Here is a 115343-nt window from a genome sequence, read left to right as displayed (position 1 = left end):
TGAGCATCTTCTCAAAGAGGTAAAGGTGGATATTCTCAAAGGGAACCTTGGTGAAATCAAGTTTATTCTAGGGTATGATACCAAAAACAAGGGAATCGACTCTTTTGAAGATGAAAATGGAGCCGAGAAATACTGTATCGAGCTTGCAGAAAAGCTGGGTACAGTGGTGGTGATGACAGGGAAAACAGACATTATCACCGATGGAAAGAGAATGGCCAAAGTATCCAATGGAGATGCTAAACTGAAGAAAATCTGTGGAGCTGGATCTTCTGTGGCTGCCATCATGGCGACCTATTCAGGTCTCACAGAGGACTACTTCTTAAGCGCCACTGTTGGGTGCGCTGTCATGGGCGTAGCTTCAGAGATGGCGGAAGAAAGAATGAAAGAAAGAGAAGGCATCCGCACCTTCAAGACCTATGTTCATGATGCGGTTTCTATGATGGAAACGAAGGAGCTCATGGACAGGCTGAACCTTATGGAGATTGCTTTAGATTAGAAGAAGAGCATGCTGTGATCAGAATCTCTGGTTTGCAGCATGCTTTTTTCTTCAGACCATTGCAAAATTTTTCTGAATCCCTTAAGATATATAGGTATCGATGATACAGGTTTGCTACTATGGCTCAGTCGGTAGAGCAGCTGATTCGTAATCAGCAGGTCGGCGGTTCGATTCCGCCTAGTAGCTCCAAACTAGTAATTGCAATGATTTTGATGATTCAAGTCATTGCTTTTTTTTATTAGGGAAAAAAGTAAATCAGCTGATTTAAGATATTAAGGAGTGATGTTTTAATGAAGAAGATTTGCAGGAGAAACGCCAGAGGAGTTATTAGCATTGAGGAGCTATATAATGAGTTTATAAGTTCCAGAATAGTCAGCCCAGTTCATACCGTTAACGAATCCTCTTAGTAAGTTACTTAGGAATTATATTTGTGATTTTGGATTGAAGGAAGAGGATTTTCTCTTTCCAACAGTAATGGTAAGGCTTAGTTGTCATGCCCATAAAACAACGCTACTGGACTCGCGTTCATATTTTTGAGTTTTTGTAAACCTATGAATATCCTATGAATATCAATAATAATGAAAAAAAGCCGTAACAAAACTAGATTATCTATTTTTGTTACGGCTCCTTTTTAGCACCTTAAAATTAGAGTATAGGTTTTTCGGTTCGTATTTCAGTGTGTAGTTATTCACTTCTCAAAGCTTCTACTGGATCTTTATTGGCAGCAGATGAAGAAGGAATTAAACCTGAAACAAAGGCTAAGAACATACTAATGCCAATTAAAACTCCTACTGCTGTAGGTTGTAAATTTGCGATGTTTGGAATATTAAATTGATTATAGACGATAATATTTGCAATAATGCTGATTCCATAAGTGACTAATATCCCAAAAGTCCCAGCAGCAAAACCAATGATTAACGTCTCGGCATTAAATACCCGTCGAATATCTTTTTTACTTGCGCCAATTGCTCGCAAAATTCCAATTTCTTTGATTCGCTCCAGTACGGATACATAAGTAATTACACCAATCATAATTGATGAAACCACCAATGAAATTGAAACAAAGGCCACGAGAGCATATGAAATCGTATCAATAATCGTTGTCACAGAGGATAAGATTGCAGCGATTAAGTCAGTATAATTAACAACTTTATCCACTTCGCCTGCATTTATCTTTTCTGTATTATAGTCTTCGATGAATTTCACAACACTTTCTTTGGTGGTAAAATCTTTTGGATACAAATTAATTGTAGTAGGATCATCCAAATCACGATAACCTAAGAGATTTAAGTTCGAACTTTGGCTAATTTGTTCACGTTGGCCAAAACTACTAATCAGATTAAAGAATTCATCTTCCTCAATGTTAAATTGGAAAGCATCTGTCAATGCGTTGGTATCAAAATTTACAGCATTTTGAATATTACCAGCTATGTTCCCAATTTCTGCTTGGAACTGTCTAGTAACATCAGCTTGCACCTTACCGAGTAATTGATTGAAGCTGGTACTGATGTAGGTTGTAAAGTAATTCTGTACAATATCAATTAAGGTTTGCGTAATATTTGCATTGCTGTTAACCTTTTCGAAGTCTTGAATCAGCTGAGCTTGTACTTCTTCACTTTCAATGTATACTTCAAAGTTAGCAACCCAGTCCTCGAGTTCTGTAACTTGCTGCTCATTTTGAGTCGCTACAAAGTCTTGGAGTACTGACACTAAAATGACTTGGATCTCTTCTACAGGTACATCAACTTGTGTTGCAATACTTTCAGCAAGCACATCTAATTGTAAAGCAGGTAAGTCCGACGCATCCACATTGATATTGAAATTGGAGAAGTTAATATTAAGTGCCGACTGATCAAAGCTAAAGGCGTTTTGAATCATTTCTTGATCCACAGTAATGAAATCTTCTAAGTTGAAGACTTCACTTGGAGCGAATTCTTGTTCATCATCGAAACGTTTCCCAGTAAAGACATTTAATTCTTTGTCTTCTATCTGTTGCTGCACGATATCATAGCGGGCAGCTTCTGTAATTAAATACTGAGTTAGTTCACTAGAATAGTGGAGTCCTGAAGAGAGGACAGGGTTATTCGTATCCGGCTTAGCTCTTACGATTCCAACAACCTCTAACTCCAGGGCAGATTCAATCACAGCATCCATATATTTCTTATCCTCTGACCGATCAACCCAAAGGTTAAAATTGTCATCATAAGTGTACTTTTCAGCTGGATTCACTAATTTAAAGGTCACATCCATTATTTCCTGAAAATTAATTTTATCTTTCTTATCTACTTCCACTTCGATATTTTCGTCATTGACGAAATTCTCAAACATATTTTTTAAATCTTCTCGATCTTTGAGGCCTAATGCGTACATGGTTGTATCAGTGAGTGAACCGCTATCTGTTAAGACAACCACGATTTCATTGATTTCTGTGGCCCATTTCCCTACAAGGACATCGTATTGGTCTTCAAATAGTGAAATATCACCAGGGAGTTCGTTAAAGTTTTGCCTTCCAAAATCACCGGCCCCTGAGATTAAATCCAGTCCAGCCGGACTACCAAAATTAAATTGAGAAAGAACAGTATCAGGATTTACTTGTCGAACAGCATCAGCTTCATTCTCTAAATAAATTTGGGGTGTAATCCCATATTTGTATTGAATGTTTTTAACGTAGGGATCAATTTCGCTTTGATTCGTTTCTAAATGTTCTTTAAAGCTTCTTAAATCATTTTTATTTTGAAAGGAAAAAAGTGACGTCACCGTATTTAAAATGGGAACTTCATCTACTGGTCTTTCAACTTCTTGGGTTTGCTCATCTATAGCAGGCTCTGGAATGGTTTCAGAAGTTCCTTCTGTTGTGTTTTCGTCAGCATTTCCTTCGCCACCTAAAAAACTTGTGATATCAATCCCTGAAGAGTCGATACTTAGAGGGAAAGCGCTCATTGTTTCTTCCTCAACGCTATCAATATAATTATTGATGCCACTGGCTAAAGCGAGTATGGAAGCTATTCCAAGAATTCCGATGGAGCCTGCGATGGCTGTGATAATTGTTCGACCTTTTTTTGTCAGCAAGTTACTAACAGAAAGTGAAACCGCTGTTAAAAAAGACATTTTCGTCTTAGTGGCTTTAGCCACTAAGGATGCATCCTTAGTCTTAATTGTATAAGGATTTGTATCGCCGATAATTATTCCATCTTTTAACTGGATAATACGATTAGTATACTTATCTGCCAGCTCTGGGTTATGGGTAACCATGATGATGAGTCTATCTTTTGCAATGTCAACTAAGAGGTCCATCACCTGGTCAGCAGTTGTACTATCAAGTGCACCTGTGGGTTCATCCGCTAGTATGATTTCCGGGTCATTGATCAAGGCTCGTGCGATAGCCACTCTTTGCATTTGTCCACCAGATAACTGTGTCGGTCTCTTGTGGATATGGTCGCCTAGACCCACTTCTTCCAATGCTTCAATGGCCCGTTTTCTCCGCTCATTTGCCGATACCCCACTTAATGTCAGGGCTAGCTCAACGTTTGCTAAAGCGGTTTGATGGGGTATGAGGTTGTAACTTTGAAAAATAAAACCGACACGACTGTTTCGATATGCATCCCAATCAGCAGACTTATATTTCTTAGTAGAAATGCCTTCAATGATTAAGTCACCTTCATCATAACGGTCAAGTCCTCCAATAATATTTAACATGGTGGTTTTACCAGACCCCGATGCTCCTAATATTGAAACAAACTCATTTTCTCTAAATGATACGGAAACTTTATTTAAGGCATTCTGGACAAAATCTTTTGTACGATAGGATTTTCTTATATTTTTAAGCTCTAACATCTCTACACCTTTCTTTTTTTTTCTAAATTGGAGCGGATTACGGGTCTATGGAACGACAAACCGTTAGGAGACAAATCTACTTACATAGATTCTAGTCCGTAGCTGGACTACTTTTCCTTATTAAGCAATAGTTGTTAGCATTCTATATAAAGCTTGTGTCATTGTAAAAAATGCATGACTTCATTTGATGTTAAGCCAATAAATACAGATGTCGATTCAAGTGGTAACTACTCTAAGGTTCTAAATTCATTTTATATTTTATTTCATAAAATAATTGTAACTTCAAAGACTTACTAAAAGCTTAATTTAAAGAATTTTCTTATAATTTTCCTTTGCTCCTTAAGATTTAGGTCCAGATGCATCACATTCTTGACACACGATCACCCTCATAGGTTCCGTTGCTCTTATCATAGATTTCTTTGATCTCATCAGCATACATCTTTTCCTTCTTCCTTCCGTTTCTTCCAGTCACAGTATCCACTGCGAGAAAGTTTCATGAATCCATATGGATTTATCGTTACATATCCTAATGGGTTACGGGAAGTGATACTAAGATATAACAAGTAAAGTTTCGGATTCGTATTCAGCAGGTCGCCGGTTCGATTCTGGCTAGTAGCTCCAAAGAAAAAACGTCAGTGAATGATCACTGGCGTTTTTCTTTTGCAGATCAGAAGATTCATCAGTTCATGAGAAGAGACCTTGCCATCCACTGAAGCCTCAAAGAGTAGCGCTTCTCAGTACCCGTGGTGAAAGAGAATGGCCTAAGATCGAGAGTTTTTAAGAGGTACTCCTCCTGATCCAGTTCCTTTTTCAGATAGTAAGTCAGATCAGAGCCTTTAGCAGAGATCCCGTATATGAAACCATCCTGTGGGCTCTTGGTGAAGATCTTTATGGTTTTATTTGTGAGGGGATCCATGGAGTAAATGGAGGCGTGGTCATGAAAATAGATGATGTTCTGGGCTTTTAGGAGTGTGCTGTAATTTTTGGCATAGTGGCCCATCACATCCTCTATGGGAGACCACAATCTGGTCAGGCGATTTCCATAACGGAAAACACCTCTTTCAAAATTATAGAAGAGTAGAGCGCCATCTCCATCGATACCGAGCCATTCCTGTTCTGTGGGAATCAGACCCGTTTGGATGGTTTTATAAGAGGATTCATCATACATAGCGTCTGTGGCTGGATAAGGAGAGATCCAGTTTTTATGAACGGGCTCTACGTTTCTCATGGCGTCATCGCTAAGAAGAAAGAACCTGTGATTCACTCTGCCTGGCTCATCGGGCTGGGGGTCGCCCCAGGTGGCGTCCACATGATAGTACTGTCCATTCAAACGGATCAGGTTCCAGGCGTGATTCATCTCTTTTGAATAGATGTAGTGGGTCTCGATTCCGAGATAATCCCTCATGATGAGCGTATATGCGGATGCATACCCCTGACAGACTGCTTGGTTTTCTAAAAACACACCATAGACAGAATAGAGGGAGTCCTTTTCACCAGGGGTATAACTGGTTTCCAGAATCAGCTTGTCATAGACATAAAGTGCTTTTTCAAAGTCGGTCCAGCCTTCCTCAAGCTCTGAGAGAAACAGGGTAATCTTTTCCTTCAGCTCCTTTTCCATGACCGGAATCATGGACTTTGGATAATAGTAATCCAGGTTCAACTGAAGGACCTCATTATCCTCGCTGATCAGTGCTGAGGTACTGTAGCTGAGATAGAAAAAATGAGGTGTCTCATTATAAAGCCTATAGTAGATTTCAAAGGCTTGGCTGCTGGAAAGATGAAACTCCTCCAAGGAAACCGTGTCTTCATAGGCTGCTACAGCTTGAAGAAACCGGGTTTTGATTTTCTCATAATCAGACTCCCTATACATCGCGGAAGTGCCCCTGGAGGCCTCAGCAGACAAGAAGGACCCGGAAGAGACAGCTGCATTGGGAGAAGCTTCCGTGTGTTCCTGTACTGTTTCCTTTACCTTCTTCGTATCTCTGGGAGTATTGGATGTCAGGGGAGTAATCAGTAGACCCAGTAGAATCAGTAGAATTACTTTTCGAAGTACTACCTTCATGGCAGATCTCCTTTATAGTGTTTGATAATTTATTATACAGTTGAAGAGAATAGAATAGCTACAAGAAAAAAACGCCATGAATCGTATGGAATCACAAATATTCACAACTGAATAATTTATGAATACAACTATTTTTATTTTAATTTAAAATTAATATCTTCTATTGTTTATTGGTCGTTAAATATTTGACATCAAACGACATAAAACGTAAAATTTTCTTACAAGATATAATATGTTTCCATTCCAAGAATAAACAGTAGGCGGGATTGTATGAAAGCAGAAAAGAAAAGAATTGTTGGGGTCATTGGAACTGTGCTCATGATAGCTGCTGCGCTTCTTGTTTCTGATGCAGGTACTCTTTCTACGGCACCTGTCCGAGGTATCGCCATCCTTGCCGCTGCTCTTCTGATGCTCATTACAGAGCCTATACCGCCTGGAATTGTTGCACCGCTTCTTTTGGTTTTGCTTCCGCTTCTTGGTGTGGTCACTTTTGATCAGTCCCTGAAAAATGCCATGACCACGCTCTTTCTTTTTCTCATGGCCTGTTATGGCATCTCCATGGTTTTACTAAAATCCTCAATCCCAGAAAGGCTTGCTGTTTTTCTCCTGGCAAAGTCCCAGGGGCGCCCTCTTTATGTGGTGGGTGCCTTTATGCTGGGCACTGCGCTCATTTCCTCTGTGGTTTCCAACGTGCCCTGCGCAGTCATTATGACAGGCCTTGCTGCCAGAGTGCTTCATGCCATGGGAGAGGATATGGAGAAGAGTCCTTTGGGAAAAGCGATGATGATGTCTGTGCCTTTTGGGGCTGTTTTTGGAGGGATGATGACTCCTGCCGGAAGCTCACTGAATGTACTGGCCATTACTTTGGTGGAGGAAGCTACGGGACAGAAGGTCCTATTTACAGAATGGATGCTTCTGGGAATTCCATTGGCTTTGGTCCTTATTTTCCTCTCTGTGCCCATACTGACTCTGTTTTTTAAGGTGAAGCCTTTGGAAGGCGGAGTCATGGAAAAAGTCCTGAAGGAGATGCACAATCACGAGAAGCTCTCGAGCTATGACAAAAATGCACTGATGATTCTTCTCGTAACGTTTGTTCTCTGGGTGATGACCTCCTGGGTCCCCTGGCTTAATGTGACGATGGTTTCTGTACTGACACTCACGGTCTTTTTTCTTCCGGGCTTGGATATGCTCACGTGGAAGGAATATTCCAGGGAATGTGGATGGGATACCATTCTCATCTGCAGCGCCATATTGTCCGTAGGTGCAGCTCTAGTGGAAACAGGGGTGACTGCTTTTCTTGTGACGGCCATATCGCCGTATTTCACCAATACAGTGCTCCCGGTTTTTCTCCTGATCATTGCCCTGCTGGTAAACTGGACACATCTTCTTATACCCACTGCATCGGCCATTGTGGTTCTTTATGCTTCAAGCTTTGCGGTTCTTTCAGTTTCCTATGGATATGATCCCAGAATGATCAGTTTTATTGTGGCAGCCATGGCCAGCTGCGTTCTCCTCATTCCTTTTGATCCTGTGGTCATGGTTTCCTATGCCAAAGGATCCTATAAAATGAAAGAGCTCTTTACAGCAGGAACCATTGTATCCACCATCTGGGCCCTACTCCTTGCTCTTTGGATTCCGTTTGCTTTTCTGTTTATCTAGGGGGATACACGTTTATGGAAGATCTGTTTTCACTTTCCATGGCACAATACACACTGATTCTAGGGATGATTTCCCAGACTGATTTTAAGAATCTGTCGAAACTGAATACGCTGACCTGTGCTTTTGAATGGAAAGGGGGCACAGTGGAGAGGCTTCAGAGGATCGGGAATGATCTTATTTCGAGAAATGACTGTTTCCGCCTGGTGCCTGTATACCGTTTCCCGTGGCACTGGCGTCAATACATCCGATCTTTTCAGCCGGAGAAGTTTGAAGTAGTCCCCTTTTACACCGAAGAAGAATATGAGAGCTGGCTTCAAAATGAAAAGGACCGGGGGATCCGGCTTCTGAAAGATCAGCTCTACTCCATCAAAGTGCTGAGAAGAGCGTCGGGGGATCTGACTTTATGGATTCAGATGCATCACTTTCTCACCGATGGTTACAGCATGAAGCTTCTGGCGAAAGAAATCCGTATGCTGAACCGGTGCTATGAGGAGAAGCTGCCTGTGCCTCCTGCAAGCAGCAGCTCCTACAGAGAGTTTGTAGAGAAAGAGAAAGAGTACCGACAAAGCAAAGCATTTAAAGAAGATCAGACCTACTGGAGGGAAAAGCTCAGAATGAGACGGGATTTCTCGTTCCCGGGAGGGAAAAGATCCATGAAGATTGACTGCGATTCAAAATCTATTCTTCTACGGGGAGACCTTTATGAAGGGCTCACCAGTCTTAAGAAAGAGCTGCAGGTTTCTATGCCAAGTCTCTTGGAGTCCATGGCAGCGCTTCTTATATACAGGATTCAAGGGAATACCACCTTCACCTTCGGTACATTGAACTATGGAAGAATGGATGGCAGAAGCAGGCAGACCATGGGATGCATGATGAACTCCCCACCGCTTCTCATTGAAGTGAACCCGGAAGAAACATTTGCGTCCTTTGCGAAAAGAAACTACGAGGAGAATCTGGAGATGCTCCGCCATATCCGGTTCAGCACACTGGATGTGACCCCTCTATCATACGGATTATGTCTTTCCCATGGTCTCAACTTCAACTTCAATTGGATACTTTTCTCCTATATGGATTATGAAGCTGTGTTCCAGGAAAGCTATCCCAAGGGAAGAATGTTCTGGTCCAATACCAATGTCTCTCAGCTTTATGCGGCAATTTTTGATATGCCGAAAAACCATGAGATTTGTTTTGAACTCCGGTATCAGAAAAAAAGATTCCAGGAGGAGAACATCAAAAATCTTCTGGTATCTTATCGTTACCTCATCCGGGATGTTCTGGATCATTCAGGCTTTCTGCTGAAGGAGTTTCTCGAGGAGAAGGAGGGAACATCGTATGATCTTGGAGATGCTGAGAAAAAGAGCACAGTCCAGTGATGTATGTGCCGTTGATATCCATGGCAATAGGATGACTTTTCGGATGCTTCAGGAGCGTTCGGATGCCCTGGCTTCATACTTCTTAAATACACTGGAGCCAAAAGCAAAGGTCATGATCATCGGCGATAAGGAGAACGAGTATCTCTCGGTGATGTTTGCCTGCCTGAAATCAGGGAGAGCGTATGTGCCCATTACGTCATCCTTACCAAAGGAAAGAGCTCTCTTTATCTTGAAAGATTCAGAGGCTTCCTTGGTGATTTCATTTTCGGAGGAAGATTTAAGCCAAGACGAAGTCCCTGTGATCAAAGAATTAGAGCTTCTGGAGATTATATATGAGTACAGGAAGGAGAAGGTTTCAGAAGAGTCCTGGCTTTCCTATGGAGAAATGATGGCGCTGCTTTATACTTCCGGAAGTACCGGAAATCCGAAAGGCGTGATGAATGCCCTGGGGGATCTGGAAAATCTTTTTCTTGCACCGGAGGAGTTTTATATTGGGGGACATCAAGAAAAGGTCATGAACAACTTCTCCTATATGTTTTCAGCCCATATGCAGCATGTCTATCGAACTATGGTTCTCATGGGATCAACGCTTTATGCGGTCCCATCCGACTATCAGAAAGACCCTGGGAAGCTTCTGGATCTCTATCTTAAGATTCAACCGGAGTATCTGGGATTCATTGCCACATCCTGCAGTATGCTTCTGATGGATGAGAGGTTTTCTGCACTCTATCTTCCGAAGGTGAAGTCCATCGCCTTAGCAGGAGAGGTCTGCGGAAAAGAGCTTGTGAAGGAAGTGTTTAGAAGGTTTCCGAAGATCACAGTGAAGATTCAGTATGCCTCGACAGAGCTGACCACGGTAGCCATTGGCTGCACACTGACAAAGGAAGCAGTAGAAGAACTTACGGAAGAGAGGATTCCTCTTGGAAAAGCAGTTCCTTCTATAGAGGCAGTGCTTGTTGATGAAGAAGGAAATCCGGTGTCTGAGGGAGAAAAAGGCGAACTGGTTATCCTCTCCAGTAGACTCTGTGATGGTTATTACAAACTGGCGGAGGAAACGAACCGAGCCTTTTTTGTGACAGATTCTGGGAGGAGAGGATTTCGGACCAAAGATCTTATGATGAAAAAAGAAGGGCTTTATTATTATCTTGGAAGATTGGACAACAGAGTCAAAATTGGTGGATATCGCGTGGAGCTGGAGGAAGTGGAGAGCGCACTCAATGAGGAAGAATGGATACATCAGAGCGTGGTTAGGCCTGTTGTGGATCAGGAAGGTACGGTGAAGTTTCTTGTGGCCTATGTGACCCTTACTTCAAAGTATGAGAACCGGTCGAAGCTGTTTTTGGACATCAGGAAAGGACTGAAAGAGAGGCTTCCTTCGTATATGATTCCACAGAAAATCATAGAAATGGATGTCTTTCCCAAAAACAGCAGTGGGAAAATTGACCGGTATGCCATGAGGCTTCATCATGAGAAGTTATATTCGTAAGGTAAGTAAACAACGAGGGGTGAAGAAAGTGGAAGGAAATGAAATCGTAACGGATGCACTGCTTGAGATTTTTGGATTGGATATAATGGAGCTGGAAGAGGATATGGATCTTCTGGATAACGGGCTTCTGGATTCCCTGTCCATGGTGAATCTGATTATGTATCTTGAGGTTCGGCTGGGAAGAAGAATTGACAGAAAAGATTTCTGTATGGAGGATCTGAGAAGCGTATCCAGAATGAGAGCTTTTTTATCAAGTCTTCAGTGAGACTTGATAGGATGACCCTGCCTCATGTAGGGCTTTTCATAGTAGAAAACACCTGATTTCGAACAAGTTGAAATCAGGTGTTTTAGTATGGATTAATTTTATAATTATTTCTCTCCAAGCTTCATGGAGATGTAAAAACCTATGGTCAATGCTATGGCTGCAGTAAGTATCATCATGGGTGTTATAGATGCCAAAGAGATTTCATGGAAGATTGCCACAGGTGATGCGGCTACAAGACCGATGATTCCTGCATAAGTGATGGACGGAAACTTCTCAAAGAGCCACTCAATGAGTTTTGCCACAAGTCCTATACCAAGCAGCACTCCAATACCAAAGGGCAGGAGCGGCAGAAAGTTGTCTAATGCAGACTGGAGATTTAAAGAAAGCACACCTCTTATGAATGAAGAGAGGGTTTCTAAAATTCTGTTGTAATAACCCAGGAGTATGAGCACAAGAGAACCGCTGACCCCAGGGATCACCATGGTGGCGGCAGCGATGATTCCTACCACGAAGAGCAGGAACAGGGAAACGGGATCCAGCGAAAATGGACCGGATGCCGCATCGGAGGTTTTAGTGAAGGTCATGAAGACAATGGTCCCAGCCATGATGATAAAGGACAGGACTTCAGGCCATGAAACTTTATAGGATTTTGCTTTATTCCATAATGTTGGTACTCCTCCTAGTATGAGTCCCAGGAAAAGACATGCGGTGGCAAGAGGATATGTCGCCATGGCCCCTTCAATGACAAAGGAGAGAAGCCCAATACCAATCCCTGCTCCAATGACATAAGGTGCTAAGGTTTTTGCACTTTTTCTCCAGTCTTTTCTCACATGGTTCACAGCGCCGATGAGTTCATCATAAGCACCCACAGACACAGCCATGGTTCCTCCGCTGACACCTGGGATGATATTGGCGATGCCGATGAATAGTCCTTTTATGATCGTAAGTAAACTGCTGTTTATTTTCATATTATTTTCCTCGTTTTATATCGTCTATTCTTTCAATTATGTATCTAAGCGTTAAAAAAACACGTATATAGTATAACATCTTCCATTTATCTTTTGGTTGAAGAATTTATGAAATTTGGCCATAGAAATAGTTTTCAGATATGGAGACAGGATCTTTTATCCATGGGGGTGCCTATAGAAAATGGTGCAGGACCCTATAAGATCCAACGCTGAAAGATTATGAGAGAAAAGAAGTTTGCATTGTAACGGAGAATTGCATATAATGAAGGGATGCTTTTTTGATACAAGAATGAAAGGTAATATTGAGCTGCATGAGGCAGCTATAGGAGATAATAACAAATGGAATTTAAAGACATAAAAATGGATGAGGAGATTTTAAGGGCGGTCAATACGCTCGGATTTCTGAAGCTTACGGAGATTCAGGAAAAAGTGGCGCCGCTGGCTCTGGCGGGAGAGAACATTCTGGGCGCTTCTTCCACAGGAAGTGGAAAGACCATAGCCTTTCTTATGCCTGTTCTCGAGAGAACAGACTGGGAAGAGCAGAAGGCCAATACGCTAATTCTGGCGCCATCCAGAGAGCTGGCCATTCAGATCAAGAATGAATATGATGCACTGGGCAGATACAAGAAGCTCCGCTGTGTGGCTCTTTACGGCAAGCAGCCTATGAAAGAGCAGCTTCTGGATATGAAGAGCAGATATCAGGCCATCAGCGGGACTCCCGGAAGAGTACTGGATCACTTAAAAAGAGGAACCATAGATCGTGAACGGATCGATACCCTCATCATTGATGAGGTGGATGAGCTTCTGGATAAGGGATTTCATGATGAAATGATGGAAATCATTGGACATCTGCCAAGTATCAAACAGACCATGATGTTTTCAGCAACCATCACAGAAGAGGTCAAATCCTTGGCAGAATCGGTGGCGCCCAGGTATAAGACCATTGTGGCCACCACCGATGAAGAGCTGAAAATCACGGAAACTCATTATAAAGTGGAAGAAAAGGATAAGTTCAAAGCCCTCCTGTCTCTTCTTTATGGAAGAAGACCCCAAGGGATGATCATCTTCGTCAACACCAAAGAACAGTGCGGAAAACTCCATAAAAAGCTGGAAGAGGCCAATGTGGATGCCCTGAAGATTCATGGCGGCATGCTTCAGAAAGACCGGGAACTGGCCATGAAAAGATTCAAACAAAAGGAAGTGCCTTATATGGTTGCTACAGACGTGGCAGCAAGAGGCATTGATGTGTCCTTTCTTGAAATTTCCCTCAGTTATGACTTTCCGGTGGAAAAAGAAAGCTATGTGCATCGAAAAGGAAGAGTGGGTAGGCATTTCAAAGAAGGGCAGGCCATCTACTTTGTCACTGAATATGATGAGAGAAAAGTCCGGGAGGTGGAGGACTTTGTAGGCTATACATTTGAAGAGCCTTTAGAAATGGATTATAAGCCTTTCCGGGAAGAAAAGGATGCGTTCCGGGAGTTCCAGAAGAATCTCAGAAGATCCAGACCCAAGAAAAAAAGTACTCATGCGGATATTACAAAGCTCTATATCAATGGAGGAAAAAAGAAAAAAATCAGAGCCATTGATATTGTGGGAACGCTATGCTCCATAGAAGGGATTTCTAAAGAGGATATCGGAATCATCACCGTGGAAGACCAAGGGTCCTATATTGATATTCTCAATGCGAAAGGAACCCTAGCCTTAAAGGGACTTCAGGAGAGAAAGATCAAAGGCAAGGCTCTAAAAGTCGAACTTGCGAAAAAACTATAGAATTTTTGTATGCAGTAAGGGCAGGATTTTATGATCTGGCCCTTCTTTTTTAATAATCTGCGATTTTTTCGACATTCATATATATCATCAGCGGTGAAACAATACTTTCACATAATGTTATCGTGTTTTTATTATTATCTTTCATGAAGTATGATATACTTAGGTATGAGAATTTTTAGAATATTATAAATGGCCTGAGGTGAAAGAAATGGAAGTACACGAGAACGAAAGAAGAGAACTGTTGAAAGAAAAAAGAATGATGGAGATCAAAGCGTTAAAGCGGCTTCTCAGCCAGCATGACGAGTTTTTCAATTTCATCAATCTCCATGATGTTTGGTACAGATGGATTGCCGGACGGTACTCGGTCACCAGCATCGATAGTATGGGAGAGACCCTCATTGAATATCTTTGCAAGTTCTGCAGAGAACATGGAATTTTGGATCACAAAGATATGAGCTCCCAAAGAATCCTGGTTCTGGACTATAAGGGTGTAGAACTGATGCTTCGCAAAACAGACGGAAAAGATGAATTTTCAGCAATATCTCTTGTGGATGTTCCACACAACTTCAAAGTCATTTCATGGGACCGTTTCTACAGCTTTTTGGAAAAGGAGCTGTTTCTCTGGATGGAAGATCCGGAGTCCTTGGAAAAAGATATTTCAATAGAAGATCTTACATATTTAAGAGAATAGAATACCATTGAAAGAAAAGACCTGGCGTGCCAGGTCTTTTCTCATATCAACTCTAGTTATTGCTGCACCTCTTCATCAAAGGTGATGAAAGTCTGCTGATTTGTGTCAAAAAGTCCTTTGTCGGTGATTTTCAACGTGGGGATCACCGGGAGTGTGAGGAAGGATAGGGTCAGGAAGGGATTGAAGTCCAGCTCATCAAAGAGCATCTTCTCCATCTCTCGGACTTTATGAAGCTTTTCTGTGATTTCCTCTAAGGGCGCACTGGACATGAGACCACCGATTTCTAGGGGGAGCTCCGCCAGTATTTTTTTGTTCTCCACAAGAACCAGTCCGCCACCGATCTCTTCGATCCTTCGGACGGCAACGAGAAGATCCTCATCATTGACACCCAATGCCACCAGATTATGGGAATCATGGGCGATGGTGGTGGCCACTGCGCCGCTTTTCATTTTGAATCCTTTGACGATGCCTTTTCCCATATTGCCATGGTTTCCATGACGTTCCATGACAAAGAGCTTTGCCAGATCTGCCATGGGTCCAATGTTCACTTCCTGATTTATTGGTGTTTCAAGCACCAGATGATTTGTGAGAAGGCTATTGGACAGTATTTCAATCACATGGAGAATCCCTGTGCCTGATACCATGGAAAGATCCTCCAGAGTCAGTTTTTTTAGTGTGACTGTGCGGGGAAGAGCGGGCAATGGATGATTTTTATAAGGGAAGATCACCTCTTCTTCCTGAAACACACAGTGGCCCTTCTGATACACGGAGTGAATATGGAAGCTTTCCAGGTTCTTTAGGACCACAAAATCCGCCTGGTATCCTGGAGCTACAGCGCCAAGGTCTTGCAGGTGATAGCAGGTGGCTGGATTTAAGGTGGCCATTTTTATTGCATCTATGGGATCCAGTCCAGATGCGATGGCTTTTCGGATCATGGTGTCAATGCTGCCGTTTTCATAAAGATCATCAATATAGATGTCATCGGTGCAGAAAGTAAAGCGGTGATGGTTGTTTTTGTTTACCACTGGCAAAAGCGTATCAAAATTCTTCGCCACGGAGCCTTCTCTGATATGGACATAGAATCCTTTAGAAAGCCTGTCTTTGGCTTCTTCTACGGTAGTGCATTCATGATCTGTTGAAATGCCCGCCACGCGGTAAAGATTATTGTCCATATCACTGAGACCTGCCCCGTGTCCATCGAGAGTCTTGCGGTGCTTTTTTGCATCCATAAGTTTTTGAAGCACATCATCTCTAGTGGTCTTCACACCGGTAAGATCCATCATTTCTGCAAGCCCTGACACACGATGATCCTCATAGTAAGGAGCCAGGTCCTCGGCACGAAGGATCGCACCTGATGTTTCGTGGATGGTTGCGGGAACACAGGAGGGCAGCATCATCTGAAAGGTTACAGGAAGATTTTTGGAGGACTCCAGCATAAAATCCAAACCCTTGGTGCCAAGAACGTTTCCGATCTCATGAGGGTCCATGATGACGGTTGTGATGCCATGCCTGATGGCGGCTTTTGAAAACTCCTTTGGGGTAGCCAAAGTGGATTCAATATGGATATGAGAATCGATGAGACCGGGTACAACTATTTTTCCTTTCAGGTCCACCACGTGATTGGATTCATAGCTTTCGCCAAAACCCACAATCATCCCATCGGTCACTGCAAATGTAACATCTTCCAGAACTCCACTGAACACGCTGAGCACTTTTCCACCTGTAAACACGGTATCACAAGGGATGCTGGCATCAGCACTTCTGAGAAGGTTACGAAATTTGTTTTTATTCAAGAACTCCACCACCTGTCTTTAATTATCTGATTTTTATTACTATAGGGGAAATGAGATCGGTTTGTCAATGATGAAAAAAATGAACTGGCCGGGAAGCCAGTTCAACTATATAGGAGTGTTAGAGATATGCGTCGTTAGCTTTCTTTAGGCTGGAACTTTTTGAACCACTCATCAATCTCCGTAAGCCTTCGGACTCTATGCTTAGGTTTTCCAGAGCGGCTGAGTTCATGGTTCTCACCCCGGAACATACAAAGTCTTGATTCCACGCCGTGATATTTGAGCGCGGTGAACATCTGGAGACCTTCCGTGAGCCAGCATCTGTAGTCTTCTTCTGAATGAATGAACAGGGTCGGTGTTTTTACCTGATCTGCATATTTCAGTGGAGACTGGTCCCACATCTTCTCGTGGTTTTCCCATGGAGAAGAAGCAGTCTGATCATCTGCAAAGTAGTATCCAATGTCTGTGGTGTTGAACATGGAGATCCAGTTGGAGATGCTTCTTTGGGAAGCTGCAGCCTTGAATCTGTGGGTGTGTCCGATGATCCAGTTGGTCATGAAGCCCCCGTAAGAACCACCAGTGACAAACAGATTCGATGGATCCATGTCTTCATAGGTTTCCAGAGCGAGGTCTGTGAAGTTCATGAGATCTTCGTAATCAATGGCGCCGTAGAGCCCTCGGATGTCGGAGAAGTCGTTTCCTTTTCCATCACTTCCTCTTGGATTACAGAAAATAACAAAGTATCCTTCACTGGCAAAATACTGAAGCTCATGATAGAAGACCGATCCATAGACCGTTTTGGGTCCGCCATGGATTTCAAGAAGTACGGGATACTTCTTTCCTTTTTCATAATCAGCAGGTTTTAGAACAAAACCATCAATGGTTCTGCCATCCTCTAAAGGATAGGATAGTGTTTCAGGGAGGGAAAGTTTCAGTTCTTCATGGATCCAATCATTAAAGGTTGTGATCTTCCTGGAGGAGCCGTCTTCAATAGCATAAAGTGCCTGAAGTGTTGTATTTTTCATGCCGATATAGAGAAGATGTCCTTCTTCTATGCTGAAGGAGTCCACAGAACCTTCCTCTGCAAGCACTTCTGTAAGTTCTCCTTCCCCGTTCACCTTCATCAGATGAGAATCTGTTCCCTTTGTTGTTGTGAAGTAGAGCTCTCCGTTATAAACACCGCGCTGCTTTCCTCCACCGTATCGTGCGTCACTGCCTACAGAGCTGTACAGAGACATATCCAGGTCTTTCGTCAGCAGTGTCAGTTCTCCTTTTTCCAGATCGTATTTGTAGAACTTGCCGTTTTCATTGATGCCCAGATATTTCATATCCGTTGCGGTGAGAATCAGTGTTGTGTCACTTAGAAAATCAGCATAGGACAGGGATAGTCCTTTGGTTTCTAGAGGCAGCACATTGACACCGTCAAAAATGGACAGTTCATTATAGAGGGGCATCTTATCTGTGAATGTGGAGGAAAGGATCACAGCATGGCTTTTGTCCTTGCTGAGCTTAATCAGTTCCACATCTGTATATTCTGACGAAAGATACTTCTGGAAATTTCCTTCACTGTCAAATAAAGCGAGCCTGTTTCTCTTTCTGGATGTGAAACCTCCTCCGTTGGACCAGTAAGGAATCTCTTCGAGGACTTCATAATCTTTTTCCTCTTTGAGTCTCTTCAGCTCTTCAGAGAGCTCTTTTTCGTCCAGGTTCAGCTGATCCTTGGCATTGTTGTCAAAATAGACAGATGCGAGAATCATGCCATTTTTGAGAAACTCATAGCTGGAGACTCTCTTGTTGAAACGGATGAATTTATCCGCTTCACCACCATGAATATGTATTTTATATACCTGAGTGAATTCTTTGAGGGACTCACTGTCCTCCTTATCCTTATCATCCCGAATGGTTGAAAATACAATCTCTTCTTCGTTCAGCCATTTGAAAGAAGACTCTTTGTTGAAAGAAGTCAGTTTTCGTACTGCATTTTTTTCCACATCGTAGAGATGCAGGTTGGAAAGATATTTGTTGCCATCCAGGTCCACTTTGTGCACTGCAAATGCTGCAAATTTACCGCCTTGGGCATGGTCTATCCCAGACAGAAAGGTATAATTTTTGAACTCATCTAGTGTAATCTTTCTCATATACTCCTCCAGAAATCATTAGTTATCCTTATCTTACCGTAAAATTGACAGAAGGTTTTGAAAGGATGGGAACTTCTGTATTTTCGTTTCATATTCTGTATTTCATTTTTAGAAAAATAGGCAGAAAAAAATCCTGCCGGGGGAACAGCAGGATTTTTCATCATAGGCCAGTTAAAATATATATCAATTTGAGGGGTTACTTATTTTGCTTCGCTGTAAAGTTTTGCAACTTCGTCCCAATTCACTACGTTGAACCAGTTTTCGATGTATTCAGGTCTTCTGTTCTGATACTTCAGATAGTATGCATGCTCCCAAACGTCTAGTCCCAGGATTGGTGTAAGTCCGTCTGTGATCGGATTGTCCTGGTTTGGTGTGGATACTACATCAAGCTTTCCATCCTTTACTACCAGCCATGCCCAACCTGATCCAAATCTTGTTGCGCCAGCCTTTGCGAATACACTCTTGAATTCATCAAAGCTTCCGAACTTCTCATTGATTGCTGTCAGGAGTTCTCCTTCTGGAGCCTGTCCTTCTGCTTTCTTCATCATCTTCCAGAACATGGAGTGATTGAGGTGTCCGCCACCATTATTTCTTACAGCGCCTCTGATATCTTCTGGAACTGCATTAAGGTCTGCAACGAGATCCTTGATGTCTTTTTCCTGCAGCTCTGGATACTTCTCAAGAGCAGCATTCAGATTGTTCACATAAGCCTGATGATGCTTGCTGTAATGGATCTCCATGGTCTCTGCATCTACATAAGGCTCCAGTGCACTGTACTCATAAGGCAGTTTTGGTAATTCATGTTTCATTCTTTCATTCCTCCAATTTTGTTTTCAACGATTACTTTTATTATCTAGAAAACTCCCTGTAGTGGGAGCGGTTATTAACTGTATGCCTTTACTATAAACTAACCGAACACAAAATTCAATAGCATACAATTAAATTTACGGTCAATCTGTATATTGTTCATTTATTCGTAACAAAGTTCATGAATCCTTTGACTTCTGTGGGGTTGAAGAAGGAACATCAAAAGAAAAAGAGAAGCCTTTGGAGCTTCTCACAGATGATTGTTGAAGTTGCGGATCTTGTCATCCAGTTTTTTCTTGTTTTCCAGAAAACTGCTTTTGAGTTTGCTGAAGATCTCGTTGTTCTTTAAGGCGGTGAGGTTTGGAAAGGCATTGAAGATTCGCCTGTTCTGATAGCGGCCTTTCTGAAAGAGAGCTTTCACCCGATCGGTATACAGCACCGTACCTTCCAGTTTGCTTTGGAGGATCTGCCGCAGTTCATCCAGTTTCAGTTCACCTTCCTTCACCAGTCTGTCAAACTCATCCCGAACAGCGCTGATGCGAAGACGAAGGAGAAGAAGATGCCTGACGGTGATGAAAAGATCGATGAGAAGGATGAGGAAAAGCGTAATGGAGAGGGTGGTTTTTGAACTGGCGGATAAGGTGCCAATCATGGACTCCACAAAAGGATGGAGAAACCTTATGATGAACACGGATAAAGCAGCAAAAACCAAAGCTCCAGTGAGATAAACCCGGCCATGGATATTGAAAGGACGTCCGGAATAATCCCACCACCTGGCGTGGAAGAGTTTTTCCAGAAGAACAGCAGTGAAGTACTCCACGACACTGGTCAGAACCATACTGGACAGAAAAAGCGGAAGAAGGCTGGTCTCTTTTCCGTAGAAAACCAGTACAATCAGCAGCGCACCAAATCCATAGACAGGGCAGACGGGGCCGTTGAGAAACCCTCTGTTCACAAGCTTTTTTCCAGTGATGGAACATAAAATAGATTCATAAAGCCAACCTAGAAAACTATAAATGATGAAATAGAGAAAATAAGTAATCAAAGACACATACATCACGTCCTTATAGAGTGTTCTCTATTTCAAGTATAGCTGATTTTCTGAAAGATATGTAAAAAAACTAACGCAGCTGAATCTTTTTGTCCGCAACCTTTTCGATGAAGTCCTCGTCGTGGGAGACGATGAGAATCGCATGATCTTTTTTGATTTTCTGAAGTATATCCAAAAGAAGCATTTTATTCTCCTGGTCCAGACTGCTGGTGGGTTCATCAAAACACAGGAGAAGAGGTTTTAATAGAAGAGCTCTGATGATGGCGATTCTTTGCTTCTGGCCCCCTGAGAGTTCGGAGGGGTATGCAAACTTCTTTTCGAGCAGGCCAAAATCCTGCAGATACCTGTCCGCCATGGAAAGCAGTTCCTTATCTTCATACAGTTTATGATAGCGTGGCGCCATCAGAAGGTTCTCCAGCACATTTTTGTGCTGAAAGAGAGAGGAAGACTGAAAGACCAAGCCCACTTGAGTCCTGTTTTTTTCTGTGAGTGTTTCTCCATTTAGCACAAAAGAGCCACTGTCAATGCTCTCCAGCTGAACAATACACTTTAAGAGGGTTGATTTTCCGATTCCTGAAGGGCCTAGAATCGCCGCAATCTCATTCTTGTCCACCTCAAAGGACAGGTTTTCCAGTACGGTGAGATCTCCATAGGTTTTTTTGATGTTTTTTGCCTCGAATATCATAACGTAACCCTCCTCATTCGTTTTTCAAGTTTCTTGAGTCCTTTTTCCAAGAAGAAGCTTAAGGTGAAATAAATCAGCCCTACAATGAGGAAAGGTGTACCAGAAACATAGATATTGGCCAGAGTTCTTGAGACCTTGATCAGCTCACTGAGTCCGAGAGCGTAGATCAGCGCAGTGTCCTTCAGGAGCACCAGCACTTCATTGGCTAAAGATGGAAAACTGTTTCGGATCCCCAAAGGCAGAAGAATCCGGAAGAAGGTATATCTTCTGCTGAATCCAAGAACAAAAGCCACGTCCTTCTGGTCTTTCGGAATGCTCTCCATCCCGCCCCTTAGGATTTCAGCAATATAGCCGGTGTAATTGAAGGTGAACCCTAGAAGTGCTGCGTTCATTCTGCTGAGTGTGATGCCAAAGTAAGGCAGACCGAAATAGATGAAGATCAGCTGAAGGAGAAGCGGAGTTCCTCGCACCACGGAGATATAGAAGGACAACACTGGCTTCAGAGGCTTCAGGGTATAAAGATATGCCACGAGAAGTCCAAGAAGTCCGGATGTGACCATGGTGGTGATGAAGTAGAAGAGGGTCTGGGAAAGACCCTCCAAAAGCAAAGGATAACTGGTTGTGATCATGTCAATCATTGATATACACCTTTTTGATTTCATCGAAGGTTCCGTCTTCTATGAGTTCCGCCAAAGTTTCATTGGTCTTTTCAAGAAGCGTCACATCAGATTTTCTAAAGCCGATACCATATTCTTCTTCTCCAAAATTATCCTCAAGAATTCTATAGTCTTCTATATTCTTGCTGAGAAGAACGTATCTTGCAAAGACCTCATCCAGAACAATGGCGTCGCTTCTTCCGGCTTCCAGATCAAGAAACAGGTCCAGATTGGAGTCGAAAGTAATGAGTTCTCCATTTTTCAGGTTCTCATAGATGTCAGTGTCTTTTGAAACCGCATCATAAGCACTGGACTCTTTCTGTACAGAAACAGCCTTACCTTTCAGGTCTTCTTTAGACTTGATATCGGAGCTGGCCAAGGTGATGATGATTTGAGTGTTCTCCATATAGGGGGTGGAGAAGTTGACCTTTTCCTTACGGGCATCGGTGATGGTGTATCCATTGAAAATCACATCAATGTTTCCGCTGTTCAGTTCACTTTCTTTCAAAGACCAGTCAATGGGCTGGAATTTAGGAGTAAGTCCAATTCTTGTGAAGATTTCTCTAGCAAGATCCACATCGAACCCAACGAGTTCACCCTGAGGATTTCTGAACCCCATGGGTACAAAAGTATCATCAAGACCAACAACGATTTCACCTTTCTCCATCATGGCATCAAAGGTATCCTCATTTTTTGTGCCTCCTGCACAACCTGCGAGAAGTAAAAGTCCGAGTAGAATTGGAATTAGTTTTTTCATGATAGTGTCCTCCTTTTTTTTGATTTAACTTCTTTGAAAGAAAAAAAAGCCCTTAGTCAAAATTGACTAAGGACGATATCTCTTCGTGGTTCCACCTTATTTCATCAAACACCTCACGGCGCCTGACCTCATCGAGTACAATCATACTCTAGTCTTGATAACGGATGACAAGGATTCCCGGCACCCACTACTCTTTCCATAGAAATTTTGCAGGTACAGCTCAAAGATGTGTTCCCAAATGCGCCACTGTTTTTTCACACCAACCAAAAACTCTCTGATAGCTTTGCATAAGATACTATTTCTTTTCAACGCAGTTAAATTATTGTTGTCATCTTACAACGCCTAAAAAAATATTGCAAGTTTTTTATTTTTAATTATCATTTTAAAAAATCAAAAGGTTTTCAAGGAGCATCATAGCGGTAATATCTGCATGAAAAATCACAAACTCTTATGTTTTATTGAACCGTGCGGCAGTTGGTACTGTAAGATATAAAATTTCTGTGTCCAAAACCTGGGAGCAGACCATCAGAAAAGCTCTGAGATTCTGGAAGGCTTGCATTCCAATGAGAGACAGGTGTTTTCCATCAGTGGCGCACCTCAAACTGACAGAAAACCGCAAATTGACGGAAATTTCTCATTATGATACTGTAAAGCCAAAGTGAATTTTATTTTTTAGGAGGTAGTAAAATGTCTGCACGTATACTGATGGTTGGAAGTGTCATGATGGATCTGATTTTACGCTGTGAAAGAGCGCCTAAACCAAGTGAAAGTGTTCTGGGCCACGATTACAGCAATGCACCTGGTGGTAAAGGCAGTAATGCTGCTGTCGCAGCAAGAAGAGCAGGAGCAGAGGTTGCCTGCTACTCAACGGTTGGAAAAGATGCAAATGGACAGTATCTGCTGGACAAATGGAAGGAAGCGGGAATTAAAACAGACCATGTCATTGAAAGAGAAGGAGCAAACACTGGGTTTGTTGCCATTACTCTAGAAGACAGTGGCCAGAACAGACTGATCATTTTCCCGGGTGCCAATATGAAAACACCTCCAGATCAGCTGGAAGAGGCATTTCAAGATCCATTTGACGCAGTACTTCTGCAGTTTGAGATTCCTTTCGAAACAAACAAGAGAGCAATAGAAATTGCCAATGAGAAGGGCATTATTACGGTACTTGATGCAGGTCCTGCACAGAAGTACGACCTGGAAGGTCTCCCACCAGTAACGATTCTTTCCCCTAATGAGACGGAAACAGAAGCATTGGTTGGAATTTACCCCAAGGACCATGAAAGTGCACGAGAGGCGGCAAAGCTTCTAAAAGAAAGAAACGGGGCTAAGTATATTGTGCTGAAGATGGGCGCTAATGGATCGTACCTCTATGGAGAAGAATATGATGAAATCGTCCCTCCTTTCAAGATCAATGCCGTAGATCCAACTGCTGCAGGAGATGCTTTCACAGGTGTGCTGGCGAAAGCCTTCGTGGAAACAAAGGATCTTAGAGAGGCAGCTAGGGTTGCCAATGCTGCTGGAGCTCTTACCTGTACAAAGCTTGGCGCACAGCCATCACTTCCTACGAAGGAAGAAATTGAAGCTTTCTTGAGTGCTCAGAGCTAAACTGAAAATCTGAAAGCCACCTGAAGGAGTGATTTACTGCTCCATACAGGTGGCTTTTTCATAGGTATATTAACGAGTTTGCACAGCAGGTAAGTTCTAAAGCTGGATCGTAACCACACGAAGTATTTGTCATTTTTCCAGTTTAAACAAGATTCTGAATCCATGTATCAGTTCATCTTTGAGACGTCCATATTCTTTCCAGCCATTCTTTTTATAAAAAGAAATGCCCCTATGATTTCTATCAAAACATTCTAAATGGAGCTCTTTATATAAATTAAGTTTCTCTGGAATGATCTGATTGCAAAAATACTGAGCGGCACCTGTACCATGATAGTCTGGATCAATCATAAAACCTTGCAGCTGATTCTCATGCCAAGTCATAATACCAATGATTTTTTCATCAAGAAGAAGCACAGTAGAGTTCTTCAGTCCTTTTCTCATATCTGCATCACAATTGCCGCTATTTATATACCAGTCGACAACCTGATTGCCAAGGTATGAACGAGTGTAGCATTCTGCTACGATTCTTGACAAGGTTATCATAGCTGATTCATCTTTTTCAGTTGCTGGTCTAATACTGTAAGTATCACTCATTTATTTTCTCCAGTTCATAACTTTGATAGTAAAAGATAAGTTCACATGAACTATAAAATAAATAATTAAAGTCATGTATTAGTTTCAAACTAATACATGACTTTAATATGGCGGAGAACGAGGGATTTGAACCCTCGCGCCGGTTACCCGACCTACGCCCTTAGCAGGGGCGCCTCTTCGGCCTCTTGAGTAGTTCTCCACAACCGAAGTAATCTAATATTCAATTACCACAAAACACATTATAGCAAGGCGAAGGACCAGCTGTCAATAGAAATTGGGCATTCTGTATTTCAGAGATTCATCTGAGATGCGTCTCTCAGATGAATCAGCTAGAGGGTGAAAAGTGGGAAGGGACACGTCCTGATTAAAATGTATTCCAAACAGGTGTATTTGTGTACGTATTTTGGGATACCTCTTATAGTATAATGGACTAAAGGATAAAAATGTGAGAAAGGGGTGGTTTTGTGAGTTTTAAACTGATCTACGGACGTGGAGGAAGTGGCAAAACCAAAGAAATATACGAAGAAATCAAAAGAAGAAGGAAAGAGGTCCCTGAAAGAAGCATGATTCTTCTAGTGCCGGATCAGTATACGTTCCGTGCGGAGCAGAAGCTATTGAAAGAACTGGGTAAGGAAAATGTGTTTCACGTCACAGTCCACAGTTTTTCTACCATGATCCGCAGAATCCTTCAGAACGCAGGTGGGGCTACCCATAATCTGATTTCAGATTTAGGAAAGAGTATGCTCATGACCAAGACTTTGACGGATGTGGAAGAAGACCTTGTTCTTTTCCGTAACGTGGCAAGAAAACCTGGGTTTGTGGAACTGGCTAAAAATCTTGCGGATGAGATGAAACGTAACAATCTGGATCCAGAAAAACTGAGAGAAGCTGTGGTGTCATCAGGAGATGCAGAGCTCACTCAGAAGTTTGGTGATATCCTTCTTTTTTTTGAAGCTTATGAGAAAGAAGTCCATAAAGGTCATGTGGATTCCATGGATGAAATCACCTTTGCTGGGGAGCGCATGGAGAAGGCTGATTTTCTGAAGAATGCAGAGGTGTTCATTGATGAGTTCAATGATTTTTCTCTTGTGCAGCTGAGTTTCATTGAGCATCTTATGAGGAATGTAAAGCGGGTTGTGATGACGCTGACCATGGATAAGGATGAAGAAACGGGAGATGTATTTCAGATCACAAAAGATACGGAAGATAAACTGTTTCAGGCTGCCGAAAGAGCTCAGGTCTCCATCGAAAAACCCTTGATTCTATCAGAGGAAGTACCGTTGAGATTTAGGGAGAATAAGGAGCTGGCTCATCTGGAGCGGGAGTATTTCAGATATCCCAATAAAACCTACAATGAGGTGCCTCAGTCTGTATCCATCTACAAAGCCCAGAACAGCTATGATGAGGTGGAAAAGATCGCACTGGACATCCGTAGAAGAGTCCGGGAGGATGATACACTGAGATACCGCGATTTAGCGATTCTTTGCAGAAATATTGATGCGTATGAGAGTATACTGATCTCCGTTTTCCGTGAACATGAGATACCAGTATTTTTGGATAAGAGAAGGGAAATGGATGGAAGTCCTATTTCTCAGTACATTTTGGCTTTGGTGGATATTGCCAAAGAAGGGTTCACCTATGATGCGCTGTTCAAGCTGCTTAAAACTGGCCTCTCTCATTTGGAGAAAGAAGAAGTGGACCTTTTGGAAAACTACATTCTAGCAAATGGCATAAAGGGGGGAACCTATGAAAAACCTTTTGTTTATCCGTACCCGAATATTGTGCCCGAGGAGATGAAGGCGGAGTATCTAGAAAAGACCAACGAAATCAGAGAAAAAATAGTTTCTGTGTATCAGCCTTTGCGAGTCCAGCTGGAGAATGCGTCCACCACAGAGGAAATTTCCGCCGCTCTTTATGAGCATCTGGAGGAGCATGGTGTGTTGAACCGCTCCCTGAGTTTTGTTTCATCCCTTAAGGATTTGGAAGTTCTGAAAGAGCATGAAGAGACACTCAAGGGACTGATCACCATCTTTGACGATCTGGTGGAGGTGCTCGGAAAAGAAAAAGTATCATTGGAAGTATATGGAGACATTCTTCAGCAAGCCATGGTCAGCCATAAAATTGCGCTCATTCCGCTGACTTTGGACCAGGTGATTCTTGGAGATGTGGCCAGGGTAAAAAGTGATAACATCAGAGGTCTATATATTCTTGGAGTGAATGACGGAGTTTTCCCCAAAACGGTTTCTGATGAAGGAATCATTACGGACCATGATCTGGAGAAACTGAAGGCGGAAGGCTTGAGCTTCCTTGTGGATTCAAAACTGCGTTCTGTATATGAGCAGTTTTTAGTGTACACTGCATTTTCTATTCCGAGAGATTTTTTAGCTATTTCCTATCCGGGGTCAGATCTGGACGGAAAGTCCCAAAGACCCTCCCTGGTCATTGGGCGTATGAAAAAGCTCTTTCCCAAACTCATGGAGAACGCTTATGTGAATCCAATGGACAGAAAAAGCGGAACGCTGGAGGAAGTGGAAAGTAAGGTGGCTACTTTTAATGAGCTCATTAAAGAGATGAGAAGAAACTACCAAGGGGATGAAGTAAATCCTCTTTGGGGTGAAGTGTACCAGTGGTTTCAAGGTCATGAGAAGTTCAGCAGGCGACTGAAGATTTCTAGAGAAGGACTTTCTTATACCAATGTAACGGAGAAGCTTTCCAGAACCTCTGTGAAAGAACTCTATGGTGAGCAGCTGTATTTAAGTGTTTCAAGGCTTGAACGGTATACCTCCTGTCCTTTTGCGTATTATATCCAATATGGACTGAAGGCAAAAGATAGAGTCATGCATGAGGTGACAGCACCAGACGTGGGTACACTGATGCATGAAGTCATCGATCAGTTTACGGAAGATCTGAGGGGTATGGAGAGGGATCTGTCTACCGTGGACAAGAACTATATCAGAAGCGCTGTGGATCGCCTGGTTGATGAGGCGATAGAAAAAACAAATGCAATCTACAAAAGCTCTCCCAGATACAAACATATGGGCGAAAAAGTGAAGAAAATCATCAACCGCTCAGTAGAAACCATCACGGCTCAGATCGCTAAGGGAAAGTTTGTACCCATGTTCAATGAACTTGGATTCGGAAAAGATGGAGAAAAGCTGCCGGCATTATCCATCGAAATTCCTGATACTGGAGAGGATGCACTGCTCAGGGGAAGAATTGACAGAATTGATGTCATGGAAATGGACGGGAAAGCTTATATCAGAATCATTGATTACAAGTCTTCTGCGAAAGATGTTTCCCTCCAGGATGTATTCTATGGTCTTCAGCTGCAGCTGCTGGTTTACCTGGATGTAGTTCTCAGAAACTGGGAAAGTCTACAGTCCCAAAAGGCGGTGCCAGGTGCGGTTCTTTACTTTAAAATGGACAACCCGGTGATTTCCGGAAATGTCAGAATGACAGATGAGGAAATTGAAAGAAAGGTATTGGAGAACTTAAGACTTAAGGGTCTTCTTCTTAAAGATGCCAAAGTGATCCGATCCATGGATGAGGACATTGATACATTCTCATTGGTGGTACCGGCGAAGATCAACAAAGAGGGGGAAGTGGTTTCTTCCTCCAACAGGAAAGAGAAGAATGAGGAGATCATTCTGACAGAGCAGGAATTTGGTGTGCTTCGTGAGTATGTGCTGGATACCATTGGAAGAATTCTGAAAGAGCTCTTTGATGGGAACATTTCTATCCAGCCCTATAAGGATAAGGATAAGATTCCATGCACCTACTGCACCTATAAGAGTATTTGTCAGTTTGATGGAAAAATAAAAGCGAATCAGTACAGAAATCTGAAGGCGCTGACCATTGAAGAACTATGGGAGAAAATGAAGAAAGGGGAGAATGCCGTTGAGTAACCAGTGGACGAAAGAACAGCTCAGTGCCATTGAAACAAGAAATACAAATCTTCTTGTTTCTGCAGCGGCCGGCTCAGGGAAGACTGCGGTTCTAGTAGAAAGAATCATTCAGAGAATCACCAAGGATCAGGTGGATATTGATGCGCTTCTTGTGATGACTTTTACCAATGCAGCTGCTGCGGAAATGAGAGAAAGAATCGGAGAAGCGGTGATAAAAGCTCTGGAAGAAGAACCTGGGAACAGAAATCTTGAAAAGCAGCTGACCTTATTAAACAGAAGCAGCATCATGACCATTCATTCCTTTTGTCTGGAAGTGATTCGAAGCCATTTTCATGAAATTGGTCTTGACCCTGGATTCAGAATTGCGGATGAAACAGAAGGGGCCATCATGAGAGAAGAAGCTCTGGAAGAGGCTTTGGAAGAATCCTATGAGATCGGCAGCAAAGAGTTCATTTCTCTTGTGGATGCCTATGGCGGCAAACGGGATGACAAAGAGCTTGGAGACCTGGTTCTTACTCTCTATCACTTCATCATGAGTCATCCGTGGCCATACCAGTGGCTGGAAGAGAAGGTTTCTTTGTTTGATGTGTCAGGCAAATCCTTTACAGAAATCCCCTTGGTGGCAGAGTTCATGGAAGAACTCCAGGAAACCCTTAAGCCTTATCTGAACCATATTGACAAGGGTATTTCTTTAACAGAAGACGACGCGCTGCTTTTTCCCTATGCTGAAACCCTGCGGGAGGACAGGATCCTTCTGGAGGAACTGCTCTCCATACTAAAAGAAAAACCTTCTTTCAATGAAATCAAGGATCATCTCGAGGGATTGAAATGGTCCACACTGAAACGAGGAAAGAAAGGATATGATAAAACCCTGGCTGATATGGTCAAAGGCCTTCGTGATGAAGTGAAAGATACAGTCAAAGGTCTGAAAGCGAATTATTTTTCGGAAACGGAAGAAGAGCATCTAGCGATGCTGAAGGTCATCTACCCTCATCTTCAGGCGTTGAAGGCTCTTACTGAGCTTTTTATGGAGAAGTACAGCCGAAAAAAGCGTGAAAAGAGTCTTCTGGATTTTTCGGATCTTGAGCATCTGGCACTGAAGATACTGACCGTGGAAGAGGATGGCAAGGTAGGACCTTCTGATGTGGCTAAGTTTTACAAAGAGAAGTATGAAGATGTGCTGGTGGATGAGTATCAGGACTCCAATGAAGTTCAGGAAGTGCTGATCACCATGGTCTCCCGAAAAGAGGAAGAGAGGCCCAATGTGTTTATGGTGGGTGATGTGAAACAGAGTATCTACCGCTTCCGTCAGGCTAAACCTGAACTTTTCATGGAAAAGTATAAAAACTACAGCGAGGATGGAAATGAGAGAGGCAAGAAGATTCTGCTGTATAAGAACTTCAGAAGCCAGAACAATATCCTTTCTCTGGTGAATTTTATTTTTGAAGGACTCATGAGTGAGAAAGTCGGAGAGCTGGAGTACACGAAAGAAGAAGCGCTCATCTATGGAGCTACCTACTATGAGGAAGCAGAAGGGGTTGAGCCCGGGGTCAAAGAAGCGGAACCCGTAGAACTGCTGCTTCTGGAGGAGAAGAGCGCTCTGGAGGATTCAGAAGATGACACAGAGGAGGAAGGTGACCTGGATTTATCTGTATATAAATCCATTGAAGTGGAAGCGCGGCTTGTAGCGGGAAGAATCAATGAGCTTATCAAAAGCGGATTTCTCGTTTTCGATAAAGAGATCAAAGGTAAAAGACCAGTGACCTACCGGGATATTGTGATACTCATGAGAGCGACATCCAGAACCGCAAATATCTTTTTGGAGGCACTGCATGAGAATAACATTCCTTCTTACAGTGACAGCTCAACTGGATATTTTGACACCATTGAGATCAGGACCATCCTTTCGCTCCTGAAGGTGATTGACAATCCGTTGCAGGACATTCCGCTTCTTTCCGTGTTAAGAAGTCCACTGTTTTCCTTCAGCGAGGAAGAGCTTGTGGAAATCAGAAAAGTTCATAAAGATGAATTTTTGTTCCATAATCTAAAAAATGGATCTTTTGAAAAAGCGCTTTCAGAAAAAGTGAATGATTTTATGGAAAAGTTGGAGCTATACCGGCTGAAGTCCCGATTCATGAAGCTGGATGAATTTATTTGGTACCTCTATACGGATACATCCTATCTGGATTATGTGTCTGCCATGCCAGATGGACTGGAGAGGCAAGCAAATCTGAAGCTTCTGTTTCAACGCGCCAGGCAGTTTGAGGAAACAACCATGAAAGGGCTCTTTAACTTCATCCGATTCATCGATAAGCTTAAGAAGAGCTCGGGGGACTATGGCGCTGCGAAGATGCTTGGAGAAAATGAGAACCTGGTGAGAATCATGTCCATTCATAAATCTAAAGGGTTGGAGTTTCCTGTGGTCTTTCTGGTGCATACTTCAAAAAGATTCAATAAGATGGACCTGAATAAGTCTATGATTCTTCACGAGTCCCTAGGATTTGGTCCAAGTTATGTGGATATGGAAAGAAACATCAAAAATACAACCTTTATCAGAGAGAGAATCAAAAGAAAAAGGCTCCTGGAAAGTCTCTCAGAAGAGATGAGAATACTCTACGTAGCACTCACAAGAGCAAAGGAGAAGCTCATTATTACTGGCCAAGTCAGGAATCTTGAAAAGAGTATGGAAAAATGGACCGCGCTTTCCCAAGGAGAATCATTCAGACTGTCTTCCGAAAAAGTGGAAAAAGGGTCTTCCTATCTGGATTGGATGATGAGTATCTTCTTGAAACATCATGAGCTTTCTGAAAATAGAGCGGATGGAGAGAGATATCCCTTCGGGAAAGATGTGGCGTTACAGCTCATTGTTCACACAAAGGAAGGTGTAATGCTCGATCAGATTGAGGAAGAAGGAACAGAAGAAGGGGTTTTCACGCTGCATGAGACCAGAGATCCTGCTTCGGCATTTCTTGTACAGCAAAGACTTGCCTTCCAATACAAGTATGAGAAAGAGACAAACAGAGGATCGAAAATTTCGGTGACTGAGCTGAAGAAGTTGAGGGCTCTTGGTGAAGAGACGGAGAACACAGAGCCCATCATCAAGGATGAGTTTTTGGAAAGACCTCGATTTCTGATGAAAGAAAGAGGCTTGAAGGCCACCGAAAGAGGAACCGCGTTTCATAAAGCCATGCAGTATATTTCACTGCAGAGTGTCTCACTGGAAGAAATCAATAATGATCTTCAAAGTCTTGTTCTTCGAGAACTCATGACGGAAGAAGAAGTCTACGCCGTGAATCCTTGGAAGATTCTTCAGTTCCTTGAAAGTGATCTTGGAAAAAGAATGCAAAAGGCAGAACTTGACGGGAATCTGTATAGAGAACAGAAATTCATATTATATTTCGACGAGAGTGAAGTTATGGTTGTGGGTGTCATTGACAGCTATTTCCGTGAAAATGATGAGCTTGTCATTGTGGATTACAAGACAGACCGTGTTATGGAAAAAGAGGCTTCGAAGGTACTGACCGACCGGTATAAAGAACAGCTGGACTATTACAGTGAGGCGTTATCATCCATAACTGGTCTAAAAGTAAAAGAGAGTTATCTCTACTCCGTCGAAAATTCTAAAGAAATATGTATAAACTAAAAACATTATCTTTAATATTTTTTTTAATTTGAAGTATAATAAGATTATAATTTATCACGCAATAAAGATAGGGGTGTTTTTATATGGCTGTTGGTAAAGATAAAACTCGGATACTGCTGACTCTGCCTCAGGATCTCAAAGAAGAACTAACTTCTGAGGCTAAAGGCGATAATCGCTCACTCAATAATTACATATTGAATTTGCTGATTAGTTCCGAGAAACGAACCGAAAGCGAAAGAGACTAAGGAAAATCCAGAGCGGGAGCGACTTCCCGGCTCTGGATTTTTCTTTGTTTTTCCTTGCTTTCCAAGGTTAGTTCAATGTTTAACAAAACCCATGAAAACACCTTAAACGATTAAGGTGTTTCAACGTGATATTTAAGTGATTTTCTCTAATCCCATTAGAACAAAGTGTATGACTGTACGCACACGCATGCACAACTGGTGCGAAATTTGTGAAATTTACTGATTATTTTTTTAAGATTATAATTTAATAATAAAAACAGAGAAAATACACAAAGAGAAAAATGAGTGAATAAGTTCAACAGATTTGCATAAAAAGTCTTTGATAAGAAAACAGTTATGTGGATTCTGTCTCTGGAAGATTCACCCAATATCGGACAGGCATGGACCGTTTTTGCTGATTGGGATTTTCCCTGGCGGAAATAGTGATATTTTTAAAATAGGTTTGCCATGCTTCCGTGGTAGCATCCCTCTGAAAGAGTTTTTCGTTCAGGGCTAAATTTTTCTGGATGATCCATCTGCCACCTTGACACAACAGGGCTTCCTGCTTTCTCTCATCATAAATGATAAAGTTCATATCACCGAATCTTTCTGCAAAATGGTCTGCGATAAAGGGGAGGATGTAGTGATCTGGACTGATTTTCGCCATAAAAACCGATCCGAACTGATTGAATCGGACAAACCCCATGAAACGGTGACTTTCTAAAGAAACCTGACGAGAAAGTCTTGTGACTTCCATGATAAAAGAGTCCTGATACCGAAAGGCATTTTTTGGATTCTCAAAGCACTTGATGATGAATTTCAGAATCATCGTAGGAGCATGAGGAGAGCTGTGGTTCAATCCGTAGGTGATGATATCCAAAGCTTCTTCAGAAAACTTCTCACGCATGGAGCTTCGGACTCTATTAAATTCTTCTTCCTTAAACTGGATTTTCACAGGATGATCAATGAGATTGGGCGTAAACTGTTCTTCCCGAAAGAGAACAGGAGGAAGTTTATCAACATATACCCTATAGACGGCCACCAGAAGCTCTTCCATTGAACCGTCAAACAACATGACATTCATCATAATCCACCTGCCAAAGAGTTTTTGATGATGGTCTTTTCCAGAAGAAGCTTTTTGATTTTCTCCTTCTCTGTGAGTACTCGGTTTTCTTCAGGACTATGGAGTCCAAGGGATTCATCGATTTCTCCAAACAAGTTCATCTGGATCTGATCTTTCTTTTCACTGATGGCTTCATATATGAGATCTGGTCTCAGAGAGAAATTTCCGTAATATTTTCCAGAAATCAGAATGAAATGCTTCGCCCTTGAGATTACAGCACCCATTTTTTTCAGACCATCATAGGTGATGGGAGAAAGCTTTCTAGCCCGAAGAATCCGCTTGGCAGAGGTGAGTCCGATACCTGGTATGCGTAGAAGCATTTCATAACTGACCCGATTGATCTCCATGGGGAAGAGAGCCATATTGGAGAGAGCCCATTGGGTTTTTGGATCCACATTCATATCAAAATTTTCTCCGTCTGACAAGAGCTCCTCTGCAGAGAACCGGTAGAACCGGAGCAGCCAGTCTGCCTGATAAATTCTATGTTCCCGGAGAAGAGGAGGATGGGAAAGCTTCGGCATAAGCGCATGGGTACTGACAGGCACATAGGCGGAGTAATAGACTCTTTTCAGCTGAAAGCTCTTGTAGAGATTCTGGCTGAGTGAAAGGATTTTACCGTCGCTGGCTGGTGTAGCACCAATGATGAGCTGAGTGCTTTGTCCTGCTGGTACAAAGTCTTCAGTTCTATGCAGGATTCTCCTTTCCTCGCTATTTGCAAGGATATTCGTGGCGATTTGCTTCATTGGTTTCAGAATCTCAATTCGGTTTTTCTGAGGCGTGATGCTTTTGTAGCTTTCTTCCTCAGGCAGCTCAATATTCACACTGACTCTGTCCGCATAAAGCCCAGCCTCATGGATGAGGTGTGGACTGGCCCCAGGTATAAGCTTGATATGAATATATCCGTTGAATCGCTCCCGCTGCCGAAGGGTTTTTATAATGCGTATCATTCTTTCCATGGTATGATCGGGACTCATAATCACCCCTGAACTTAGAAAGAGACCTTCGATGTAGTTCCGCCTGTAGAATCCCATGGTCAGCTGGACCAGTTCATCCGGTTCAAAGGCGGCACGTTCCACATCATTGGAGATCCGGTTCTGGCAATAGGCACAGTCATAGATACAGTAGTTGGTCATAAGAATTTTTAATAGGGAAATGCACCTTCCATCTGAAGTGAAACTATGACATATACCCGCAGCAGCAGCGTTGCCAACACCACCAGGAACCCCAGAACGGCTGCTTCCACTGGAGGAACAGGAAACATCATATTTCGCTGAATCTGCAAGAATTCTAATTTTTTCCAGAAGCTCCATACATATCGCCTCCTTATATTTGAGTCAATTATAGCACATACGTTCTTTTCGGGCAATAAAAAAGCAACATATGTTCTTTTTTGGTGCAAAAAAAAGGATGAGCAAGTCATCCTAAATGAAAGTGAATAATTTCAGGAAAAAAGGAATAATAAAAATGAAGACTGCAGAAGAGAGTGCGGTCATAAAGGAAGAGTATGAAGGATCTCCTCCATAACGACCTACAGCGATGGAGATATTCTGCATCACTGGAAGACCAGCACAGACAATAAACACCTTGATGAGCTCCACAGGCATTTGAAAAGCCTTCAGAAGGAGCAGACAGATGATGGGAGACAGAATAAATCTCATGCTGAGGATAAGAACTGAGGCTACTGGACTTCCAGCATTTTTAAGGCTCAAATCTCCAATGACACTTCCCATGAAAAGGAGAGATAGAGGCGTCAGAAGTATTTTCAGATACTCGATGCTGCTAAGGAGATAAGTGGGGACAGTTACGTTATAGTAAAGGAGCACCATACCTGCGATGAACCCAAGGATAGGAGGATTGAGGATTTTCAGGATATTTTTGCTGCTGAAGGCACTTCCATTGCTTCTCACGATCTGATAGATGCCAAGGGTCCAAAAAGTCAGGGTGTTGGCGATATAGTACAGCATCAGATAAGGAACAGCAGAGTCTCCAAATATTCCTGTAATAAGCGGAAGTCCTACAAAAATGGTATTGGAGAAGGTGGCCATGGACACAAATGCTCCCTGCTCCACTCCTTTTAAGGATAAAGCCCTTGAAACGCCCCAGGCAATGATGTTCATTAGAATCATGGTCAACATGGCAAGAAGGATGCCAAGGTAGGATTCTCTGAAAAATGATAAGGAAAAGTTGGTCAGTGTGATGTGAATCATAAGCGCTGGGGTACAGAAGTTTACAAGAAGAACAGAAATAAATTTATCTGTTCTTTTATCAGTGACTTTGGTTTTTTTCAGGATAAAACCCAGTACACCCAAAATCAGCATGGTTAAAACTGTATTTGTCACATTTGTTGTCATCGATTAATCTCCTTAGAAGCATATTCAAGTAATAGTTCTTTATGATTGTCATCAGGGTTTTTCAGGACTTTTTCAAGAAGCACATCCAAGATCCGCCCTACTTCCTGTCCCTCTCGGATACCAAGAGCAAGTATATCCTTTCCGTTTACAGCAAGATCCCTTACGGTGAGAGGATCCCCACGGTTTATGATGTGTTCTATTCTATTTCTGAAGCTATTGATTTCATATAGTTTTTCATCGTTTCCTTCCGGCTTCCCTATGAAATCAGCAATCTTAAGATCAATGAGAGCGTTGAGATTCTCCACTCCCAGTTTGTTTATGAATTTCTTCAGCTTCACTTCATTTTTCATTTCGGTACTGGTCATATGAAAGTAAACCAGGGTTTCCACTTTACGGATGGTTTTATGATCATATTTGAGCCTCATCAGCACATCATGGGCGATGTCTCTTGAACGCTTCTCATGGCCGTAGAAATGTCCGATGCCCTTCTCATCCATGGTGAAAGTTGAAGGTTTGCCGCTGTCATGGAAAAGAGCGGCAAGACGCACTGGAAGATCTGCAGGCACATGGCTCAAAACCTCCAGGGTATGTCCCAGGACATCCTTATCGTGATGAGGATTATGCTGAAGAAATCCAGACATGGACATGAGTTCCGGCAGGACATACTTCATGATCCCCAGATCAAAAAGCATGCGGATTCCACGGGCAGGATTCTTTGAAAGAAGAATGTTATTCAGCTCCTCCCTAATTCTTTCCTCACTGATGAACCGGAGGCCATCCATGGTTTCCACCATGGCTTTCAGGGTGTTCTCTTCTATGTTGAAATGAAGGGTGGTGGAGAGCCTCACTGCCCTTAAGATGCGAAGCGCATCCTCCTTAAAACGAAGAATAGGATTTCCTACTGCCCGGACAATCCTCCGATGGATGTCCTCAGTCCCGTTGAAAGGGTCAATAATACCTTTCTCGGGATTATAGGCAATGGCGTTGATGGTGATGTCTCTTCTTCTCAGATCTTCTACCAAATCATCCACAAAGATGACATTTTTTGGATACCTGTGGGCTTCATACTCACCGTCCATTCGGTAGGTGGTCACATCAAAAGCACCGTCATGGGTATGGACTTCCACAGTACCGTGTTTCAGACCGGTGGGGACGGTTTTCTTAAATAAGGCCATGACTTCCTCAGGTGTGGCAGAGGTGGTCACATCATAGTCTTTAGGCGTGATCCCTATGAGGACATCACGAATACAGCCCCCCACTACATAACCCTCATGGCCATTTGTGCTGAGCTCTTTCAGTATGTACCGGACGCCTTTTGGCAGGTTGATTTCCATGTTACCGCCTACCTTTCATGGATAAAGATTTGGTAAGATTCTTTCGTTTTCGGCCAGTCTTTCGTGTATACTTAAATTATACCCTATTTTTTATTGAAGGAGAAAGAAATGGAATTTAGCAGCAAGAAAATCCGCGATTTAGCTGTGGGCGATCGTGTGGATTGTTATTTTATTATTAAAAGAGTAGATTTGAAGACAACAAACTCAAACGACAAAAAGTATCTGGACTTTATATTTGGAGATAAAACAGGAGAGATCTCAGGGAAGCTTTGGGAAGTTCCTCAAGATATTGAAACATATTTTACTGAAGGAGATCTGGTAAAGGTTCGCGGAACTGTGACAAGCTATATGAACAACAACCAGTTCAAAGTGGACAGAATTAGAAAAGCTTCAGAAGAAGATGGTGTAATACCGGAGGATTTCGTGGAATCCGCTCCGCTTAAGAACACCGATATGCTCCGGGACATCGAAGGATATCTTCAAAGAATTGGAGATCAGGATATTCAGCAGGTGGTTCAGATGGCCCTCGAAGAAAAGAAGGATAAACTGATGTTTTATCCAGCAGCAAAAAGAAATCACCATGCCATAAGATCCGGTCTTCTTTACCATGTTCTCACCATGCTGAAGCTTGGGGATCAGATTTCAAAAGTGTATCCTGCCGTGAACACAGACCTTCTCTTTGCGGGGATCATTCTTCATGATCTTGAAAAAATCAATGAGATGGATTCTTCAGAGCTGGGCATTGTCAAGGAATACACTTTGGAAGGGAATCTTCTGGGGCATATCAGCCTTGGGGTCAAAAATGTGGACAGAATATGTGATCGCCTGAACACCCCGGAAGAAAAAAGAATGCTTCTGCAGCACATGATTCTTTCCCATCACTACGAGCCTGAGTATGGAAGTCCTGTGAAACCGATGTTTCTGGAAGCAGAGCTTCTTCACCATATTGATATGATCGATGCCCGGGTGTTTGATTTCACCTTGGCGGTTCGGGATCTGGAGCCTGGCAGCATATCTGAGAATATTTTCTCCCTGGACAGAAGACGGATCTATAAGCCGACGTTCTAGACCAGAAAACAGGAATCTGTCATACTATAAGAAGAATATAAAAGAAAGAGGGAGTAAAATGAGCGTTGTAGACAAACTGATTAAGTACGTAAAGTATGAAACCACATCAGACGAAAACAGTGTAACTGTACCTTCCACTGAGGGACAGAGAGTCCTCGTGGAAGAGCTGAAGAGAGAACTGGAGGCCTTGGGGCTGGAGACTGCTTTAGATGAGAATGGGTATCTTTTCGGATTTTTAAGAAACAATACCGGTAAAAATCTAAAGAAGCTAGGCCTGCTGGCTCATGTGGACACCTCACCGGATATGAGCGGAAAGAATGTGAATCCTCGAATTCTTCCTTATGAAGGTGGAGATATAGTGCTCAACGAGGAGCTTCAGATTGTCATGAAAGAATCTGATTTTCCTCAGCTGAAAGAATATGTGGGAGAAAACCTGCTGGTGACAGACGGAACTACTCTTCTTGGGGCAGACGATAAAGCAGGAGTTGCAGAGATCATGGAAGTTCTGGAATATCTGTTCCATAACCCTGAAGTTCCACATGGAGATCTTCATGTGGCATTTACGCCAGATGAGGAGATTGGCCGTGGTCCCCATCATTTTGATGTAGAGGCCTTTGGTGCCGAGATTGCCTATACCATGGATGGTGGACCTGTGGGAGAGCTGGAATATGAGAACTTCAATGCAGCCTCAGCCAAGGTGACAGTGAAGGGCAGAAATGTTCATCCTGGAACAGCGAAAGACAAGATGAAGAACTCTATTTTTGTGGCCATGGAATACGCAGATGCTTTCGACAGAAAGGACACACCAGAGCATACCGAAGGGTATGAAGGATTCTTCCACCTGAATGATATAGAGGGGGATGTGGAGGAGACGTCTATGTACTACATCATCCGTGATTTCTTTGAGGATACCTTCGAAGGAAGAAAGGTGAAGATGATGGAAGCGGCATCTGTCCTCAATGAGAAGTATGGAGAGGGAACTGTTACTGTAGAGATCAAAGATCAGTATAAGAACATGAGAACCATGGTGGAGCCTCACATGTATCTCATTGAACATGCAAAAAAAGCCATGGAGATGGCTGGTGTAAAACCTATTATTAAGCCCATCCGTGGAGGCACCGATGGCGCTCAGCTTTCTTATATGGGACTCCCCTGTCCGAACCTTTTTACAGGTGGAGAAAACTATCACGGAAGATTTGAGTTTATTTCTGTAGAATCCATGGAAAAAGCTGTGGCGGTTCTGAAGAACCTCATCAGCATATATGCAGAAGAAGTATAAGTAGAGAGGATAAAACCCCTGGAGCTCCGATACATTCCGTTGGAGCCCCAGGGGTTATTCTATGATTTTTTTACGGTTTCTTCACGGTCTTTTCCGAAAAAGACCATATTGATGACATTGGCGCCGGTATGGGCACCGATGACCATACCCAGTGGAACCACGGTGACTTCATCGGAAAGTTTCTTTTCCAGAATGAGATTTTTAAGAAGAGCTGCATCTTCTTCGCAGTTTCCATGAGCAATGAGCACTGTTTTTGTCAGATCCTCTGTTTTTCCTTTTTCCAGATACTCAGCCAGTGCATGGATAGATTTTTTTCTTCCTTTTACTTTATCAATATTCAGAAGCTTTCCTTCCTTGCTCATATAGAGAATGGGTTTTATGGAAAGCATGGTGCCCATGGTGGCAGAGAAGCCAGAGATTCTTCCCCCACGCTTCAGGTGGTTGAGATCGTCCACAGTAAAAATATGATTGATGTTATATTTCAAGGTTTCCAGTTTCTGTGCAATCTCCGCTGGGGCATACCCTTCTCTTTTGAGTTCTGCTGCTTTTAGCACCAGAAGACCAAAGCCTGCGGAAGCACACATGGAATCAACGAGAAGAATCTCTCTATCCGGAAACTCTTCCTGAAGCATACCCTTTGCTACATTTGCAGCACTGAAGGTGCCACTGAGAGAGGAGGAAAATCCTACATAGAGGATGTCCATTCCTTTTTCCAGATAAGGCTTGAAATAGTCATAAAAACGGTTTGGCGTAATCTGGCTTGTGGTGGGGGTAGCCCCTTCTTTTAAAGAGGTATAGTAGCTGCTTATGTCGACACTTTTCCAGTTGTCTTCCACATACTCCTTCCCGTTATAATTTACAATAAGACCGATGACATCCACGTCATTTTGCTCCAGTAGTTCAAAGGGTAGGTCACATGCGGAATCCGTTAAAATCTTAAATTTATTCATCGCTGTTATCTCTGGATTTCTTGTTTCCAGAAGTCCTCCTTTATGATGTTAATATAATTGCTTTGCCATACCATAAAAACCGATATCGCTTCTTTCAATATACCACAAAACGCTCCCGTTCATCGTTAAAATATTTCGAAGAAGGATTCCTTGGGGAAATCGTGCTAGAATAGAATCAAAAAGAAACGAGGGAATTAAAAGTGCATTTCGAAGAACATGAGATCATTGATCTTCTTAAATATCTGAGGACAGCAAAAGACCAGACAGAAGAACTTCTGACAGCCATGATAGACATAGAGGTCTATGGTGAGGTGGACCATGATGGGATGCCTGTTGTGAACTCCGTGGAGCTGCAAGAGGATCTGAAGAAGATGAATGAGTACATCCTAAGGATTGAAAAAGAACTGAAAGAGATAAAGAAACCACAAAGGAAAAGATCTACAGCAGAAGATTAGACTCTTCTGTTGTAGATCTTTTTTACGTGTTCCCGTTTCCTGTACATGATGAAATAGATGGCCAGCATATTGATGCTCATGAGGCCTATGATGACATGACGTTCTGGGTAGATTTCTCCGAGAAAACCAGCTAGAAGCTGTCCTAAGATGTTACCAGCAGATACAATCATCTGGAATGTGCCGTTGAAGCGGCCTCTTTTATCATCCGGCACATAAGACTGGGTGGCAGAAATCCTGATATTAAAGGAGGTGACACCCATAATCCCGATGAGGAAGAAGCTTACTGCCATGAGCACCACTGGGAAGTAGAGCTGGAACGCTTCCAGAAAGGCAATGCTCGTATACACGCATAGGGCAATCAGAAATTTCTTGGGTACCGGATAGTGGTATTTATAATGGATCATTCCACCAATGAGCCGCCCTAGAACACCAAAACTGCTGATGATGGTGTAGAGAGTTACGGAGTTCACCAGAGGGATGTTTGAAAAAAGCTCCGGATTGTTCTTGAAGAACGGAAGGTGAAGCACATGAAGGCCGCCTCCAGCAAACATGGTGATGCAGAAGTAGATGGTGATGACCAGGAGTCCCTTTTCTGCACGCATGTAATCCAGACCTTCTTTGAAGTCAGCCTTGTAGGAGACAAAAGAAAAGCCTTTTTTGGTATCATCTGTGTTTTCTTTGATGTGGTTTTCCTTATATCCGATTTGCGTTTCAAAGATCGCTGCCAGGAAAAAGGTTGCCGCATTGAAAGCAAAAAGAGGAGCCGCTGATCCTGAGTTCTCATACACTATGGAAGCGATGGGGAGCATCAGGCTTGCCAGGGGATAAATCATACTGGAAATGGAGTATGCCTTGGAGAAATTCCCTTCCGAAACAAGATTGGGATAAAAGCTTTCATAGGCTACTGCATAGACCCCGTCAATGGTTCCGATGAGGAGCACAATGAATAGGAACACAGGGTAATTGAACCACTTCACATAAAGCAGAAAGAACATGATCACATAAATGAAGGCGGACATAAAATCCAGTGTGTAAATCATTTTCTTTCTGGAGAACCGGTCCAGATAGGGACCTGCAAAAAGGGGGGCCACGATTTTTGGCAGGTTATAGACCACCATAAAAAGTGAGAATAAGAGGGTGGAGTCTGTCAGATCCAGCACCAGAAGTCCAATGGCAAAACCAGCCACAGAATTTCCCAGCATGGAGATGATGGACCCGATGGTGATGATTTTAAAGTCTTTTGTCCATAATTTATTCAATAGTCTTCTTCCTTTTTCATATCATTCTACTAGAGAGTATTCTACCACAGGGGGACCTTCATCTTTCTCATTTAAAGTACAGGAAATGATGTTTAGAAAACAGATTTACGGAAAACAAAAAATCCATGAAGATAAAACTTCATGGATTCTATGGTGCAGTGAGAGGGATTCGAACCCCCGGCCGAACTGATTGTCACCAAAGCTTTACTTAGTATTGACGAAATTACTTGGTTTTATCTTGGTGCTTGTTTCTTCACTATCTAAAAGAGTATCTCATCGAAGCTTCAAAAGTTACGATGAAAATCTCAACACACGCAACAGTGGTTATCAGCACATCGTCATAGGAAGCAAAGCTGTAGGAAAGATTGTAAAAGCCACAGTGGGCTTGAACGTCATGATGTTTCCAACAGGTGCGAAAGTGGATGAGCTGAAAGATGGGCTAAAGTGAAGATTTACAGCAATCAGGAGGCTGGTATCGTATTGGAGGCATATATTTAATATCGAAGAAACATGAACAGTGATAGAATAAAGAAAAAAGAAATAATATGTGCGTAATTTATATTTTATTCTATAATAAAATGTTATATCTGTCTCAGTCTTTTTAGAAAGTTTTGAACCTTCACACATTGCAAATGAAAACGTTTTTGTGTATTATCATGTTAATAAGAAGGAGGGATTATTAGGATGTCATACATAAAAAATATTAAGTTTAACTATTTTCAAGTATTAAATAACTATACAAATGGAGAGGGAAATCCGACTGCATTTTCGATGACCGACTGGGCTGACACAATAGATAAAAAGACATTACTGAAAAAACATATAGAGCTATCAAAATGTTTGGCAAAGATTGAATATATAAGTCATTTTGAAATTTCTGATATATGGAAAGTAAGACTCCATAGGCTAGCTGAGTATAATATTCCACAAACATCAAAAAATGGTGAGGATGCAGAAGATGTAGAGCTCCAAGAGGATGAGTATTTAGGCTATGACTGTAATCTAATTTACGATGAAACCAATGGAATTGCGATGATTCAACGAAGTAAATATTCGTTATCTATCGAAAGAATAGAAGAGTTACTGAATAAAACAAGTTTTTTGAAAGATAGATTTATTACTATAAAACCCATAATGAATAGTAACAACATAAATAAATTGATTCAAAATGGAAAGAAAATAGAAATTTCGTTTGCCAATATAACCAATGCAATCCCCGAAACAAAAAGCCCTTTAGCTAGTATAATTAATTCTTTTTTCAAACTAAAAGGAGTTGCTGGAAACGTAACGATTGGTGTCGGAAGAGGTAAGGACGTTCAAGTTGTTAAAGAGAATAATAAAGAAAAGATAATCAAAACTGAAAGATTTCTTGGGAAAAAAGAAACGATTCAGTTAATTGATGACATTAGGAGTAATCCTGATATAGTAACTAGAGGGATAGTAACACTTCGCGATGAAGAAGATACTAATGTTGAAGTAGTGGACTTATTTGATGATGTTTTTATCGACATTATTCAATTTCAGTTAGAGCAACGAAAAACACTTGGAATCGAGTATGTTATGAATGAGATGATACAAACATACGAAGAGAAGAAAGGGAAAATTTTGATTTCATTAAAATCTGATAAATAGGAGGAAAAGAAATGGAGAAGATTAAATACATATTCGAACGATTCTATCCGTATATTACCTCAATTGCTTTAGTTTACTTGTTATATTGTTTCGAAATAGATTTTCTTGCTAATGAAAAACTTTACGATGCTCTAGGTGGAGTGATAAGCTTCGATGCAATAGTGATAGGTTTTTTAGGTGCAATTATGCCTGTAATCTTGAGCATGAAAAATGAATCAAAACTAGTAAAATACGTATTTGAAAATGATGGCGAGGAGTTATTTAAAAAATATCTATTTGTCACAATTAAAATCGGTATTACGAATGTAGTACTAACATTAGCTATGTATTTACACACCAGTTTTACAGTTGAGACATTTGTGAAAATACTCTTGTATCTTTGGCTTTTGTCGTTGTTTACATTTATGTTTTGCACAATGAGAAGTATGGGATATATGATATCATTGCTTTTTTCCAAGGATATGGCGGTAGAGTACCATATAGGAAGTGCAGAAGAAGGTAGCGTACTTTCAGAAAAAGAGAGAGCAGAAGTCAAAAGTAAATTCTCAGATAAATCATAAGTATTTTTAAATGCCTATCGGCAGCTAATAAGAAGATTTGTATGCAAAAGGAATGTATAATGCCTCTCTTTCATATTGAAATCGATTCGCTGAGGTAAAGTTTAAGAGAAGCTGTTGAATCACATTATCAGTTTCAAAAAACTATATTTTAAATTATTAAGGATAGCAATTAAGCTATCCTTTTACCTTGCTGTTAATTTGATGCTATAAATAAAAAACCAACAGAATCAGAAGTTCTGAAACTGTTGGAATTGGTGCAGTGAGAGGGATTCGAACCCCCGGCCGACCGGTTCGTAGCCGGTTACTCTATCCAGCTGAGCTACCACTGCATGACTCAATTATAATACCATAACTGAGCCTTCTTTTCAAACAGTTCTATTGAAAATATTCACGAATGATCTGAAGAACCTGGTTTATCCTGTCTCTTGTGACATAGTAGTGGGTCACAAAGCGGAAAACTCCCTCATCACTACCGTTCATGAGAATCCCATGCTCTTTCATATGTTCTACAAGATCTGATTCCTGGAACCCTTCTTTATCGATGGTGAAGAAAATCATATTGATCTTGATCTCATCAAGTCTTACCGTGATTTCGGGGATTTTATGAAGCTCTTCGCCGAAATATCTGGCGTTCTCATGATCCTCGTTCAGTCTATGCCTCATTTCCAGAGCTTCCAGACCTGCAGCGGCGAGAATACCCACCTGCCTCATGCCTCCACCTAGAATCTTTCGGTTTTTGCGAGCCTTAGCAATGAATTCTTTTGAACCTGAAACCACAGAGCCCACAGGTGCACATAGACCCTTTGAAAGACAGAGAGAAATGCTGTCTGCATACTGGGCGATTTCCTTTGCATCCACCTTAAGATGCGCTGCCGCATTAAAGAGCCTTGCGCCATCCAGATGAACGGGAATCTCATAGGCCTTTGCAATCTCAGAGATGCTCTTAAGATTTTCCAGTGATGCGACGTTTCCAGTGGAGTGCGCCGTTTCCACACAAATGAGTCCGGTTTTTGGAAAATGAATGTCTTCTCCTTTTCGGACTGCTTTCTGCACTTCTTTCGGATCCAGTTCTCCCAGATCGTCCTTCAGCGTTCTGGTCTGAACGTTTGAAATCAGTGCTACAGAGCCTGCCTCATGGGCAATGATATGGGAGTTCTCACCAAGAATGATTTCGTTGGTTCTTTCAGTGTGGGTCAGGATGGAGAGCTGGTTGCCAAAGACACCAGATGGAACGAAAAGAGCAGCTTCCTTTCCAAGGATCCGTGCTGTTTCTTCTTCCAGTTTTATAACAGTCTCATCGTCTCCGTACACATCATCCCCCACAGGCGCTGATGCCATGAGCTGACGCATTTTTTCTGTAGGATGGGTGACAGTATCGCTTCTTAAATCAATGAATTTCACTAGGAACCTCCTAAGATTCTATTTTGGATCATTTTGATAAACAGATTGGCAATGGCAAGTTTCGGACTCGTTACAGCTAAAGCTGTGAGTGCGGCAGGATCGAGTTCCTTAAAAACAGCTCTTTCCTTCCATGGGATTTTGTCTCCTCCCTGGACCATTTCTTGGATTTTACTGAATATTGCATCCAGAAGCTCGCCCTGATGTCTGTATACTTTAAGCGGGCTGATCTCCAGTGCTTCTGCTGTGATCTCCAGTGCTGCCTGAGCCAGAGAGTAGTCAGTAAAGAGCAGCTTCTCATATTTTTCTAAGGTTTTGTTCAGGAAAAATGGATGAATGGTTTCTTTGAGGGCTTTGACTTCTTCCGCATTGAGAGAGGAAAGAAGGGCAAAATCATCCAGATGTTCAAAGTAATAGGTCGCACCGTAAAGCTTTTTGAAAGCTCGGAGTGTGTCGAGATAGCCGTAGGTCATATTATTCCGGATGGTTTCCGGATCAGGAAAGAGAATGGATCCCAAAGGATTGTCAGACTCGATCTCGATGAGGTGATAAGGTCCGCTGAGGTTTCTGCGGTCTCCAAAAGTATGGAGATTCACTGCGATGATTTCGGTATATCCTCTATCGTAAAGTGGCCGTACGGGAATATTGTCAAAAACTGCTCCATCAATATAAGCATCCCCATCAATAAGAAGTCTCTGGAAACTGGGGTGATTTGCGCTGGCTGCCACATAATCGATGAGTTTTCCCTGGGGGATTTCTTCTTTAAAAAGCACCACAGGCTTCCGGGCAGTCAGATTGTACGTCACAATGCCCAGATCCGTGGGGTGCTTTCGAATGGTCTCTTCATCAAGAATCTCATGAAGAAGAGAGAGAAGAATCTCAAAGTCGAAGCCTCTTTGCCGGATCACCTCAGGGACCAGCTGTGATTCAAATTTTATGAGGGAATCTCTATTAAGAGACATCCAGATTTCTTCCATCAGCGCAAAATCATTCATCAGATAAGCCGCAGCATTGATGGCACCTATGGATGTGCCTGTAATGGCACCAATCTCTATATTCAGTTCTTGTAAGGCTTTCAGAACTCCGATTTCATAAGAACCTCTGGAGCCACCTCCGCCAAGAGCCAGTCCATACATACATAATCCCACCTTTTTAGTTCAATTCTAGCCTTAACTTCTATCGGAAAGAAAAAAAGTAAGTGAACAGTTCTTTAATTTTTTCTTTCTCCAATGGCCTCTCCAAAGAGCACACGAGTTTCTATGCCCTGGCGCGAATAGTCGAGAATATCCTGGTCCACCATCACCCTATCTTTTGCAATAAATAAAATGACAGTGGAACCTCCAAACTTAAAGTACCCTTTTTCAGCACCTTTCTCCACAGAGACGTGGGGACTATAGGTCTCTACGATGCTGCCCACATTGGTAGCACCCACTTCCACATAAAGAACAGGGCCAAAGTGCATACTTTCAAAAAGTGTCAAAGCACGCTTGTTTTCAATATACAGCCTCGGTATGGATTTCAGCGCCACAGGATTCACCGAGTAGTATAGCCCATCGATATACTTCGTCTCTTTTGGCGTACCGCTGTCCATAAAATGAAACCTGTGATAATCTAGAGGGTTGAGTCTGAATACTAGGACTGTCCCACCGTCGAAAAGATCCGCAAGGTCTTTGTCTTTTATGAGGTCCTCCAGTTCATAAGTAAGCCCCTTCACCTGCAGTACAGCATCTTTTCTGAGATTTTCAAAGACAAGAAGCCTGGCATCAGCAGGGCTGATGAGGATGTCACCTGCTGCATCAAAAGGGCGTGCAGATTTTTTCAGTTTTCGGGCGAAGAACTCATTAAAGGACTGGAACGAAGAAAGGGGATCCAGAAGGTCTGAAGAATTCAGTCCGTTGTTTTCCATGAAGGAGGGGATCAGTTTTTTAGACCATCTGGTGTTCATGAGTTTACCGTAAAATGCAGAAAAGAATTTTCTTTTCACAAAGAAAAGAAGAGCTTTTCCGTAGGGTTTTTCATAGAGAAGAGACAAATAACGCCCACCCAGTACATTCTCTTCTTCCAGTTTTTTTGTTGTTCTGTTATATAGCTGAATCATTTCGAAGCTCCTTGAAGAAATTTTTGATGAGCTTTAGTGATGCATCATCGTGAAGGAACACGGAGTCCACATGATGATAATAAGGTGGCAGATCATTGACAGAAAGCACACTGCCAAAAGCTCCTTCCCGGGGTTCAATGGCGCCGATGACCACCTTTCTGATTTTGGATTTCTTAATGGCTGCCGCACACATGAGGCAGGGTTCTAAGGTCACATAAAGGGTGCAGCCCGTAAGACGCCAGTTCTTCAGGGATTTGCCTGCGTCCTTTATGGCTTGGAGTTCAGCATGGCAGGAAGGGTCATGGTCTTTTTCCATGGTATTATGTCCACGACCAATGACCTGACCATCTTTTACAATGACACAGCCCACAGGCACTTCCCTGAGGCTGTAGGACTTTTGGGCTTCTTTTAATGCTTCTTCATAAAAGGGATCCATCCTGCTGCTCCTTTCCTTTTGTATAGTTCTTATTGTAGTGTATCTTCTGCGTCTGGTCTAGAAAAAACCGGCATTCATAAAATGCCGGTTCGGATCTTCTTATTCTCTATCTTCTGTTATGGTGTGTTTCTTCTGGCCACATCAATGAACTTGAATTTATCCGGACAGTGTCTGGATTGGGTAAACTGAAACAGTTTTCCGTTCACAAGGTAGACCAGTGTATTGACCACAGCGACCATGTCATAGTCATGAAGGTCCAATAAAAGGCGGTCTTCTGCAGTGGCTTTTTCCATGACAATCTCCTTTTGCGCAAAACCGATCTTAAGACCCAGATTCTGCTCCAGATACTCATAAATAGAGTTGGAAGAGATTTCTTCTGTCAGCTCTGGAACCACATCCTGATAAAAATAATCTTTATCCAGTATGACTCTCCTGCCGTTTATGGTCCTTACTCGGATAACCTCCCAAATGGAGTGGATCTCCTGAGCATCCAAGGCTTTTGTGGGAAAGGTGGCAGCCTTTTGCAGCTGAAGCCGGATGACTTCTGTCGAATAGCTGGTCATTCCAGTTTTCGCCGCCATTTCCTTGAAGCTGATGAGACCTGCCACAGGAAAATCAAACTTGTTCATCTCCAGGACAAAAGAGCCTTTCCCCTTGATCTTTCTGATGTAATTGTTCGTGACAAGAAGACTGAGAGATTTTCTCACCGTGTCCCTTGAGAGGTCATACTCATCCATCAGTTCTTTTTCGGAGGGAAGCTGTTCTCCTGGTTTTAAGCGTCCATCTTCGATATCCTTCTGTATTTTATTGTACAATACGGAATACTTTGCCATACATATCACCCAATCCATCATACCACTTCAGGTATTAAGGCTCAACGCCAATTACCACAGATTCATAGGGTCTCAGACAGATTTTTTCATCTTTTATGCAGAGCTCATTGTAGTTTGTCAGTAAAAGACGTACTTTCTTTTCATCTACTGGAGGAAAACCGTGGCTATTGAGAGAGAATTCTTCTTCCTTGTCATAGAAATTGTTCAGCACCAGTACCTTTTTCTCCCCCAGGGCTCTTACATAGCAGAAGAGGGATGGATGGTCTTTTTCTAGGATCTCATAGGTGCCTTCCTGAATAACTGGGTTGGTTTTTCTAAGCTCTATGAGCTTCTGATAATAACCGAAGATGGAGTCCTCTTCTTTCATATCTTTCTCTGCACTGACAGAAGGACCCTTCGCAAAAGGAATCCAGGGAGTGCCTTCTGTAAAACCACGTCCTTCCTCGTCGTTCCACAGTACTGGGGTTCTACCATTATCCCTTGACTTAGCCTGGAGAATCTCTAGGATCCGCTCTTCAGGAAGCCCTTCTTTTCGGAGGATTTCATAGTAGTTGGTGCTTTCCACATCCCGGTACTCGTGAATGGAAGTGAAATAGGCATTGGTCATGCCGAACTCTTCTCCCTGATAAATATAGGGAATACCCCGGAGCATATGGATGGAGGTGGCCAGCATTTTTGCGGATTCTTTATGGTATTTCTTGTCATGACCAAATCTTGAAACCACTCTGGGCTGGTCATGATTGTTGTAAAAGAGGGCCATATTTCCCTGATGCTTCTGCATGCCGGTCTGCCAGTGGTCGAAGATTTCTTTCAGCTCCTGAAAATCAAAGGGCTTCAGTGACCACTTGTCTCCTTTTTCATAATCCACTTTGAGATGATGGAAATTGAACACCATGCTGAGCTCCTTCTCGGAAGGGTTCGAATATCTCACACAATTTTCCAGAGACGTGGAAGACATCTCACCAACGGTCAAAGAGTCTTCTTTCTGGCCAAAACTTTTCCGGTTCAGCTCCTTCAGAAACTGATGGATTTTAGGTCCATCGGTATAGAAACGTCTGCCATCACCCAGGTCATCATTTTCATAAGTTTCCGGTTTCGAAATGAGATTCACCACATCAAACCGGAATCCGCTGACACCTTTGTCCAGCCAGAAGTTTACAATATCATAAAGCTCTTTCCGGACCTCCTCATTTTCCCAGTTGAGATCTGCCTGGGTCTTGTCGAAGAGATGAAGATAGTACTCATCAAACTGAGGCACATATTCCCAGGCGTTTCCGCCGAATTTAGATTCCCAGTTTGTGGGGGGAGCACCGTCTAGCCCTTTTTTGAAGATATAGTAGTCTTTGTATTTTGGGTCTCCCTGGAGAGCCTTCTGAAACCATTCATGGGCGGTGGAGGTGTGGTTGAATACCATGTCCAGCATTATACCCATGCCTCGTTTTTTTGCTTCCTTTATCAGGTTCTCCAGATCCTCCATGGTACCGAAGGAGGGATCGATTTTTCTGTAGTCTGCCACATCGTAGCCGTTGTCATTCATAGGGGAGACAAAAACAGGAGTGAGCCAGAGGTAATCTACCCCCAGCTTCTCCAGATAGCTCAGTCTGCTGGTGATCCCAGCGATATCGCCAAGACCATCGCCATTGGAATCCATAAAGGATTTCACATAAATCTGATAGATGACCTTGTCGTTAAAATTCATCAAGAGAGTTCACTCCTTTTATTTTTTAGAAATACTTCAGTTTCAGGTCCATTCCTTTGCCTTTGAGTATGCCCTTCTTGTGGAAGAGGATGGTCAGTATGATTGGAACTACAAACGCGATCAACATAGCAATGCCGAACATAAACATATATTTAGGCTGAATGGATAGGATTCCAGGAAGACCACCCACACCGATGGAGTTCGCCATTACGCCGGAGCTGACAGAAACGATGGCAGCCAGAGCGGACCCGGTCATGGCAGCAACAAAGGGATAGATGTATTTGATGTTGATACCAAACATGGCAGGTTCTGTAACTCCCATGTAGCAGGATATGGCTGCAGGGATAGAAATCTGCTGCTCTTCTTTGTCACCACTATGCAGGAAGATGATGGCAAGTACTGCAGAGCCTTGGGCGATGTTTGAAAGAGCAATCATTGGCCAGAGGTTGGTTCCGCCAAACTCGTTCATGAGCTGCAGGTCGATGGCATTGGTCATATGATGGAGTCCTGTAATGACCAGAGGTGCATAGAGGAATCCGAATACACTTGCAAAAAGCCATCCAAATGCGGAGGTCAGTCCACCGTATACTACTGCTGAGATGGCATCTCCGATGACCCAGCCGATGGGACCAAGCACTACGTGTGCAAGAAGAACCGTTGGAATCAGCGCAAAGAAAGGAACAAGAATCATGGAAAGATATTCAGGCACAATTTTCTTGAAGAACTTCTCCAGGTATACCAGAGTGAACCCAGCCAGCATGGCTGGGATAACCTGGGCCTGGTACCCGATCATATCGATCTGGAAGAATCCAAAGTCCCACTGAGGAATCTCGGCTCCGCCAGCAACGCCATAAGCGTTGAGAAGCTGAGGAGATACCAGAGTAATACCTAATACAATACCGAGAATCTGAGTGGTACCGAATTTTCTGGACACAGACCAGGTAATACCTACAGGCAGGAAGTGGAAAATGGCTTCACCGATGATCCACAGGAAGTGATTGACTCCTGCCCAGAACTGATACTGGGACACGATGGTATCTTGACCATTATTAAGAATGGGCACTGCTTCCAGGAAATTTCTAAAACCTAAAATAAGACCGCCGACCACAAGAGCAGGAATGAGTGGGGCAAATATTTCAGCCAGATTCGCTAGAAGCCGCTGTGCAAAGTTCATGTTTCCCTTGGCTGCCTGTTTTGCTTCATCTTTTGATACGCCTTCCACGCCGGATACCGCTGCAAAATCGTTATAGAAGTTTGCGACATCATTGCCAACGATCACTTGGAACTGTCCAGCCTGGGTAAAGCTTCCCTTTACACTTTTCAGGGCTTCAATCCCTTTGATGTCTGCTTTGGATGGATCCACCAGAACAAATCTCATTCTGGTCACGCAGTGTGAGACTGCCGAAATGTTTTCTTTGCCACCGATGAGTTCGAGCATTTTTTTAGCATCTTCAGTGTACTTTCCCATTGTAATCCTCCTTATTTTTAACTTATACGTACAAGTTGAGTCACTTCGAATATAACCTGTACGTATAAGTTTGTCAATACGTTTACATCAAAAAGTTAGAAAGTTCAAAAAAGCTTTACAGCTCAAATGAAAAGGAAGCCGGTGAGGCTTCCTCTTATACTAGAATTCAGTTTGTTTGGGCTTTAGGATCATACGGATTTTTTTGATTCTGTTTTTGTCCACTTCATCCACCACAAAGCGGATTCCATCTGTTTCAATGACTTCTCCACTGGCGGGGAAAGTACCGAGGATTCCGATGAGATAACCTCCGATGGAGTCAAACTCTTCTGATTCAATATCGGTACCGATGAGATCGTTGAGTTCATCCAGCCGGTAAGATCCGGATACCATATATTCATTCTTCCGGATGGTTTCGATGTCTGTTTCTTTATCGTCATCGTACTCATCATCAATCTCACCGACAATCTCCTCCAGAAGATCTTCGATGGTGACGATGCCTACCGTACCGCCATACTCATCCAGAATGATGGAGATATGTGTGCGGGTCTTTTTCAGTTCTTTGAACAGATCTGTGATTCTTTTGAACTCATAGGCAAAGTAAGGTTCTCTGATGTAGTCCTCCAGTTTGAAGCCTCGTTTCTCTACCTCGGTGAGGAACAGAAGATCCTTCACGTTAAGAATACCGATGATGTCATCGATGTCCTCCCGGTAAACCGGAAATCTTGAAAATTGCTCATCCTTCACAATCTCCAGAACTTCTTCGTAGGTAGCATCCACATCCAGAGCAGTGATGTCCACTCGCTGAACCATGATGTCCCGGACCTGCAGATCTCCAAAATCAAAGATATTATGAAGCATTTCCTTTTCTTCCTGTTCAAAAACCCCTTCTTCGCTGCCCACATCCACCATGGTTTTCAGCTCTTCTTCTGTGACCAGAGGATGACTCTGGCTGATATCTCCACCAAAGAGTCTGATGATCCAGGAGGAGATGCTGTAAAAAATAATAACAAAAGGGGTAAGAAGGGTCATGAGGATGCCCACTGGTTTAGAGAACATCATAGATACTTTTTCTGCATGTTGTGTAGCAAATGATTTTGGTGTGATCTCACCGAATATGATGATGACAATGGTCAAAATTGAGGTGGCAATACCGGTAGCGCTAATGCCGTACAAATCAATGGCAACAAGGGTTGCCAGAGAGGAGGCAAAAATATTCACGATATTGTTACCGATGAGCAGTGCGCTGATGAGCTTGGATGGATTTTCAATCAGTCTCAGCGCTCTTTTTGCACTTTTACTTCCTTCTTCTGCCATATGTCTTAACTTCAGACGGTTTGCTGCGGTAAAAGCAGTTTCAGCAGAGGAGAAGAATCCAGATAAAATCACAAGAATCACCAATAAAATAATCTGCCACGAACTCGGGTCCAAAAAAATCAACTCCTAATTTTTTAAAATTTGATATACTAGTTCTTAATAACACATTATAGCAAAAACCGATGAAAAATAAAAATGGTCTTTGTACTGCAGTCATCAGGAACTGTACGTGTTCACAATCATTCAAGATTTATAAAGGGGGAAGAGCTCTTGATTTATATTGTCATGGGGCCTTCAGGTTCAGGAAAAACACTGGTGGGGGAGTATCTGAGGGAAAAAGGCATGAAAGAACTGGTTTCGCATACTACAAGACTTCCCCGTCCTGGTGAAGTCCAGGGCGTTTCTTACCATTTTGTGGATGAAGTAACTTTTCAGCAGACCAAGAAGGTAGAAGCAAGTGCCTATGCGGGGAACTGGTATGGGGTATCTGAGAAGGAAGTGGAAGATAAAACAAAGCTGGGAGACGTGTTTGCAGTGATTGAGATCCATGGAGCACTTGCTTTCAAGAAGATGTACGGCGAAAAGGTGAAAATCTTCTACATCGCCAGCGGTCCAAGGGATCTTCGAAGAAGAATGGCCCATAGGGGAGATACCAAGGAGAGCATCCGGAAGCGGATGGTGATTTACAGAAAGAATGGTGAAGCCTGTCAGGATCGACACGCTGATGCAGTGCTGGTGAACAAAAGCTCAAAAAGGCAGCTTTTCTGTCAGGTGGAGTACCATCTTGCAGCCACAAAGAACCGAAAAAAACCAAGGACGGACCGGACCCTCTATCCGTGCAGACAAAAGCTGTTCTCATAATGTTTATGGGGCGTTTTGTGAATGTTTAACCTTCGTTAACAAAAAAGCAGAAAAATTTTGCTAAGATGGGAACAAGAAACGGAGGTGAGCCCCTTGGGATGGGTTGCATATATATCAGGAATACTGCTTAGCTCGGTAGAAGCTTCCTCTCAGGTGGTCATGGCTTCTGAGGAACTGAAGCAAGCTTCTTTCAGCGCTCAGGAAGTGTATGTTCAGGCTTTACTTGCCGCACTTAGCACATTCCTTGTCCTGGTGGTCCTCTGGATGATTATCTTCAGACCAAAATTCAAAAGTTCACAAGAGTAGTTTAAAGACAAGTTAATAAATCCGCTGTAGAATAGAACCTGAGCAATCAGGTTTTTTTAATTTGCTCTAATAGGATCCAGTGGTAAAGTAAGGTACAGGTGAAGATAGTGGAAGACCGTCTGAAGTTTCATGGCAATGAGCGGGTGAAAAGAATACAGGAAGTACGAAAGAGGAATCGCCGCAAACGAAGATTGTGGGTGGGGCTTCTCGTAATGGCATTTTTGGTTGCGGCAATTTTTGTTATGGACCAGAAGGGCCTATTTGAGCTCTTCTTTGATCATCGGGTTCAGTACGAGGGGAGCAGCGAGTATGTGGAAGTTCTCAGTGAAGACGGAGCAGTCTCAAGAAAAGGCCTCGTCGCTCTTTCTCAAACAATGATCAATCATCCCTATTCCTTGGGACAGGAGTCGCTGAACCTCGGGAAACCAGAAGGACCCTTAGGCTCCGCTGCATTTGTGGACTGGGTATATTATAACCTCAGCGGAAAAGCACTCAGTGCGGGCAGCAGCAGTGCAGGTCCTCTGGCAACAAAAATCTGGGAGAACTCCACTTCCATTATGGAGAACGAGCTTCAGCCTGGAGATTTAGGATTTACCATCATTCCTGAGGGCAGCAAAGTGAATAATATCGGCATCTATCTTGGGGAAATTGACGGGGATAAAGTCTTTATCCATGCAGGAGGAGTTCAATATAAAGCAGAAGGACTTCCGGAAGGGAGAGTTGTGATCTCATTTAATAACGTTCTGAAGAGGAACAATCAAGATCTCAACGGAGATAAATTTTCTCCATCCGCGCCCTCCACTCAATTTGTTTATTATAGAAGACCCAATGTGACCTTTATAGAATAAGAAAAGAGGTGGAATAGAATGTACAAAAAAAGAGATCTTATGGCAAAGATCATTGCGGCTGTAATCCTTCTGGGTATGCTGGGCTCTGTCTTTGCAGCTATTCTCGTATAAGAGTGTCATCAGAAAAATCCCTATGAGAAAATGAGAACTTCATTTTCTGATAGGGATTTTTTTGTTTGGATCAGATCAGATCCCTGGGATACACAAGGCCGATCTGATTTCTTGCTTCATCCATGATTTCATGGACGGTCAGTGCCAAGGTCTTGTTGTTCACTGAGGAGAACGACGCCCCCCTTCGGATGGTTTCTGAAAACTCCAGTGCCTCATAGGCCATATCCTCTTCGTAGGTTTCAGGCCGGAAGACTTCTTTTTCGCCGGACCGTCTGATGAGGGTCAGTTCTGTGGGGCTTCCAATACGGTCGATGAGGATACTGCCTTTTTCCCCTTGGATTTCGGAAGGCAGGTAAGAATGACTGATCTTGGAGTGCAGAATCACTGCTTCCATATCTTTATAGGACAGTAAAATGGAACCGGAGCCATCCACCCCTCCATCTGGAAGGAGTGTGGCCTGGGCACAGATCTTCTCAGGTCTTCCAAAAAGGTCCACTGCAATGTAGAGAGGATAGATGCCAATATCCAGAAGGGAACCATTGGAAAACTCTTTCTGAAAGGTATTCACAAATTCACCAGCTTTATGTCTGTCATATCTTGAGGAGTACTGGCAGTAGTTGCCGATGTATTTCCGAACCTGACCAATCTCTTGCAGCAGCTCTTTCAGGAGCACATAGGCTGGCATGGTCAGCGATTTCATGGCTTCCATGAAGACCAGGTGATTTTTTTCTGCAAGGTCCAGGACTTCCTGCAGTTCTTTCTTGTTGGATGCGGCGGCCTTTTCCACCAGCACATGTTTGCCATGCAAAAGAAAGATCTTTGCCTGTGGGCCGTGCATGGCATTGGGGCTTGCAATATAAGCAGCATCAATGAGCGGAGAGGAGGCCATCTCCTCTAAAGAGGTAAAGACCGGGACCTTCAGACCTATAGAATCAAGAAACTTCCGGGCTTTTTCTTCATCTCTGGAGTAGAGGGCGGATAGCTCCATAACCCCGCTTTTGTGTGCGCCTTTGATGAAGGCTTCGGTGATAAAACCTGTGCCAACTGTACCAAAACGTATCATAGAACTCAGTCCTTTCAATATAAGATTGACAATAAACTAAACAAAGGGTTCAAAGGTCATTCATGAGGCATTCAGATTTCCATGCTAAAATGATAGGAGAGGTGAGAATATTGAGTACAGTCGTAAAAATCAACTATCTTCTGGAGATACCGATGAATGATCTGTTCAAAGAAGGATACTTCAGCTTTTTGAAAGACAATCACATCCATGAGGAAGAGATCAAACCCTATCAGATGGAACGCTATCTGATGTATGCTACGGAAGATGTGCTGAATAACCTGCGGGAAGCCTACAAGGACTTTAAAGGGAAGTTCAGTGTGGATATCCGAAATGATAAAATCACCGGGATTTTCTTTGACAAAGCCCATGTGAATCAGGAAGAGGACGAGCCGTTAAGAAGAGCTCTTTTTGACCGGTTCAGCGAGCTTTTGGGTCATGATGATCTTCGGGTGGACATCAACCTCAGCTGCAATTTAGGCAATTAGTTTTCTTGCAGGAGCTTGAACAGAGCGGATTTGAAGAGTTCATCATCTTCAGCCGTTCTTTTTTTGTGCTTTGTGTAAATCTTTTTGGTCTGCCTCATTTTCTGGTTCACATGCCTGGCATCCAGAAGCCTCATGATATTGTGGTCCGTGATGAGAAGTCCGTTCTGAGTCAGGATTTTACATTTTTTCGATAAAGCAAGAGCCGCAAGGCCATAGTCCTGGGTAATCAGTACATCCTCATGTTTCAGATGGTTAGCGATGTAGAAATCTGCGGCATCCCTTGAGATGTCCACGGTGACAATCTCTGCATACTCGCTTTGCAGCTCATGGGCGTAATTTTTCACAACAGTAACAGGGATATTCAATTTTTGTGCCAGACGAATGGTTTCATTTACCACTGGACATCCATCCGCATCAATAAAGATTCGCATAATGTTCTCCTTTATATAGACTGAGAAAAAGCGCGGAGAATTCCTCCACGCTTCTCAATTAGTAGCTGCTGCCGGCTCCAGTACCCCTGTCCAGAAGGTCATTGTAAGCCACCTGCATCAAGGCTAGTGAAACAAGACTCAGCTGGAATACTGCCAAAAGCAGGTAGATGATGCCCTCATTTCTTCCCCCAGCTTTTTCAATCCGCTGTCCCATTCGGTAGTTCCAGATGAGAAAGTAGATTCCGCAGGTGAGAATACTGAGCAGGAGAACAGAAAGTCCGTCTTCCTCATCCCCATTCATCCGCTGTACATCGTTGTTCAGAGAAACGGTCCAGATGATGGAATAGATTCCGCAGGTAAGAATACTGAAAATAATAGCAGTGACGACATTTCTTTTCAAATTAAAACACCTTCCCCAATAAATTTATTATTCGTCCCCACAAGGAGTGCCTATGATAGAGCATGGGTTCTGTATGTGGGAAATAAACAATCATACGGTATATGTATACAAGAACAAAAAGGAAAAAAAGTCCAACCATCAGTTTCTTTTTCTGGTATAGAAAGGCATAGAAGAGAACGGGTACCAGAAAAAACAAAGGATGATACAAAAATGCACTGCTTAGATCCCCATGCAGCAGTGCAAGGTAAGACCTGGTCATCCCGCAGGTAGGACATGGAACCCCGGTGGTGTTATAGATGAGACAGATGCTTCCGGTCCCATAGGATTCTGAAAGAAAGCTCATTCCGGTGAAGAATCCAAGAAGCAGCAGAAACATCACTGCATGTTTCTTGGAGCCCAATGTTTGCGTCCAGGAATCAGGAATTCTTCTCATGATGCTTATTCTCAAAATAGGTAAAGAGAGCGCTGTGGTCCAGGTCGCCAAAACCTTCCTTGCTTAGGGTCTCATACATAGAAGAGGCAAGATCTGTAATGGGCATATGAAGCTCCAGTTTCTCACCAGTAATCTGTGCGTTTTTCAGGTCCTTGATGTGAAGATCAATCTTAAAGCCAGGCTTATAGTCTTTCTTTAGAATCTTCGGAGATTTAGTTTCAAGAACAGCAGAACCAGCTGATCCTCCCCGGATGGCATCCAGTACTTTTGTAAGGTCTGTACCGGACTCTTTGCAAAGCATCAGCGCTTCTGAAAGGATGGCAATATTTCCTGCCACAATCATATTGTTTGTGAGCTTTGTGGTATTTCCGCTGCCAAGAGGTCCCACCAGGACATAGGAGCTGCCCATGGCCTTAAACAGCGGCAGGGCTCTTTGAAAGACGCTTTCTTCACCGCCTGCCATGATGGCCAAGGTTCCGGCAATGGCGCCAAGATCGCCTCCAGATACTGGTGCATCCAGCATATCAATTCCTTTTTCTTTCAGGGTATTGCCTACTTCTTTGGAAACCTCCGGAAGGATAGAGCTCATATCGATATAAAGAAGTCCTTTTTTTGCGTAGTTCACGACCCCATCTTCGCCGATCATGACAGATTTGACATCTGGAGAGTCTGGAAGCATTGTAATGAGGGCGTCCACGCCTACGGCCGCATCTCCATGGGATAAAGCCTCTTCTGCACCCAACGCCACAAGTTCCTTTACGGTTGCTTTAGAACGGTTGTAGACCTTGAGGCTGTGACCTGCCTTCATGAGATTTATCGCCATGGGTTTACCCATGATACCAAGCCCAATAAAACCAACTTTCACTGTTACACACTCCTTTGTCTTTTTTACTATGAAAATAGTATAACATAGCCTATGGAATATTTTCAGGAAAGAATTTTGTCACTTTGATGTTACGGCATTGTAACCCATGGATGGAAGAGGACACCGTATAATACATCTTGTATCTAGAAGAATAAATAAATATTGGAGGATCTTATGAAAAAGAGATTACTGGGACTGGTTTTAGCCAGTATAATGGTACTTGGGCTGACAGCCTGCGGAGAAAAAACAGAAGAAACACCTGGAAACGAAGAAGTGAATGTGAAGGTGGAGGAAATCACCCAGAAGGTCACAGAAAAATTGGAGTATGGCTCTATGATCAAGCTGGACGCTGAAACCCTTCAGCAGTTTTATGGACTGGACGCATCCATTCTGGAAGAATATGATGCCAACGTGCCAATGATGAACGTCACGACCCAGGAACACTCCGTGTTCAAAGTGAAAGATGTGAAAGACATGGAGAAAGTCATGGCGGCCATTGAAAAAAGAGCGGGAGATGTTCAGAAGAGCTTTGAGCAGTATCTTCCCGACCAGTATGAGAACGCTAAGAACTATTATGCGGAATCCAACGGCAAGTATGCAATTTTCATCATCCATGAAAACTCAGCGGATGCCAAAGAAATCTTCCAGGATTTCTTCAAATAAAATATAGAGAATGAATGAAGAAAAAAGCTTATATGGGAGTATAGGCTTTTTTTCACAGAAATAAGGAGCTCCTGATGGTTTTTTCCAGTATCACTTTTATTTTTTACTTTCTGCCCATCACCCTACTGCTTTACTACACTGTACCGAAAAGAGCCAGAAATGGGCTGCTGCTTCTGGTCAGTCTCATCTTCTATGGTTTTGGAGAGCCCATCTACATTACCATGATGATTCTGTCCATCCTCATCGACTACACCAATGGACTGATGATTGAGAAGTTCCGTGAAAATAAGGTGCTGACCAGATTTTTTCTTATACTTTCTATAACGCTCAATTTGGGACTTTTGGGCTTTTTTAAGTATGGGGATTTTTTCCTGACCAACATGAATGCTGTGTTCGGATGGGAGATCCCGCTTTTGAGAGTCGCTCTTCCTGTGGGCATCTCTTTCTTTACGTTTCAGACCATGTCTTACAGCATTGATGTGTATCGTGGCAACACGAAAGCTCAGAAGAATCTCATCACCTTTGGCGCTTATGTGTCTATGTTTCCCCAGCTCATCGCAGGTCCCATTGTCATTTATAAGGACGTGGAGAAGCAGCTCATGAACCGAGAGATCACAGAACGTACCCTAAGAGAAGGGATCGAACGGTTTATCTTCGGCCTTGGCAAAAAAGTTCTTCTTGCCAACAGTATCGGCCTGCTATGGGAAGAGGTGAAGTCGATCCCCGTGGGTGATCTGTCCTTTGTCACCGCTTGGCTTGGTGCGGCAGCCTTTATCTTTCAGATCTATTTTGATTTCAGCGGCTATTCCGATATGGCCATCGGGCTTGGAAAGATTTTTGGGTTTGACTTTCTGGAGAATTTCAATTATCCTCTTACGTCTCAGAGTATTACAGAGTTTTGGCGCAGATGGCATATGAGCCTTGGCAGCTGGTTCCGGGAGTACGTCTATATTCCCTTGGGCGGAAACCGCAAAGGGAAGGTGAAGACGCTTAGAAACATCGCCATCGTATGGCTCCTGACAGGATTCTGGCATGGTGCTGCCTGGAATTATCTGTTGTGGGGAGCGATTTTTGCGGTTGTTCTTCTTTTTGAGAAGACATTTCTTCTGGAGGTGCTTTCTAAAGCAAACTCCGCAGTAAGACGCATCTATACCCTGACCATTCTGGGGCTCAGTTTTGCGGTGTTCGCTCTGGAGGACCTTTCGCACCTTTTTGGGTACCTGAAAGCGATGCTTTTCCAGAATGCCTTCAGCGACAGCCTGTTTCCTTTTTATGCGTCCCGATACAGTCTGTTGCTGCTTCTTCTTGTTGTGGCCTCAACTCCATACCCTTACAGAGCCTACAGGAAGCTTAAGATGAAGAAAGGAAGCCAGGTGATTTTTGCAGCACTGGAAGGGGTTCTATTTATTCTTTGTCTGGCTTACATCGTGGATGGAGCATATAATCCGTTCCTCTATTTCAGATTTTAGGAGATTGCTATGATAAAAAACAAAAGAATATATCTCATCATCCTGTTGGGTCTTCTGTTTGTGCCCCTCATCGGCAATATTCTGCTTCCACGTCGGATTTTCTCGGATCTTGAAAACAGATATCTGGCGTCCACGGTGAAGATCGACAAAGATCTTCTGAAATCCGGCGTTCTGGCAGAGCGTCTGGAAGCCTTTGTCCAGGATCAGTTTCCGCTGAGGGAGAACTTCATCAATCTGAAGTCGGATCTTGAGGTCCTGCTTCAGAAGAAAGAAAATAATGGCATCTACTATGGGAAAGACGGATACCTTTTTGGCAAGCCAAAAAACTATAAGGAAACCATCTTCAAAAAGAATCTGGATGCTCTGATCGCTTTAAACGATGAAAGCAGTCTGCCCATAGGCATCTTCATTGTTCCTCCCTCCCAGCTGGTGCTGACGGAGAATCTTCCCAAGCATTACACCCCATTGAAGGAGGAAAGATATTACGAAGAGATTATGAAGAACCTTTCGTCCACTGGAGCACCCCATGGCATCGAGGTGCTTTTGCCTCACCGGGAAGAAGGTATATATTTCAGAACAGATCACCACTGGACTCAGCGGGGAGCCTATGAAGGGTACAAAGCGCTCATGGAGAGCATGGATCTTCAGCCTGTAAAGCTTGCGTCCTATGAACCTGTTCTGGTGGAAGGATTCCAAGGAACTTTCTATTCAAAGTTCAGGGGAAACATCGCAGGCAGCGAACCCTTTATCTATTATGAAGCAGAGGGAACTGACCTGAAGGTGTATTATCCGGCTACAGAAGTCCAGGAGGACCGGATCATCTTTGAGGAAAGGCTCAGCACGAGAGACAAGTATGCAGCTTACTTAAACGGAAATGATCCCCTCATTGAAATCAGAAATGAAGATGCGCTCTACGACGAGAAGGTGCTGGTGCTGAAAGACAGCAATGCCAACGCCATGTCGCCATTTCTGGTGGATACCTTCAAGGAAGTCCATTATCTGGATCTTCGCTACTTTAATCTTCCTCTTTCTGATTATCTGGAAGAGAATGGATTTGACCGGGTACTATGTATTTACGGTATGGACAGCGTGGGAGAAGACGAAAACCTCATGAAACTTGCGAAATAAATAGAATACGCTGCTCAGTGATCATCACTAGTACGTAAGAAGAGCTTGGCCTTTGCTGAGCTCTTTTTGTTGTTCATATTTTCTTATTGTGAAAAAAACGTTTGACAGAATCTATCAAATTGGGTACAATTATCTCGAATAAAAGATAAATGAATTGAAGATAAAAAGGGGGATCCATATGGGCATAGCGACAAGAAAAGAGGAAGAGATATCCATGAAACTCTTTGTGGTACTCACCAGAACCCTGGATGCCATCAAGAAAAGTGTGGAGAAAGACATAAGAAGTTATGGACTGAACACCACGGAGTTCGCAGTACTGGAGTTTATCTACAGCAAAGGAGATCAGCCCATCCAGAAGATAGGAGAAAAAGTTCTTATTTCCAGCAGCAGCATCACTTATGTGGTGGATAAGCTGGAGAAGAAGAATTTCTTAAAGCGAGTGCCTTCACCTGAAGACCGAAGAATTACCTTTGCGTCAATCACAGAGGAAGGAAAGAGGTTTATGGATGATATATTTCCACAGCATCAGGAAACCATTGCAAGAATCATGGGAGGCCTTCCGCTGGAAGAGAAGGAAGTGCTGTTAACCCAATTGAAAAAGCTGGGGTTTCATGCAAAAGAAGTATAAAAAAATTTACCATAATATCTCGAATTAGAGATATACGAGTTTGAATTAATGGAGTGAGCACTATGAAAAAAACAAAAGGAATCCATCACATCACCGCCATCGTTGGGGACCCCAGGGAGAATCTTCATTTTTATGAGACGGTGCTGGGTCTTAGACTGGTGAAGCAGACGGTGAACTTTGATGATCCTGGTACATATCATCTTTATTTTGGAAATGAAACGGCAGATCCCGGTACCATCATCACCTTCTTCCCCTGGCCTGGTGCTAGAAAAGGAAGAAGAGGCGGGGGACAGGTCGGAACCACGGTCTATGCGGTGCCCGAAGGATCCTTATCCTACTGGGAAGAGAGACTGAAAGCATTTGGGATCTCTTCTGACTATACCGAAAGATTTGGCGAACGGTATCTTGGATTTCAGGATGTTCATGGACTCCATCTGGAGTTAACGGAAAAAAAGCTGCCTCAGAGATCACAGGATGCCAGCGTAGGGATTCTCGGGTTTTCAGGTGCTGTGCTTTTATCCGTAGCCCCAGAGAAGACCATGAGAGCCCTTTCAGAAACCATGGGGTATGAGAAAGGTGAAGAAGATGAGATCTATGTGAGGTTCAGAAGTGAAGCGGATCTTGGAAACATCATCGATGTGGACAAGAGAAGTTATGAGCGGGGAGAGTTTTCTGTAGGGACAGTGCATCACATCGCCTTTCGAGCCCAGGACGACGAGGACCATCTTTCCTGGCAAAGTCATGTGGCGGATAAGGGGCATTATGTGACCGAAGTGAAGGACAGAAACTACTTCAACGCCATCTATTTTAGAGAAGGTGGAGGAATCCTATTTGAGATTGCCACAGATACCCCTGGTTTTTCAGTGGATGAACCTCTTTCCTCTCTGGGCGAGACTCTGAAACTGCCAGTACAGTATGAGAAAAGAAGAGAAGAGCTCACGAAACACCTCATACCGCTGAGAGAGAAGGTGACAAAATGATTGAAAAAGACTTGAGCACTCTATCGGAGCGGGAGGTATACAAGCTATTCACAGGCACCATAGTGCCTAGGCCCATTGCTTTTGTGACTTCCCTATCGGAGAAAGGAGTGCTTAACGGAGCACCTTTCAGCTATTTCAGTATTGTATCCACGGTACCGCCTTTGATTTCTCTTTCCATTCAAAGAAAAAACGGAGTTATGAAGGATACGGCCAGAAATATTCTGTGCCAGAAAGAGTTTGTGGTTCATGGTGTGGATAAGACGAATCTCACTGCAGTGAATGGGAGCGCCGCTTCTCTGCCGCCGGAAGAAAGCGAGATCGAGAAAACAGGTCTCAGTATCAAGAAGAGCAGGAAAATTTCCGTGCCAGGAGTTTCGGAGGCCAAGGTCCGGATGGAATGTATACTCTATGACCATCTGGAGATAAAAGAAGATGGAAAAACCACTGCGGATCTTCTTCTTGGTAAAGTGGTTTATGCGCATCTTTCCGAGGAGATCCATGACGAAGGAAGAATCCGAATGGATGCGTATGATCCTGTGGCGAGGCTTGCAGGAGCAAACTACAGCACTTTGGGAGAGACGATCCATTTGGAAAGACCAGAGTAAAGAATAATATGACAATATGTGATTAAAATGATAATTTGGAGGAATGAACAATGAATCAGTTAAAAGGAATACACCACGTCACCGCCATCACCAGCAGCGCAGAAAAAATCTATGAGTTTTTCACCTATACTCTAGGACTTAGGCTGGTGAAAAAAACCGTGAATCAGGATGACATCCAGACCTACCATCTGTTTTTTGCAGACGATAAGGGGAGTGCAGGAACAGATATGACGTTCTTTGATTTCCCAGGGATTTCCAAAGGAACCCACGGAACAAATGAGATCGCGAGGACCTCTTTTAGAGTTCCGACTGACGAGGCTCTGAAGTATTGGGCAAGCAGGTTTAGCAGGCTGAAGGTTTCTCATGAAGGGATCACAGAGTTCTTCGGAAAGAAAGTCCTCTATTTCTCAGATTTTGACGATCAGAAGTATATGCTCATTTCTGATGAGAAGTATGAAGGAGTTCCATCAGGAACACCCTGGGAAAAAGGGCCCATTCCACTGGAGTATGCCATCACAGGACTTGGTCCGATCTTTATCAGAATTCCAGAGTACAGCTATTTCAAGCAGGTTCTGGAGCAGGTCTACATGATGAGAGAGATTGCTGCTGAAGAGGCTTTCCATCTCTTTGAAATGGGTGAAGGTGGAAATGGAGCCAGCGTCATTGTGGAAGAGGATAAAAAATCCGGTTTTGCAAGACAAGGCTATGGTACGGTACACCATGTGGCCTTCCGGGTAGAGGATAAAAAAGAGCTGGAGCAATGGATTGAACGGTATCAGGGATTTGGACTGAGAAACTCCGGATTTGTGGAGAGATTCTATTTTGGTTCCCTCTATGCCAGTGTGGACCGTGGGATCCTCTTTGAGCTTGCCACAGACGGACCTGGGTTCTTGCAGGATGAGCCTTATGAAACCGTAGGAGAAAAGCTGTCGCTTCCACCTTACTTTGAGGGGCAGAGAGAAGCGATTGAGCGTCTTGTAAGGCCGCTGGATACTGTGAGAAGCACCAAAACCTTTGAAAAAGAATATGAGAAGATGTAGTTAATAAGGCTTAAGAAAAGGAGGATGGCACGTTCATCCTTCTTCTTTTTTGGGGATCTTCTTCTTGTTTTTCCATTTATTGTGAAAAAGGCAGAGATTAGATTATACTGAAAGAAAATAGTGAGGATGTGATACATTGGAAGACTTGTGGAGCAGTTTGAAAAAAGGACTGACCTTCCTTTCACTTGCGCTTTTTCTTCTTTTTCTTTTGGTCCTTTTCAATGAAACGGGAGCACTTTACCGGAATGCATACAGCATACACCCTTATATCGGGTACACTGCTTTGGTCCTTGTGATCCTGCTCTTTGGGATCCTTTTGGGCGTTCCACTTTCTCTCTTTCTTTCTTTAAGAAGGAAACCTCAGTTTCCGGAAAGTACTGAAGGGGAAGAATACAGAAGATATCTTCTTCATCTGAAAGAAAGGATGAGAAAAAATCCAGCACTTCTCGAATCCGGGTTTGTCTTTGGAGAGGAAAATCAGATCCTGGAGGATGTCATAAGAGCTCAGGGCATCTTGAGACTGGAGGCTGATAAAAAAATACGGGAAGGGGCATCCTCCGTATTTCTGACCACTGCCATCTCCCAGAATGGGTCTTTGGACGGTCTTTTCATGATGGTGAGCCTCACGAAAATGATTTACCAGGTGGCTAGGATCTACTACCAGAAGCCGACAGCAAGAGAACTTATTTATCTTTACAGCAATGTTTTCGGCACGGTGATGCTGGCAAGATCCATTGAGGATCTAGATCTACTGGATGAGCAGCTGGAGCCTGTCCTTGCAGGGATCCTAGGCGGAAGCCTGGGCAGCCTTCTGCCTGGCACGGTCTATGTGACCAATCTTTTGGTGAATTCTATTACGGAAGGATCCATGAACACTTTTCTTTATCTTCGGGTGGGCGCCATGGCGAAAAAATATTCAGAGAGCCTTGTGAAAGCAGATAAGAAAGAGGTGCGCAGAAGCGCTACCCTGGAAGCGGTGTCTCTCATGGGCAGTATTGTAAGAGAAAATTCAGGGAAAGTTGTCAAAGCCTTCGCGAAGGCAGCCAAGGGAAGCGCAAAAAAGATTTTCCGCGGGAATCGGGAAACAGAATAGACATAGAAGCATCGGAAGACCGGTGCTTTTTCTTTGGAGAAAAGTGAACCTGTGATAGAATGAAAGAAATGAAAGAATTTGCTCGTTTATGCGTGAATGAGGAGAAAATATTTTGGAATTTTCGATGAAAACGTATTGACTAATCATAAACACGCATATAAAATAATCATAACGAGCATAATCAATCACAAATAATAATAAATGAGCAAAGGATGGAAGATTATGTTTGCAGAAGAAAGACAAAGCAAGATTGTGCAGATGGTAGAGAATGGAAGAAGTGTTAAGGTGCTGGAGCTGGCAGAACGTTTTGAGGTATCTGAATCCACCATCAGAAGAGATCTTCAGGAACTGGAAGAGAAGAATCTTCTGAAAAGAACCCATGGAGGAGCCGTAGGTGTTCAGAGAAAAAGCTATGAGCAGAGCTTTCAGGAAAAGAAAGAAGCACACTTTACCGAAAAAGAACGCATTGGAGAATTGGCAGCTTCCCTATTGGAAGATGGGGACAGCGTAATCCTGGATACAGGAACCACAACCCTAGAGATTGCAAAAAGAATCCACCATAAGAAACTCACCGTCATCACCAACGGACTGGATATTGCAGAAGAACTCAGCGGGATAGAAGGCATTGAACTGATTCTGACTGGTGGTGTGTTAAGAGGAAACACCAGAGCCATGGTGGGCACCCTGGCAGAAAATATGCTGAGAGGTTTCAAAGCAGATATGGCATTTATCGGAGCCAATGGAATCACTTTAGAGGAAGGCATCACGACGCCGAACTTTGTAGAGGCCATGACCAAGAAGAGCATGGTTTCATCTGCGACAAGAGTGTATGCAGTGCTGGATGCATCAAAATTTCAGCAGGTGAGTCTGGCTGTCATCGCTCCACTGAAAGAAATCACTGCAGTCATCACAGCAGGAGACCTGGAAGAGGAGCTGGCTGCAATTTATGAAAGTCAAGGGATAGAAATCAGAAGATAAGAAGGAGGCGCCATAAAATGATCATTACCGTAACCTTGAATCCGGCTCTGGACAAGACTCTGGTGCTGAAGAAAGTATCCATGGGAGAGGTCAATCGGGTGGACACCACAAGAAATGACATGGGGGGAAAGGGCATCAATGTTTCAAAGGTTCTGAAGGAGCTGGGGATGATCTCAGCTGCTACAGGTTTTCTTGGGGGCATCCTGGAGGAGGTCTTCAGAAAAGAACTGAAGAGCATTGGCATCACAGATGAGTTTCAGAGCGTCACCGGAAGTACAAGAACGAATATCAAGGTGGTTGACGAAGAGAGAAAAGAATACACAGATTTCAATGAGCCTGGTCCAGAGATTCTTCCTGAAGAGCTCTCTGACTTTTATGAAAGATACCATGCTCTGGTGAAAGAAGGAGACCTGGTGGTGCTCTCTGGTGGAGTCAGCCAGGGTGTACCGAAAGAGATCTATGGAATCCTTACCAAAATGGCCAAAGAAAAAGGAGCACGTGTCCTTGTGGATGCAGAAGGAGAAGCTCTGGTTCAGGCCATTCAGGAAATACCGTTTTTGGTAAAGCCTAATGAGAAAGAACTGGCGGGAATTGTTGGAAAAGAATCATTGAGTGTGGATGAGATGATCCAGGAAGGAAAAAAGCTGGTGCAAAAAGGAATTCAGCTGGTGCTGATATCCAGAGGAGCAGAAGGCAGTATTTTACTTACAGGTGCTCATACATATGTGGCAGAGGGCTTGAAGGTTCCTGTGAGAAGTACAGTAGGAGCTGGAGATGCCATGGTGGCGGCACTGACCTTTGGGCTGGAAATGAACATGAGTCCCAAAGAGATGCTGACCTTTGCCCAGGCCAGTGGAGCAGCAGCGGTGATGAAAGAAGGAACCCAGGCTGCGACAAAAGAAGAAATTTATGCACATCTAAAAGAGGCAGAGAGAAAAATAAAGGAGTGGAACAAATGAATACAAAAGAGATGTTTTCGAAAAACCGTGTCACATTTGATCTGAAAGCCAAAGATAAGATGGGAGCCATTGATGAGCTCATCGCCCTTTTGGCAGCTGACGGAAAAGTATCTGATCCTGAAAGGTTCAAAGAAGCTGTGCTAAAGAGAGAAGAAGAGTTCTCCACCGGGATCGGTATGGGCATTGCCATTCCCCATGGGAAAAGTGATGCTGTTCTCGAACCTGCCATGGTTTTCGGTAAGAGCAAAACAGGGGTAGACTATGAGAGCATGGATGACAAACCTGCCCATCTCTTTTTTCTCATTGCAGTTCCAGTGGAGTCCAGTGACCTTCATCTGCGGGCACTCAGTGAAATCTCCAGGAATCTCATGCATTCAGATGTTCGGGAAAAGCTCATGAAGGCTGAAAGTTTTGAGGAGTTTATCTCTGTCTTCGGTTCCTAATTGCACTTATATATATATTTTTGAGGAGGAGAAACGATGAAACTAGTTGCTGTAACATCCTGTCCTACAGGAATTGCCCACACCTATATGGCTGCAGAGGCTCTTCAGATTGCTGCTAAAGAGATGGGGCATGAAATCAAGGTGGAGACCCAGGGTTCTGTAGGAGCAGAAAATGTCATCACAGAAAAAGATCTTAGAGAGGCGGACGCAGTGATTCTGGCCGTGGACACCAATGTGGACAAGGACAGATTTCAAGGAATGCCTATGGTGGAAGCGTCTGTGAAAGATGCGATCAAAGATGCAAAAGGCCTGATAACCAAAGCGCTGGAGGCGAAACCTGCAGCTGCGGACGTGAGAGAGTATCAGTCCAGTGGAGCGGAGAAGAAAAAGACTGGTGTGTACAAACATCTCATGACAGGTGTTTCCTTTATGATTCCCTTTGTTGTGGCTGGAGGACTGCTCATTGCCTTCTCCTTTGCCTTTGGTATTCATGCAGCTGACGAAGAAGAAACCCTTGCCTGGGCACTGATGCAGATTGGTGGATCCGCCTTTGGCCTTATGGTCCCAATTCTTGCCGGATACATTGCATACTCCATAGCCGACAGACCTGGTATTGTTCCTGGTATGGTGGGCGGAATGATTGCCAATACGGTGCAGTCCGGATTCTTGGGAGGTCTCATCGCCGGGTTCATCGCAGGATACACGGTCGTTCTTCTGAAAAAAGCAATACGACTTCCAAAGAGTTTTGAAGGTCTTATGCCTGTACTTATCTTACCTGTTCTCTCCACACTTTTTGTAGGCCTCGTCATGATCTTTATTCTAGGAGGCCCTGTGAAGTCCATCAATGATGGCTTACTCTCCTGGCTCAATGGCATGAGTGGTACCAACAAGATCCTTTTAGGGGGAATCATTGGTGTGATGATGGCTGCGGACATGGGTGGGCCCATCAATAAGGCGGCCTATGCCTTTGGAGCTGCGACCATAGCTCAGGGACAGCCTTCTGAGGTCATGGCGGCTGTTATGGCAGCCGGTATGGTGCCACCACTGGCCATCGCGCTTTCTACGGTCATTGCAAAGAACAAGTATACCCAGGAAGAACGACAGGCCGGTAAAGTGAACTGGGCTTTGGGTGCATCTTTTATTACAGAAGGGGCCATCCCCTTTGCGGCAGCGGACCCCATCCGTGTGATTCCTTCCTTAATGGCAGGGTCAGCCGTTGCAGGTGCACTGTCGATGATATTCAGCGCTACCCTTGCCGTACCTCATGGTGGGATCTTTGTACTTCCAATACCTAATGCTGTCGGGAACCTTCCCATGTATATGGTGGCGATAGCAGCTGGTTCTGTGGTAGGTGGTCTTCTGCTTACAGTACTCAAGAAAAAAGTTTCATAGTTCTATGGAAGGTCTGTTCTCATGATTTGAGAACAGACCTTTTTCATTTGGTTTGAATGTCTAAGAGATAGAAAATACATGGCTTCAAATGTGAACACGCGTGTATAAAACATCTATTTTGTATGTGCTACATGGATTTAAGAGGCCTATTCACTTCGTTGTATTGACGGAATATGATACCTGGATATTAAATTTTTCACAAAACAATGGGAGTGATGCCACAAAAATAAGTATTGCTATAGATGGGGTTTCCTTGGTATAATGTTTTGTCGGTTGAGATAGACTTATAAATATTTCAAGAAACACTATAACATTATGTGATGTACTCTTAACATTTCATGATATCTATAGTATAATGAATTACGGGAAATAGATTTCACTGAAATGGACGAAATCAATAATTATATAAAGGAGAATGCGTGATGAAAAATAAGGATGAAAAGACAAAGATTCTGTTCACTATGCCTGTGGAACTGAAAGAAGAACTGGCTAAGGAAGCAGAAAAAGATTTCAGATCTCTGAACAATTATATTCTTTGGGTACTTCTGAACAGAAATAAGTAAGAAGAGATGAAAGAGCTGAAAAGAAGTGTATCTTCTTTTTGGCTCTTTTTTTTAGCTGTCTGAGTGAATCTTCAGTATCCTTAAGCAAAATCATGGAAAAGTACGGTATAATTTATATATTATGTGTTTGGAGGCCGATCAGAGTGAAAATCGACTGGAACAGAAAATATTCAACCATAGCTGTCTATGCCTTTCTTGTCATCGCATCCTCAATTCTCTTTTTTCTCATTATGTCGGGACTGGATGGATTCCTGAATGCCATAGGCCGTTATATGTCTATTCTTTATCCGTTTATCTATGGGTTTGTCATTGCCTATGTCATCAATTTTCTAGTGGTATTTGCAGATAAATGGCTGAGTAAAACAGCTCTTGGCAAGCCGGAGCTCCGTAGAAGGAAAGAAGTTCTTTCACTGATTCTAGGATACTTTGCAGCCGCTGCTTTTATTGCGCTGTTTCTGGCATTCATTCTGCCACAGCTTGTGGCGAGTATTACAGGTCTTGTCATGGAACTGCCGAAATATATCACGAACATCAGTAATCTCATTGAGGATCTCAATGAGCGATATACCCTGGATCCAAGAGTGGTTACGTTCCTGCAGCAGCGCTGGGATGAGCTGAGCGTATCGCTCAACAATCTTGTGAAAGAGATCCTCCCTGCAACGGTGGGATTCATCAGAAGCACTGCCACTTCCATCTGGAATGTGTTCCTGGGTATTGTGGTATCCCTGTATCTTCTCAGTGATAAAAGAAAGTTCCTAGCCACAGGCAAGAAAGTCCTGTACGGCGTTCTTGCACCAAGACATGCGGAAAAGACCATAAAGCTTCTCACACGAACCCAAACGATTTTCAGTAAGTTTCTTGTGGGCAAAGTCCTGGATTCTCTTATCATCGGAATCATTGCGTTTGTCTGTCTGAGCCTCTTTAAGATGCCTTATACAGAGCTTGTGAGCTTCATCATCGGTGTCACCAATATCATTCCATTTTTTGGACCTTTCATTGGAGCCATTCCATCCTTCATCATCATACTGTTTGTCTCTCCTGTGAAAGCCCTGTGGTTCCTTCTGTTCATTTTCCTTCTGCAGCAGCTGGATGGGAATTACATCGGACCGAAGATTCTGGGAGAGTCCCTTGGCATCTCCTCCTTCTGGATTCTATTCTCTATTCTCGTGGCTGGAAAGTTTTTAGGGGTCATGGGTCTCATTGTGGGTGTGCCCATATTTGTGCTGGTATACTCCATTGTAAAGGAATATGTGGAACTGAAGCTGGAGGCGAAGGGGCTGCCGGTAAATACAGCCCAGTATGGAGAACCGGGAGTTCTGACGGAGGAGAAAAACAGCAAGGATCTGAATAAAGAAGAGTAAGAGATTCGGAAACATTTACATGAATGATTGACAATGGGATTCCCTCTTCTGTAGAATCAGTGTATTGAAAAGGAGGTGAGGTCTATGAAGAGTTATCTGGTCAAAAAGACATTCAACAACAATGCGGTTCTGGTGAGCCTTGGTCAGAACGAGTATATCCTCATTGGGAAGGGTATTGGATTCAACAAGAAAAAAGGGTCCATTCTTTTGGAGTCGAATCTCATCGAGAATGTGTTCATCCAGGTGGATGAGACCAATAAGAATCAGTACGAGCACCTCCTAGAAACCACTGACGAGAAGATTGTAAGGATTGTGGAAGAGATTGTGTCTATGGCTGAGAAGGAGCTTGGAGAAACGCTCCATGTGAACATCCATTTTGGACTCATCGATCACATCAACTTCGCCCTTTCAAGGATCCGGGAAGGCATTGAAATTGTGAATCCTTTTCTTCTGGAGACCAGGATGCTTTATAAAAAGGAGTTTGCCATTGCGGAAAAAGCGGTGGAAATTCTCAAAGAGCAGATGAATATTGAGATTCCTGAAAGTGAGATAGGCTTTATCACGTTCCACATCCATGGGGGACGGATGGGTGGGAAAAAGTCCGATTCTTTGTCTTATGTGAAGGCCATCAGCCAGGTGGTTCCGTACATTGAGGATAAGCTGGGACTCACTTTAGAAGAGAACTCCTTTGACAGTGTCAGACTGGTTTCACATCTCCGGGGCCTCATTGAGCGCTGTGTAAAAAATGAAACCATTGAGAATCTTCTTTTGGACAAAATGAAAAAAGATTTTCCCTTCGAGTATAAAATCTCGGAAAATATAGGCTTGCTTTTGAAGAAAAATATTGGTATAGTAGTTCCTGAAAACGAAATCGGGTATATCGCCCTGCACTTATATAAATTAAATCATAGTAAAAAATAGTTCCGTGTAACTGATTCGATCAGGCATGAGTTGATACAAAGAAAGAAGACCAAAGTCTATTTGGCCTTTACTTTCTGTATGAGCTCATGCTTTTTTTATTCCAAGCGATATCCCGTTTTCAAAAGTTAAAGGAGGAAAATCTTATGAAAACCAAGAAAAAATCCGGCGGATTCTTTGCGATCTTGCAGAAAGTCGGAAAATCACTGATGCTTCCGGTGTCTGTACTGCCAGCGGCAGGACTCATGGTCGCACTATCCCGTATCATCGAGCAGCTGGCGGGTGCGGAGACTTTAGCAAACAGTCCTGTGCTGGATGTGTTTGTGAAGGTGCTTTTCAGCGGCGGCCTTATTGTATTTGAAAACCTGCCCCTTATTTTTGCCGTTGGTGTAGCCATAGGATTCACAGCAGGAGAAGCCGTTTCCGGTCTTGCAGCCGTTGTAGGATATGTGGTTCTGATCAAAGTGCTGGACATCATGTCTGCAGCTCAGAACCTTGCAGATCCGATCAATATGGGGGTCTTCAGCGGAATCATCATTGGTATCATTGCAGCAAAAATCTACCAGAGATACTTTAAAACGAAACTTCATCCTGTTCTTGGCTTCTTTGAAGGCAAAAGACTGGTGCCCATCATCATGGTCGTAGTTTCCATTCTTCTCGGCGTTGCCCTGGGATTTGTATGGCCACCTATCCAGAATGGCATCAATGCCCTTGGACAGATGGCGATAGATGCAGAAATCTTTGGATTCCGTTTAGGGGGTGCGATTTATGCCTTCGGTAATAGAGCGCTGATTCCAACAGGACTGCATCATGTGTTCAAGACTCCGTTCACCACACAGTTTGGCACCTATGTGGCAGCAGATGGACAGACTTATGTGGGAGAGATTGCCAGATTCTTTGCTGGAGACCCTACTGCAGGAGCCATCACAGCGGCTGAATATCCTTTAAAAATCTTTGGTCTGCCAGCGGCAGCACTTGCCATCTACTTGAGAGCACTGCCAAAGAACAAGAAAGCCATTGGAGGCGTGATGCTGACTGCAGCTCTTACTTCCATCATTACGGGTATCACAGAACCCATTGAGTTTGCCTTTATGTTTGTTGCTCCAGTGCTTTACATCGCGCATATCTCCTTGGCCTTTGTGGGTGGACTTCTGATGAACCTCTTTGGTGTAAGACTCACAGAAACCTTCACCTCATCTCTCATTGACTATGTGGTCAGCATCACCACAGGAAATGCTGGAAATCCATGGATGCTTCTTCCAGTAGGCCTTGTCATTGGAGCGCTCTACTTCGCAGCGTTCTACTTCCTCATCAAGAAGCTGGATCTGAAGACTCCAGGTAGAGACACCGACGAAACTCAGAAAGAAGCAGTTCCTGTCACAGAGAAAGCAGTAGAAGTACTGAAGGCTTTAGGAAATACAAATAACATCAAGGCAATCGATGCTTGTATCACAAGGCTCAGACTGGAAGTTTTTGACACCAAGAAAGTAGACAAAAATCGTCTCAAAGCTCTAGGCTCTCCAGGAGTCTTGGAAGTGGGACAGAGCGGAATTCAGGTCATTTTCGGCACAGAAGCGGAAGCACTGAAAGATGAAATCAAGGTCATCATGGATAATCCTGAAGCGGTGAAGGTTGTGGGGACTGAAAGTAAGGATGAAGACCATGAGCAGGGTGCTTCTATTATTGAAACCATCATGGCTTCTCCTGTGAAGGGTAAGGTGCTGGATCTTACTGAAGTTCCGGATGCTCTTTTCGCAGAAAAGATGATTGGTGACGGCTTCGCCATAGATCCACATGAAGGAACCGTTGTTTCACCGGTCCGTGGAGAGATTGCTCATATTTTTGACACCAATCATGCATTGGCTTTCATCACAGAAAGCGGACTGGAAGTTCTTCTGCACATCGGCATCGATACCGTGAAAATGGAAGGTAGAGGATTCAGAAGACTGGCTGAAATCGGTCAGAAAGTGGAGATCGGAACACCTCTCATGGAAGTGGACTGGGATCTTGTGAAGAAGGAAGCCAAATCCAGCATCATAGAAGTGGTGGTGACCAACATGGATCAGGTTCACGAGATGAAAATCATCACCTCCGGGCTGGTAGATCCTGCGCAGGACGTGCTCATCGTAAAATAGATGTTTTCAGGGAGTTCTCAAATAAGAACTCTCTTTTCTTTTTGGTAAACTGCTTTCATAAAGAATTCAAAGAAAGATTCACTTCATGAATGGTCTGTGAAGCTGTGTATAGTCCTTTTTCCAAATCTTTTCCCTCTGTTGATGAAATGGTTATCCTCCGTTTTCAGTCGTTCTCTATACACGTTTATAACACAATAAAAAATGTGTGGAGGAAAAGAGATGAATAGAGTTGCAGGTATATTTGAAACAAAAGAACAGGCGTTGAAAGCCATCCGGAGGCTGAAGAAGTATGGTTTTCTGGAACATGAGATCTTAGTGCTCTTGAAAGAAGGGGAGTGGATCGATCCATTGAAGAAGAAGATACCCAAGGGCGTCATCGAGGAGCTTCCCATGGAGGATCGTAAAAAAGATGGAGTTTCCACGACAGAAGAATTTTTCCTCGGCATGGGAGCCATTGCTGCACCATGAGGAGGACCTGTTCTTGCTGCTGGACCCATCGCTGATGGGAGAAGCCTTAATTTACGGGAGGCAGAATAACAGTGACTATAACATTACAAGAGTTTCTATAAATCTATTTAATATATTTAATTACTTCAATGTTTAAGTTATGCTAGAAGAAAGGTGATTATATGAAGTAGTATACGATTGGTGAATTTGCAGAGCTCATAGGTAAAAATGCTCAAACATTAAGAGAATGGGGTAAAAAAGACTTGTTTAAACCACACCATATAGCTCCAACTGGGTACAGATACTATTTTCAGGAACAGCTAAATCATTTTTTAAGCATAATCGGTATTAAAGTTAAAAATAGAAGGATAATAGGATACTACAGGGTGAGTTCATCTAAGCAAAAAGAAGATGATGAAGGAGTTGTTAGAGAATGATACTGGGGAGGAAAGTGAGGCTATTTCCTAGTGAAGAGCAGGAGAAGGCCTTATGGAGATCTGCTGGCACTGCTAGGTTTGTGTATAATTGGACTCTAGCGAGACAAGAAGAAAACTATAACAATGGAAATAAATTCATTTCTGACAATGAATTGAGGAAAGAGATTACTCAGATGAAGAAGGAAGAGGAGTACAGGTGGTTAAGTGAGGTTTCAAACAATGTAGCAAAGCAGGCTGTAAAAGATGCCTGTGATGCTTACAAGAGGTACTTTAAGAAGGTATCTGAAAAACCGAAGTTTAAGAGTAGAAAAAGGTCAAAGCCTTCATTTTACAATGACAATATGAAAATTAAATTCAGGGATAGCAGTGTATTATTAGAGAAGGTTGGTTGGGTAAGTATAAAGAAAAATCAGATTCCATTGGGGAAGAAGTACAGTAGCCCCAGAGTTTCCTATGATGGGAAATACTGGTATGTAGCTGTTGGGGTAGAAATGGAAAAGCCTGAGTTAGAATTGACTGGTGAGAGCTTAGGTATTGATGTTGGGATTAAAGACCTGGCAGTATGTTCTAATGGAAAGGTATATAAGAATATAAACAAAAGTAAAGAGATGAGGAAGAAGGAGAAGAAGCTACGCAGGTTACAGCGTCAGGTGTCCAGGAAATATGAGATGAATAAGATCGGAGGAAAGTTCGTAAAAACCAGTAACATAGTGAAACTGGAGAAGCAGATTAAGCTGCTTCATAGGGAAATTAGTAATATAAGAAGTAACTATTTGCACCAGACGACAAGTGAGATCGTGAAAACCAAACCATCTCGAGTTGTTATGGAGACTCTTAATATTAGAGGTATGATGAGTAATAGACACTTAGCAAAGGCTATTGGGAGGCAAGGCTTATACGAGTTCAGAAGGCAGATGAAGTATAAGTGTGAGTTTAATGGGATAGAATTTGTAGAGGTTGATACATGGTACCCATCGTCAAAGACATGTAGTGATTGTGGGCATGTAAAATCAAGACTTTCACTATCAGAAAGGAACTATATATGTGAGGAATGTGGTTGCGTTATAGATAGGGATTATAACGCCAGCATAAATCTCTCTCGATATGGATTAGCGGCCTAATCACCTGAAAGATAGCTGTTAATATGTACCATGCGTTGTATGGGAATTTACGCCCTTGGAGTGTTATATCAAACGAAAGTAGCCTAGGCAAAATCGGACACGATGAATGGGGAATGAAACAAAACTATAGAGTTCTATAATGTTTTGGCAACGGTGCTGGGGCAGTATGAAGTGGATGAGGATGAAGTCCGCAAGGAAAAAGCGGTTTTAAGCTTTTATGAGGAGGAAGACTATGAGAAGGATGGTATCCGAAGAGGAGATCCGGGCCTTGATCTAAATGAAAAAGAAGTGGATCCAGAAGATCCACTAAAAGACCCACGTAGACTTTTATAGAATCACAGGCAAAAAGAAAAGCTCCCGGATTTTTCCAGGAGCTTTCTTCATTATGAAGCTTCAAAAATAGAAGGATAATGTTTTTTGAACCAATCGAGAATGGCCTCCAGAAGTACTTTAATGACTCCTGCCAGAGGTACAGCAACGAGAAGTCCCACAAGGCCCCAAAGGGCACCACCCACAAGAAGCACAAAGATGATCAGGGCTGGATGAAGACCAACACTGTGACCGACAATCTTTGGTGAAATGAGGTTTCCTTCCAGCTGCTGAATGATGAGGAAAGCGACGATGACCCAAAGGGCTTTCCAAGGATCGGTGGTTAAAGCAATGAAGACAGCAGGAACTGCACCCAGGAAAGGTCCGATATAGGGAATAAGATCTCCTATGCCAGCCAGCATGCCAAGGATGAGCCAGTATTCAACGCCTAAAATCAGTAAGGCGATGGAGCTGAGCACTCCAATAAAAAATGCAACCAGAAGCTGTCCCCGGATGAAGCCCCCAAGAACCCCATCAATTTTTTCTGAGAGAGGGAAGAGCCAGCTTCTCCATCTAGGAAGCACCATCTTTTTAGCACCCTTTGCAATCTTATCGCCATCTTTCATGAAATAGAACATGATCACAGGAATGGTCACCAGATGGACAAGACTGGAAGCAAAGGAACCGATCTTCGAGAACAGAGTGCCTGAAGAACGGAAGAGCCAGTCGGTAATGGCATCTACTTCGATATTAAGATACTCCAGGACACCTTCAAAGGTTGTCGGCATATTGGGATTGGTGCCAATGCTTTTTTCATACCAGGCCATGAACTTTTCATACCAGTTCTGGCTAAGGTCAGGCAGCATGGAAACCAGACTGTTCACTTCTTTTACAATCATCGGGAAGAAGACCAGGGAAAATCCTACGACAGCCAGAATGATACCGATAAAAATGATGGCAGTGGAGAGGGTTCTTGAAAGCTTCAGCGTCATGAGCTTCTTGACCAGCGGATTGAAGGCATAGGCAAGAACACCGGCCACCACAAAAGGCACGATGATGGGGACAAGAAGATCCTGATTGTTTAGGATCCACCAGAGCACACCAATTCCTAACAAGACAAAGAAGGTTAGTTTCAGCTGCGGGATACCATACCGGAGCTTCTTTTTCTCGTCTACATGCTTATTGCCGATTTGAAAGAGGTAATAGATGATGAGAGCTATGAGAATCAGTATACCAAGCTTAATGAGGGTTTCTAAAGCGCTTCCTGAACCTGATAAGGTGAGGAGAAGTGCCGGGGAATTTTCATGCATAGGATCACACTCCGTTTCTAACATTCTATATAAGTTCTATCTACTCTAACACAGGAAGTTTAAATCCACATGAATTTTTTGATAAATGAAAGGAACCTGAGTGAAGATCAGGTTCCCGAACTGTCTATTTGACATAGAGGGTGGTGCCCAAAAAGAGCGGCAGGTAACTTTCTGTGTCAAAAACGATATAGAAGAAAGGTCTGTCTAGGAAGACTGTTTTTGGAGGATCAATTGCTGCAGATTTTTCGTTTATTTCCACCGCGGTAGCAGCACCAGCTTTTGTGCCCCTTTCATGGACTTCAATCTTTGCTTTATGGAGGACTCTGTTGATATAGAGATTTCCACCTGCAGAACCCAGTCCGGATAGATCCGCAAGATCTTCATCAAAAGCGTGTTCCATCCCCATGCTCTTTAAAATATCGGACATTTCCACTGAATACTCTGTGGTGAACTTTGGCATCATGGTCTGAACTGAGGTTTCTATGGGGTTCTCCAGAATCTCACGCAGTTTATCTGGTGTAAGGTCTGAAAGATAGGCTGAGAGATGAAGGTCCTCTGGTGGTAAGATTGCCGCAAAGGCGTAGTTTCCATCTGCATACTTCTTGATGAATCCTTTTGCATCTCCATCTTCCAGGTAGAGCTGCTCTTGTGAATACATCATATCGGCATTCTGGAGAGTTCCGTCATCCGCATGAAAAGATTCTTGACGCACCTCATTTTCTTTATAGATGGTTTCCCACTCTGCATCAAAGGAGAGCGCATTGATAAGGTACATGACAGTGTCACTGGAGATTTCATTAAGGATTTCCGGGATTTGACCGTCTGTACGCTCCCGAACCCAGCTGTTGATGTCCTTCACTGTGCTGTCATCAAAAGGAGAACGGTAGATTCCGGCATCACAGTAGTTTATTGTGGTCTGAAGAAATTCAGGGCGGATCTGAAACCGGTCTCCATCCCGAAACCATATGGAATTTGCCATATGGACCTTCAGCTTATCCTTTTGTGGAAGTTTTGATGTATAAAAGTACAGCAGCTGATTGAGTGATTGCCGATCCATGCCAAAGACTTCCTCCATCTGGGAAAGCGTATCACTCTTTGCGCCATTGGCGGTCATTCCAAGGGAAGTCAGTACGGATAGAGGCGAAATCAGCGTGTTTTCACATAGAAGATTCTTAGTAAAGAGATTGAAGGAGAAGGTCAGCGCTGGCATCGTAGATTCTTTTGTGAACGAACTGCTTTTCTCCACCGTTTCTTTTTTTAGATCATCGAGGAGGTTTCCGCCTTCAGCCGAAACGGCTTTTTTGCAGCCAGCAAAGGATAATACGAGACATATACTGAGCAGTAGTCCAATTGATTGGGGCATCCTGTTTTTTTTCATAAGATATTCCTCCTGCTTCTCTTTTTTATTCATCATACACCACTCATAAATGAATGGGTTACAGTAGAGTAAAAGTTTAGGTGCTATATAAGATTGTTCGTTCATTAATGGATGTCCTTTGAAAATGTAATAAAACCATAATAATTCTGTGAAATCCAGTACGCATCTTTGTTCTATAGTATATGTAGCGATGGAGACAAAAGGAGTGGAAATGATGTATGGAGATATGGGGGAAATAAGGGTCATGAGGTTTGTCAGGTCTTATCATATTCTAGGGATCTTTGTGATTGTGATGATTGCTGGACCGCTTCATTTTGCCTATGAATGGTCTGGCGAGAACTTTTTTGTCAGTCTCATTGCTCCAGTGAACGAGAGCATCTGGGAGCATCTGAAAATGGTCTACTGGCCAACGGTGCTCTGGTGGACAGGTGGCTATTTGGTGTACAAAGAAAGAAAGAAGCTTTCCTTCAGAAGATGGCATCAGGCCATGGCCATCAGTGTGATCTTTGGTGTTTCTATTATTGTGGTCTGGTATTATGTGTGGGCCGGCGCCTTTGAAGTGGAAGCTTCCTGGGTGAACTTCTCCTCTATGGTCAGCATCCCTGTTGCACAGCTTCTGGCCATTCATGTCTATAGAGTTTCCAAGCCACGATGGATTTATGCAGCTACGGGAATATTCATTGTAATCTCGCTGTCTCTCATGATGGGATATTTCACGTATTATCCCCCAAACTTGCCCATCTTCATCTCGCCTTAAAAAGAGTTCTGATGCGTTCCATCAGAAAGAAAAAGAAGTGTAGGACCGGACAAGTTCCTTCCCGATTTTCTTAATTCTATCTTAATATTTTGAGTATCAAAGTATACCTCTGTATAATGGGAATGAATCGAATTATGGGAGGAAACAACTATTGGAACTTTTAAATCATCTAAAAATCGGAAATCTATTGCCTAAGTGGCCTATTATACAAGGTGGTATGGGGATAGGGATTTCACTTTCTTCACTGGCGGGAGCCGTGGCGAAAGAAGGTGGTATCGGCATCATCTCGGGAGTCCAGATTGGCTATCGGGAAGAGGATTTTCTAAAGAACAATCTGGAAGCCAATAAAAGAGCGTTAAGGGCAGAAATCAGAAAGGCAAGAGACATTGCACCTGAGGGAATCATCGGCGTGAATCTTCTGGCTGCTATGACTGCTTATGACGAACTCATAAAAACCGCTGTGGAGGAAGGCATTGATCTCATTGTCACTGGAGCGGGTCTTCCGCTGGAGCTTCCAGAAATGGTCAAGGGGACAAAAACAAAGATTGCTCCAGTGGTGTCTTCTGGAAAAGCAGCGAAGCTGATATCGAAGGTTTATGATAAGAAGTTCGGGATTCCTGCGGATCTTTTCATAGTGGAGGGGCCAATGGCAGGAGGACACTTAGGGTTTAAGAAGGAAGTCATGGAAAGCGGAAGCTATATGGATCTGAAGGACATCCTGAAAGAAGTGCTGGAAGAACTGAAGCCTTTTGAAGAAAAATACCAGGTGAAGATTCCTGTGGTTGTGGCTGGAGGTATTTATGACGGCAAAGATATTGCAGAGTACCTGAAACTCGGCGCATCAGGCGTACAGATGGGGACCCGGTTTGTAGCAACAGAGGAATGCGACGCGGATCTTGAGTTCAAAATGGCTTATGTGAATGCAAAAAAGGAAGACATCAGACTGGTGAACAGCCCAGTGGGCATGCCGGGAAGGGCCATCAGAAATACTTTTACCGATAAACTGGACGCAGGCAGGATACCTGTAAAAAGATGCTATAACTGCCTCATACCCTGTGATCCAAAGACTACTCCCTACTGCATTTCAGACGCACTCATGCACTCAGTTCATGGAGAAGAAGGCCTTGTTTTTGCAGGTGCTAATGCCTACCGGGTGTCTGAAATTTTATCAGTGAGAGAGCTCATGAGGCAACTGGTCGTGGAAACCATAGATGAGATGAAGAAATATGTTTAATAGTTACGTGATAGAATGAAATTCAAGTGACAATCAAATATTGATATAAAGATTGAGTTTTGAATGTCTGAACTTCTAAACTATTTTAAAAATAATACAATAAAATTAAAATTATTAGACAATAAATGCTCATAAGTATATTAAAGAAGAATAGAACATTGACTTTTATAATAAATTAAAGTATAATTAAAATAATAAAAAGAACTCGTGGTTAAAAATTAAATCAACAGGTACATGCAGCTAAAGTCGCTTTTTACGAAAGGCGACTTTTTTTATCTTGAAAATCCTAAGGAGGTAGTCCGATTGATCAGACTTGATATAGACTATAGAGTTATCCTAGGTGCTTTGGTTCTGGTGGTTTTGGTTTTTCTTGGCGTATTGTACAGAATTAGAAGAGTAAGGAATATAAAGATCAGAGATGCCTCCCTCAGCGTCGAGGAACTGGTGGAACATGCAAAAAGCATGTCATTGGAGCATTCCGTGGTACCACAAAGAAGCAAACGGAACTGGCCTATTTCCCGAATGAATGACAATTTTAAATACATCCAACAGACTTATATGGAACTGAATGCGGAAGTGACTAAAAAAAACTCAGTACCTCCTGCTGCTGAGTGGCTGCTTGATAATTTTTATGTGCTGGAAGAACAGGTGAATGGACTTCGAAGAAACATGTCTAAGAAAAGCTATTTTGAGCTTCCGGTCTTAAGAAAAGGTCCATATCAAAATGTTACACGAATCTCAGTACTTATGATGGAGCTGGTCAGCCATACACAAGGCCGTATCGAGGAGGAGGTCCTGCTCCAGTATTTGGAAGCATATCAGTCTCATAATGTACTTTTGGAACGTGAGATTTATGCAATGCCAGCTATGTTAAAGCTAGCACTCCTGGAAAATATCAGGATGATATGTGAGGATATCATAGAAACAAAAAAGCAGTGGAATCTTGCAGATGAAATGGTTGAGGAGTGGGCTTTATTGGACCATATGACCTCCGACGAAATCAGCGCGTTATTTGAGAAAGGCAACAAAGCCGTCAGCAGTATGATAGAGACACCTAATTCCTCTTTTGTGGAACATCTCTTCTATAGACTGAGAAGATCTGGAAAAAGCTATTCTGATGTCCTGCGTTATATAGATGGGGTTCTAGGGAGGTTTGATACTTCAGCAGAACTCTTAGCCCAGAAGGAGCACAATGCTCAGGCGATCAGTACGGTGGGGATTGGAAATTGCATTATAAGTCTCAAGTACCTTTCAGGGATGAACTGGACAGAGTTATTTGATGCTGCCAGCAATCTGGAAAAAATACTAGCACAGGATCCTGATGGCACATATAGTCGTATGGATATTCAATCACGTTTCTATTACAAGAATACGGTGGAGCATATTGCTAAAATGTTTGGGGTTTCTGAGCTCTATATTGGAAAAGAGGCTCTGTACCTGGCCAGAAGAGCTTTCTCTTCTGAAAATGCTGCCAGTGCTGATTCTGACAACATGAATCATACCAGACATATTGGATATTATATCATCGGAGATGGGCTCTCCTTGCTTGAAGAAAGACAGGAAAGGCATATTAAATACTTCACCAGAATCAGAAGAAGGTTTGTCGAAAGCCAGGGTGCGATTTATATGCTCTCTATTGTATCGTTCACAATTCTATTGACACTGATGGCAGTCTCATACTCGAGGACCCATGCAGATTCCAATGATATTTTAATCATGGTTCTCACAGCGATTGCGGTCATTATTCCTGTTTCTGATATCGTCATATCCATAGCCAACTGGATTGTGAACAGAGTAAAAAAGCCTGCAGTATTCCCAAGACTTGAGCTTAAAGAAGGAGTTCCAGATAGTATGCGGACCATAGTCGTAATTCCAGCAATCATCCCCGATAGGAAGAGGGTGCGGGAGCTTATGGAGAATATGGAGAACCACTATCTTGGAAACAGGGAAAAGAACGTATTTTTTGCATTAATTGGTGCGTTCAAAGACTCTGATTATGAGACCATCGATAGTGATGAAAGCATCATAGAGGAAGCGTCATTAAGAATAATGGAGCTGAACGGCAAATACTCAAATGGTGAGAAAGATATTTTTTACTTCTATAATAGAGATAGGATATTGAACGAAATAGATCAAACCTGGACGGGCTGGGAAAGAAAAAGAGGTGCTTTGATGGAGTTTAATGAACTCCTGCTGGGCTCTACAGACACAAGCTTTTCCTACAGTTCCAATAAATTTCTTCCAGACAATGATATCAGATACGTCATCACACTTGATGCAGATACGGTGCTTCCTTTAGGGATGGCAAAAAAAATGATTGGGACAATGGCACATCCGCTGAACAGTCCAGTGATTGACAAAGAAAAAGGCATTGTTACCAAAGGATATGGCTTGATGCAGCCAAGAATATCTTTTGATAGTGACAGCTCAAACAGATCCGTTTTTTCAAGGATCTATACAGGTCAAGAAGGTTTGGATCCATACGCCAGTGCCATATCTGATGTTTATCAGGATCTGTTTGGTGAAGGAATATTTACCGGAAAGGGCATCTATGATCTTAGAGTGTTCCAGACGGTATTAAAGGGAACTTTGCCTGAAAATGCAATACTGAGTCATGACCTTCTGGAAGGATCCTTTGTTAGAGCGGCCTTGGTCTCAGATCTTGAGCTGATAGACTCATATCCATCAAAATATAATTCTTTCATGGCAAGACTGCACAGATGGATCAGAGGAGACTGGCAGCTGGTACCATGGCTTTTCCGAAGTTTACATACAATGGATCATTCAACCATATCCAATCCTTTATCAGTAGTTTCAAAATGGAAGATCATAGATAATCTGAGAAGAAGCCTGATGGCTCCTTCGGTGATGTTTCTTTTCATTGTTGGATTCACTTTACTCCCAGGATCGGGTGTTTTTTGGTTCAGTCTTGGTATTCTGGCTTTGGGTACACCTCTGGGGCTTTCACTCATGGCTAGAATCTTCAGAGAGGGTCTCAGACCTGATACCATAAAAAGATATTTACCAGGATTTTTTGGTATAAAAGCATCCGTATTTCAGTTTTTACTCAGCATCATGTTACTCCCGTATCAAGCAGTGAAGGCAGTAAATGCTATCACCGTAACACTTGCAAGAGTGTTTTTCACCAAGAAAAATCTGCTCGAATGGGTCACATCTTCAGATGCGGACAAAGCACAGCCGAATTCTCTGGAAAGCTATATAAGATCCATGGGGGCAAGTGCAACTTCCGGATTGATCATAGTAATACTTACTTATTATTTCAAACCTGAAAATCTCTTTTTAAGTTCATTATTAGCAGTGGTCTGGCTCAGTTCACCTGTTATTGCTTACCTCATCAGCAGGGATGAAAATAATAAATTAACCAGACTGAACAATGAGGCTTTACTGGAACTGAGAAAAACTTCTAGAAAAACCTGGAGATATTTCGAGGAGTTTTCCAATGCAGGAAACCATGATCTGGCTCCGGATAATTTTCAGGAAGAACCCTATCGAGGCATTGCCCATAAAACATCTCCAACGAATATTGGATTGGGGCTGATGGCTTCACTTACGGCAAGAGACATGGGGTATATAGGCCTCAAGGAAGCAATAGAGAGGATTTCTAAAACCATCACCACCATAGAGAAAATGGAGAAATGGAATGGACACCTATACAACTGGTACGATACGAGAACTCTAAAACCCATGAGACCCATGTATGTATCTACTGTTGACAGCGGAAATCTGGTTTGTTATCTGATTACATTAATAGAAGGACTTCAGGATTACATGGAAAAGCCTCTCCTTGATTCATCATATGCGCGTGGTATCACAGATACCGTCATAGCAGGAATGGAAGAGCATAGAGAACTTCCTCAGGCAGTACTGACCATAAGCTCTTTTGAAAAGCAGGAAGTCATTGAACCGACGGCTTGGTTCAGAGCGCTTAAGAGATTCACTGAGATTTCACATCAATCTGAATCATCCCGGAAGGAGTGGGCATTGAAGCTTCGGCATCAGGGAGACTCACTGCTGAAGGAAATGGAGCTGTTCATGCCTTGGGTCATGGCATCATCCCTATCGAATAGTCAAGTTACCCATGTTGAAATGAATCCAGTTTTTGCAAAGCTTATGGTTCTCATTGGAACCAATACCCCTTTACATGACCTTCCTGAACTTGGAAAACGCATAGTGGATTGCTGTGATCAGTTGCTGGATGAACTTTGTGAAAGTGATTTGGAATCAATGGAAGGAATTCTTGATTGGTTGAATGAAGTAAAGGAGGCGGCAATAAAATCCATTCAGTTCACCACGGAATTCATAGAACGCTATGAAAAGCTGATCTTAAGAATATCAGAGCTGTCCGAAGGCACGATGTTCAAGTCCCTATACAGCGAGCGAAGGCATTTGTTCTATATTGGATACAATGTGGAAGAAATGAGGTTGACGAACTCCTATTACGATCTTCTTGCTTCTGAAGCAAGACAGACGAGCTACTTAGCCATAGCAAGAGGTGAGGTGCCACCTACTCATTGGTTTATGCTTGGGAGATCCCTTACGGTGGTCGACCGGTTCAAAGGCCTTGTCTCATGGAGTGGCACGATGTTTGAGTATCTGATGCCACTGCTTATCATGCGTAGCTATAAGAATACTCTGCTGGATGAAACCTATTCTTTTGCTGTAAAAAGTCAGATAAAGTACGGGAAACAGAGACAAGTACCTTGGGGAAGTTCAGAATCTGCATTTGGCGTCATTGACATCAATCTGGATTATCAGTATAAAGCCATTGGTGTACCATGGCTTGGGTTAAAAAGAGGTTTGGCTGAAGATAATGTCATTGCACCTTATGCTACAGTCCTTGCACTCTTGGTTTTCCCTGAAGAGGCATATAAGAATTTAACTCATTTAAAGGCAGAAGGGATGGAAGGAAGCTACGGATATTATGAAGCTTTGGATTATACCCTTGACCATCTTGAACCGGGAGCCCATAAAAAAATCATCAGGAGTTATATGGCCCATCACCAAGGGATGAGTCTCATGGCATTGAATAATTATCTCAACGATGACATTATGCAGAAGAGGTTTGGCGAAAATCCTTTTGTGAAGTCAGCCAGACTGCTTCTGCAGGAAAAGGTGCCTCAAAACTTTATATTCACAAAAGGAAGCAAAGAGAAAATCCCAGTATCAAAGGTGAAAATATACAACGAGGAGATTTCATACAGGGAGTTCAGCTCGCCTGATTTTGATTTGCCGAAGGTGCATATCCTTTCTAATGGAAACTATTTTGTTGGACTTACGGATCAGGGCACTGGATACAGCAGGACAAAGGACGTTGATATTTCAAGGTGGAGAGAAGATCCAATCACAGAAAACTATGGCACTTTCTTCTATTTAAAAAATATTGAAACAGACCAAGTCTGGTCATCAGCCTATGCGCCACTAAACAAAACACCTGAGAAATATGAAGTGATTTTCACTGCAGATAAGGCTTCTTATAAAAGAACTGACGGAGAGATTGAAACGTTGACGGAGATTGTTGTGGGATCTGGAGATAACGCTGAGGTCAGAAGGCTGAAACTAAAGAACAATGGAGGGTCTCCATGTATCATTCAGCTCACCAGCTACATTGAACTTGTAGGTGCATCACACGGCAGTGATGTTGCACACCCGGCCTTCAGCAACCTTTTCATCAGAACAGAATATGATCATGAGCATAAGGTGCTTCTGGCAAACAGAAGAAGAAGGAGCGAACAGGACAGAAAGCTTTGGATTGCCAGTATACCAGTAATAGAAGGAGAAACTGTCAGTGAGATCGAGTACGAAACAGATAGGCTGAAGTTTATAGGAAGAAATCATCACACAGGAAACCCAGAAGTCATAGAAAGAGGAAAGCCTCTTTCCAATACGGTGGGATCTGTTCTGGATCCGATCTTCAGCTTGAGGACCAGTATTCGCATTAAACCGGGAGAGATGGCCAGAATTTTCTTTGTTACTGTTACTGCAGAGAGCAGGGAAGCTTTGATGGAACTGGTAGTAAAATACGGTAACGCTGAAGCTTGTGATGCTTCCTTCAGATTCGCACTGACAAGAAGTCAGGTGGAAGCGAAGTATCTTAACATAAAAGCCCATGATATGGAGCTTTATCAGGATATGATCTCAGACATTCTCTTTATCAGTCCTAGGCGAAGAATTTATGAAGAGAAAATCAAGAGCAGTCATTTGGGACAGCCGACATTTTGGCGATATGGTATCTCCGGAGATAGGCCTATGGTATTACTTACAATGGACAAAACCGATGATGTGGAGCTTCTCCATGAGCTCTTGAAGGCTCACGAGTATTGGAGAGTAAAAGATCTTAAAGTGGATCTGGTCATTTTATGCAAAGAAGAATACAGTTATATCAATCCTCTTTACGCGCTGATTACAGAAGCTGTCTACAGTACACAGACTCAGGATTTTATGAATCTGCATCGGGATGTTTTTATATTGAAATCCAGCGATATGACATCGGAGGAGATTGATTTCTTCTATGCCAACGCCAGGATGATCTTTGAAGGAAGTCGAGGGAAGATGAGAAAGCAGTACAGTTCTTTCATTATGAAGGCATTAGGAGAGAAAAGTACAAGTACAACTGAACTTGGTAACCGTACTGAAGTAAGAAATTCTAGAAAGTTTCAAAATGAGATACCCATGCTGGTTTCGAATTTTGAAACGGAAGACCATGAGGAGCTTCTATTTTACAATGGACTTGGAGGCTTTGGAGAAAATGGGAAAAGCTATGTGATTAGGCTTGAACATGGAAAGAGGACTCCTTTGCCGTGGGTCAATGTGATTGCAAACCCAAACTTTGGATTTATCGTGTCGGAGTCTGGCGGAGGATACACGTGGAGTGATAACAGCAGAGAATTTAAAATTTCAAAGTGGTCTAATGACGCAGTCGGTGATGAGCCATCAGAGATCTTTTATATAGGGGATGAGTCTGGAAATTTATGGTCTGGGGCATCACTCCCCATAAGGGAAGAAGAGCCGTATACCATAGAACATGGGTTTGGATATTCAAAGTTCCTGCACAAAAGCCACGGATTAGATCAAGAGCTTGTACAATTTGTCCCTGTGAATGATCCTGTAAAAATCAGCATGCTTCGTTTTCAAAATGAAAATCTGACACCTAAAATCATTACCGTGACTTTTTACATGAAGCCTTTACTAGGTGTAAGCACAGAGGAAACAGAGATGCATCTGGTCAGCTCTCAGACATCGGGTGGTTCCCTTCTAATTGAAAACCCTTATAACAGAGAGTTCGCAGGTAAAGTTTGCTTTATTGACACTTCTCATGAGGATAGGACCGTTACTGGAGACAGAAAGGAGTTCTTTGGAAGAGGAGGCATATTATCACCAGATGCTTTGGTGAGCCCTGGACTCAGCGGAGAAACAGGTGCTGGCTTTAACCCTTGTGGTGCCATGCAGATAGAAATAAGGTTGGAACCTAAGGAAACGAAGGAATTTGTTTTTGTTATGGGTATCGGAAACAACCGGGAACAAGCTGATGAACTCGCTGTCAAATACAAGAATTTACTGAATGCAAAGGAGGCTTTGGACCAGGTGAAGAGCTTCTGGCATGAAAAGCTCGGTGCTATTGAAGTATCGACACCAGATAGCGCCATGAACATTATGCTGAACGGATGGCTTCAGTATCAGGTGATCTCTTGCAGGTTATATGCTCGTTCTGGATTTTATCAAGCTGGTGGCGCATATGGTTTCAGAGATCAGCTTCAAGACACACTGGCTTTGGCGGCAACTTGGCCAGCTATAGCAAAGGAGCAGATTATTAGACATGCAGGACATCAGTTTGAAGAGGGGGACGTACTGCATTGGTGGCATGAACCTTCTGGTAAAGGGACCAGAACACGGATATCAGATGATTTTCTATGGCTTCCCTATGTAACTGCAGAATATATCAGTATTACGGGAGACTTTGGGATATTGGATAGTATGGCACCCTATCTGGAGGAAGATCCTTTAGAGGATCATGAGAATGAACGATATTGCCAGCCGCGAATATCCACAGATAAATATTCTCTGTATGATCATTGTTTAAGAGCACTGAAAAATGCCATGAGGTTCGGAGTGCATAAGTTGCCCCTCATGCGAAGCGGAGACTGGAACGATGGCATGAATAATATAGGAATAGACGGGAAAGGAGAAAGTGTATGGCTTGGATGGTTTCTTTTTGATACGCTTCAGAAATTTATACCAATCGCAAGAGAAATGGGGGATGCTCTAATTGCAGACGAATTCACGCACATTGCAGCGGACTTGAAGGATGCTATAGAAAGCAGCGCCTGGGACGGCAGCTGGTACCTCAGAGCGTTCTTTGATGATGGCACGCCGTTAGGTTCCGCGATCAACACTGAATGTAAAATAGATTCACTAGCTCAATCTTGGTCCGTGCTTTCTGGAGCTGGCGATAGGGATAGATCAGTAAAAGCAATGCAATCTCTTGAAAATTATCTCGTCATGGAAAACGAAGGGGTTGTGAAGCTATTGACACCTCCTTTTGACAGTGGAAACAGCAATCCAGGCTACATTAAAGGATATCTTCCTGGGATAAGGGAGAATGGTGGTCAATACACCCATGCAGCTGCATGGACAGTGGCGGCGTTCGCTAGGTTAGGAGAAGGTGAGAAAGCGTGGAATCTGTTTAAGCTTCTCAATCCAATCCATCATACCCGAACTGAGGAAGGACTGATGACATATAAGACGGAGCCGTATGTGATGGCTGCAGATGTATACAGTGAGTATCCTCATGTGGGACGAGGCGGATGGACCTGGTATACAGGATCTGCAGGGTGGATGTATAAAGCTGGTTTGGAGAATATACTTGGTATTTACAGACAAGGTGACAAACTGATTTTCAGTCCCAGCATACCCGGAAAGTGGCTTGAGTATTGTGTGCGTTATAGGTATCACCAAACGATATATGAGATTAAATTCAAAAATCCGAACGGTTTACAGACTGGAGTCTGTGAAATCTATCTGGATGGCAACCTAGAAGCTGAGAACTCTATTGCGCTAATGGATGATGGATTTACTCATGATGTGGAAGTGCTCATGAATGGTGCATTACAAACATAATAATGGATGGCTATAGAACGTAAAGGGCGCTGTATAATCATTGCTTGTGCAATGGAGTATACAGCGCCCCTATTTTTTATGGGTGTAATATTCCTTAAATGATGAAAATAAAATGGTACCCTCAGCGGGAATCGAACCCACAACTAGCCCTTAGGAGGGGCTTGTTATATCCATTTAACTATGAAGGCTTGAACAATAGTTATTGTAATATATTCGGGGTTTGAAGTCAATGAAGGGAAATAAGGAGATCGTGAGTGTTTGAACTAACAGCCTCACATTATTTCATCCTTATCTCCCTAAAATTAATTTAATCCTTAATTTTGTGCTCTCCTTACGCTTCCTCAAGTTTCTCCACTTTAAGATCGGTAGATTTTAAGATATCGTCCGGAATCTCTCCAAGCACTTCAATAATCTGAAATACAATGTCACTGCCATGGAGTTCATACTGAAGGAGTTTCCCTTTCACCTTATTTCGGAAAACAGAATAGGCAGCGAGATCATTCCCTTCTGAAATTCTATATATCTGCTTTTCTTTTGGTCGTTCTGCTTTGATCTTAGAGGGATCTTTGCCTAAAATTCGCTTCTCCAGTAGAAAATCCAGGTTCTTCTCCAGAAGTAGATCAATGAGGCTATGGGCTTGTCCTTTTTTCAGAACATCCAGGTTTACTAGTAGCTTGTATTGAGGATAGCGGCTCATCAATGAGAGAATCTTCTTTTTCTGAAGATCCGATGCAGGTTCATTATGCCATTCTCTCATGATTATTTGCCACCACCTTATGGTTTTTTCCAAAGCTCCTTTGGTACTGCTGTAAAATCAGGGAAAGAAGGATCTGGTTCCCCAATGTAGATATCCCCTGTGTCTCTCTCAACAAAGTAGTATTCTGAAGAAGAGAGTTCTTTTCTTCTTACTTCAAAAGCATAAAACATGGCTTCTTCTTCCGTACCAGGTTTTATGAATCCGATTCCGTTCTGCATCATGATCTCATTTCCAGGGAAGGTTTTTTCTATGAGCTTTAATGCAGATTCAAAGCTGTGGACCCGCACATACTCTGGCAGGTTCACTTCAAGGGCATGGGTGCTGTTAGGATTTACAGGGTCTTTGATATAGAGATAGATTGGATTTCCTACGTCGTAAAGCTCTGCATAGAGCTGAAGTGTTTTGGATTCTTTGGGCTGCAGGACCATAGACTGAAGAAAACTTTCAGGCATTGCATACTTCTTTTCACCACTTAGCAGCTCTTCCTCCACCTCATAAAAAGTATACCAGTAAATGGAAGGATATGCTTCATTGATGTCCAGAATATGTCCCAAAGTCTCATAGAGCTCCAGAGGTTCCTCCCCAAGATTTTCCGCGTTTATCGTGAGAAAGACGAAGGTGCCATCGGTCACAGAATCAAATATGGTGGATTCATAATTTGGGTCCTCATTTTTGAGGATATTGGTGACATACACATCCTGTACCTTTACTTTAAGCTGATCCACTGTGACCTCCGCTCCTGCGTCATAGACCGCCAAAGCTGATTCAGCAGGAGGATTGATATATTCAAAGACCATTTCTTTTTCAGTGTCGGTATCTCGCAGAGTCTCCTTGATGGAAAAAGAACTGAAATTCATGGAAAGAAGACACAGCCAGGAATCATGGGACAGAATGGAAATCACCGGCAATTCTTCCACGACTTCTTTACTGCTACCATCCAGGTTCATTTTTTTCAGCTCCAGCATGGTGGCCTTTTCGGTGGTATTGCCATAGTAGATGACATCATTGGAGATGTGGAAGGATGAGAGCTTTTCCTCCGTAAGGCGTTTCAGGTCTTTTCCGTCCCGATTCATCACAAAGAGCTGATTTTTTTCCTCAGACCCATCCACGAAGTAGAGTTTGTCTTTATAAAGAATGAAATTTATCACCGATCCTTCATGAAGCTTCACAGGATCTTGGCCATCTTGATCTGAAACATAGAGACTACGGTCCTCCTGGCGGATGTAATAGAGTCTATTTCCGGAAACAAAAAACTGCTGGATTTTGTCATCAAGAATTCTGGTCATCTCTTCACCACTTCTATTCATCCGATGGAGCGTAAAAGTTTTTTCTGGATTGGTATCTTCGCCCATGGAGATGAAATAAAGGAAGTCGCCGCTGCACTGGAGACTCAATGCCTTCTCATTCGAGAGCACAGAGCGCTCACTCCCGTCTTTCTTCATCGTCACAATGGCATTATTTTCTGTTCCGCTGAGAAAGTACAAAAAGTCTCCGGAAATGTTAAGAGAATAAGCAATTTCATCACTGACAGGGATGAGGCCATCACCGCTCTGATCCATCTTGTAGAGCTTGTTATGATCACCGAAATGATTGAAATAGATGGTATCTCCATCACCAACCAGAATGCCTCCATTCGCTAGATTGCCACTGGTGTTTCCGGAAAGGACGGTGCTTTTTTGAGAGGTGCCGCAGCTGAAGAGAATCACAGAGAAACAAAGGAAGAGAGCGGCTTTCTGTATTTTTCTGAACCTCATTTCAAACCCTTCTTCTCATATTATTTTTAAGGAGTCTTCCTGCCTTCAGTGTAGCACCTTCTTGTGAAATAACCAGAATATATATCTGAATATTGTGAAAATAAATCTGAAGAAAACAAAAAGGACCCGGAAGATTCCGGATCCATTGATAGTAAGAGTTTATGCGTTTCTTGCCCGCTTCTTGGTGACATAGATCATGATGACGCCAAAGAAGATGGCCACGAGAGAAATGAGCTGCGCCTGTCTCATGCCGAGAAACATCAGACTGTCTGTTCTTAAGCCTTCAATATAGAAGCGGCCGATGGAGTAAAGAATCATGTAGGCATAGAGAATGATGCCGTGCTCCTTTTCTTTCTTTTTACCGAACCAGATCATCAGCACGATAAAAACCAGCACATTCCAGATGGATTCATAGAGGAATGTGGGGTGATAATAGGTGCCGTTAATGAGCATGCCATTTTGGATAAACTCCGGGAACTTCGAAATAAACGCTTCTGTCACAGGACCACCATGGGCTTCCTGGTTCATGAAGTTTCCCCATCTGCCAATGGCTTGGGCAAGAATGATGGCAGGTGCTGCCGCATCGGCCATATCGAGTATTTGCGCCATATTCTTCTTTTTGATGAGCTTATAAATGAACACACCTAGGGCTGCTCCGATGAGACCTCCATGAATGGCAAGGCCACCACTTCGGAAATCCAGCATTTCCATAAAGGTGTCATACTGGTCCAGCTCAAAGATGACATAATAGACTCTAGCGCCAATGAGCGCCAAGGGGAACGCATAGAGAAAAGCATCTGTCACATCATCAAAGCTGACTTTTCCGGCACTTCTCTTGGCATTAAAGTAAACGACAACGAAGGCGACAAGAACGCCTATGGTAATGAGCACACCGTACCACATGATCGGTGTACCAAATAATCTGAATGCAACTGGATCCATAATAGGTACCTCTTTCATTTTAAATTTTGTTCCATTATATCACAGGAAACCTAAGTTTTCTTTAAGCAAATCAGGGAAGACTGCACCATCCTCATAAAAGGGTCAGTCCATGAGTGCTTTAGTGCATTCATGATTTGTGAATTTAACAAATTGTCATATCTACAGATGGAATTTTGTTATAATATAGGTACAGAGACAATTTGAGACGAGAGGGAGGAGTACTGATGAAAAAGAACATGCTGAAGATTGTTGCCATACTGATGTCCCTGACACTGTTGGCTGCATGTGGTAATAAAGAAAACGGATCTGCTGGAGTGAATGAGGATACCGTGAAGCAGCTGGAGGAGAAGATTGTTTCTCTTGAAGCGGATAACGCGGCGCTGAAGGAAGAGAATGAAGCACTGAAGGTGGAGATTGAAGAGCTGAAAGCTTCCGGTTCTGGAGAACTCATTGAAGAAGAGGAAGAGGAGCTTCCTGTTTTTGGCGCTGAGGAAGACGGCACAATGACACAAGTAATCAGTGTTGTGGTGAAGACGGATGAACCTCTTTTAACCAAAATGCAGATGCTTGCGGACAAGCTTGGAGAGGAAGTCTTTGGTGGACTGACCATGAAGGCTCTGGAAATCAAGGAAGAGGATGGAAAAAACATCCTTTATGTGGACCTTATTGAAGGGTCCGGAGAAGTGGGTGCCAAGAGCTGGATCTATGATTACTTCCAGGGGTCAACTGGTGGAAATATGACAGAAACAGCGTTAACTGAAACCTTCCTCCAGAGAGAATATGGTGGAGTTTGGGTGGATGGCGTTCATTTCACTTTAGATGGGGAGAAGATCGAATTTGATCATGTACCGAATCTTTCGGATACGATTCTAAGATAAGAGACTGAAAATGAAAGGAGTTTTGGAGCACATGCTGGACATGTGGTTCCAAAACTCCTTTTGTTATTCTTTTTCCAGTTCCAGGATTCTATTGTGCATGTCCTTGGACAGGGGGTACTTTGGAGAGTTCTCATCTCCAGTGTCCTGGTTTTCGATGATCAGAACTTCTGCATCCTCGCAGAGCGTATGGGTATGCCATACCCCCTTCTTCACATTATAGACCTCATGCAGTCTCATCTCGGTCTTTACGATAGCACCGGGGATTTCTTCGCAGCCTGCAGTGTACAGGGCGCATTTGCCACTCAGCAGCACAAATACTTCATCGGTATAGAGATGCTTCTGCAGATGGTTGAGGTTTTCCGGAAGAAGATCTTCACAGGGTCTTAAAACTGCGACTCTCCAGGACTCAAAATCCACAAGAGGATGGTATCCGGAAGGGGGAAAAGGTACAATTTCGATATCTTTCATGACAGTTCAGCCTCCATTTCATATCAGTTCAAGATACATAGAATTCATGAAGGGCTTTTTTAGAAAGTGCCTCAAGATCCGCTTTCCTAAACTTTAGTATGCCTTCATGAGATAAATCCGTTTCTCTTTTATCAAGTCAAATCCGCCTAGGATTCTCTTAGAAGATGTTTCGTAGGCAGGTAACTTCTTTTACTTTGTAATTAAGAAGAGATAGGGCTTTTCTTATCTATTTAATCTTAAAGGACTTTACGGAGAATGGCAATAGAGTGGATGCTTTCCCTTCTCAGAACCCATCTGAAGCCAGCAGCGGAGAATGGAGAAAAGACGAGTTTAAAAACGAGGAACCTCATGTGATAGAGGTTCCTCGTTTTTAATCAGTTTTACAGATTTTGCTTTTTAAGAAATCGGCTTCGGAAAAAGAAAACGCCAGCTGGAATCATGGAGATGAGAAAGACAATCCCCATAAGATAAATGAAGTTCCCTTCAAGAAATTCCATATTGCCCACAAAGAATCCGATCATGACATAAAGAACAGTCCACATGGCATTTCCAATGAACATGAAGAAGGAGATGTCCAGGAAATTTACATTCGTAAAGCCAGCGATGAAAGGAGTAAGGGTCCTGGCTATGGGAATAAACCTAGAAATGAGAAAGGCCCTTCTTCCTTTGTGGGTGAAGAAGTGATGGACCTTGTCAAAATTCTCTTTGTTGATGAACTTAAAAAGAGAACGGTCTTCAAAACGACTTCTGTGGTACTTTTCCCCCAGATACTTACCAATCTTGTAGTTCAGCATATCACCAAGGAGCGTAGCCACATAGAAGCCCACCAGAAGCGCAACCACATTGAGATCATCTGTTGAGGCAAAGGCACCAGCGCCCACAAGCAAAGAGTCCCCAGGCAGAATGGCCAGAATCACTGCACCTGTTTCCAGAAATATAATGAAAAACAGGATCAGGTAAGCACCAATGCCAAAGTACTCAATGAGATCTGTAATATGTGTATCCAGTTTTGTGAAAAAACCAATGAGTTCTGAAATCTCCATGGGATTCTCCTTTATTCTTTAGTACCCTCATTGTACTGGAAAAAACCTTTTCATTGGTGACCTTTTGTTTAAAAATGTCTGTCCATTTTCTAAATGTTTCAAAGTGTGATAGAGCACAGTGGGGAAAAATCAGGAAATCTCCTTCTCCTGTGGAACATAGACCAGACATGTGCACAGGGGGGTTACAAAAGAGGCTTTAATTTGTTATTCTATAATTGGATGAATAAAAAGGTTTACATTGCATAAACGGTATATCACATAGTTAATAATGATATTAATTCATAACAATACATAAATATAAATTGAAATCATCGTGGAGTTCCTGTGAACTCCACATTCTTAACTGATGTGCAATGAAATCCTGCATGAGGGAGGAATAATCATGGAAAAAATCAGAGTGGTTCAATGGGGTCTTGGAAATATGGGCAGAGGTATGGTAGACATGCTTTTCGCCAAGGAAGGCATTGAAGTGGTGGGTGCCATTGAAAAAAGAGTGGGAGAAACCACAGATTTAGGTATTTTTTTAGGTAGTGAAAAGCTAGGCATTCCGGTGATGAACGATCCGGAAGCGCTGCTTGATCTGGTGAAGCCGGATCTTTGCATCTTGGCCATTCATTCCTTTGTGAAAGGTGTGGTGGAAGAAATCAGGCTTCTCACAAAGAAGAACATACAGGTGGTGACCATTGCAGAGGAAATGGCGTTTCCTTTTGTGACAGAACCGGAGCTTTCCAGGGAAATTGATGAAATGGCAAAAAAAGCGGGTGTCACGGTGCTGGGTACGGGCGTCAATCCTGGCTTTGTGCTGGATACTTTGATTCTTCAGCTGTCCCTAGGGGTGCGAAGAGTGGACCACATCTACGCAAGACGCGTGAATGACCTGTCTCCTTTTGGAAAGACGGTCATGGAAGAGCAGGGGGTAGGTCTTAGCAGAGAAGCCTTCCTTCAAGGGGTGGAAGACGGTTCTGTATATGGACATGTGGGGTTTTTGCAGTCCATTCCCATGATCGCAAAGTCCATAGGTCTCACCTATGATGAGATTGTGCAATCCAGAGAACCCATCATGACCACCGTGGACCGAAAGACCAAAGATGTCTTTGTCAAAGCAGGCATGGTGGCAGGATGCAACCATACAGCTGTGGCCCTGAAAGACGGAAAACCTGTGATTACGCTAGAACATCCTCAGCAGGTGCGTCCAGATCTTGAGCACATCGAAACAGGAGACTACATTGAAATTCATGGAGACCCTGACGTGTCCATGGTAATCAAACCAGAAGTGCCAGGCGGCATCGGCACCATTGCAGCAGCAGTCAATGTGATTCCCCATGTGCTGAACGCAAGAAGCGGACTTCTCACCATGGCCGATCTTCCAGTCACCCATGCCATCATGGATGATTTCACAAACCATTTGAAATAGAAAGAAGGGAAGAAAGATGAAACAAGGCACATGGGTGGAAATCCATGACATCATATTAAAGCCGGAAGAGCGTACAGGCATGATTCCGGAAGAAACGAAGAAAGTGCCTCTGGAGATGCGCATGAAAGGATATCTTCTGGAAGACGCAGAGGCTGGAGAGAGGGTGAAGATTGAAACCCTCACAGGAAGAATCGTGGAAGGTACGCTTCTATCAGAGAATCCCACCTATACCCATACCTATGGAGAGACCTTCATACCGGAGCTTCTTGCCATCGGCAGAGACTTAAGAAAAATGCTGGAGGTGGATCATGAATAGAGACATGAGCTACGAAGCGGTCATGGGGAGAAAAAATGAGATCATGAAGAAAGCCCTGGGGGTGGACTACGAAAAGTATGAGCTTTCCCAGCTGGCCTTTGACTATGATGCCATGATGGAAGATGTGGATGTATCTATAGAGGAAGTAAGAAAAATCCAGGAAGAGGTTTCTGTAGGGCATACGCCACTGGTGGAGCTGAAGAATCTCACGGCCCTGGCGAGAAAATTCTCCAAAGAAGGCTATGGTGCAAGAATTCTCATAAAAGATGAAGCCGCCAACCCATCGGGCAGCTACAAAGACCGAAGAGCCTCTTTGTCCGTCTATATGGCAAAGAAGCTGGGCTATCAGGGTGTTGTCACTGCTACTTCTGGAAATTATGGCGCTGCGGTGGCATCTCAGGCAGCAAAACTTGGCCTGAAATGCATCGTGGTTCAGGAATGCTATGACTCCCAAGGCATCGGTCAGCCGGAGATCCTGGAGAAAAGAAGAAAATGTGAGGCTTTGGGTGCGGAAGTACTATCTCTTACCGTGGGGCCAGAACTTTTCTACACCTTCCTTTCCATTTTAGAAGAGACAGGATATTTCAATGCTTCTTTATACTCTTCCTTTGGGATCCGTGGAGTGGAAACCCTGGGCTATGAGATAGCAGAAGAAGTTTATGAAAAGTACGGAAAATATCCGGAAGTGGTTCTGGCCACCCATGCAGGAGGAGGAAACCTCACGGGAACAGCCAGAGGATTAAAGGCGGCAGGGGCAAAGGAAACCAAGGTTGTAGGTGTCAGTGTGGACCTTACAGGGCTTCATATGGCTTCGGATGTGGATTTCAACAAAAAATCTTTCACCACAGGCCATACAGGTTTTGGCATGCCTTTCACCACCTTCCCGGACCGGTCTGATGTGCCAAGAAGCGCAGCGAGACCCCTCCGCTATATGGATGAGTACTATCTGGTGAAGCAGGGCGAGGTGTTCTACATGACAGAAGCACTGGCCCAGCTGGAAGGGATCGAGCGTGGTCCAGCAGGGAATACTTCGCTCACGGCAGCCTTTGCCATGGCAAGAGAAATGAAGGAGACCGATATTCTGGTGGTGCAGGAGACGGAGTACACCGGAGCAGGAAAGCATCCTCTTTCTCAGCTTTCCTTTGCCAAGGAGCGGGGCATTGAGCTCTTTTTCGGTGATCCGGAGAAAGAAGTGCCCGGAAAGAATATCATCCTGCCAAAAGGACCAGAAGACATCAGGCTTCGTCCCGTAAGCATGGAAAAACTGAAAAAATCCCTCATTAAGAATTATGTGGCGGCAAAGAAAATAAATCTTGTGACAGAACTGGACATTTTTTATCTCATGGAGGAAACCAGGACTTCCTATGAGTTTGTGAAGCTGGAGCTTCAGCTGCTTGGATGCACCCTGGTAATCTAGCATAAAGATAGGAGAAATATGTATGGCAATAAAAAGAACCGATGACTATATGGAGCGGAGAAAACATCTGGAAGGACTCAGTGATGAGGAGCTGAAAAACCGTTTTTTCTCACTGGCGGAGCAGATTGTGGACCCCATGATCGAGCTTTCCAAGAAAAGCACCACCCCTTCCGTAGAGCGGTCAGTGCTTCTTAGGATGGGCTTTTCCAGTTTGGAGGCCATGGATCTTGTGAACCACGTGCTGGATCTCGGACTCATGGGAAAAGGCGCTGGAAACGTGGTGCTGAAGGTGTCTGAGAGACTGGAAAAAGACTACCTTACTGTGGGCAGAGAAATGGCAGAAGGAAAGCATCTGGATATCGCGAAAGATGTATTTAAGGGGGACAGAAGATGAAGCTTGTGAAGAATGAAAAGCTCCATGTGGAAGAAATTCTGAAGGATCTTCAGCACTATGCACCCAAAAGACGGGGCTGGCACTGGAGAGAGCCTGTGGAAAATCTTAAGATGGGCGAATTTACTTACAAGGAGATGAGTAAGCCTCTTGCGCAAAGTGAAAGCCTTCCTTCAGCAAAATACTTCGGAAACATTGACCCTCAGCCAAGACCTGTGATCACCACCGAGATTGCCTCAGGCCGTTTTGAGGATGACATCCGAAGAATGAGAATGGCAGCCTGGCATGGAGCGGACCACATCATGGTCATCCGTACTGCCGGCCAGAGTCACTATGATGGCCTCATCGAAGGAACACCACAGGGCATCGGCGGGATTCCCATCACCAGGAAGCAAGTGAGGGCCCAGAGAAAAGCGTTGGATCTCATTGAAGAGGAAGTGGGAAGAGAGATCAACTACCATTCCTATGTGTCTGGTGTGGCAGGACCTGAAATTGCCGTGATGTTTGCAGAGGAAGGGGTCAATGGTGCTCATCAGGATCCACAGTACAATGTGCTCTACAGAAACATCAATATGATCCGGTCCTTCGTGGATGCAGGATATGCAAAATCTGTCATGGCCTTTGCGGATATGGCCCAGATTGATGGTGCCCATAATGCCAACGCCACGGCAAGAGAAGCCTATAAAGTGCTTCCGGAGCTCATGGTGCAGCATGGCTTGAATTCGGTGTTTTCTGTGAAATCCGGGATGAAGAAAGAAAATATCTGCCTCAGCACCGTACCGCCCACAGCGCCTCCGGCTCCGTCCCTGACGCTGGATCTGCCCTATGCGGTGGCCCTTCGGGAATTTTTTTCCGAGTACCGCATGAGAGCGCAGCAGAATACAAAATATATGGAGTCTGACACCAGAGAAGCCACGGTGACCCATGTGCTGAATCTTCTCATTTCAGAGCTGACCGGCGCTGACATCCAGTCCACCATCACACCGGATGAGGGAAGAAATGTGCCTTGGAACTACAACAATATCGCGGCCATCTCTACAGCCAAGCAGGCTTTCCAGGGGATGGACGGACTGTTATCCATGGTGGAGCTGAAAAAAGAAGGCTTCCTGCCGGAGAAGGTCCGGGAGATTAAAGAAAGAGCAGTGCTCTTCATGGAAGAGATCCTGGAGGCCGGCGGGTATTTTAAAGCCGTGGAAGATGGATTCTTTGTGGATTCCGGATACTATCCAGAGAGAAATGGAGACGGCATTGTGAGAAAGATGGATGGAGGCCTTGCGGCGGACACTGTCTTTGAAAAAGAGGAAGACTATTTTGCCCCGGTCAGTGCCTTCTTCGGATACAACTGTGTACCAGAAGGTCTTGAGAAACCCTCCGATGCCATCGGTGGAGACACTTTGGAGATCCGGGAGAAGATTGTTTATATTGATGAACTGGATCCTGAGGACAATGTGGAGAAGAGACTGGAGGAAAACAGAAAGTACTTTACAAGAGAACATATAAAACCAGAAGTGGAATGGGCTGGAGATGGCGTAATACTTCAGACCATGATGCTTCCTGTGGATGAGATGACCGCTGAGGCTGCTGCTGTAGAAATCGGCAAGAAAATGGGGCTTCTGGATGTGGAAGTGGTTCATAAGGAAGTGCTCCAGGAAGCAGAGGGCACTTTGGTGGAAATCAAAGGAAGAGTTCCCTTCTCCTTGAATGCCAAAGACCTGACCATTCAGAAGAAACCAGAGATCTTAAGTGATGAGGAGATCCGAAAGGACATTGAAGCGTATCCTATGAAGATTGTGGCTGGAACCTTGGGCAACGATGAGCATTCTGTAGGGCTTCGGGAAATCATTGACATCAAGCATGGCGGCATCGAGAAATACGGCATTGAAAGCATCTATCTTGGCACCTCTGTGCCCGTGGAAAAACTGGTGGATGCGGCCATAGAGTCCAATGCAGAGGCGATCCTCGCCAGCACCATCATCAGCCATGACAACATACATTATAAAAACCTCAAGAAACTCTGTGACACTGCTGTTGAAAAGGGTGTCCGGGACAAACTCATCATTCTGGGAGGTGGCACCCAGATTATTCAGGAGATGGCTGTGGAGTCCGGCCTTGATATGGGCTTTGGCCGAGGCACCAAGGGTGCCCATGTGGCCACGTTCCTAGTGAAAAAGAGAAGAGAGATGCGTGGAGAAGAGTAAAGAAAAAGGAGGAGGAAGTAGATGCATGTAGATGTGCTGGTGGCAGAAATCGGCAGCACCACCACGGTGGTGAATGCCTTTCAGAACATCCATACAGAGAAGCCTTCTTTCCTTGGACAAGGTCAGGGCGTCACCACGGTGGAGGAAGGAGATGTTACCTTAGGCCTCCTTTTTGCCCTGGAGGACCTGAAAAAGAACCTGGGCGTGGAAGATCTGACCTATGATACATTTCTCGCCACCTCCAGTGCGGCGGGGGGCCTCAAGATGAGCGTCCATGGTCTGGTCCATGATATGACCGTAAAAGCCTCTAAAGAGGCTGCCCTGGGGGCTGGCGCCATTGTGCGTCTTGTTACCTCAGGAAGGCTGAAGCCATCGGATCTTCGAAAGATTGAGGAGCTGAAGCCCAGCATTCTCATGATTGCAGGAGGTCTGGACCACGGGGAGCGGGACACAGCACTTTATAATGCAGAAAAGATTGCCCAGCTGCCTCTTGCGATGCCCATTGTCTATGCAGGAAATGTGGACAACCAAGAGGACATCATGGAGCTGTTCAAAGAGTATCCAGGGAAAGTTTATATCACAGATAATGTATATCCCCAGGTGGATGTGCTGTCTGTGGAGCCTGCAAGAAAGGTCATCCAGGAGGTTTTCGAGGAACATATCATCCATGCCAAAGGCATGGACAAAGTTCACGAGCTGGTCTCCGGCAGAATCTTGCCTACACCAGGTGCGGTGATGGAAAGTGCCAAGGTGCTGAAAGAAGTGTTAGGCGATGTAATGATCATTGATGTGGGCGGAGCCACCACGGATGTGCATTCGGTGACCCAGGGATCTGAGGAGATCTCAAGAATCCTTCTGGCACCGGAACCTGAGGCTAAAAGAACTGTGGAAGGGGATCTGGGCGTTTATGTGAACCGGAAAAATCTCATGGAGAGAATCGGTATAGATAAGCTTAAGATGGAGCTTTCTGTGGAAGATGAGGACCTTCTTAATCTTCCCCCCATCCCCAAAACAGAAAAAGAGAAGCGGATCATCCTGCGCCTCACAGAAGAAGCGGTATACACCTCTGTGGACCGGCATGCAGGTGCTGTGAGAAATCTTTTTGGTGAATCCTCCGGAAGAAAATCTGTGGCGGAAGGAAAAGATCTCACGGAGATCAAGTACATCATTGGAACTGGCGGTGCACTGACCAGGCTTCAGGGAGCAGAAAAGATCCTTGCAGGAATTCATGAACAGGGAAGAGGGCAGAAACTCTTTCCAAAGAAGGAAGCGGAAGTGCTTCTGGATCGGGACTATCTTCTGGCATCACTGGGTGTCCTTTCTCTGGAGTACAAAGAAAGTGCGAAAAAACTCATGCTGAAGAGTCTCGGCCTTTATGGAAGGGAGGATGCATAACATGTATCCATGTATGGAAATACACTTAAAGAAAATTGAAAGCAATGCCAGAAAAATCCATGAGATCTTCAAGCCCCATGGCATCAGCATCATGGCTGTGACCAAAGGATTCACCGCAGAACCTAGAATAGCCGAGGCCATGCTTCGGGGAGGACTCGAGTATATCGCCGATGCCAGAATCAAGAACTTGAAGAAATTGAAGTATCTTCCGAGGCAGAAAGTGCTTCTTCGCCTGCCCATGATGAGTGAAGCGGAAGATGTGGTGCGTTACAGCGACTACAGTCTGAACTCTGAGATTGAGACACTGAAAGCACTGGGTGTTGCGGCAAAAAATCTCGGCACTGTTCATAAAGTCATCATCATGGTGGATCTTGGAGATTACAGAGAAGGCATCCGCTCCCAGAAAGTGGAGCATTTTGTGAAGGAAGCCGTAGAGATCGAGGGTGTGGAGATCCGGGGGTTTGGCGTGAATCTAACCTGTTTTGGCGGCGTTATTCCGGAACAGACCACCCTGCAGAGACTGGTGGATATTTCAGAAGAAATGCGCATGAAGTATGAGCTGACTCTGGACATCGTTTCAGGAGGAAGCTCTTCCAGTGTGTATCTGGTGGAAGAGGAAAATGGATTTCCTGCTGGTATCAACAATCTAAGGCTGGGCGAAGTGATTCTTTTAGGAAAAGAAACGGCGTTTGGAAAGAGGTTTGATGGCCTCTGTGAGGATGCCTTCATCCTGAAGACCCAAATCATTGAGCTGAAGGATAAACCTTCCGTGCCCAAAGGGAAAATCGGCAGAGATGCTTTTGGCAATGTGCCTAAACATGAGGACCGGGGCATCATCAGAAGAGCCATCGTGGCCCTGGGCAAGCAGGATGTGGATCCTTCCGGCCTGATCCCCATGAATGAGAATCTCAGCATCCTTGGGGCAAGTTCAGATCATCTGATTCTGGATCTTTCCAAAGACCCTACGGGTTATCAGGTAGGTGACATCGTGAAGTTTTACGTGAAATATGGCGGTATGCTGAATGCCATGACCTCGCCTTATGTGGACAAGGTGTACATTGAGGATGAATTATTGGGGGAAGACGAGGAACTTCTTCTGGTGGAAGACATTTGAGCTTCGAGAAAGAATGAGATTCCCAGGGGTTCCAATGTGAATCTCGAAAAAATAAAAGAACCAATTCAGTAGAGTGAAAATGATTACAAGGTTATATTCAGAGTTTTTTTTCACAGGATTCTCTTTTCTATGAATTTAAAAATGTACTGTTTTTGGACAGCAAAATTTGGTTTACCAATATTTTTTTAGATGACATAATGAAAGTAGAAAGCCATGAACAAAGTATGAAAATAAAAGGAGCGATCACATTGTCAAGAATTTTTAATTTCTCCGCAGGTCCATCCATGCTGCCCGTTTCGGTACTGGAAAAAGCAGCCAGTGAGATGCTTGATTACAACAACTCCGGTATGTCTGTCATGGAAATGAGCCATAGAAGCAAAGTCTATGACAAGATCATCAAGGACACAGAAAGAAAACTCAGAGAGGTTATGGGTATTCCAGACAACTATAAGGTACTCTTCCTTCAGGGAGGAGCAACGCTCCAGTTCTCCATGATTCCGATGAATCTCATGACCAAGAACAGGAAAGCGGATTATATCGTATCTGGAAGCTTCTCCGGAAAAGCCTATAAAGAAGCACAGAAGTATGGGGAAGCGCACCTTGCAGGCACAAGCAAGGCAGACAACTTCAGCCATATCCCAACTCAAGAGGAGCTGAATCTTTCTCCTGATGCGGATTATCTCCATATCTGTGAGAACAACACCATTTTCGGAACCACGTACAACTATCTGCCAGAAACCCATGGAGTGCCCATTGTATCCGATATGTCATCCTGTATTCTGTCCAAGCCAGTAGATGTGTCTAAGTATGGCGTCATCTATGCCGGAGCTCAGAAAAATATGGGTCCAGCGGGTCTTACCGTAGTCATCATCCGTGAAGATCTTGTGGGCGAACCACTGGACAAGACCCCCGTGATGATGAGATATGATGAAATGGTAGCCAATGACTCCATGTACAACACACCACCTACCTATGCCATCTATATTCTAGGACTTGTACTGGACTGGGTGGAATCCATGGGTGGACTCACCGGTATGGAAGCACACAACACAAAGAAAGCAGCACTTCTTTATGATTACCTGGATCAGAGCAAACTCTTCAAGACCAATGTAGTGAAAGAAAACCGTTCCCTGATGAACGTAACCTTTATGACAGGAAATGAAGAGCTGGATGCGAAGTTCGTGAAGGAAAGCGCAGAAAGAGGATTCTCAAACCTGAAGGGTCACCGCTCTGTTGGGGGCATGAGAGCTTCTATTTACAACGCGATGCCTATGGAAGGCGTTGAAGCTCTGGTTGCTTTCATGAAGGAGTTTGAAGAAAAAAACGCATAAACAGATTAGATAATAGGGGGGATATCATCATGATAAGAATACTAGCAGCAGACGGCATGGAAGCCAGTGCCATCAGAACTTTAGAAGAATCCGGATTTGAAGTGGTCAATGAACATTACGAACTGCCCGAGCTCATGGAAAAGATCAAGGAATTTGATGTGGTTGTGGTCAGATCCGCAACAAAGATCCGGGAACCTCTCATTGATGAAGCGCTGAAGACTGGAAGACTGAAACTTGTCATCCGTGGCGGGGTAGGCGTGGACAACATTGATGTGAAGTACGCGGAGGAAAAGGGGATTTCTGTGAGAAATACACCCAACGCTTCCAGTGCATCTGTGGCAGAACTTGCCATAGGACATATGTTCAATATTGCAAGGCATATCCACAGTGCCAATGTGACCATGAGAGAAGGAAAGTGGAACAAGAAGCATTATGAAGGCATTGAACTTTCCGGTAAAACACTAGGGCTCATTGGCTTTGGCAGAATCGCCAAAGAAGTGGCCAAAAGAGCAGATGCCCTTGGCATGAAGGTCATCTACACCAACAGAAGCGGACATAAGCCTGAGAATGACCCATTCCGCTATGTAACCATGGAAGAGCTTTATAAAGAAGCAGACTTTATTTCCCTCCATATGCCAAAGCTTGCGGACAGACCCTATCTCATCGGCAAGGAAGAAATCGAAAAGATGAAGGACGGCGTGTATCTTGTGAATACAGCCAGAGGCGGACTCATTGATGAAGAAGCCCTTTGTGATGCTTTAGACCGTGGTAAAGTCACAGCGGCAGCCGTGGATGTGTTCAAGGAAGAACCTACAAAGAACGAGAGAATCTATACCCATGAAAAGATTTCTCTGACCCCACATACAGGAGCATCTACCGTAGAAGCACAGCTGCGCATTGGTGAGGAGATCATCTCCATCATCAAGACATTCTTTGCATAGAGAAGGAGAGAAAAAATGGCGATAGTAAGACCTTTTCGTGCAGTAAGACCCCATGAGACTTTAGCAGACAAGGTAGCTGCACTGCCCTATGATGTAATGAACTCTGAAGAAGCGAGAGAAATGGTGAAAGACAATCCTTACAGCTTTCTCCATGTGGACAAGTCAGAAGTGGATCTTTCACCTTCCATTGACTTATATGACCAGAGAGTCTATGACAAGGCTAGAGAGAACATTGTGAAGTTCATGGAAGAGGGAACTTTGGTGCAGGAGAAAGAAAAAGCCCTGTACATCTATACCCTGGTCATGGATGGACATCCACAGACGGGACTGGTATCTCTGGCATCCATTGATGACTACCAGAATAATGTGATTAAAAAGCATGAGTTCACCAGAGCAGAAAAAGAAGCTGACAGAATCCGCCACGTGGACGTGACCAACTTCCATACAGGACCCATCTTCCTCACTTATGTGTATCAGGAAGAGATTACAAGAATCATTGAAGAGTATAAAAAAAACCATACACCGCTCTATGATTTCGTTGCAGAAGACGGCGTTCAGCATACGGCCTGGGCTATTCTTGATGAAGAGATCATTGAGGAGCTGAAAAAGAGATTTGAAAAAGTAGAATCTCTTTATATTGCAGACGGGCATCACCGTGCAGCTTCCGCTGTCCGAGTGGGTATGATGCGAAGAGAGAAGAATAAGGAGTTCACAGGAGAAGAGGAGTTCAACTACTTCCTGTCTGTTATTTTCCCAAGCAATGAGTTGAGAATCATGGATTACAACCGTGTGGTGAAGGACCTCAACGGCTGTGACAGTGAGCAGTTCATGGAAGCTGTGAAGAAAGACTTCACCGTCACAGCATATGAAGGGGAAGGACCCTACAGACCAGAGAGGAAGCACACCTTTGGTATGTATCTGGACGGCAGATGGTATAAGCTGGAAGCCAAAGAGCATATCATTTTCGATGAGGATCCTTTAAAAAGGCTGGACTGTAAAATCCTTCAGGATCATCTGCTGCATCCAGTTTTAGGGATCGAAGATCCAAGAGTAGACAAGAGAATTGATTTTGTAGGTGGAATCCGGGGGCTGAAAGAACTGGAAAGAAGAGTGGAGAAAGACATGAAAGTAGCCTTCTCCATGTATCCAACCACCATCATGGACCTCATATCCATCTCCGATGCAGGGATGGTTATGCCGCCAAAATCCACCTGGTTTGAGCCTAAACTGAGAAGTGGTCTGTTCCTTCATGATCTGGAATAGATAAAATAAAAGCTGAAGTCCAGGGCTGTGATCTCACAGCCCTGAGATTTTGCCTATATCTTATTTTAGAACGCTTCTTCAATAGGGGATGAAGTTCCTGTGAAAAAATCCATTTTAACTATTGACTTCAGTAGTCTTTTCCTTTAAAATTAACTTTGTTGCTTATGGAATACGTGAGCAATTGATATGTGGAGAGGTGGCCGAGTGGTCGAAGGCGCACGCCTGGAAAGTGTGTATCGGGGAAACTCGATCATGGGTTCAAATCCCATCCTCTCCGCCATTACCGTGCTAGACGGGGAGTTAGCGGTGCCCTGTAACCTGCAATCCGCTACAGCAGGGTGTAATCCCTAACCGAGGCTTGATCTTTCAGGGTCTGACCCTTAAAAGTGACGTTGATAAGTGGATCCCACGCAATGGATGTCTATGAACCTCGTCAGGACCGGAAGGTAGCAGCGATAAATAGAATTATTCGTGTGCCGTGGCAAATCTGCTTTGAGTTTACTGTTCGGGTAACGCTTGAACGGTTATTGTCAGAGTTGGGTGCACGGTTTTAAATGTAAAGTAGAACCCTTTGCTTAGTGATAAGCAAAGGGCTTTTTGTTTTATAGAATTTCCAAGGGAGAAGAGGATCCTTGAAACTCATAACAAGCCAGTTTCTTGATCTGGAAGAGATAATACTTGATTCTCTCCAGAGTAGAGAGGATCTCTAGATACACAAGAGATGCCTCAATGGAGCACTGGTCTTTCTCCAGCCTCTTAATATGATCGTTATTTGCTTTGGTCAAGAGTTCATCAAAATGAATCCATGATTCTGTAGCCAGTGGGAGATCACATGGAACATCCTTACTGAGGTGACGGGAGGTTTCCTCATAGAGTCCCTGAAGTGAAAGGGAGAGGCTATCCACCTCATTCATGGCATCCGGCGTGAAGTAGCACTCCTTTTCCAGTCTTTCCACTGCCAAAACCTCCAGATGATCAGTAAGTGTACCCATGCGTTCGAGATATTTGGCACCTTTGATGATGCCTGGAATCATAATGGACTGAGATTCCGTCAGAGAACGTTTATAGAGCTCCATCATGTAGAGGGTCAGCTCTTTCTGAGTACGAGTGATTTCGATCCGGATGGGCGATGTATCAGAAATGCTCCTATCGCTGGTGATGTGGTTTAGTGCTTTTATGTTGTTATCCGCTACTTTTCGAAGAGTCAGTGTAAGTTCTCTAATACTGGCACCAAGAGATGCCACAGGGGTATCTAGAAGCAGTGGGTCCAAAATGGACTGAACTTTCCCTTTGTCTGAAGTACGTTCTTTCACGAGAAACATCAGAAGCTGAACAAAGTACTTGTTCAGTGGAAGAAAAATCAGCGCCACGATGATATTGAAAATCGTATGGGAGTTTGCAATCATCACCTGAATGCTCTCGGATCCTTGGATGTTCACAGTGAAGTATTCGATGAAAGAGACGAAAAGACTGAGGAAAGGCAGCGCGATGAGAACCCCAATGAGATTGTGAAGGGCGTGTCCCCAAGCAGTTCTTTTGGCATTGATGTTTCCTTTTAAGGAGGCGATGAGAGCCGTGATGGAAGTGCCGATGTTGTCCCCCAGCATCAGGATGATGGCGGTTCTGAGGTCAATGAGTCCAGAGTTACCAAGAAGAATGACAATCCCTACAGTGGCTGCACTGCTGTGGACAAGCGCCGTGGTCACGGTGCCTAAAAGGATGCCTAAAACAACATTGGATGCATAGTGTTCAAAAAAATCCCTGATAAGCGCACTTTGCTCCATATAAGGAATCCCTTCATTGAGGATCCTAAGGCCCAGAAGAAGAAAGCCAATTCCCATAAAAGCCTGTCCCAGGCTTTTCAGCTTTACTTTATGTGCAGAGACATAAAGAATATAACCGATGGCTAAAATCGGAAGTGAAAGAGTGATGATGTTGAAACTGAAGCTGAGCGCCATGAACTGAGCGGTAATGGTGGTTCCGATGTTTGCTCCATAGATGATTCCGATGGCCTGAGAGAGCCTCATGATGCCGGAGTTTACAAATCCGACACTAAGGACAGAAATGGCTGTACTGCTTTGAACAGCAGCGGTGAGGAAAATTCCCGCTAAAAAAGCTTTCCAAAGTTTTCCGGTGAATTTCTCCAGAATCTTTTTCATCATGGAGCTGGACATGTTTTCCAGTCCTTCTCCCATGAGATCTACTCCATACATTAAAAGAGCGGTACCTCCAACGATGCCAAAAAGAAACTCTAGCATAGAATCCCATCCTTCTTAATAAACAGTGAAAACAGTTTGTTCTATTCAGCTCAAACATACCACTAAATAACTGAATATTCAATTTTGTTAAATTGTAGCAAGGTGAGACAGCAGAATCTTATGTTAGTTTTCCTGAATCTATGAAAAATATTTGGAACTCATGTATAATAGTAGAGGAAGTAATTTGGAAAGCAGGTGAGAAAAGTCATGGCATATACAGCTCTATACCGCGAGTGGAGACCAAGGGTTTTTCGGGATGTCATTGGTCAGGAACACATCACAACGACACTGAAAAACGAGATCAGAACAAGCCGCGTAGGTCATGCCTATCTTTTCAGCGGAACCAGAGGAACAGGTAAAACCACCTGTGCGAAAATCATGGCCAAAGCACTGAACTGCCTGGATCTCCATGAGGGAGAACCCTGCAATAAATGTGACATGTGTGTGAAGATTGATCAAGGGCTTTCTCTTGATGTGGTGGAGCAGGATGCTGCCACCAACAACAAAGTGGATGACATCAGAGATCTTGTGGATGAAGTGCAGTACCCTCCTCATGAAGGAAAATATAAAGTCTACATCCTCGATGAAGTGCATATGCTCTCCACGGGAGCAGTGAATGCCTTCCTGAAGACATTGGAAGAGCCACCGGAACATGTGGTCTTCATTCTGGCAACCACCGATCCACAAAAGTTGCCGGTGACCATCCTTTCCCGTTGCCAGCGCTTTGATTTCAAGAGGATCAAGTACACTGAAATCGCAAAAAGGCTGAGAGAGATTGCAAAGGACAAGGGCATCTACGCAGAAGACAGATCCCTGGATCTTATTGCCAGAATCTCCGATGGTGCCATGAGAGATGCTCTCTCCATCATGGATCAGGCCATCAGCATGGGAGATGGAAAGCTGGAGTATACGGATGTGCTGGATATGCTGGGTCTTTCAGGGCAGGAGAATCTTTTTAAGCTGTCAGAGGCGATGCTCAGTAAAGATGTGAAGGAATCCATACGGATTCTGGATGAAGTGGTGGATGGGGGAAAAGACCCCTACAGCTTCACCAAAGACCTTATTCTTCATTTCAGAAATATTCTGCTGGCGAAAATTATGCCGAATCCTGAAGAAGTCATTGATCTCTCCAAAGAAGACATTGAGATCATCAAAAGGCAGGGAGACATCGCTTCCAATGAAGTGATCACGAGAATCATCAGACTTCTCCAAAAAGCAGAAGAGCAGGCGAAGTTCAGCAAGCAGTCCAGAATCTATCTGGAGCTTGCCATCATCAGCCTCACAAAGAATGAACTTGATATTTCTTCAGAATCCATGCTGGGAAGGCTTTCCGTCATTGAGGATTTCTTAAGAAGAGGAGATTTCACTAAAGTCAAGGCGGAATCTTCAGAGCAGGCAGGAGCTCCTCGGACACAAAGCCCTGCATCCGTAAAACCAGCCTCGCCATCAGCTCTGGAGAAAAAAGAAGAGCTTAAAGTGATGAAAACAGCAGTGAGAATTGAAGAAGAGATTTTCAATGATGACTGTAAAGTGACGCTGGATATGGTGAAGAGAAACTGGAAGGAAATCATGGAAGCGCTGAAAGCCAGAAGGCAGATGATTGTCCAGGCATCCATCATCGTCGGGCAGCCGGTGAAGTGTGACCGAGGCGTTATTGAGGTAAGATTTGGCAAGGAATACGCATTCAGCAAAAAGCGTCTGGAGAAGAAAGAAAATAAAGAGATTTTGGAAGATGCCGCAGCGACAATCTTAGGTGAACCGGTAAAATTCCGATTTACCGTGGAAGGGGAACGCGAAGAAAGAGCCTCAGCCCAGGAAGATGGGGATTTTGAAGAGAATCTTAAAAAGCTTGGCATCAATATTGTAGAAGAATAGCGGCCTTGAAACTGAGGCAGAGTTATTGTAAAGTAAGAAAAGAAAAGAGATTGTAGGAGGTATTATTATGGCAAAGGGATTCCCAGGAATGGGAGGCAATATGAACAACCTGCTGAAGCAGGCGCAGAAGATGCAGAAGGATATGGAAAAGAACCAGAAAGAACTGGAGTCTAAGATCTATGAGGCATCTGCTGGCGGCGGAGCAGTATCCGTAAAACTTACAGGCAAGAAGAGACTGGAGTCTGTGACCATTGATAAGGATGTTGTGGATCCAGATGATGTGGAAATGCTGCAGGATCTTGTACTTTCTGCTGTGAATGCTGCAATGCAGATGGCAGATGAGGATGCTGAGAAAGTGATGGGCAAGCTTACAGGTGGCATGCCAGGATTATTTTAAGTAACAGGATGAGGGTGCATGTAAGGTGCATCCTTCTTTTTAGGAGGAATATTCATGGATTTTTATCCAGTGGCCATTGAGAAGCTCATTGAAGAGTTTGCAAAGCTTCCCAGTATTGGCAGCAAGACAGCGCAGAGACTGACGCTGCATATTTTGAATCTCCCAGAGGATGAAGTCCGTGAGTTTGCTGATGCTCTGGTGAAAGCTCGAGGAACGGTGAAGTACTGCGGGATCTGCGGAAATTATACAGAGAAAGATCCTTGTGCCATCTGTGGGAATCCAAACAGAGACCATAACGTCATCTGTGTGGTGGAACAGCCGAAAGACATCATGGCCATTGAAAGAGTCCGTGATTTCAATGGAGTGTACCATGTGCTTCATGGAAGCATCTCTCCCATGGCAGGAAGAGGACCTGAGGACATCAAAATCAAAGAACTGGTACGCAGAATGTCCGGAGAAATCCAGGAGGTTATTGTGGCCACCAATGCAACCATAGAAGGGGAAGCCACTGCCATGTATATCTCCAGAGTGCTGAAGCCTCTGGATGTGAAGGTGACTCGAATCGCTTCGGGTATGCCAGTGGGAAGTGATCTGGAGTATGCGGATGAGGTGACTTTGGCAAAATCCTTTGAGGGCAGAAAAGAGATTAAGTAATCGAAGAAATTGAATAGAGCAAAAAGAGTGAAGCAGCAAACTGCCTCACTCTTTTTGCTTGCACCCATTAGGAAAAGGCTCGTTAACGAAGATAAAATAAGTTGTAGGTTTATTAATGATTTGTATCTTGAAAAAATCGATATATACGCATATACTATACTAAAATAAAGTATCAAGAACGATGATAGCAAAAGTGGAAATAACTTTGGCAGAGTATATGGAGAGGGAGGTGACATCTAATTACCTTTAATTTTGTCAGCGCGAACCATAAGTGAGCATAGTGCTTTATGCACCAATGGTAGGTAATTAAAGTACAGTTTTAGAGGTTCGCGGGTATATCAGTTGATTTGCTTGGTAGTGTTTGATTTTGAAGCACTACTGTCGCTCTTCATACGAGGAGCGTGGATTGAAATCGGATTACGGTTCCTACTCAGACTTTAAGGATAGTCGCTCTTCATACGAGGAGCGTGGATTGAAATACCTTTATCATTTGTAATTTCTTTATCCCTTGGTCGCTCTTCATACGAGGAGC

General features: G+C 43.5%; 94 protein-coding genes, 5 tRNA genes, 1 other RNA gene, 1 pseudogene and 1 other annotated feature (1 of these 102 running past the window's edge). Of the genes and pseudogenes, 60 read left to right on the top strand and 41 right to left on the bottom strand.

Translation table 11 applies throughout. From position 1 onward, the window contains the following. On the top strand, window positions 1-496 hold the 3' portion of the coding sequence (gene thiM / locus DEF30_RS04395; RefSeq protein ID WP_294096871.1) for a hydroxyethylthiazole kinase. The gene continues 335 nt to the left of window position 1, outside the view; only the last 496 of its 831 coding nucleotides appear in the window; its start codon lies beyond the left edge, outside the window; the stop codon is at window positions 494-496. A gap of 113 nt (window positions 497-609) precedes the next feature. After that, a tRNA-Thr gene (locus DEF30_RS04390) sits at window positions 610-685 on the top strand. Between the two features lie 495 nt (window positions 686-1180). On the opposite strand, the gene DEF30_RS04385 is transcribed toward DEF30_RS04390, so the two are convergent. Continuing rightward, window positions 1181-4330, bottom strand: coding sequence for an ABC transporter ATP-binding protein/permease (locus DEF30_RS04385; protein ID WP_294096870.1), 3150 nt, complete (start codon window positions 4328-4330; stop codon window positions 1181-1183). 679 nt (window positions 4331-5009) lie between these two features. After that, window positions 5010-6392: a transglutaminase domain-containing protein gene (locus tag DEF30_RS04380; protein WP_294096868.1), complete on the bottom strand. Its 1383-nt coding sequence runs from the start codon at window positions 6390-6392 to the stop codon at window positions 5010-5012. Between the two features lie 270 nt (window positions 6393-6662). Here DEF30_RS04380 and DEF30_RS04375 point away from each other — a divergent pair, with 270 nt between their 5' ends. From DEF30_RS04375 to DEF30_RS04360, 4 genes are read left to right on the top strand one after another with little or no spacing between them, the layout of a single operon-like run. Beyond that, window positions 6663-8051 (top strand): SLC13 family permease, encoded by a 1389-nt coding sequence (locus tag DEF30_RS04375; protein ID WP_294096866.1) that lies wholly within the window; start codon window positions 6663-6665, stop codon window positions 8049-8051. A gap of 14 nt (window positions 8052-8065) precedes the next feature. Next, window positions 8066-9424: a condensation domain-containing protein gene (locus DEF30_RS04370; RefSeq protein WP_294096865.1), complete on the top strand. Its 1359-nt coding sequence runs from the start codon at window positions 8066-8068 to the stop codon at window positions 9422-9424. Further along, window positions 9396-10910, top strand: a complete 1515-nt coding sequence (locus tag DEF30_RS04365) for an AMP-binding protein (protein WP_294096863.1) — start codon at window positions 9396-9398, stop codon at window positions 10908-10910. The genes DEF30_RS04370 and DEF30_RS04365 overlap by 29 nt, the downstream gene beginning before the upstream one ends. Beyond that, entirely contained in the window at window positions 10891-11175 is a 285-nt protein-coding gene (locus tag DEF30_RS04360; protein ID WP_294096861.1) for a phosphopantetheine-binding protein, read from the top strand. The genes DEF30_RS04365 and DEF30_RS04360 overlap by 20 nt, the downstream gene beginning before the upstream one ends. 104 nt (window positions 11176-11279) lie before the next feature. Here the strand turns inward: DEF30_RS04360 and DEF30_RS04355 are convergent, their stop codons facing one another. Further along, window positions 11280-12143, bottom strand: a complete 864-nt coding sequence (locus DEF30_RS04355; RefSeq protein WP_294096859.1) for a DUF368 domain-containing protein — start codon at window positions 12141-12143, stop codon at window positions 11280-11282. A gap of 339 nt (window positions 12144-12482) precedes the next feature. On the opposite strand from DEF30_RS04355, the gene DEF30_RS04350 reads away from it, so the two are divergent. Further along, entirely contained in the window at window positions 12483-13913 is a 1431-nt protein-coding gene (locus tag DEF30_RS04350; RefSeq protein WP_294096857.1) for a DEAD/DEAH box helicase, read from the top strand. Window positions 13914-14121: 208 nt separating this feature from the next. Further along, complete coding sequence (locus tag DEF30_RS04345) at window positions 14122-14604, top strand: hypothetical protein (protein ID WP_294096855.1); 483 nt, start codon at window positions 14122-14124, stop codon at window positions 14602-14604. Window positions 14605-14660: 56 nt separating this feature from the next. Here the strand turns inward: DEF30_RS04345 and ade are convergent, their stop codons facing one another. From ade to DEF30_RS04310, 7 genes are all read right to left on the bottom strand, one after another. Further along, entirely contained in the window at window positions 14661-16397 is a 1737-nt protein-coding gene (gene ade, locus DEF30_RS04340; RefSeq protein ID WP_294096853.1) for an adenine deaminase, read from the bottom strand. Window positions 16398-16531: 134 nt separating this feature from the next. After that, window positions 16532-18532, bottom strand: a complete 2001-nt coding sequence (locus DEF30_RS04335; RefSeq protein ID WP_294096851.1) for a S9 family peptidase — start codon at window positions 18530-18532, stop codon at window positions 16532-16534. A gap of 200 nt (window positions 18533-18732) precedes the next feature. Then, window positions 18733-19341: a superoxide dismutase gene (locus tag DEF30_RS04330; RefSeq protein ID WP_031576828.1), complete on the bottom strand. Its 609-nt coding sequence runs from the start codon at window positions 19339-19341 to the stop codon at window positions 18733-18735. A 248-nt stretch (window positions 19342-19589) separates the two neighbouring features. Beyond that, complete coding sequence (locus DEF30_RS04325; RefSeq protein ID WP_294096849.1) at window positions 19590-20384, bottom strand: putative ABC transporter permease; 795 nt, start codon at window positions 20382-20384, stop codon at window positions 19590-19592. Window positions 20385-20460: 76 nt separating this feature from the next. Further along, window positions 20461-21075, bottom strand: coding sequence for an ATP-binding cassette domain-containing protein (locus DEF30_RS04320; RefSeq protein ID WP_294096847.1), 615 nt, complete (start codon window positions 21073-21075; stop codon window positions 20461-20463). After that, window positions 21072-21713 (bottom strand): amino acid ABC transporter permease, encoded by a 642-nt coding sequence (locus DEF30_RS04315; protein ID WP_294096845.1) that lies wholly within the window; start codon window positions 21711-21713, stop codon window positions 21072-21074. Before DEF30_RS04315 ends, DEF30_RS04320 begins: the two co-directional genes overlap by 4 nt. Next, window positions 21706-22488, bottom strand: coding sequence for an amino acid ABC transporter substrate-binding protein (locus DEF30_RS04310; protein ID WP_294096843.1), 783 nt, complete (start codon window positions 22486-22488; stop codon window positions 21706-21708). The genes DEF30_RS04315 and DEF30_RS04310 overlap by 8 nt, the downstream gene beginning before the upstream one ends. A gap of 65 nt (window positions 22489-22553) precedes the next feature. Next, window positions 22554-22806 (bottom strand) — a binding site (T-box leader). A 369-nt stretch (window positions 22807-23175) separates the two neighbouring features. Here DEF30_RS04310 and DEF30_RS04305 point away from each other — a divergent pair. Then, window positions 23176-24096 (top strand): PfkB family carbohydrate kinase, encoded by a 921-nt coding sequence (locus tag DEF30_RS04305; RefSeq protein WP_294096841.1) that lies wholly within the window; start codon window positions 23176-23178, stop codon window positions 24094-24096. 129 nt (window positions 24097-24225) lie between these two features. Here the strand turns inward: DEF30_RS04305 and DEF30_RS04300 are convergent, their stop codons facing one another. Both DEF30_RS04300 and DEF30_RS04295 read right to left on the bottom strand, forming a co-directional pair. Then, on the bottom strand, window positions 24226-24690 hold the full coding sequence (locus DEF30_RS04300; protein ID WP_294096839.1) for a GNAT family N-acetyltransferase: 465 nt from the start codon (window positions 24688-24690) through the stop codon (window positions 24226-24228). A 108-nt stretch (window positions 24691-24798) separates the two neighbouring features. Continuing rightward, window positions 24799-24889 (bottom strand) — tRNA-Ser (locus tag DEF30_RS04295). A gap of 265 nt (window positions 24890-25154) precedes the next feature. Between DEF30_RS04295 and addB the strand changes: the two genes are divergently transcribed. Further along, window positions 25155-28595, top strand: coding sequence for a helicase-exonuclease AddAB subunit AddB (gene addB / locus DEF30_RS04290; protein ID WP_294096837.1), 3441 nt, complete (start codon window positions 25155-25157; stop codon window positions 28593-28595). Beyond that, window positions 28588-32238: a helicase-exonuclease AddAB subunit AddA gene (gene addA, locus DEF30_RS04285; protein WP_294096835.1), complete on the top strand. Its 3651-nt coding sequence runs from the start codon at window positions 28588-28590 to the stop codon at window positions 32236-32238. The genes addB and addA overlap by 8 nt, the downstream gene beginning before the upstream one ends. A gap of 579 nt (window positions 32239-32817) precedes the next feature. On the opposite strand, the gene DEF30_RS04280 is transcribed toward addA, so the two are convergent. From DEF30_RS04280 to DEF30_RS04265, 4 genes are all read right to left on the bottom strand, one after another. Next, the gene (locus tag DEF30_RS04280; protein ID WP_294096834.1) at window positions 32818-33549 is read right to left on the bottom strand and encodes a TIGR03915 family putative DNA repair protein; all 732 of its coding nucleotides are present in this window, start codon (window positions 33547-33549) and stop codon (window positions 32818-32820) included. After that, window positions 33546-34895, bottom strand: coding sequence for a putative DNA modification/repair radical SAM protein (locus DEF30_RS04275; RefSeq protein WP_294096833.1), 1350 nt, complete (start codon window positions 34893-34895; stop codon window positions 33546-33548). Before DEF30_RS04275 ends, DEF30_RS04280 begins: the two co-directional genes overlap by 4 nt. Window positions 34896-35006: 111 nt before the next feature. Next, entirely contained in the window at window positions 35007-35936 is a 930-nt protein-coding gene (locus DEF30_RS04270; protein WP_294096831.1) for an AEC family transporter, read from the bottom strand. Further along, window positions 35933-37270, bottom strand: coding sequence for an HD domain-containing protein (locus tag DEF30_RS04265; protein ID WP_294096830.1), 1338 nt, complete (start codon window positions 37268-37270; stop codon window positions 35933-35935). Before DEF30_RS04265 ends, DEF30_RS04270 begins: the two co-directional genes overlap by 4 nt. Window positions 37271-37378: 108 nt before the next feature. On the opposite strand from DEF30_RS04265, the gene DEF30_RS04260 reads away from it, so the two are divergent. Then, window positions 37379-38338, top strand: coding sequence for an HD domain-containing protein (locus tag DEF30_RS04260; protein WP_294096829.1), 960 nt, complete (start codon window positions 37379-37381; stop codon window positions 38336-38338). A gap of 58 nt (window positions 38339-38396) precedes the next feature. Further along, a complete protein-coding gene (gene pepT, locus DEF30_RS04255) occupies window positions 38397-39617 on the top strand; it encodes a peptidase T (protein ID WP_294096827.1) in 1221 nt (406 codons plus the stop codon). A gap of 59 nt (window positions 39618-39676) precedes the next feature. Here pepT and DEF30_RS04250 read toward each other — a convergent pair whose 3' ends face one another. Further along, window positions 39677-40567: a DegV family protein gene (locus DEF30_RS04250; RefSeq protein WP_294096825.1), complete on the bottom strand. Its 891-nt coding sequence runs from the start codon at window positions 40565-40567 to the stop codon at window positions 39677-39679. A gap of 200 nt (window positions 40568-40767) precedes the next feature. Here DEF30_RS04250 and DEF30_RS04245 point away from each other — a divergent pair, with 200 nt between their 5' ends. Further along, window positions 40768-41022: a hypothetical protein gene (locus tag DEF30_RS04245; protein WP_294096823.1), complete on the top strand. Its 255-nt coding sequence runs from the start codon at window positions 40768-40770 to the stop codon at window positions 41020-41022. Here DEF30_RS04245 and DEF30_RS04240 read toward each other — a convergent pair. Continuing rightward, window positions 41019-42281 carry an MFS transporter gene (locus tag DEF30_RS04240; protein WP_294096822.1) on the bottom strand — a complete coding sequence of 421 codons (1263 nt, stop codon included), beginning with the start codon at window positions 42279-42281 and terminating at the stop codon, window positions 41019-41021. The genes DEF30_RS04245 and DEF30_RS04240 overlap by 4 nt on opposite strands. 214 nt (window positions 42282-42495) lie before the next feature. Between DEF30_RS04240 and DEF30_RS04235 the strand changes: the two genes are divergently transcribed. From DEF30_RS04235 to DEF30_RS04225, 3 genes are all read left to right on the top strand, one after another. Continuing rightward, window positions 42496-42729 carry a hypothetical protein gene (locus DEF30_RS04235; RefSeq protein ID WP_294096821.1) on the top strand — a complete coding sequence of 78 codons (234 nt, stop codon included), beginning with the start codon at window positions 42496-42498 and terminating at the stop codon, window positions 42727-42729. 236 nt (window positions 42730-42965) lie between these two features. Next, window positions 42966-43913 (top strand): DUF6731 family protein, encoded by a 948-nt coding sequence (locus tag DEF30_RS04230; protein WP_294096818.1) that lies wholly within the window; start codon window positions 42966-42968, stop codon window positions 43911-43913. An 11-nt stretch (window positions 43914-43924) separates the two neighbouring features. Continuing rightward, window positions 43925-44473 (top strand): hypothetical protein, encoded by a 549-nt coding sequence (locus DEF30_RS04225; protein ID WP_294096816.1) that lies wholly within the window; start codon window positions 43925-43927, stop codon window positions 44471-44473. A gap of 252 nt (window positions 44474-44725) precedes the next feature. Here DEF30_RS04225 and DEF30_RS04220 read toward each other — a convergent pair. The 9 genes from DEF30_RS04220 to DEF30_RS04180 form a co-directional block, all read right to left on the bottom strand. Next, window positions 44726-44802, bottom strand: a tRNA-Arg gene (locus tag DEF30_RS04220). 46 nt (window positions 44803-44848) lie between these two features. Beyond that, window positions 44849-45874, bottom strand: a complete 1026-nt coding sequence (locus DEF30_RS04215) for a GntG family PLP-dependent aldolase (RefSeq protein WP_294096814.1) — start codon at window positions 45872-45874, stop codon at window positions 44849-44851. Next, the gene (locus tag DEF30_RS04210; RefSeq protein ID WP_294096812.1) at window positions 45874-47007 is read right to left on the bottom strand and encodes a patatin-like phospholipase family protein; all 1134 of its coding nucleotides are present in this window, start codon (window positions 47005-47007) and stop codon (window positions 45874-45876) included. The genes DEF30_RS04215 and DEF30_RS04210 overlap by 1 nt, the downstream gene beginning before the upstream one ends. Window positions 47008-47081: 74 nt before the next feature. Next, entirely contained in the window at window positions 47082-47969 is an 888-nt protein-coding gene (locus DEF30_RS04205) for a phosphatidylserine decarboxylase (RefSeq protein WP_294096811.1), read from the bottom strand. After that, on the bottom strand, window positions 47953-48405 hold the full coding sequence (locus DEF30_RS04200; protein ID WP_294096810.1) for a nucleoside deaminase: 453 nt from the start codon (window positions 48403-48405) through the stop codon (window positions 47953-47955). The genes DEF30_RS04205 and DEF30_RS04200 overlap by 17 nt, the downstream gene beginning before the upstream one ends. Before the next feature lie 116 nt (window positions 48406-48521). Further along, complete coding sequence (gene treR, locus DEF30_RS04195) at window positions 48522-49238, bottom strand: trehalose operon repressor (protein WP_294096808.1); 717 nt, start codon at window positions 49236-49238, stop codon at window positions 48522-48524. 34 nt (window positions 49239-49272) lie between these two features. Then, complete coding sequence (treC, locus tag DEF30_RS04190) at window positions 49273-50937, bottom strand: alpha,alpha-phosphotrehalase (protein ID WP_294096919.1); 1665 nt, start codon at window positions 50935-50937, stop codon at window positions 49273-49275. Between the two features lie 25 nt (window positions 50938-50962). Further along, window positions 50963-52405, bottom strand: a complete 1443-nt coding sequence (gene treP, locus DEF30_RS04185) for a PTS system trehalose-specific EIIBC component (protein WP_294096803.1) — start codon at window positions 52403-52405, stop codon at window positions 50963-50965. Between the two features lie 159 nt (window positions 52406-52564). Continuing rightward, complete coding sequence (locus tag DEF30_RS04180) at window positions 52565-53833, bottom strand: hemolysin family protein (RefSeq protein WP_294096801.1); 1269 nt, start codon at window positions 53831-53833, stop codon at window positions 52565-52567. 156 nt (window positions 53834-53989) lie between these two features. On the opposite strand from DEF30_RS04180, the gene DEF30_RS04175 reads away from it, so the two are divergent. The 3 genes from DEF30_RS04175 (at window position 53990) to DEF30_RS04165 (ending at window position 55734) form a co-directional block, all read left to right on the top strand. Further along, window positions 53990-54580, top strand: a complete 591-nt coding sequence (locus tag DEF30_RS04175) for a hypothetical protein (protein ID WP_294096800.1) — start codon at window positions 53990-53992, stop codon at window positions 54578-54580. 93 nt (window positions 54581-54673) lie between these two features. Beyond that, entirely contained in the window at window positions 54674-54886 is a 213-nt protein-coding gene (locus DEF30_RS04170) for a hypothetical protein (RefSeq protein ID WP_294096798.1), read from the top strand. Window positions 54887-54993: 107 nt separating this feature from the next. Continuing rightward, entirely contained in the window at window positions 54994-55734 is a 741-nt protein-coding gene (locus tag DEF30_RS04165) for a hypothetical protein (protein ID WP_294096796.1), read from the top strand. Between the two features lie 181 nt (window positions 55735-55915). Here DEF30_RS04165 and DEF30_RS04160 read toward each other — a convergent pair whose 3' ends face one another. Then, on the bottom strand, window positions 55916-56908 hold the full coding sequence (locus tag DEF30_RS04160; protein ID WP_294096795.1) for a Gfo/Idh/MocA family oxidoreductase: 993 nt from the start codon (window positions 56906-56908) through the stop codon (window positions 55916-55918). Between the two features lie 110 nt (window positions 56909-57018). On the opposite strand from DEF30_RS04160, the gene DEF30_RS04155 reads away from it, so the two are divergent. After that, window positions 57019-57393 (top strand): hypothetical protein, encoded by a 375-nt coding sequence (locus DEF30_RS04155; protein ID WP_294096792.1) that lies wholly within the window; start codon window positions 57019-57021, stop codon window positions 57391-57393. On the opposite strand, the gene DEF30_RS04150 is transcribed toward DEF30_RS04155, so the two are convergent. From DEF30_RS04150 to DEF30_RS04135, 4 genes are read right to left on the bottom strand one after another with little or no spacing between them, the layout of a single operon-like run. Beyond that, window positions 57390-57824 carry a DUF188 domain-containing protein gene (locus DEF30_RS04150; protein WP_294096790.1) on the bottom strand — a complete coding sequence of 145 codons (435 nt, stop codon included), beginning with the start codon at window positions 57822-57824 and terminating at the stop codon, window positions 57390-57392. The two genes, DEF30_RS04155 and DEF30_RS04150, sit on opposite strands and share 4 nt — an antisense overlap. Before the next feature lie 58 nt (window positions 57825-57882). Further along, window positions 57883-58224 (bottom strand): DUF4234 domain-containing protein, encoded by a 342-nt coding sequence (locus tag DEF30_RS04145; RefSeq protein WP_294096788.1) that lies wholly within the window; start codon window positions 58222-58224, stop codon window positions 57883-57885. A gap of 1 nt (window position 58225) precedes the next feature. Then, a complete protein-coding gene (locus DEF30_RS04140) occupies window positions 58226-58657 on the bottom strand; it encodes a DUF2752 domain-containing protein (RefSeq protein WP_294096786.1) in 432 nt (143 codons plus the stop codon). Then, window positions 58641-59522 carry a 2-hydroxy-3-oxopropionate reductase gene (locus DEF30_RS04135; protein ID WP_366409352.1) on the bottom strand — a complete coding sequence of 294 codons (882 nt, stop codon included), beginning with the start codon at window positions 59520-59522 and terminating at the stop codon, window positions 58641-58643. Before DEF30_RS04135 ends, DEF30_RS04140 begins: the two co-directional genes overlap by 17 nt. Before the next feature lie 174 nt (window positions 59523-59696). Here DEF30_RS04135 and DEF30_RS04130 point away from each other — a divergent pair, with 174 nt between their 5' ends. The 20 genes and pseudogenes from DEF30_RS04130 (at window position 59697) to DEF30_RS04035 (ending at window position 78215) form a co-directional block, all read left to right on the top strand. After that, window positions 59697-60185 carry a DUF4358 domain-containing protein gene (locus DEF30_RS04130; RefSeq protein ID WP_074912323.1) on the top strand — a complete coding sequence of 163 codons (489 nt, stop codon included), beginning with the start codon at window positions 59697-59699 and terminating at the stop codon, window positions 60183-60185. Between the two features lie 74 nt (window positions 60186-60259). After that, window positions 60260-61654 carry an MBOAT family O-acyltransferase gene (locus DEF30_RS04125; RefSeq protein WP_294096781.1) on the top strand — a complete coding sequence of 465 codons (1395 nt, stop codon included), beginning with the start codon at window positions 60260-60262 and terminating at the stop codon, window positions 61652-61654. A 9-nt stretch (window positions 61655-61663) separates the two neighbouring features. Beyond that, window positions 61664-62782: a DHHW family protein gene (locus DEF30_RS04120; RefSeq protein ID WP_294096780.1), complete on the top strand. Its 1119-nt coding sequence runs from the start codon at window positions 61664-61666 to the stop codon at window positions 62780-62782. 178 nt (window positions 62783-62960) lie between these two features. After that, window positions 62961-63410 carry a MarR family transcriptional regulator gene (locus DEF30_RS04115; RefSeq protein ID WP_294096778.1) on the top strand — a complete coding sequence of 150 codons (450 nt, stop codon included), beginning with the start codon at window positions 62961-62963 and terminating at the stop codon, window positions 63408-63410. 62 nt (window positions 63411-63472) lie between these two features. Continuing rightward, window positions 63473-64390, top strand: coding sequence for a VOC family protein (locus DEF30_RS04110; protein ID WP_294096776.1), 918 nt, complete (start codon window positions 63473-63475; stop codon window positions 64388-64390). Then, window positions 64387-64995 (top strand): flavin reductase family protein, encoded by a 609-nt coding sequence (locus DEF30_RS04105; protein WP_294096774.1) that lies wholly within the window; start codon window positions 64387-64389, stop codon window positions 64993-64995. Before DEF30_RS04110 ends, DEF30_RS04105 begins: the two co-directional genes overlap by 4 nt. A gap of 50 nt (window positions 64996-65045) precedes the next feature. Continuing rightward, complete coding sequence (locus DEF30_RS04100; RefSeq protein WP_294096772.1) at window positions 65046-66035, top strand: ring-cleaving dioxygenase; 990 nt, start codon at window positions 65046-65048, stop codon at window positions 66033-66035. Window positions 66036-66171: 136 nt separating this feature from the next. Continuing rightward, window positions 66172-67128 carry a DUF697 domain-containing protein gene (locus DEF30_RS04095; protein WP_294096770.1) on the top strand — a complete coding sequence of 319 codons (957 nt, stop codon included), beginning with the start codon at window positions 66172-66174 and terminating at the stop codon, window positions 67126-67128. Between the two features lie 222 nt (window positions 67129-67350). Then, on the top strand, window positions 67351-68106 hold the full coding sequence (locus DEF30_RS04090; RefSeq protein ID WP_294096768.1) for a DeoR/GlpR family DNA-binding transcription regulator: 756 nt from the start codon (window positions 67351-67353) through the stop codon (window positions 68104-68106). A gap of 17 nt (window positions 68107-68123) precedes the next feature. Next, window positions 68124-69065, top strand: a complete 942-nt coding sequence (pfkB, locus tag DEF30_RS04085) for a 1-phosphofructokinase (protein WP_294096766.1) — start codon at window positions 68124-68126, stop codon at window positions 69063-69065. Beyond that, window positions 69062-69508 (top strand): PTS sugar transporter subunit IIA, encoded by a 447-nt coding sequence (locus DEF30_RS04080; protein ID WP_294096764.1) that lies wholly within the window; start codon window positions 69062-69064, stop codon window positions 69506-69508. Before pfkB ends, DEF30_RS04080 begins: the two co-directional genes overlap by 4 nt. A 36-nt stretch (window positions 69509-69544) precedes the next feature. Next, window positions 69545-70900: a fructose-specific PTS transporter subunit EIIC gene (locus DEF30_RS04075; protein WP_294096762.1), complete on the top strand. Its 1356-nt coding sequence runs from the start codon at window positions 69545-69547 to the stop codon at window positions 70898-70900. Window positions 70901-71322: 422 nt separating this feature from the next. Next, complete coding sequence (locus tag DEF30_RS04070; RefSeq protein WP_155953258.1) at window positions 71323-71463, top strand: hypothetical protein; 141 nt, start codon at window positions 71323-71325, stop codon at window positions 71461-71463. Between the two features lie 143 nt (window positions 71464-71606). Next, window positions 71607-72824, top strand: coding sequence for an AI-2E family transporter (locus tag DEF30_RS04065; RefSeq protein WP_074912311.1), 1218 nt, complete (start codon window positions 71607-71609; stop codon window positions 72822-72824). Between the two features lie 84 nt (window positions 72825-72908). Further along, on the top strand, window positions 72909-73745 hold the full coding sequence (locus DEF30_RS04060; RefSeq protein WP_074912310.1) for a PRD domain-containing protein: 837 nt from the start codon (window positions 72909-72911) through the stop codon (window positions 73743-73745). Between the two features lie 143 nt (window positions 73746-73888). After that, a complete protein-coding gene (locus DEF30_RS04055; protein WP_294096755.1) occupies window positions 73889-75877 on the top strand; it encodes a PTS transporter subunit IIABC in 1989 nt (662 codons plus the stop codon). Between the two features lie 219 nt (window positions 75878-76096). Continuing rightward, window positions 76097-76345, top strand: coding sequence for a hypothetical protein (locus DEF30_RS04050; RefSeq protein WP_294096753.1), 249 nt, complete (start codon window positions 76097-76099; stop codon window positions 76343-76345). A 176-nt stretch (window positions 76346-76521) separates the two neighbouring features. Next, window positions 76522-76743 (top strand): annotated as a pseudogene (locus tag DEF30_RS04045) (MerR family transcriptional regulator); the annotation flags it as partial. Between the two features lie 14 nt (window positions 76744-76757). Next, the gene (locus tag DEF30_RS04040) at window positions 76758-77882 is read left to right on the top strand and encodes a transposase (RefSeq protein ID WP_294096751.1); all 1125 of its coding nucleotides are present in this window, start codon (window positions 76758-76760) and stop codon (window positions 77880-77882) included. A gap of 144 nt (window positions 77883-78026) precedes the next feature. Then, complete coding sequence (locus DEF30_RS04035) at window positions 78027-78215, top strand: hypothetical protein (protein ID WP_294096749.1); 189 nt, start codon at window positions 78027-78029, stop codon at window positions 78213-78215. 50 nt (window positions 78216-78265) lie between these two features. Here DEF30_RS04035 and DEF30_RS04030 read toward each other — a convergent pair whose 3' ends face one another. After that, window positions 78266-79501, bottom strand: coding sequence for an AI-2E family transporter (locus DEF30_RS04030; RefSeq protein WP_294096747.1), 1236 nt, complete (start codon window positions 79499-79501; stop codon window positions 78266-78268). 124 nt (window positions 79502-79625) lie between these two features. Continuing rightward, a complete protein-coding gene (locus DEF30_RS04025) occupies window positions 79626-80879 on the bottom strand; it encodes a serpin family protein (RefSeq protein ID WP_294096745.1) in 1254 nt (417 codons plus the stop codon). Between the two features lie 211 nt (window positions 80880-81090). On the opposite strand from DEF30_RS04025, the gene DEF30_RS04020 reads away from it, so the two are divergent. The 3 genes from DEF30_RS04020 to DEF30_RS04010 all read left to right on the top strand — a co-directional run bounded on the left by DEF30_RS04020 (window position 81091) and on the right by DEF30_RS04010 (window position 92005). Further along, a complete protein-coding gene (locus DEF30_RS04020; protein ID WP_294096914.1) occupies window positions 81091-81636 on the top strand; it encodes a DUF6512 family protein in 546 nt (181 codons plus the stop codon). Window positions 81637-81787: 151 nt separating this feature from the next. Further along, window positions 81788-82870: a nitronate monooxygenase gene (locus tag DEF30_RS04015; RefSeq protein ID WP_294096743.1), complete on the top strand. Its 1083-nt coding sequence runs from the start codon at window positions 81788-81790 to the stop codon at window positions 82868-82870. Window positions 82871-83173: 303 nt separating this feature from the next. Next, window positions 83174-92005, top strand: coding sequence for a glucoamylase family protein (locus DEF30_RS04010; RefSeq protein WP_294096742.1), 8832 nt, complete (start codon window positions 83174-83176; stop codon window positions 92003-92005). Window positions 92006-92118: 113 nt separating this feature from the next. Here the strand turns inward: DEF30_RS04010 and DEF30_RS04005 are convergent. The 4 genes from DEF30_RS04005 to lgt form a co-directional block, all read right to left on the bottom strand. Beyond that, window positions 92119-92193 (bottom strand) — tRNA-Arg (locus tag DEF30_RS04005). 143 nt (window positions 92194-92336) lie between these two features. Next, window positions 92337-92762 (bottom strand): hypothetical protein, encoded by a 426-nt coding sequence (locus DEF30_RS04000; RefSeq protein WP_294096740.1) that lies wholly within the window; start codon window positions 92760-92762, stop codon window positions 92337-92339. A 17-nt stretch (window positions 92763-92779) separates the two neighbouring features. Continuing rightward, window positions 92780-94516, bottom strand: coding sequence for a DUF5050 domain-containing protein (locus DEF30_RS03995; RefSeq protein ID WP_294096738.1), 1737 nt, complete (start codon window positions 94514-94516; stop codon window positions 92780-92782). A 159-nt stretch (window positions 94517-94675) separates the two neighbouring features. Continuing rightward, on the bottom strand, window positions 94676-95458 hold the full coding sequence (lgt, locus tag DEF30_RS03990; RefSeq protein WP_294096736.1) for a prolipoprotein diacylglyceryl transferase: 783 nt from the start codon (window positions 95456-95458) through the stop codon (window positions 94676-94678). Between the two features lie 224 nt (window positions 95459-95682). On the opposite strand from lgt, the gene DEF30_RS03985 reads away from it, so the two are divergent. Continuing rightward, a complete protein-coding gene (locus DEF30_RS03985) occupies window positions 95683-96336 on the top strand; it encodes a septum formation initiator family protein (RefSeq protein WP_294096734.1) in 654 nt (217 codons plus the stop codon). Window positions 96337-96399: 63 nt separating this feature from the next. Here DEF30_RS03985 and DEF30_RS03980 read toward each other — a convergent pair whose 3' ends face one another. Together DEF30_RS03980 and DEF30_RS03975 are read right to left on the bottom strand one after the other, a co-directional pair. Further along, the gene (locus DEF30_RS03980; protein WP_294096733.1) at window positions 96400-96804 is read right to left on the bottom strand and encodes a hypothetical protein; all 405 of its coding nucleotides are present in this window, start codon (window positions 96802-96804) and stop codon (window positions 96400-96402) included. Window positions 96805-97184: 380 nt separating this feature from the next. Then, window positions 97185-97847, bottom strand: coding sequence for a VTT domain-containing protein (locus DEF30_RS03975; protein WP_294096731.1), 663 nt, complete (start codon window positions 97845-97847; stop codon window positions 97185-97187). 382 nt (window positions 97848-98229) lie between these two features. Here DEF30_RS03975 and ord point away from each other — a divergent pair, with 382 nt between their 5' ends. The 12 genes from ord to ffs all read left to right on the top strand — a co-directional run bounded on the left by ord (window position 98230) and on the right by ffs (window position 110175). Further along, a complete protein-coding gene (ord, locus tag DEF30_RS03970; protein ID WP_294096729.1) occupies window positions 98230-99261 on the top strand; it encodes a 2,4-diaminopentanoate dehydrogenase in 1032 nt (343 codons plus the stop codon). Between the two features lie 16 nt (window positions 99262-99277). Continuing rightward, window positions 99278-99577, top strand: a complete 300-nt coding sequence (gene ortA, locus DEF30_RS03965) for a 2-amino-4-oxopentanoate thiolase subunit OrtA (RefSeq protein ID WP_294096728.1) — start codon at window positions 99278-99280, stop codon at window positions 99575-99577. After that, window positions 99570-100994: a 2-amino-4-oxopentanoate thiolase subunit OrtB gene (gene ortB / locus DEF30_RS03960; RefSeq protein ID WP_294096727.1), complete on the top strand. Its 1425-nt coding sequence runs from the start codon at window positions 99570-99572 to the stop codon at window positions 100992-100994. Before ortA ends, ortB begins: the two co-directional genes overlap by 8 nt. A gap of 22 nt (window positions 100995-101016) precedes the next feature. Continuing rightward, entirely contained in the window at window positions 101017-101388 is a 372-nt protein-coding gene (locus DEF30_RS03955) for an ornithine aminomutase subunit alpha (RefSeq protein ID WP_294096726.1), read from the top strand. After that, entirely contained in the window at window positions 101385-103583 is a 2199-nt protein-coding gene (gene oraE, locus DEF30_RS03950; protein ID WP_294096724.1) for a D-ornithine 4,5-aminomutase subunit OraE, read from the top strand. Before DEF30_RS03955 ends, oraE begins: the two co-directional genes overlap by 4 nt. A gap of 21 nt (window positions 103584-103604) precedes the next feature. Further along, window positions 103605-104978, top strand: a complete 1374-nt coding sequence (locus DEF30_RS03945; RefSeq protein ID WP_294096722.1) for a GlmL-related ornithine degradation protein — start codon at window positions 103605-103607, stop codon at window positions 104976-104978. 13 nt (window positions 104979-104991) lie between these two features. Further along, window positions 104992-106092, top strand: a complete 1101-nt coding sequence (locus tag DEF30_RS03940; protein WP_294096720.1) for an alanine/ornithine racemase family PLP-dependent enzyme — start codon at window positions 104992-104994, stop codon at window positions 106090-106092. A 224-nt stretch (window positions 106093-106316) separates the two neighbouring features. After that, window positions 106317-107423 (top strand): 3-phosphoserine/phosphohydroxythreonine transaminase, encoded by a 1107-nt coding sequence (gene serC / locus DEF30_RS03935; RefSeq protein ID WP_294096719.1) that lies wholly within the window; start codon window positions 106317-106319, stop codon window positions 107421-107423. Window positions 107424-107452: 29 nt separating this feature from the next. Further along, window positions 107453-108364, top strand: coding sequence for a D-2-hydroxyacid dehydrogenase (locus tag DEF30_RS03930; protein ID WP_294096718.1), 912 nt, complete (start codon window positions 107453-107455; stop codon window positions 108362-108364). Between the two features lie 15 nt (window positions 108365-108379). Beyond that, on the top strand, window positions 108380-109627 hold the full coding sequence (locus tag DEF30_RS03925) for a DUF1015 family protein (RefSeq protein ID WP_294096716.1): 1248 nt from the start codon (window positions 108380-108382) through the stop codon (window positions 109625-109627). Window positions 109628-109817: 190 nt separating this feature from the next. Then, window positions 109818-109907 (top strand) — tRNA-Ser (locus DEF30_RS03920). A gap of 3 nt (window positions 109908-109910) precedes the next feature. After that, window positions 109911-110175, top strand: an RNA gene (gene ffs / locus DEF30_RS03915) — signal recognition particle sRNA large type. Between the two features lie 54 nt (window positions 110176-110229). On the opposite strand, the gene DEF30_RS03910 is transcribed toward ffs, so the two are convergent. Continuing rightward, window positions 110230-111885 (bottom strand): Na/Pi cotransporter family protein, encoded by a 1656-nt coding sequence (locus tag DEF30_RS03910; RefSeq protein ID WP_294096715.1) that lies wholly within the window; start codon window positions 111883-111885, stop codon window positions 110230-110232. A gap of 207 nt (window positions 111886-112092) precedes the next feature. Here DEF30_RS03910 and dnaX point away from each other — a divergent pair, with 207 nt between their 5' ends. The 3 genes from dnaX (at window position 112093) to recR (ending at window position 114811) form a co-directional block, all read left to right on the top strand. Further along, window positions 112093-113760 carry a DNA polymerase III subunit gamma/tau gene (gene dnaX, locus DEF30_RS03905; protein WP_294096713.1) on the top strand — a complete coding sequence of 556 codons (1668 nt, stop codon included), beginning with the start codon at window positions 112093-112095 and terminating at the stop codon, window positions 113758-113760. A 67-nt stretch (window positions 113761-113827) separates the two neighbouring features. Next, window positions 113828-114157: a YbaB/EbfC family nucleoid-associated protein gene (locus DEF30_RS03900; RefSeq protein ID WP_074912290.1), complete on the top strand. Its 330-nt coding sequence runs from the start codon at window positions 113828-113830 to the stop codon at window positions 114155-114157. A gap of 54 nt (window positions 114158-114211) precedes the next feature. Continuing rightward, window positions 114212-114811 carry a recombination mediator RecR gene (gene recR / locus DEF30_RS03895; protein WP_031576695.1) on the top strand — a complete coding sequence of 200 codons (600 nt, stop codon included), beginning with the start codon at window positions 114212-114214 and terminating at the stop codon, window positions 114809-114811. Window positions 114812-115343: the final 532 nt, after the last annotated feature.

It is taken from the genome of Proteiniclasticum sp. (assembly GCF_003514505.1).
Taxonomy (GTDB): Bacteria; Bacillota; Clostridia; order Clostridiales; family Clostridiaceae; genus Proteiniclasticum.
The sequence above is the reverse complement of the archived record's forward strand: the minus strand, read 5'-3'. Positions and strand labels throughout refer to the sequence as shown.

Bases quoted from the DNA above. Each gene is read 5' to 3' on its own strand.
- DEF30_RS04385 (WP_294096870.1), bottom strand. From the start codon at position 4,330: ATGTTAGAGCTTAAAAATATAAGAAAATCCTATCGTACAAAAGATTTT.
- DEF30_RS04380 (WP_294096868.1), bottom strand. From the start codon at position 6,392: ATGAAGGTAGTACTTCGAAAAGTAATTCTACTGATTCTACTGGGTCTA.
- DEF30_RS04375 (WP_294096866.1), top strand. From the start codon at position 6,663: ATGAAAGCAGAAAAGAAAAGAATTGTTGGGGTCATTGGAACTGTGCTC.
- DEF30_RS04370 (WP_294096865.1), top strand. From the start codon at position 8,066: ATGGAAGATCTGTTTTCACTTTCCATGGCACAATACACACTGATTCTA.
- DEF30_RS04365 (WP_294096863.1), top strand. From the start codon at position 9,396: ATGCTGAGAAAAAGAGCACAGTCCAGTGATGTATGTGCCGTTGATATC.
- DEF30_RS04360 (WP_294096861.1), top strand. From the start codon at position 10,891: ATGAGAAGTTATATTCGTAAGGTAAGTAAACAACGAGGGGTGAAGAAA.
- DEF30_RS04355 (WP_294096859.1), bottom strand. From the start codon at position 12,143: ATGAAAATAAACAGCAGTTTACTTACGATCATAAAAGGACTATTCATC.
- DEF30_RS04350 (WP_294096857.1), top strand. From the start codon at position 12,483: ATGGAATTTAAAGACATAAAAATGGATGAGGAGATTTTAAGGGCGGTC.
- DEF30_RS04345 (WP_294096855.1), top strand. From the start codon at position 14,122: ATGGAAGTACACGAGAACGAAAGAAGAGAACTGTTGAAAGAAAAAAGA.
- DEF30_RS04335 (WP_294096851.1), bottom strand. From the start codon at position 18,532: ATGAGAAAGATTACACTAGATGAGTTCAAAAATTATACCTTTCTGTCT.
- DEF30_RS04330 (WP_031576828.1), bottom strand. From the start codon at position 19,341: ATGAAACATGAATTACCAAAACTGCCTTATGAGTACAGTGCACTGGAG.
- DEF30_RS04320 (WP_294096847.1), bottom strand. From the start codon at position 21,075: ATGATATTCGAGGCAAAAAACATCAAAAAAACCTATGGAGATCTCACC.
- DEF30_RS04315 (WP_294096845.1), bottom strand. From the start codon at position 21,713: ATGATTGACATGATCACAACCAGTTATCCTTTGCTTTTGGAGGGTCTT.
- DEF30_RS04310 (WP_294096843.1), bottom strand. From the start codon at position 22,488: ATGAAAAAACTAATTCCAATTCTACTCGGACTTTTACTTCTCGCAGGT.
- DEF30_RS04305 (WP_294096841.1), top strand. From the start codon at position 23,176: ATGTCTGCACGTATACTGATGGTTGGAAGTGTCATGATGGATCTGATT.
- DEF30_RS04300 (WP_294096839.1), bottom strand. From the start codon at position 24,690: ATGAGTGATACTTACAGTATTAGACCAGCAACTGAAAAAGATGAATCA.
- DEF30_RS04280 (WP_294096834.1), bottom strand. From the start codon at position 33,549: ATGATGAATGTCATGTTGTTTGACGGTTCAATGGAAGAGCTTCTGGTG.
- DEF30_RS04275 (WP_294096833.1), bottom strand. From the start codon at position 34,895: ATGGAGCTTCTGGAAAAAATTAGAATTCTTGCAGATTCAGCGAAATAT.
- DEF30_RS04270 (WP_294096831.1), bottom strand. From the start codon at position 35,936: ATGACAACAAATGTGACAAATACAGTTTTAACCATGCTGATTTTGGGT.
- DEF30_RS04265 (WP_294096830.1), bottom strand. From the start codon at position 37,270: ATGGAAATCAACCTGCCAAAAGGCGTCCGGTACATACTGAAAGAGCTC.
- DEF30_RS04260 (WP_294096829.1), top strand. From the start codon at position 37,379: ATGGAATTTAGCAGCAAGAAAATCCGCGATTTAGCTGTGGGCGATCGT.
- pepT (WP_294096827.1), top strand. From the start codon at position 38,397: ATGAGCGTTGTAGACAAACTGATTAAGTACGTAAAGTATGAAACCACA.
- DEF30_RS04250 (WP_294096825.1), bottom strand. From the start codon at position 40,567: ATGAATAAATTTAAGATTTTAACGGATTCCGCATGTGACCTACCCTTT.
- DEF30_RS04230 (WP_294096818.1), top strand. From the start codon at position 42,966: ATGTCATACATAAAAAATATTAAGTTTAACTATTTTCAAGTATTAAAT.
- DEF30_RS04225 (WP_294096816.1), top strand. From the start codon at position 43,925: ATGGAGAAGATTAAATACATATTCGAACGATTCTATCCGTATATTACC.
- DEF30_RS04210 (WP_294096812.1), bottom strand. From the start codon at position 47,007: ATGTATGGACTGGCTCTTGGCGGAGGTGGCTCCAGAGGTTCTTATGAA.
- DEF30_RS04205 (WP_294096811.1), bottom strand. From the start codon at position 47,969: ATGATTCAGCTATATAACAGAACAACAAAAAAACTGGAAGAAGAGAAT.
- DEF30_RS04200 (WP_294096810.1), bottom strand. From the start codon at position 48,405: ATGGATCCCTTTTATGAAGAAGCATTAAAAGAAGCCCAAAAGTCCTAC.
- treR (WP_294096808.1), bottom strand. From the start codon at position 49,238: ATGGCAAAGTATTCCGTATTGTACAATAAAATACAGAAGGATATCGAA.
- treC (WP_294096919.1), bottom strand. From the start codon at position 50,937: ATGAATTTTAACGACAAGGTCATCTATCAGATTTATGTGAAATCCTTT.
- treP (WP_294096803.1), bottom strand. From the start codon at position 52,405: ATGGGAAAGTACACTGAAGATGCTAAAAAAATGCTCGAACTCATCGGT.
- DEF30_RS04160 (WP_294096795.1), bottom strand. From the start codon at position 56,908: ATGATACGTTTTGGTACAGTTGGCACAGGTTTTATCACCGAAGCCTTC.
- DEF30_RS04150 (WP_294096790.1), bottom strand. From the start codon at position 57,824: ATGCGAATCTTTATTGATGCGGATGGATGTCCAGTGGTAAATGAAACC.
- DEF30_RS04140 (WP_294096786.1), bottom strand. From the start codon at position 58,657: ATGAGAAGAATTCCTGATTCCTGGACGCAAACATTGGGCTCCAAGAAA.
- DEF30_RS04130 (WP_074912323.1), top strand. From the start codon at position 59,697: ATGAAAAAGAGATTACTGGGACTGGTTTTAGCCAGTATAATGGTACTT.
- DEF30_RS04125 (WP_294096781.1), top strand. From the start codon at position 60,260: ATGGTTTTTTCCAGTATCACTTTTATTTTTTACTTTCTGCCCATCACC.
- DEF30_RS04120 (WP_294096780.1), top strand. From the start codon at position 61,664: ATGATAAAAAACAAAAGAATATATCTCATCATCCTGTTGGGTCTTCTG.
- DEF30_RS04115 (WP_294096778.1), top strand. From the start codon at position 62,961: ATGGGCATAGCGACAAGAAAAGAGGAAGAGATATCCATGAAACTCTTT.
- DEF30_RS04110 (WP_294096776.1), top strand. From the start codon at position 63,473: ATGAAAAAAACAAAAGGAATCCATCACATCACCGCCATCGTTGGGGAC.
- DEF30_RS04105 (WP_294096774.1), top strand. From the start codon at position 64,387: ATGATTGAAAAAGACTTGAGCACTCTATCGGAGCGGGAGGTATACAAG.
- DEF30_RS04100 (WP_294096772.1), top strand. From the start codon at position 65,046: ATGAATCAGTTAAAAGGAATACACCACGTCACCGCCATCACCAGCAGC.
- DEF30_RS04090 (WP_294096768.1), top strand. From the start codon at position 67,351: ATGTTTGCAGAAGAAAGACAAAGCAAGATTGTGCAGATGGTAGAGAAT.
- pfkB (WP_294096766.1), top strand. From the start codon at position 68,124: ATGATCATTACCGTAACCTTGAATCCGGCTCTGGACAAGACTCTGGTG.
- DEF30_RS04080 (WP_294096764.1), top strand. From the start codon at position 69,062: ATGAATACAAAAGAGATGTTTTCGAAAAACCGTGTCACATTTGATCTG.
- DEF30_RS04075 (WP_294096762.1), top strand. From the start codon at position 69,545: ATGAAACTAGTTGCTGTAACATCCTGTCCTACAGGAATTGCCCACACC.
- DEF30_RS04070 (WP_155953258.1), top strand. From the start codon at position 71,323: ATGAAAAATAAGGATGAAAAGACAAAGATTCTGTTCACTATGCCTGTG.
- DEF30_RS04060 (WP_074912310.1), top strand. From the start codon at position 72,909: ATGAAGAGTTATCTGGTCAAAAAGACATTCAACAACAATGCGGTTCTG.
- DEF30_RS04055 (WP_294096755.1), top strand. From the start codon at position 73,889: ATGAAAACCAAGAAAAAATCCGGCGGATTCTTTGCGATCTTGCAGAAA.
- DEF30_RS04050 (WP_294096753.1), top strand. From the start codon at position 76,097: ATGAATAGAGTTGCAGGTATATTTGAAACAAAAGAACAGGCGTTGAAA.
- DEF30_RS04040 (WP_294096751.1), top strand. From the start codon at position 76,758: ATGATACTGGGGAGGAAAGTGAGGCTATTTCCTAGTGAAGAGCAGGAG.
- DEF30_RS04030 (WP_294096747.1), bottom strand. From the start codon at position 79,501: ATGCATGAAAATTCCCCGGCACTTCTCCTCACCTTATCAGGTTCAGGA.
- DEF30_RS04025 (WP_294096745.1), bottom strand. From the start codon at position 80,879: ATGAAAAAAAACAGGATGCCCCAATCAATTGGACTACTGCTCAGTATA.
- DEF30_RS04020 (WP_294096914.1), top strand. From the start codon at position 81,091: ATGATGTATGGAGATATGGGGGAAATAAGGGTCATGAGGTTTGTCAGG.
- DEF30_RS04000 (WP_294096740.1), bottom strand. From the start codon at position 92,762: ATGAGAGAATGGCATAATGAACCTGCATCGGATCTTCAGAAAAAGAAG.
- DEF30_RS03995 (WP_294096738.1), bottom strand. From the start codon at position 94,516: ATGAGGTTCAGAAAAATACAGAAAGCCGCTCTCTTCCTTTGTTTCTCT.
- lgt (WP_294096736.1), bottom strand. From the start codon at position 95,458: ATGGATCCAGTTGCATTCAGATTATTTGGTACACCGATCATGTGGTAC.
- DEF30_RS03985 (WP_294096734.1), top strand. From the start codon at position 95,683: ATGAAAAAGAACATGCTGAAGATTGTTGCCATACTGATGTCCCTGACA.
- DEF30_RS03980 (WP_294096733.1), bottom strand. From the start codon at position 96,804: ATGAAAGATATCGAAATTGTACCTTTTCCCCCTTCCGGATACCATCCT.
- DEF30_RS03975 (WP_294096731.1), bottom strand. From the start codon at position 97,847: ATGGAGATTTCAGAACTCATTGGTTTTTTCACAAAACTGGATACACAT.
- ord (WP_294096729.1), top strand. From the start codon at position 98,230: ATGGAAAAAATCAGAGTGGTTCAATGGGGTCTTGGAAATATGGGCAGA.
- ortA (WP_294096728.1), top strand. From the start codon at position 99,278: ATGAAACAAGGCACATGGGTGGAAATCCATGACATCATATTAAAGCCG.
- ortB (WP_294096727.1), top strand. From the start codon at position 99,570: ATGAATAGAGACATGAGCTACGAAGCGGTCATGGGGAGAAAAAATGAG.
- DEF30_RS03955 (WP_294096726.1), top strand. From the start codon at position 101,017: ATGGCAATAAAAAGAACCGATGACTATATGGAGCGGAGAAAACATCTG.
- oraE (WP_294096724.1), top strand. From the start codon at position 101,385: ATGAAGCTTGTGAAGAATGAAAAGCTCCATGTGGAAGAAATTCTGAAG.
- DEF30_RS03945 (WP_294096722.1), top strand. From the start codon at position 103,605: ATGCATGTAGATGTGCTGGTGGCAGAAATCGGCAGCACCACCACGGTG.
- DEF30_RS03940 (WP_294096720.1), top strand. From the start codon at position 104,992: ATGGAAATACACTTAAAGAAAATTGAAAGCAATGCCAGAAAAATCCAT.
- serC (WP_294096719.1), top strand. From the start codon at position 106,317: ATGAAAATAAAAGGAGCGATCACATTGTCAAGAATTTTTAATTTCTCC.
- DEF30_RS03930 (WP_294096718.1), top strand. From the start codon at position 107,453: ATGATAAGAATACTAGCAGCAGACGGCATGGAAGCCAGTGCCATCAGA.
- DEF30_RS03925 (WP_294096716.1), top strand. From the start codon at position 108,380: ATGGCGATAGTAAGACCTTTTCGTGCAGTAAGACCCCATGAGACTTTA.
- DEF30_RS03910 (WP_294096715.1), bottom strand. From the start codon at position 111,885: ATGCTAGAGTTTCTTTTTGGCATCGTTGGAGGTACCGCTCTTTTAATG.
- dnaX (WP_294096713.1), top strand. From the start codon at position 112,093: ATGGCATATACAGCTCTATACCGCGAGTGGAGACCAAGGGTTTTTCGG.
- DEF30_RS03900 (WP_074912290.1), top strand. From the start codon at position 113,828: ATGGCAAAGGGATTCCCAGGAATGGGAGGCAATATGAACAACCTGCTG.
- recR (WP_031576695.1), top strand. From the start codon at position 114,212: ATGGATTTTTATCCAGTGGCCATTGAGAAGCTCATTGAAGAGTTTGCA.